Consider the following 115,343-nt stretch of genomic DNA (forward strand, 5'->3'; position numbering starts at 1 on the left):
TCGCAGAAATGGGGGCGCGCGCTCCTATGATTGCCGTCCGTGCACGCAACTCTGGCTGACCGCTTTTGGCCGATAGCGGACATTCATGAGCAGCCGAAATCGGCCCTCATTAAAACACTCACCCCTCGAGAATTCGCCCCGAAACCCAAGCACGACTATACCCAACCACCCTCCCCGCCAACCCCAGCGGAAAATGAATCACCCCATGCGCCGTTTCCGGCAACAGATGCACCTCCACGTCCGCCGCCCTACCCCAACGCTCAGCCAACTCAAGCGTGTCATCCCTGAGCGGATCCAGCTCCGCAGCAAACATCAACGCCGGCGGAAACCCGGTGAAGTCACCGTACAACGGAGACAACGGCGGCTGCCGGCGTTCTTCATCGCTCAATCCCGGCGTAAGCATTTGCAGCGCTTCAACCATGCCAGGCCCATCCAGCAGCAAGGTATCGGGCCCGGCGTTGCGTACGCTGGGGGTTCCGGTCAGGTCGTAGACGCCGTAGTACAGCAGCGCCCCGCTCACCCGTTTGAGCATGTCCGGCCATTGTTTGAGTTGCAGCAGGGTCGCGGCGGCGAGGTGGCCGCCGGCGGATTCGCCCACGACGATGACGGGGAGGTTCGCAAATTCATGGCAGTCATCGCTCAGCAGCCAGCGAGCCGCCGTAAGACAGTCCTGCATCACGCCTTCAATAGGCGTCGAGACCACAAGCCGATAATCGACGGAGACCACGGCCACGTCGCAGGCTTTCACCATGCCGATGTTGAGGTGGTCGTTCATCTGCGCATTGCCGATGACCCAGCCGCCTCCGTGAAAATCCAGCACCACGCCTTTGGCCTTTGTCTTTGGCCGAATGATCCGCACTGGCACTGAAGCGCCGTCGGCGCCCACCACTTTGCGTTCTGCCTTGAGCCCGTGCTTGAGCAACTTTCTCGCGCCGCCCAATTGGCTGAGGCGCAGCAGCAACTGAATCGCCCGTGGCGTGATGCGATTACGGATGCGAAAGCGCGGCAGCCGGGCAAGCTTCTTGTTGAAAGCGCGTAATTGCGCCAACTCGTTATCGTTTGCGGGCCAGCGGGTTGATGTCTTCATTTCGTCCTGGCTCATCGGCGGTTGTTGCGCAGGATATCAGCGGTTGCGGTCTGTTCCAGCCTGGATGCCTGGAGCCACTTAAAAAGTTCATCGGCCGTCATCTCGCCTCGTTGATAGGAATAGGCAATGCTCAAAGACAAACCGACATAGGTGAGCGTTTCTTCGATGGATACCATGAGCTGAAACCCCATTCACCGGAGCCCGTCATGACCACCACCAAGACCCTTTTCATTACCGGCGTCAGCAGCGGCTTCGGCCACGCGCTGGCCAAGGAAGCGCTCGCGGCCGGCCACCGTGTCATCGGGACCGTGCGCAAGGAAGCCGACTTGCACGCCTTTCAGTCGCTCTCCGTGGATAACGCCTACGGGGTGATGCTGGATGTCACGGACTTCGAGCGGATCGATGGCGTCATCGCGCAGGTTGAAGCCACGCACGGCCCGGTCGATGTGTTGATCAACAACGCCGGTTACGGCCATGAAGGCATCTTCGAAGAGTCGCCTCTGGAAGACATGCGCCGCCAGTTCGACGTGAACGTGTTCGGCGCGGTCGCCGTGATCAAGGCGTTCCTGCCCTTCTTTCGCAAGCGGCGTGCCGGCCACATCATCAATATCACCTCGATGGGCGGCACGATCACGATGCCGGGCATCGCGTACTACTGCGGCAGCAAGTTTGCGCTCGAAGGCATCTCCGATACGCTGAGCAAAGAACTGGCACCCTTCAATATCTTTGTGACTGCCGTCGCGCCGGGTTCATTTCGAACCGACTGGGCCGGTCGCTCGATGCAGCGCACGCCGCGCAGTATTGTCGACTACGACGCCAGTTTCGATCCGGTGCGCAAGGCGCGAGAAGAAAAGAGCGGCAAACAACTCGGCGACCCGCAAAAAGCCGCCCAGGCGATGTTGCAGATCATCGCCAGCCCGACACCACCGGCGCACGTGCTCCTGGGCAGTGACGCGTTGCGACTGGTGCGTGAAAAACTCAAACACGCAGCCGGCGAGATCGATCAGTGGGAGGCGTTGACTCGCTCCACCGACCATTGAATGGCCAACCGAGAGAACGCAATGAAGCAGACCGACGCAGGCACCTCGCGCATGGTGCAGCTCATGGAAACCCTCGCACCGGTCGAGGGTTATAACCCCAGTGCGCTTGAAGGCGTGCGTTTCCTGCGCTCGAACCGGCCGCTGACCCGCACGCCGGTGCTGTACGATCCGGGTATCGTGATCCTCTGTCAGGGCCAGAAACGCGGTTATCTGGGCGACGACGTCTACGTCTACGACGCCCAGCATTATCTGGTGGTGTCCGTGCCGATCCCCTTCACCATGGAAACCGATGCCACCGAGGCCGAGCCGATGCTCGCGATCTACATGCACCTCGACTTCCAGTTGGCCAGCGAGTTGATGCAGCAAGTGGATGACCTTCACGGCCCAAGCGATGCGCAGCCCAAGGGCATGTACGCTTCGCCGATGGACGACAGGCTCCGCACTTCGACGTTGCGTTTTCTTGAAGCGATGAGCATTCCGGGCGAAGCGCAGATTTTGGGGCCATCGCTGCTGCGGGAAATCTACTACCGCATTCTGACGGGCGAACAAGGCGGATCGATGCGTGCTGCGCTTAATCGACAGGGGCATTTCGGCAAGGTGACTCGGGCGATCCGCAAGATCCACAGTTGCTACCAAGAGCGCCTGGACGTCGAGCAACTCGCCCACGAAGCCAGTATGAGCGTGCCGAATTTTCACCTGCACTTTCGCAGCGTGACGGACACCTCCCCCATGCAATACCTAAAATCGACGCGCCTGCATCAGGCGCGACTGCTAATGCTGCGCAATGCCATGACCGCTTCGGCAGCGGCGTTCAACGTGGGTTATGAAAGCGCCTCGCAATTCAGTCGCGAGTTCAAACGCTTTTTTGGCAGAACACCGCAGGCGGAGATCGAGTGGATGAAGGCGACTTACGCGTTGCCTGCCCCGACTACGCCCTCGGAGTATGTTTCGTCGCATTAACTGGCGGGCAGGTTTTCCACGCTCGCCAGCAACTGTAGAAAACGCGCTTTTAATTCATCGTCCGCCAGCCTTGCGCTGGCGTATTCCCGCAAGCGCTCCAGCTCCCCGCTCGCAACCGCAAAGCCCTGCTGACCTTTCAGTTGTTGCGCGTAGTCACCCAGCACGGCCGCCGTTTCGTTGCACAGTTCAAGCGATGCCAGCCAGGCTTCGCCTTCCGACTGACCGTGAGCCAACTCCACCTGTAACGCATCGATTGCCATAGCGATAGTGCGAAGCCGTACCAGCAGTTCCTGCATACGAAAAACCAGCACTTCCTGATGACTCTCGGCGACCTGCCATCCTGGCTCCAGCGCCACTCGGGCCACCATCGCCTGGCAATCGGCCAACTCACTCCACACCCGTAAATCACGGGGCGCCTCGTCGGCTGTTCGTCTGGTTTTCAGCGAGTCCGCGAGCCGGCCAACCAGCGTCGCCAATCGCTGACGCAGCGTTTCACCCTCTGCCTCGGGCCACAGAAACGCGTGAATCAACAGGGAGATCCCGACACCCAATAGCACACCGATGATGCGATCACGAATCTCGGTCAGGTTGGTGCTGGGCTCGAATTGCTCCAGCAACGCCAACGCGAAAGTGAACACGATCTGCACACCGGCATAGCTGATTCGCTCGGAGCCGGCGGCTATCCAGGAACCCAGTGCAATCACCGGCAATGACATGAACAACAGGCCGACGATCCCGTCGATGTGCGGAACCACCAGAATCACCATGGCCAGCGCCAGAACACTGCCCACCAGCGCACCACCGACACGCAACGTCGCACGCATCCCGGTCGCGCCGAGGCTGGGTTGAGCGACGATCAGGCAGGTCAGCATGATGGTGTGGATGCCCTGCCAGTCCGTGCCCATGTAGAACAGGTAGCAAAGCGATGCCGCCAGCAGCGTCTTGACGGCAAACTGTGTGTAAACCGGGTTTTCAAAGGCATCAGGCACCCACATCGGGGCGCCCTTCGCCTTGGTTTCCTGAGGGATCTCAGCCTTTTCCACATTGAGAAAAGACAGCAACTCCAGACGCATTTCCTCGTACACGCCGGGCAAACCGGTCGTATCGATCTGATCAAGAGCAGACAATCCTTCAGGCACTTGACCCGTATCCAGAGACGCCTCCAGATCGAGCACTGCCTGGCGCAACAACTCGGTCGCCCGGGCATTCGCTGTTGGCGGCGGTAGTTGAGCAGCCAGCGTCAACAGCCGGGAAATACTGCTGATGCGCGCCAGGTGCGCCGCCTGTTGACTGCGAAAATCGGCGTCCCGCATGCAGGCGAACCGCAACAACTGTTGCGAAGCCAACACACTGCGCTGAATCGCGGCGGCACCCAGCGCCGCATCGCTCTGCTCACCGCCAAGACACCGGGCAACAGTCATCAACTGGGAGCGCAGATGATTCTTCAGTTGCCTGACAGGCTCCGCCGGCAACAGCAACGTATTGACCAACAGCGTCAGGCCGATGGCGTAACTGACCGCCACCCACACCCACAGCACCAGACGCAAAACGGCCTCGGCCTGATCGGTCAGGTCGACGAAGGTCTGGGCATAGATCACCACAATGCCGACCACGAAAAACACAACACCGATCCGGGTGACCCGGATCAGATAGGCACTACAGAAAAACAGCATGCTCGCGCCGAGAATTCTCAGGAGCGGGTATCCGTAGGTGAACTTCAGAAGCAGGATGGTCAAGCCGATGGCCAGTGTTGCGCCGACCAGGAACAGCATCCCGACCATGCGGGTCAGCACCACATTGGTCTGCGTCACGTAGAAGACCACGATCAACGATAGCGCCAGCAACGGAACCTGCAGGGTCATCGAAATGATGATCACCAGCGCACTGCCCAGCAGCGTGCGCAGCAACAGGTTCACACGGCCAGGGTACGGCTGAAGTTCATCGACCAGAAACCGATACAGGCGCTCCAGGCTGCCCCTGTTCCAGTCTTCCGCCGAGCGTTTCATTGGCCGGTCTTGGCCGGTTCGTCAGGGCGCAGTACCGCGACGGCAGAGGCGCCGATGCGAAACAGCTCCGGGTCGGGGTCTTGCACCGAGATCTTCACCGGAAAGCGTTGCGAAACCCTGACCCAGTTGATGGTGCGCTGGACGCGCGGCAGGCCTTCGATGACGGTTCCGCCGTCATCCGGCAGCACACCGAAACTGAGCGAATCCACCCGGCCCTGAAACCGTTTACCGGTGTCGCCCAACAGATAAAGCGTGGCGGACGTGCCAGCCTTGATGCCCTTCAGATCGGTCTCGCGAAAATTCGCCACCACGTACCAGTGGCGCGTATCGATCAGCGTGAAAATCGGTTTGTAGGCCGAGGCGAACTGGCCGACCGTGGTGCGCAAGGACGCGATACGCCCGTCGAAAGGTGCTCGCACCTCGGTGAACTCCAGGCTCAGTTCGGCCAGGGAAATCTGCGCTTCGACCTCGGCCCGCTGCGCCACCAGCGCATCAACGCCACTGACGGCAGCTCCCGCACGCTGCGCTTGCAATCGGGAGGCGTTGAGTTCGGCAGCCGTCGAACGCTGGGCCGTTCGCGCCTGGTCCACCGCTTCCACGGACACATAACCCTTGGCGAGCAACTTCTCCAGGCGTTGAAGGGTGTCGTTCGATTGCGTGGCCTGCGCCCGCGCCCGCTCGACCGACGCCACAGCCGATGCCGCCTCGTATTGTTGGGCGTTCACACTGCGCTGGGTCAAACCGATCTGATGATTCAGCGTAACCAGCCGCGCCCTGGCCTGATCCAGTGCATCCTGATACGGACGTGCGTCGATGCGAATCAACAGATCGCCCTGCTTGACCAACTGGTTGTCGCGCACCGGCATCTCGACAATCCGGCCGTTCACTTCCGGAACGACATCGATGGTGTCGGCGTACACATAGGCATCATCGGTACTCGGCCGGGTTTCGGTTTGCCAGAGCACATAACCCAGTACCAGAAAAGCGGCCAGAACGATCAGCAGCGCCGGCACACGGCTTGAATGCGTTTTTTCGGTGGTTTTATTCATGGCGGGCATTCATCCGTGGAAGACGACGAGCCACAACAGCATCGCCAGGAGTCCGGTCAGTGCCGGGTAACTCAGTGCCAGAGGAGAAATGCGTTCGCGCAGCGAATATCTGCCCAGTATCACGTGGATCGCCGTGGTCGCCAGAACGCCGCCGACAATGCAGAACAGCCAGTCAGGAAAAGCCGCACCGAACAGTACAAGCGAGGGGGACATGGAGCATCCACTGAGCAGTAGAACGACAGGTATCAGTGCCAGCCTGACGGGATTGAATGAAGGCATGCCTACCTCCGCAAGTGACGACTGACGCAAACCGGAACCTCTGGGCAAGGAATTGACCTGCGCACCTTACCGATCCGTCCACGGCCCCGATATTGGAAAAAAACATAACTTCGTTGTGACAGTAAACAACCGGAAAACCGGGCTGAAAGCGTTGTTGAACTGGCTTGGTGAACGTAAGAGTATAGAGCGCGCACAGACACTCGCCGGCGAGTGAAATCGACACTTCCAGGCGCAAAAAGGTGAACACATTGACGCCAATCCCCACCCTCAGCGCTCGACTTGCAACGATCACCCGCGAATTTGCGAACACCCCTTCCCTGCTCACTGCGAAGATCAACAGCCAGCTCAACCGGATGGCGGGCTACAAGGACCTCACGCCCGAAGCCCGCAAGGATCTGGAAAACTCCCTGAGCTACACCGCGCGCCTGTGGTGCGAGACACTGCTGACCGGTGAGGGTTTGTCGCAGGACACGCGCCGTACGCTGAAGGAGATCGGTTGCAGGCGGGTCCATCAGGGCGTGCCCCTGCAATCGCTGATGCGCGGCTTCAGTCTGGGGGTGCGTGAAATCTGGAGCGGCTACCTGGAACTCGCCAGAGACGACGATGCATTAAGCAAAGAGTTGTTGTTGCAGATTTCCGGCTACATGTTCGACTTCTTCGACGATATCGCCGAAGAAGTGGTCCAGGCGTATCTGGAAGAACAGATTCAGAAAGTCCGCTGGAGGGAACACCTGCACCAACGCCTTTATCACTTCCTGCTGCATTCGCCGCAGGATACCGAGGGATTTGAGGACACCCTGTCGGCACTCGGCCTGGACGCCAGCACGCCCCGCGTGGCGCTCGCACTGGAACTGCCCTTGCGCCCTGTCCAGCCGTTGCAGCGCGAAGACGAATTCGACCGCCTGACCCTGCAGGTTTCCCGGCACCTGAAGATTCCCGTCAAGGAACTGATACGCGTCTGGTACCGCGACAAACTGGTGATCTGGCTGCCGGGCATCAAAGGTGAAACCCTGACCCAATGCGACCAGCGAATGGCCGAAAGCGCCGCGTCGCTGCCCGCGCTCCTGCCTCAACTGCGGGGCGTGGGTATCGGTCTGTTGAATCAAGGTATCGCCGGCTGGATCAGCACGGCAGAAGAAGCGATCAAGGCGATCGACCTCTTCCCTTTCAACGGGGCCGAACAACTCGTCAGACGCTATTCCAGCGTGCTGATCGAAGACAGCGTGCGCAGCCATGACAACACCCTCAGGTACCTGATTTCGCTCATCGAGCAACTCAGCCATGAACCCGACCTCCTGCTGACGCTGGAGGCGTTCTTCTCAAGTGGCCGTCACCGCGCCCAGACCGCCAAGACCCTCGGCATCCACCCGAACACCCTCAATTACCGGACGGGACGCATCGAGAACCTGCTGGGCGCGGATCTCAATGACATCAACTGGGTCAGCCGACTGGACACGGCGCTGAAGTTGCGCCGGTTTTCGATCAGCAAGGTGCGCGAGGACTAGCGTTCACGACAAGCGGCAAACCCGCGCTGCAGATCCTCGATCAACGCCTCGACATCCTCCAGCCCGATGTGCAGCCGCAACACTGAACCTGCGCCACGACTGTCCAGCGCATCGGTCACCGTGATCAGGCTCTCGTACCCGCCCCACGACGCGCCCAGCCCGAACAGTTGCAGCGAATCGATGAATCGCTCCAATTGATCAGCACCGGCGTGATGCAGCTCGAACGACAACAGCCCGTTGCTCCCGGTGAAATCCCGTTGCCACAGCACATGCCCGGGATGTTCGGCCAGCGCCGGATGGAAAACCCGTTTTACCGCCGGGTGCGCCTGCAACCAGTGAGCGATCTCCAGCGCCTGGCGCTCATGAACCTCCAGGCGTGATGCCAGGGTGCGTGCACCGCGCAGCACCAGATACGCGTCGTCGGGGCTGACCGTGACACCCATTGCATCGCTCATGGACGCCAAGGGTTGCCAGACGTCCTCGCGGGTGCAGACGCTGCCCATGACCACGTCGCTGTGGCCGCTCAGGTATTTGGTCAGCGCCATGATGGAAATGTCCGCGCCCAGCGCCAGCGGCCGGTACAGGTAACCCGAGCCCCAGGTGTTGTCCACGGCCAGCAGGATGTTGCGGGGTTGGCAAAGGCTCGCTATCGCCGGCAAGTCGCAGAGTTCGTAGAGCAGCGATCCCGGCACTTCGGTGTAGACCATTCGGGTGTTGGCCTTGAGCAAACCCGGCAGGGTGCTGCCGTCGGCCTGGAAGTAATCGACCTGAATGCCGAACGGTTCCAGAAGCTCAGCGGCCAGTCGCCGCACGGGCGCATAGACCGCTTCGGTAATCAGCAGATGATCGCCGGGGCGCAGATAAGCCAGGAGCGTCTGCGCCACCGCCGCCAGCCCGGTACTGAACAGCCGCGTGCGATAGCCGCCTTCCAGTTCCGTGACCAGGTCCTCAAGGGCAAACGCCGTGGGATTGCCCCGGGCGCCGTAGCTCAAGACACGTTCAGTGTCGCGACGCTGACGGGCGTCACGCATCTGCGCCAGGTTGTCGAACAACACGGTGCTCAGGCGGGTGACCGGGACATTGACCGAGCGTGCGCCGCTGCCGTCTTCGGTGCGGGCCGAATGAATCAGCCGAGTGCGTACCCGTGCATCGCCCGGTGTTTTCAGCGGCTTGAGGCTGGCAATTTCCTCGCGACTCATCTGCGCCAGCAGGCCGATTTCCCAGGCCAGGTATTGCCGTGCCGCGTCCTTGTTCCCGGAATGACGGTCATGGGTGAAAAACAGGAAGTCGATGCAATCCTGATCTGCCGGACTGCTGCCCTCCTCCTGCACCGCGCCGCCCGCCGCTTGCCACGCCGACAGTCCGCCGTCCAGCAAGCGCACGCCAGCGCGTTGAATCGCAGGCAATTCCAGAGCGGCGATGGCCGCCAGCGCCGGATCATCCGCCAATAACACCAACGGCCTTGTCTCCCCGGCCACGGCATCGGCGAGCAACGGGCGGATCGACCAGCGCGAACCCGCCACATGCCCCTTGCGATAGTCCATGCTCGGGCGCAGATCCACCAGCACGACCGCCTCGTCCTTGAGTGCGTCGGCCAGAGCCCGTGCCGTGATCAGAGGCAATGCGGCGGGCTTATCGACGCCCGTGCCGGACAACGCCAGGCCACTGCCCGTCCCACCTGCCAGCACATAAGCCTCATGTCCCAACTGCCGCAGCCAACTGGCAACGATCGGCGCGCGCACGCCGTCGCTGTCGAATAGCACCACCCGCGCCCGGCGCACGCCAATGTACAAATCGGTGGATTGAACGAGCTGCCCACCCGGCGTGTGCTGCGCCCCCGGCAGACTGTCCTCGGCAAATTCCTCGGCCGTGCGCACATCACACAGGAACAGACTGCGCCCTGCGTCATCGGCCCAACGCCGGACTTCGTCAGCCGCTACGGTTTTCACTCCGGCCTTATCCGCCAGCCGGGCGGCCGCCAGACGCCGGGCTTCCAGCCCCTTGGCGGACACTTCATCGGCATAGCGCCGGGCACTGCCGTGCTCCAGTCGAAAGTCCTCCAGATACCAGCCCTGAGTACCGTTTTCCAACGCGTAGACCGGGTTCTTCAGCCCCAGATTGATCAGCGTCTGGGCGCCGATAATGCTGCGGGTGCGCCCGGCGCAGTTGACCACGATCGGCGTGCTGTCGTCCGGAACCAGGTCATGGATGCGATAGCCCAGTTCCCCGTTCGGGCAGCAGATGGCACCGGGGATGGTCATCTTGCGGTATTCCTCGAACGGCCGACCGTCGAGCATCACCAGCGGCGCGCCCCGGGCCTGCCATTCGGCCAGTTGCTGCGCCGTGACATGCGGCGTGTGGCTGGCCTCCTCGACCAATTCACCGAACGCCTTGGACGGCACGTGTACGCCGGCGAACAGCTGATAACCTGCTGCTTCCCAGCCGTCGGCGCCCCCGGCGAGCCAGTGCACGTTGTCATAGCCCAACCCCTGCAGCACCTGCATACAACGGGTCGCCAGACTACCGCCATCCTGGTCGTAGATCACCAGCCGAACACGCGGATTCGGCGCCAGGCGTGCCGCCTCGAGTTCCAGTCGACTGAAGGGCAGGTTCACCCCGAAAAACAGATGCGCTTCGCCATACTGGCCGTGCTCGCGCACATCAAACAGGGCAATTTCCTGCCCGTCGAACAGCCATTGCTGCAACTGCTGCGGGGATACGGTCTGGCTCATGGAGGTTCCGCTTTTTGAAGATGAATTATTGAAGCGCCAGGGAGCGCTCGTTGACCGCGATGTCCCGGCCCTTGGCATAGGCGCGCTGGATGGCCGGACGCTGTTTGAGTCGCTCGCGCCAGGCACTGATCTGCGGAAAATGCGCCAGGTCCTGGCCCTGACGCAGCGGCTGAATCCACGGAAAGATCGCCATGTCGGCGACGGAATACTCCCCCGCCACATACGGCACTTCAGACAACCGCGTCTCCAGCACGCCATACAGTCGCGTCGCTTCACCGCTGAGCAGGTCGAGGGCAAACGGCTGCGGTTGTGGCGCCTTTTCCTTAAACAGCTGCAACTGGCTCAGGTACGGCGTGACATGCCCCACTTGCCAGAACAGCCACTCCTGAACTTTCTGTCGTTCGACGGTGCCCGGCGGCGGCAGGAATTGCCCGGCCTTGTCAGCCAGGTAGTTGAGGATCGCGCCGGACTCGAACAGGCTCAGCGGCTCGCCCAGACCGTGAGGCGCGTGATCGACAATCGCCGGAATCCGCCCATTGGCGCTGATGCGCTGGAACGCCGGCCACTTCTGCTCACCCTCGCGGATATTGACCGGCAGCACGCGGTACTCCAGCCCGAGTTCTTCCAGAAGAATGGCGATTTTCAGGCCATTGCCAGTCGGCCAGTAATACAGGTCGATCATGCGTAGGCCTTGATCGACGGGGCCATTTGCGAGGCGTTGTAATTGAGAATGCGCCCGTCCGCCTCGACGCCGTAGCGACCGTTGAGGGACTCCAGCGGCAAACCGTAGAGGTGGAAATGCAGGGTCGGCTGGTCGCCGTCGACACGGATGCCGTGCAGGTCCTCACCCAGGAACGAGATCGAGGTACCGGGCTGCACGATGACTTCCCGTTCCAGATGCAAGGTGGTGAAACCCGGCTCGCGGCCCTCGTCGCTGCGGGCGTAGACGTAATTGATTTCCTGGCCCTCGATGGCACTGATGATCGCCCAGGTTTCATGGTTGTGGGGGATGGTGCTTTTACCCGGCAGCAGCGAGTTGAGGTACAGCGTCGGCGTGTCGCCATCGTCGTTGAGACGGTAGCGGAATGCGGAGCTGCCCTGCCCCGGCACCGGTGCGGGAAATTCGTCGAAATTGAACAGATCGCGGCGCTCGGCAAGCGCTTCGAGCAACGTCACGATCTCCTTCAGCGCAGTGCGGTCGACGCCCCGTTGATGGATGACGCGGACTTTCTTCAGGAAGTCCTCGATGACGTCGGCGCGGTTCACGGTACTCATGGATATCTCCTCGGTTCAGACGGACAGGCTGTAACGGCTCAGATTGCTCAGCAGGTAGGGATCGTTGGCGAGCGCCGGGCGACGACCCGGATCGCCCAAGGCATGCCGCAAAAAGGTCTGGGTGCGCTCACTAACGGGGTTCTGGAAGATCTGCTCGGCACTGCCGTGCTCGACGATGACGCCGTTCTCGGTGAAATAGACGACGTCGCTGATTTCTTCGGCGAAACGCATTTCATGAGTCACCAATACGCAGGTCATGCCCTCCTCGGTCAGTTCGCGAATCACCGTCAACACTTCGCCGACCGTTTCCGGGTCGAGGGCCGAAGTCACTTCATCGAACAGAATCAGCTCCGGGCGCATCGCCAATGCCCGGGCAATCGCCACGCGCTGTTGCTGGCCGCCGGACAACTGCCCGGGATGGGCATCGGCCTTGTGCTCCAGACGCACTTTGGCCAGCAATGCGCGTGCGTCCTTTTCGGCGTCGACCCGGTTGCGGCCCAGCACCTTGCGCGGCGCCACGACCAGGTTCTCCAGCACCGACAGATGCGGGAACAGGTTGTACTGCTGAAACACAAACCCCACGCGCTTGCGCAACTCGATGCGCTGGGTTTCCTGCGTCAGCGTGTGCACCTCGGTCGAGCCGACACGGATGCTGCCACGCTGGGGCTGCAACAGGCCGGTGATGCAGCGCAGGATGGTCGACTTGCCGGAGCCGGACGGGCCGATGATCGACACCGCCTGACCGCGATGCACGTCCAGGTCGATGCCCTTGAGCACCGGGTTGCCGCTGAACGACAGGTGCAAATCCCGCAGGCTGACCAGCGGCTCGCCGACGGTTTCAATAGAAGGCATAACGTCGCTCCAGGCGTCGGGTGAGTCGGGAAATCGGGTAGCAATAGGCGAAGAACAACACCAGCAGGCTCAGGTAAATCACCACGGTAAACCCGGTCATGTTCACGGTGTTGCTGGCGATCTGCGCGGTGTCGATGACGTCATGCACGCCCACCAGCGAAGCCAGCGCCGTGCCCATGGTGATCACCGCGTACAGGTTCATCCACGGCGGCAGCATGCGTTTGAAGCACTGCGGCAGGATGATCGAGCGGAAAATCTGTCCACGGGTGAACGCCAGTGAGCGCGCCGCCTCCCATTGGGTGGCCGGGATCGATGCCACGGCCCCGCGGAAGATTTCCGCGATGTTGGCGCTGGCCGGCAGCGCGAGACCGATGGTGACCTTGACCCAGTCCGGAAACGGCAGGTAAACGCCGGCGACGTGAATCTCGAACGGGAACACATAAGTGGTGAAATAGATCAGCACCAGCCACGGCGCATTACGGAACACCTGCACCCAGATCTGCGCCGGCAGACGCGTCAAGCGCAACGGTGACAGGGCCAGCGCGCCCACCAACAACCCCAGCAGCGACCCCAGCGCGATGGCGACCAGGCTGATCAGAATATTCCGGGCGAACCCCGCAGCCAGCGCCGGCGACCACTGCACCAAGGCCTTGAACACCGGGCTCTGCGCACCGAAATACAGCAACGCCAAACCCAGGAAAATCAGCGCCAACAGCTTGCCGAGGTGCTTGCGCGGCAAGGTCGTCATCACGCTGACGGACGATTCAATGGCCATAACCGGGCATCCTCAGGCGCGCTTCCAGGTAGCGCCCCACGCAATTGACGATAAAACTCAGCAGGCCGAAAAAGCTCAGGATCAGGATCATCAACTCCAGCACGTTGTCGCTCTGGGTCCAGATCATGATCGCCGCGTAGGTGATGTCGCCCACGGCGATGGCCGAGGCCACGGCGGTCATCTTCACCAGATCGATCAGGTTGTTGATCAGCGATGGCAGGGCAAAACGCAGGGCCAGCGGCAACTGCACATTCCACAGCAACTGCCGACTGCTGAAGGCCAGTGAGCTGGCCGCTTCCAGCGTCACGGTCGGCACCGCTTCGATGCCGGCACGCAGCGCTTCGGCATGAAACGCCCCCTTGTGCAGGGAAATCACGATCACCACCCAGGCAAATGGCGTCAGCGGATTCGCCGCACCGACGGCCTGGGTCAGCAGCATGTTCAGCACCAGGAAGGCGCAATACAGCTGTACCAGTGTCGGCGTGTTGCGGGTGACTTCGACAAAGATTCGGGCCGGTGTCGCCAGCCAGGGTTTGCCTGACGTGAGCATCGCCGCCAGTCCGACGCCCGCCAGCAAGCTGCCAATGATGGTGAATACGCACAGCAGCACGGTGGTCAGCGCACCTTGCCCGAGGGATCCGCGCTGATAGGCATCGAGAACAAAGCTGTAGTTGAGGCCCAGCCCGGCGGTCCAGTGGACGAAAAGCTCAAGCCAGTGAGTCATGGTTCGCTCCACGTGCGAACGACCTGCTGCACTGACGCGTTGATCAGGTCTTTAAAGAGAAAATAATGATTCATGCACGCCGGCCTCAGGCAACCGTCGTCCAGGACGACGGTTGCGGGAAATCGATAAAAAGGAAAGTCAGGCGCCGTTGGCTTGAAACTGTTTTTGCAGTTCGACCAGCGCAGGAGACGCGGGCGTGATGTGGTTGCGGGTCTGGGCCTCGATCAGCCAGCCACTGCGGTGCAGTTGCTTGATGATCGGATCAAGCCGGGCCTGGGTGTCGCTTTCACCGCGACGGGTCCAGATCACCGACGGCGCCGGATTGAGTTCCGGGGCAAGGGCACGATAGCCCTGCCATTCGGCATTGTCGGCGATCAGCGGGTTGATCAGCGTGGCGTCATGCACCGCCGCCACGCAGTTATTGCCACGCAGCGCCAGCAAGGATTCGGAAGAGCTTTTGAACGCTTTCAGTTCGGCGCCCAGTTCAGTCAGCGGTTTGACGTAACTGCTGCCCTGGGACGTGCACACCGGTTGACCTTTGAGGTCTTCCCAGCGAGTGATCTTGCTGTCCTTGAGCACGGCGGCCGTGCCGCCCACACGGTAGAACGGCGTCGGCACGAAGCCGAGAATCTCGCCGCGCTCGGCGGTCCATTCCATGTTGGCGATCAGCAGATCGACCTTGCCCTGTTGCAGAAACTGCACGCGGTTGGCCGGCAGCACCGGCACCAGCTGCACCTCTGCGCCGAGCTGCTTGCCCAGTTCTTGCGCCAGTTCGACGTTGAGGCCACGCGGCTGCTGAGTGGCGGGATCGATACCGCCGAAAGGACCGCCCGAGAGCAACACGCCGACCGCCAGTACGTGGCGTTGCTCGATCTTGTCCAGTGTCGCGTCAGCCTGGGCTCCGGCTCCCGCCATGGAAACCACGGCACCCAACATCACAGGCAATAGGCGTTTTACAAACGTGTGCTTGGGCAACATGGACTTCCCCTTCTTGAATGATCGGCGTCTTCCGACCTGACAGGGGGGCATCGTAGGTTTCGCGGTGTACCAACGGAAATGCAAAGATCTAATATCGTTATAACTTGCAGAGCTTCAAACGAGCAAAGAACTCGAAAATCACCTGTTTTACTGGGCCTCTTGACTTACCCCCCAACAAAACCAGCTGCAATACATAACGATTCTTTATGATTATGTTTACACTGCTGATGTAAAAACCTCTTGGAACAGAGCCATGTCAACGCTGGATCTCGAACTGCTGCGCACGTTCATTGCCGTGGTCGATCACCACAGTTTTGCCGAAGCCGGCGTGCACCTGGCGCGCACGCAAGCGTCCGTCACCCAGCATATACAGCGGCTGGAGCAACAGGTCGGGGTCAGTCTGTTCGAGAAACGTGGCCGCCAAAAACACCTCACCGAACCCGGCTTGCAGTTGTTGCGGCACGCGCGACAGATGCTGTCGCTCAACGACGACGCCTTGAGTTCTCTGCGCGAAAGCAGCTTGAGTGGTGTGTTGCGCATCGGTTCGCCCCACGACATCGCCGATACCATTCTGCCGCCGATCCTCAGCCACATCGCCCGCTCGGCACCACGCCTGCGCCTGGAAATCGATGTCGGGCGCAGCCCGTTTCTGATGGACGATCTGCACCGGGGCAAGGTCGACATGGTGATTTCCACCCGCGAAGACCCGACCCTCGAAGGCTTCGCCCTGCGTACTTCGCCGGTGTGGTGGATCTGTTCGGCGCAATACATCCACAACCCCGGCGAACCGCTGCCGCTGATTCTGGTGGATGAGCCAAGCATCTACAGGCGCTACGCACTTGAGGCGTTGGAGCGTGCCAACATTGCCTGGCGCCAGGCGTATCTGGCGTCGAACCTGATCGGCATCAAGGCTGCCACTCGCGCAGGATTGGGGGTCACCCCGCGCAGCATGGAAATGCTTGGCCCGGACATGCGGGTTCTGGGGGAAACCGATGGCTTGCCGAGGCTGCCGGATGTGACTTATCACTTGTGGATCCGGCCGAACACCGTAAACCCGCTGGTCAGGCGAGCATATGAACTGATCAGAAACAGTCGCGGGCTTTGAACCGCAGCCTCAAGCGCCCAAAAGTCGCTTCGTAGTCGCCATCGATGTCGCCAGCGACTGCCCGGTCCGTTGCAACTTGTTCAACAAACTGGCCCCCAACCAAAGCTGATACAGGGTTTCCGCCAGTTGCCGGGCATCGTCGTCGGGCAGGCATTGATCGGCCTGGCCCTGTTCGATGCAAGTGGTGATGCGCGCCACCACGCGCTCGGCGCCATCTCGCAAGGTGAGGCGCATGGCCTCGGACAGATCGGCCACCTCGGCACTGAGCTTCACCACCAGGCACTCGTCACCGTGCCCTTCCAGCGTGCAGCGGTCCTGCCAGCCCTGCCAGTAATCCATCAGTCGCTCGCGGGCATTCAGGTCGGGCAGCGTCAGGCGTCGCTCCATGTCGGCCAGGTAACAGACGAAGTAGTCCTCGAGCAGCGCCTGGCCGTAGAGCTCTTTGGATTTGAAGTAGTGATAGAACGAGCCCTTGGGCACACCGGCGGTTTGCAGGATCTCGTTCAGGCCGACACTGGTGAAGCCCTTTTCGGCCATCATCCGGTGGCCGGTGTCGAGCAGGTGTTGGCGGGTGTCGTCGTAGGTCGGTTTCATCGGGGCGCAGATTACCAGGCAATAGACCAGTCGTTTAACTCGAAGGAACGGGAGTTTGCCACACCGGTCCATGAAAAACATGCGGATAAAAAATTACTAGACGACTGGTCTATTTGGAAACTATGCTGCGCCCCGACCAACCTTTTCCCCGGTGTCGATCGTGTGCGAATCCCTCGCACAGCCATGACACCCGACCCACCCAAGGTGCTCTATGAAAATCTTGATGGTTCTGACTTCCCACGATCAACTCGGCAATACCGGCAAGAAAACCGGCTTCTGGCTCGAAGAGTTCGCCGCGCCCTACTACGCCTTCAAGGACGCCGGCGCCGATATCACGCTGGTTTCCCCTGCCGGCGGCCAGCCACCGCTTGATCCGAAAAGCGACGAACCCGACGCACAGACCGCCGAGACCGATCGATTCCGCAAGGATCCGATCGCCCAACAGGCGCTGGCGAACACCGGGCGCCTGGCCGAAGTCAGCGCCGAAGATTTCGATGCAGTGTTTTATCCAGGTGGCCACGGCCCGCTTTGGGATCTGGCCGAAGACAAGCATTCCATCGCCCTGATCGAAGCCTTCGCCCGCAGCAACAAGCCTCATGGTTTCGTTTGCCATGCCCCGGGTGTGCTGCGGCATGTGCTCGGCGCCGACGGCAAACCCTTGGTCAAGGATCGTGACGTCACCGGTTTCACCAACTCTGAAGAAGCGGCGGTCGGTCTGACGGATGTGGTGCCGTTCCTGGTCGAAGACGAGTTCCAGCGCCTCGGCGCCCGCTATTCCAAAGTCGCCGACTGGCAGGTGCACGTGGTGGCTGACGGGAAACTGGTCACCGGCCAGAACCCTGCCAGCTCTGCGGCCGTCGCCGAGAAACTGTTGAAGCTGCTCGGCTGACGCTTTCAGCCGTCATCAATCCGGACGCCGTGCGCGTGTTGCACGGCGTCTTTTTTTGGCCCCGACAACTAGTCGACTGGTCTAATAAACTCCGATCAAGGCACATCCATGAATCACAGCAGTTTCTTCAAACCCGCCACTTTGGGTCGTCACACCCTGAAAAACCGCATTGTCCTGCCGCCCCTCACCCGCCAGCGCAGCACACAGCCGGGCAACGTAGCCAATGAGTTGATGGCCGAGTATTACCAGCAGCGCGCGGGCGCCGGTCTGCTGGTGACCGAGGGCACCCAGATAGAACCCCGGGGCCAGGGTTACGCCTGGACACCGGGCATTCACACACCCGAGCAGATTGCCGGGTGGCGCAAAGTCACTGAAGCAGTGCACGCCAGAGAGGGCGTGATCTTCGCCCAGCTCTGGCATGTGGGGCGCGTGTCCCATACAGCTCTGCAACCCGACGGTGCCGCGCCGGTATCGGCCTCTGCGGTGGCCACCGACCGGGTCAGCGTATTCATCGAAACCGCGCCCGGCGCCGGCGCGCTGGTGCCACCGTCCGCCCCGCGCGCACTGACCACCGATGAAGTGCAGGAACTGGTTCAGCTGTACATTCAGGCGGCGCGCAATGCCATGGAGGCAGGTTTCGACGGGATCGAACTGCACTGCGCCAACGGCTATCTGGTGAACCAGTTCATCTCGGCCCACAGTAATCTGCGTACCGACCAGTACGGAGGCTCGCTGCACAATCGCCTGCGCTTTTTGCGTGAAGTGGTGTCCGGTGTTGCCGAGTGCATCGGTCGTGAAAAAGTCGGTGTGCGTTTCGCCCCGCTGTTCACCACCACCGACGAGGCGCGTACCTACCTGGGCATGGTCGAGGAAGATCCGCACACCACTTACATCGAAGCGATCAAGGTGCTGCAGGACGTGGGCATTGCCTATCTGTCCATCGCCGAAGCCGACTGGGACGATGCCCCGGCGATGCCACTCACGTTCCGCCAGGCAGTGCGCGACACCTTCAGCGGCGCGATCATTTACGCCGGCCGTTACACCGCAGAATCCGGTACGCAGTTGCTCGATTCCGGGCTGGCGGATTTCGTGGCCTTCGGCCGTCCGTTCATGGCCAACCCGGATCTGCCTGCGCGCATCGCCAATGACTGGCCGCTGAATTCACTGAATCCGGCCACGGTCTACGGTGGCAATGCCGAAGGGTATGTGGACTACCCCGAGTACGCGTGATGACTGCCGATTATCGGTAAGGCGCAACGCCCGCCCGTTCAGCACCGCTCACACTGGCAGTGGTGAACGGGAACTGTCGCCGGGAGCTTTCCTTGCCATCCGGTTTCGCCCTGTGGTCTTCGCCTGGTACAGCGCCTGATCTGCCGTCTCGATCAGCGCTTGTACCACTGCCAGTTGCGGACCGACCGCCGCGGTGACGCCGATACTGACCGTCACCCGACCGAACGGGCTCGCCGGATGAGCAATGTTTTCTTGCGTCAGTCGCTCCAGAATCAGTTGCGCCACGACCGCCGCCCCCTCGCCATCGGTGTCGGGCATGATGATCGCCACCTCTTCCCCGCCGTAGCGCGCCACCAGATCCGACGGTCGCCGCACACAGGTCTCAAGTACTTTCCCCACCCGTTGCAGGCAGGCGTCCCCGGCAACATGCCCCTGGGAATCGTTGAACAGCTTGAAGTAGTCGATATCGATCATCAGCAAGGCCAGCGAAACCCCGTCCCGCTGAGCCCGGCGCGCTTCCATGGCCAATGTTTCATCGAAACAGCGGCGATTGGCGAGGCCGGTCAGCGCATCCTTCATCGCCAGCAACTCCAGCTGCCGGTTTGATCCGAGCAACTGCTGTTGAGTGAGCCGCAACTCCCCTTCCACCTGAGTCCGCCGACGTATATCGAGAATGAGAAACCAGCCGATCACGCCAGTGAGCCCCAGCAACGATGCGACCACCACGATCGACAGCAGCGCCTCCAGTCGCCACGCCGCCAATGCTTCGCGCTTGCCGAGCGCGACCGTGGTGATCAGCGGCAGCTTTTCACTCTTGCGAAACGCGTAGAGCCGCTCCACCCCGTCGAGGCTGGACGTGAAGGAAGCGGTGCCCACCGATTGGTCCACCAGGTACTTCGCATAAATGGGCGACTTGGAGAAATTGCGCCCCATGTCCTGTTCGCGGAAGGGATATCGCACCAGCAGCGTACCGTCGGTGTAGGACAGACCGATGGCGCCTTCCTGCCCCACATCGAGCTTGCCGAACAGTCGCAGAAAGTTCTCGACCCCCAGGGTGACCGCCACCACACCGGCGAACTCTCCGCGCGCGTCATTGAAGCGGCGGCTGACAGTAATCACCCACTCCTGATTCGAGCGGCTACGGATGGGCGGGCCGATGAAGGGCTCGCGGGAAGGATCGTCACGGTGATGGATGAAATAGTCCCGGTCACTGCTGTTGACCCCGGCCGGAATCGGTCGGTTGGAGGACATCAGCCAGTGGCCGCGATTATCGTAAACGGTGATGCCACTGAGCTGCGGCATCAGCGGCTGCTGACGGTTGACCAGCGCATTCAACCGTTCGATCTGCGCGGGGCCGCTGCCCTCGATTTCCAGACGCTCGACGAGCCCGAGCAAGAGCAGCGAGCTCTGTCGGACGATGCCTTCGGAATAGGTCGCCAGCGCCTGGGTCAGGTTCAACCCGTGGACGTTCACCTCGTCCAGCGCGCGCTCCCGAGAGCCCAGCACCTTCCAGATGGTCAGCGACGCCAGGGAGCAGCCGATCATCAACAGCAACAGCATCACGAGGTGGGTATCACGCTTCACATCAGTACCTTTTGGAAAGTCCGTTTTCCGTCACGGCCGTTGTCGGACCGGGGCAACAACAGCGACCGTATGTCCCGGGCCGCGCAGGATACAAGCAGTCCATCGAAGGCGCAGCAACGGCGTGTCAGGCCCTCGATGAACTGTTCGCTGATCGGCCGGTTCGATGAAAAAACCGGACCCCAAAAGACTTTTTTGCCGCTAGACGATTTTCAGGGCCTTGAGAATGACCAGCGATTGCTCGGCAAATGCCTCGGCCTGCTCGGTCAGTTCGGCAATGTTTTCTTCGGCAGTCGTGAGGGCCTTGCCGTCCTTGAGCAGGCCTTCACCCTGGCCGCCGATGATGCCCCACGCCAGAAGCGCCCACTCGGCCGGGTGCTTTTTGCCTTGTTTGATCGATATCAGGAACAGTTGCTGGAAGCGACTGACCGTCACGCCACCACCGGTCACCGGGCTGGCCAGGACCTGGATCTTGTGATCGAACAGCGAGCGTCTGCACAGTTGCAGATTGAGGGTGTTGCAGGTTGTCTGCACCAGCTTCTCGGCCGCTTCGCTCTGGCATGGCGCCACGGCGCCCATACCGATCAACACGTTGATCACCTGCACCAGATCGCCATAACTCAATGAAGGCGAGGCTTCCAGCAAGTGGCGCAAGGTTTTCGGTACATACGCGTCGTCCGCCAGCGCATCCAGCACCGGGCCGTAAATTTCCGCCTGCAACGTGGCTGAGCCTGCGGGCCCCGTGACGCTGCCCGCTACGCTGTCGGCCAGTTGCAACAGGGCAAAGCGGGTACTGAGCATGCGCTCGCGGTGCTCGCTGGTGGACAGCTTGTTCGCGCCGCGGATGTAAAGGTCCCGGCGGAAGTTCTGGTTGACGAAGTAATCGCGCGCTTGCTCGCGCATGATCGGGTGCTCGATGCCTTCCAGAAAGTCCATGCCTTCGGCGCTCAGGTTGAGCGGGTCCACCGAGTCCAGCGGCACGGCGGTTGTGGCGTAGTCGAGTTTGGCAGGTGCCAGGGCATCGACCACGTCGGTGAAGTACATGCAATTCCAGTCACGGTTGAAATACTCATGGGCGACGTACTGGCGATTCTGGCCTTTGATGCTCTGGAGCTTGGCGTCCAGATTCGGCGCCGAGTTGGCATAGTTGGGGTTGGCGGCCAGCAGGGCTTCGGAAAATTGCAGCGCGGCGTCGATCCGCTGATCCGGGCGAGCAGAAGTTTGCGTGGCAAAGCGGTCATGCAGGCTGAACAACTGACGCAACGGCGCCAGCGGCGACCAGCCCGGGAAGCAGTTGTAGCTGATGTACACATGACCGCCCGGCTTGAGATGACGACGGACAAACTCGACGATCAGCCTGTGATTGTCACGACTGACCCAGGTCCAGATGCCGTGCAGGCTGATGCTGTCGAACTGTGGCAGGTCATGGCGAGCCAGCAGTTGCTCGAAGCTGTCGTCATACAGCCGGGCATCACTGCCCCAGTCGGTTGCCAGCGCAATGGCATGGGCTGCCTGCCCGGGATGGAAATCCGTGCCGACGTAGCCGCCCGGATTGCCTGCCGCATGGATATTGATCGAGACACCCTGGCCAAAACCCAATTCGCAGTGATAACCGTCGGTACTCTCCAGCGTGGCAAAACCGCGCAGCAACAAACAATAACGCTGGAAAACCGGATTGATCTCCCGGCTATACCCGTAGGTGTAGCCCTCGTCCGTGAAATAACCTTCGTTCCAGGCATTGCTCATGCGTGACACCCTTTTCATATCGAAAGTGAAAGCCGATCTTATAAGGGGTAGTCAGGACCAATCACAAGCGGAAAAACCGTGCCACGCAGCCAGCCGTCATTGGTCAACCAATCACCCGCGCATACACCGACCGGTCGATGTTCCCGCCCGACAGGATCACCCCGACCTTTTTGCCCTGCATCCTTTCCCGTTCCTGAATGAGTGCCGCCAACGCAGCCGCGCCGGCACCTTCGGCGAGGTTGTGGGTGTCGGTGTAATACACGCGCATGGCCTCGGCGATTTCGTCCTCGCTGACCGCGACGATCCTTGTTGCGCCGGCGCCGTAGATATCGAACGCTTCAGCAATCGGTTTGCGTACGGCCAGGCCGTCGGCAAAGGTATTGGCGGAGGCGGTCTCGCAGATCGTTTTCGCCTCGAAGGACAACTTGGCGGCGGCCGCTTCCGTGGACACCACGCCCACCACCTGGGTATCCAGACCCAGCGCATCACGCGCGGCGATCACGCCGCAGATACCTGAGCCGCAACCGATCGGCACGTAGACGGTGTGCAGATCCGGCGCCGCGCTGAACAACTCCAGCGCATAAGTCGCCACGCCCTTGACCAGTTCGGTGTGGAACGGCGGCACCAGATAGAGTCCATGCTCCAGCGCCAGACGCGCCGCTTCCTCACGGGCCTCATCGAAATCACGCCCGTACTCGACCACTTCGCCGCCAAAGCCGCGCATGGCATTGTTCTTCTCCAGCGAATTGCCCTGCGGCACCACGATCAATGCCTTCAGCCCTACCGCTTGCGCCGCCAGCGCCAGGCTTTGGCCGTGATTGCCGCGCGTCGCAGAGACAATGCCTTTGACGTTGGGATGTTCACGCCGCAGCCAGTGCATGAAGGTGATGCCGCCGCGCACCTTGAACGCGCCGGTCGGCGTGTGGTTTTCGTGCTTGACCCACACCGTGCAGCCCAGCCGCTCGGCCAGCAACGGCCAGCGATACTGAGCGGTGGCCGGCATCACCTGGTAAACCTGGCGGGCAGCGTGTTCGATGTCTTCGCGAGTGAATCTGTGCATGGGGATCTCCTTGGGCGTCACTCAGTCTAGGCACAGGCACATCACGTCGGCTTTCAAAAAACTGACCTGACTTTTGCGTCCGCACTTCACTACTATGGCGCTCATGAGCCATCGAAACCGCCAGCAGCCAGCCGTCGTCCCCGAACCGGTGCGTCGTATCGAGGCCGGCCCGTGGGCGATCGAATTGCTGCCCGGCGCCGCCTACGCGACGCGCTATGTGGCAGCGCAGTCGGCAATCGGTTTTGCCTTCGACAGCCAGCGCGGCGTGCACGCGATCGGCAGCGACCGGGTGCGCCCCTTCGATGCCATGCCCAATGGTCTGGCGTTCGTACCCGTCGGCTGTGATGTGATGTCCGAGTCACCCATGGGCGGCGAATACCTGCGGGTGGTCCGCACCGACGGTATCGCGCTGGAGGGTGAGCAGCCGTTCAACAATCGCATCGACCCGCAGGCCATTTTCCTCGCCTCGCGAATGCGCCGTGCGTTGTTGAATGCCTCAGTGGACGATGACTGGGAAACCTGGGCGCTCGCCTTGGCCGAGCGCGCCGAAGGCAAAGACACGCCGTCGACCCAAGGCTCGATGACCGGCCGCCGAATGCGCCTGCTCGACGAGTTCATCGACGCCGGCCTCGACGGCCCGCTCGGCCTTCACACCATGGCGCAACTGCTGGAACTGTCCGAAGGCTATTTCATTCGTGCCTTCAAGCAGGCCACCGGCAAAAGCCCCCACAGCTACCTGATCGACCGACGCCTGGCCCGGGCTCGCGCATTGATGCGCGACTCCACGGCCAGCCTGTCGGAGATCGCCCTCGCCTGCGGTTTCAATTCCCAGGCACACATGACCAGTGCGTTCAAACAGCGACTTGGCGTGAGTCCGGCGCAATTGCGCACAGGATCGCGTCACAATTCTTTCATCGGCAAAAAACGAAATCAGTGGTGAATTTTTTCGTGTCCACTTGTATCTGATCTGAAAGAAGCCGTGCCATCAAGGAGATGGCATCGGTCACGGCAAACCGCTCTGGCCCAAGCCTCTCCGGGTTTACCGGTTTGCATAAAGACAGATCAGATGCAGAGTGAATCCCATGGAATCAAAGGAAAGCGTCAGCCCGATCCGACTGAAAGACATCACCATTGTCGACGACGCCAAGATGCGCAAAGCCATTACGGCAGCAGCGCTGGGCAATGCGATGGAGTGGTTCGACTTCGGCGTCTATGGCTTCGTTGCCTACGTGCTCGGCAAGGTGTTTTTCCCCGGTGCCGATCCCGGTGTGCAGATGATCGCTGCACTGGCGACCTTCTCGGTGCCTTTCCTGATCCGGCCGCTGGGCGGTCTGTTCTTCGGCGCACTGGGTGACAAGTACGGACGACAGAAAGTCCTGGCGGCGACCATCGTGATCATGTCGCTCAGCACCTTTGCCATCGGGTTGATCCCGTCCTATGCCTCGATCGGTATCTGGGCGCCGATCCTTCTGCTGCTGGCGAAAATGGCTCAAGGGTTTTCGGTCGGCGGCGAATACACCGGCGCCTCGATCTTCGTTGCCGAATATGCACCGGATCGCAAACGTGGATTCCTCGGCAGCTGGCTGGACTTCGGCTCCATCGCCGGTTTCGTCCTCGGCGCGGGTGTGGTGGTGTTGATTTCCACGATCATCGGCGAAGAAAAATTCCAGGAATGGGGCTGGCGACTGCCCTTCTTCCTCGCCCTCCCGCTGGGCATGATCGGGCTCTACCTGCGCCACGCGCTCGAAGAAACCCCGGCGTTCCAGCAACACGTCGAGAAGCTTGAACAAGGCGACCGCGAAGGTCTGGCCAGCGGCCCGAAAGTGTCGTTCAAGGAGGTCGCGACCAAGCACTGGCGCAGCCTGATGACTTGCATCGGCGTGGTGGCGGCGACCAATGTCACCTACTACATGCTGCTCACCTACATGCCGAGTTACCTGTCGCACAACCTGCACTACAGTGAAAACCGCGGGGTGCTGATCATCATCGCGATCATGGTCGGCATGCTGTTCGTTCAGCCTGCGATCGGCTTCATCAGCGACAAGATCGGCCGTCGTCCCTTCATCATCTGCGGCAGTGTCGGTCTGTTCATCCTCGCGATTCCAGCGTTCATGCTGATCAACAGCGGCAAGATCGGCCTGATCTTTTCGGGCTTGCTGATATTGGCCGTGCTGCTCAATTTCTTCATTGGCGTCATGGCCTCGACGCTGCCAGCGATGTTCCCGACCCACATCCGTTACAGCGCGCTGGCCGGGGCGTTCAACGTCTCGGTACTGATCGCCGGCCTGACCCCGACCGTCGTGGCCTGGCTGGTGGAAGGTACCCAGAACCTGTACATGCCCGCCTACTATCTGATGGTGACTGCCGTGATCGGACTGATGACCGGGCTGACGATGAAAGAAACCGCGAACAAGCCGCTACGCGGTGCTGCGCCCGCAGCTTCCGATATCGAGGAAGCGAGGGAGCTGCTGCAGGAGCACCACGACAACATCGAACAGAAGATCGAAGACATCGACGCCGAAATCGCCGAACTGCAAGCCAAACGCGAGCATCTGGCGCAGCAGCATCCGCGAATCGAATAACGATATAAGGCGTTGATCGGGCAACAGGGTGGAATTCAAACGCCCTTCTGTGGTGTTCTGTTCGTCAGGAGCCGGTCGTTTTTTCTGCCGGCTCACGCCCATTCAGCAGCTGACGATGAGGTTCGCTTCATGAGCAAAACGCCTTACGTACCACCCAAGGTCTGGACACACAGCGCGCCGTCCGGCGGCCAGTTCGCCAACATCAATCGCCCGATTGCCGGGCCGACCCACGACAAGGCATTGCCCGTCGGCAAGCACCCATTGCAGCTGTATTCGCTGGCCACGCCCAACGGCGTCAAGGTCACCATCCTGCTCGAGGAGTTGCTGGCGCTGGGGCACACCGGGGCCGAATACGACGCCTGGTTGATCCGCATCGGCGAAGGCGATCAATTTTCCAGCGGCTTTGTCGAGATTAATCCGAACTCCAAGATCCCGGCGCTACTGGATCGCGGAGTGGAGCCGGCCATCCGGGTTTTCGAGTCCGGCTCGATCCTGCTTTACCTCGCCGAAAAATTCGGTGCCTTCCTGCCCAGCGACATCGCCGGTCGCACTGAAACCCTGAACTGGCTGTTCTGGCAAATGGGCTCGGCGCCCTACCTGGGTGGTGGTTTCGGGCATTTTTACGCCTACGCGCCGGACAAGCTCGAATACCCGATCAACCGCTTCACCATGGAAACCAAGCGTCAGCTGGATGTGCTCGACCGGCGCCTGGCTGAAAACCCTTATCTTGCCGGTGACAACTACACCATCGCCGACATCGCGGTCTGGCCGTGGTACGGGCAACTGGTGCGCAACAATGTGTACGGGGCGGCCGAGTTCCTGTCGGCTCATGAATACACTCATGTCCAGCGCTGGGCCGAGGAGATCGCCAACCGGCCTGCGGTCATTCGTGGGCAGCGCGTCAACCGCACCTGGGGCGATGAAGCGAGCCAGGTACCGGAACGACATGAGGTTGCTGATCTGGGCTGAGCAACCCACGCAACCCGCACCCGATAACAAAAACCAAGGGGCACCCATCGTTCATGAACATTCTCTACGACGAGCAGGTCGACGGCGCCCTGCCGGACGTCGACAAAGCGGCGCTGTTGCAGGCATTGCACAACCAGTGGCCGACGCTGGAAGTCCTGCATCAGCGCGAGGATCTCGCACCGTACGAATGTGACGGTTTGTCCGCGTACCGCACCGCGCCGTTGCTGGTGGTGCTGCCCCGGCATCTCGATGAGGTGCAGGGCGTTTTACGAATCTGTCATGAGAGAAACGTGCCGGTGGTGGCCCGGGGTGCCGGCACCGGGTTGTCCGGCGGCGCGTTGCCTCTGGAGAAAGGCGTGCTGCTGGTGATGGCGCGCTTCAACAACATCCTGCACATCGACCCCGCCGCCCGCACGGCACGCGTTCAGCCCGGCGTTCGCAATCTGGCGATTTCCCAGGCCGCCGCTCCGTTCGGCCTGTATTACGCGCCGGATCCGTCCTCGCAGATCGCCTGCTCCATCGGCGGCAATGTGGCGGAAAATGCCGGCGGCGTGCATTGCCTCAAGTACGGCCTGACCGTGCACAACCTGCTCAAGGTCGAGATCCTGACCGTCGAGGGCGAACACCTCACGCTCGGCTCCGATGCGCTCGATTCTCCCGGTTTCGACTTGCTGGCACTGTTCACCGGTTCCGAAGGCCTGCTGGGCGTTATCACCGAAGTCACGGTCAAACTGCTGCCCAAACCTCAGACGGCCAAAGTCTTGCTGGCCGCATTCGACTCCGTGGAAAACGCCGGCCGCGCCGTGGCCGACATCATCGCCGCCGGGATCATTCCCGGAGGCCTGGAAATGATGGACAACCTGGCCATCCGCGCCGCCGAGGACTTCATCCACGCCGGCTACCCGGTGGACGCCGAAGCCATTTTGCTCTGTGAACTCGATGGCGTCGAAGCCGATGTCCACGCTGACTGCATCCGCGTCCGCCAGGTGCTGGAGAACGCCGGCGCGACCGAAGTGCGTCAGGCCAGGGACGAGGCCGAGCGCGTGCGTTTCTGGGCCGGACGCAAGAATGCCTTCCCGGCCGTGGGGCGCTTGTCGCCGGACTATTACTGCATGGACGGCACCATCCCGCGCCGCGAACTGCCCGGCGTGCTGCAAGCCATTGCGCAGTTGTCCGCCGAATACGGCTTGCGGGTGGCCAACGTGTTCCATGCCGGCGACGGCAACATGCACCCGTTGATTCTGTTCGACGCCAATCAACCCGGCGAGCTCGAACGCGCCGAAACCCTGGGAGGCAAAATCCTTGAGTTGTGCGTGAAGGTCGGCGGCAGCATCACCGGCGAGCACGGCGTGGGCCGGGAGAAAATCAACCAGATGTGCGCGCAGTTCAACAACGACGAGTTGACCCTGTTCCACGCCGTCAAAGCCGCGTTCGACCCCGGCGGTCTGCTCAATCCGGGCAAGAACATTCCGACCCTGCACCGCTGCGCCGAGTTCGGCGCCATGCATATTCACGCCGGACAATTGCCCTTCCCCGAGCTGGAGCGTTTCTGATGGTCCGAGAAAAGGATGTCGACGACAGCATCGCGCTGCTCGATCAGGTCAATCAGGCATTGCAGGACGCAACGCCACTGCGGATTCAGGGCGCCAACAGCAAGGCGTTTCTGGGGCGTATCGTTGCCGGAGAAATCCTCGACACCCGCACCCATCGCGGCATCGTCAGCTACGACCCGACCGAACTGGTGATCACCGCGCGTTGCGGCACTCCACTGGCCGAACTGCTGGCGGTGCTGGACGCTTCACAACAGATGTTGCCGTGCGAACCACCGGCCTTCGCGGACGACGCGACGGTGGGCGGGATGATCGCCAGCGGACTGTCAGGCCCGCGGCGCCCGTGGTTGGGGTCGGTGCGGGATTTCGTACTCGGCACGCGGATCATCACCGGCCACGGCAAGCATCTGCGCTTTGGCGGTGAAGTCATGAAAAACGTCGCCGGTTATGACCTGTCGCGGCTGATGGCCGGCAGTTACGGCTCGCTGGGGGTGATCACCGAAGTCTCGCTCAAGGTCCTGCCCAAAACGCGTGAGTGCCTGAGCATCAGCCTGGAAATGGACAGCGAGCGGGCCTTGCAGCGTATGGCCGAGTGGGGTCAACAGCCGCTGCCGATCAGCGCCGCCTGCCACGATGGGCAGCGTCTGCACTTGCGTCTGGAGGGTGGCGCAGGCTCGGTGGCGGCGGCCCGTGATCGTCTCGGTGGTGAAATGCTCGATAGCGCTTATTGGTCAGATCTGAATGAACAGCGCCTGGATTTTTTTGATGAGGACCAGCCCCTGTGGCGCCTGTCGGTGCCAAACAACACCCCGTCGCTGGCCCTGGCCGGTGTACAAATGCTCGACTGGGGCGGCGCCCAGCGTTGGCTCAAATCAGGAGCCGAGGCGGCACTGATTCGCAAGGTGGTTTCGGCTGTTGGCGGGCATGCGACCTGCTACAGCCATGGTTTGATCGACGCGCCTTTCCATCCGCTGCCGCCCGCCCTTCTGCACTATCACCGTCGCCTCAAGCAACAGCTCGACCCTCAGGGCATCTTCAATCCCGGTCGCCTGTACGCGGAGCTTTGAGCCATGCAAACCACTCTCAGCGAAGAAGCCCGGCAACTGCCTCGCGCCGAAGAAGCCGAAAGCATCCTGCGCACTTGCGTGCACTGCGGCTTCTGCAACGCGACCTGCCCGACCTATCAGTTGCTCGGCGATGAACTCGACGGCCCACGGGGTCGCATCTACCTGATCAAACAGGTGCTGGAAGGCAACGAAGTTACCCGCAAGACCCAGCTGCACCTGGATCGTTGCCTGTCCTGCCGCAATTGCGAAACCACCTGTCCCTCGGGCGTGGACTATCACAACCTGCTCGACATCGGCCGCGCCGTGGTTGATGCCGCTGTGCCGCGCCCCATTGGTCAACGTGTGTTGCGGGCAGGTTTGCGTGGTGTGGCACCGAATCCCGGACTGTTCAAAGGACTGGTCAGCGCTGGCCAGATCTTCCGTGTGCTGTTGCCCAATACCCTGCAAGCCAAAATGCCGCGCAGCACCTCTGCAATCGCACCCCGCCCGGTAACCCGGCATGCCCGCCAGGTGCTGATGCTCGAAGGCTGCGTGCAACCGGGTTTGTCGCCCAATACCAACGCGGCGGCAGCACGGGTGCTGGATCGATTGGGGATCAGCATTACACCGGCGCGAAATGCCGGCTGTTGTGGCGCCGTGGACTATCACCTCGACGCCCAGGCCTCCGGACTTGACCGCGCCCGCCAGAACATCGATTCGTGGTGGCCGGCCATCGAACAAGGCGCCGAAGCCATCGTGCAGACCGCCAGCGGTTGCGGCGCGTTCATCAAGGATTACGGACACTTGCTGTGCACCGATCCGGCCTATGCCGAAAAGGCGAAAACCGTGAGTGCGCTGGCGAAAGATCTGGTGGAAGTGCTGCGTGAGGAACCGCTCGAGTCCCTAGGTATTCATGCCGATCAGCGCTTGGCGTTCCACTGCCCCTGTACCTTGCAACACGCACAGAAACTCGGTGGCGCAGTGGAATCGGTACTGACCCGGCTGGGCTTCAACCTCACGACCGTGCCGGACGCCCATCTGTGCTGCGGCTCGGCGGGCACCTATTCGATAACCCAACCGGCGCTGGCCCGGCAACTGCGCGACCAAAAGCTCAACGCCCTGGAAAGCGGTCATCCGGACATCATCGCCACCGCCAATATCGGCTGCCAGGCCCACCTCGACGGTGCGGGACGCACGCCGGTCAAGCACTGGATCGAGCTGGTGGACGCAGGGTTGCCCTTGGTGAGCGAGGCGTAGGATTGCTGGCGGGGGGCAAACGATGGGCGAAAAAAAACCGCCTTTGCGGGGCGGTTTTTCGGTAGGCCTCAGTTTGCGGCTGGGGCCTGTTGTGTCTCACGGACAGAACTGACGTGCCGGAATACTATTAATCTTTTTTCTTCGTTGCAACGTTATTTTGCGTGCTATCCGAAGACAAGGAAGACGTTGGTTGACGTTTACCATCCCAAAACATACTGACAGAAATAACGAATTACAAAACATACCGAATCTATATCCAGGATCCTCAAGATCCCGCCGCAAGACAGGTTAATATGCCAGCGCTCACTCGCCAGTACATCCGTGAGGTTTGGCTGGAACCATAACGGTTTCATGCCCTTCGACACGGTTTTGCACCCGTGCCGGAATGATGGCTCGGAGGGATCACAACCGGCCGCCTCATGGACAGAACTGACATTTATGTCCGAAGGCACACATGGTCCGGTAAGTGCGCTGGAGGTTTGGCCCCCGACCTGGAGGCCAAAACGTATGAAGCTTTTGCTGCGTACGCTGAGCCTCGTATGGAGATCGTTTCAAGCGTTTCGCTTTTACGAGTTCCTGCGAGACCACTTTGACAACCTGAAGTAACGGTTGTCTATGAGGGAAAAAGCCCGTTTTGGCTTCGGCTGAAACGGGCTTTTTTTGTTTTTAAATACTGTCACTTGTATGATTTTTATAAAAACATCCCTACTCAGCTGTAAGGCATTTCGCTGACACCTGTCATCCCGACATCCCCCTCACCGTCAGTTATGAGCTAATAGCCCCTTCATTAAACCGTCGCTGAAACGTTGTACTAGGATAGGATCCAATTTCCTGATTCGCTGTCGCCGGGCATGGAGCTGTTTTCCGGTGGTTCAGGAACACGAGTACCACACTGCAACTCATGGATGAACGACATGAACTCACAGCTGTTTCCTCACATTGGCAAGGTCATCGCCAGCACTGGCAGCCGACATTTCCCACGGATGCTGCACGACCTGATCCTGACCCAACTGGCGGTGGACGCCACGCACATCCGGCAGATGCGCGTGGAACCGGTCGGACGCGCACAGCCGCGCAGTGAGCCCGAATGCGTCAAGGAAGCATCCTTGCTGGCTGAAACGGTGTATTCCGAGTTGAGCACTCTGCCGAGTGCCAATGAATTGCCCACTCCCGAACCCTCGACGGTCACCGACGCCTCGCAATTGCATCTGACCCGGCGCAAGGACGGTTACCGCTATGTGATATCGGTCTACCGATGCGGCCCGTCAAAACGCTTTTCCGCCCACGAGCGCAGTTTGTTGCAGGACATTTCTCCAGTGCTGCTGCCGATGGTCGAGAAACACATCAACGCCCTGCAACCGGCGAACACTGACGCCCAGGGACAATCTCAGGAGCAATCGGATTCAACCCTGCTGGGCCTGGAAACCCTGCGCCTGCGCTTTTGCGAGCGCGTGGAGCAACTGGGGCTGAGCCTGTCGAACCGCGAGATGGAAGTGTGTGTCGGCCTGCTCGCCGGGCGCACCGCGCCAGAACTGGCCGAGCAGTTGCAACTGAAGGTCAACACCGTGGAGAGCTACCTCAAACGCGCCGCGATCAAACTGGGTATCAGCGGCCGTCACTCGCTGATGCGCTGGATGTACTCGCCAAAGGACTGCCCCGCAGCCTGCGGCCCGTCGAACGCGGCCTGACGGTTCACACGCCTGTAACGAAACCGCCCTCCTGCAAAGGACGGCGGTTTTTTTTGCACCCGTTTCAATCCCGGGCCAACGCCTCGATCGGATCGAGCCGCGACGCATTGCGCGCCGGCACGAAGCCGAACACGATACCGATCAGGGTCGAGCAAAGCACAGCAGTGAGCACCGAGGTCAGCGAAAACACCATTTCCCATTCCTTGATGAACAGCGAGAACAGGTGGCCGATGGCGTAACTCAACGAGATACCGATGGCGCCACCCAGCAGGCAGACCATCACCGCCTCCACCAGAAACTGCTGGCGAATGTCCGACTGCCGAGCCCCGACCGCCATGCGGATGCCGATTTCACGGGTACGCTCGGTGACCGACACCAGCATGATGTTCATCACGCCGATGCCGCCCACGACCAGTGAAATCACCGCAATCAGCGACAGCAACAAGGCCAGAGAGCGGCTGGTTTTCTGTACGGTCTGCATCACGCTGTCGAGGTTATTGGTGAAGAAATCCTTGGTGCCGTGGCGTTGCAGCATCAGCTTGTTGACGTTGTCTTCCACTACCTTGCTCGGCTGGCCGTCCTTGATCCGCACACTGATGCTGTCCAGGTAACGCTGGCCCAGCAGTCGGCCGGCGGCGGTTTCATAGGGCACCCAGACGTTGAGCGACTTGCTCGACGAGAAGATGTTCTTGTTCTCCGCCGCCACACCGATCACGGTGCACGGCAGGTTACCGATCAGGATCACCTGCCCCAGCGGATCAACCCCTTCGCCGAACAATCGATGGCGGGTGTTGTGATCGATCACCACCACTTGCGCCTGACGCCTTGCATCGCTTTCGCTGAACGGGATGCCCGACTCCATCTTGATCCCGCGCACCTGGAAGTACAGATCGCTGACGCCGTTGACCTGCGCATCGAGGTCGATGTTGCGGTAACGCAGCAACAGATTGCGCCCGACCACCGGCGTGGCGCTGTCGACGTAGTACAGCTGATTGAGCGCCGTCACATCCGCCGGCACCAGGGTTTCGATGGCCGCCGAGCGGCTGTCGCCGAAACTGGTGCCGGAATAGATATCGATGGTGTTGCTGCCGATGGCCTGGATGTCTTTCAAGACATAGCGCTTGGCCCCTTCGCCGATGGCCGAAATCGACACCACCGAGGTGATGCCGATGACGATCCCGAGCATGGTCAGCAAGGTGCGCATCCGATGGGAGATCAGCGCGACCCAGGCCATGTTGAACGCTTCCTTGAACAACCCGAGGCTGGCCACCAGACGCCGCGCCGCCGTGGACTTGGGCGGCACTGCGTCCTCATTGGTCAGCGCCGTGGTGTCGCGCTCGTTGCGGCGGTCGCTGAGGATTTCGCCGTCGCTGACTTCGATGATGCGCTCGGCGTTGGCCGCGACCTTGGGGTCGTGGGTCACCAGAATCACCGTGTGCCCGGCGGCGTGCAGCTCCAGCAGAATACGCATCACCTCTTTGCCGCTGGTGGTGTCGAGTGCGCCGGTCGGTTCATCGGCGAGGATCACTTCGCCGCCGTTCATCAAGGCCCGGGCGATACTGACGCGCTGCTGCTGACCGCCCGACAGTTGGCTCGGACGATGAGTCAGGTGCCCTTCCAGCCCCAGCCGTGCCAACAGCTCACGGGCCCGGGCATGACGCTGCGGTTCCGGTGTGCCGGCGTAGATCGCCGGCATTTCGACGTTGTGCATCGCACTCAGATGCGGCAGCAGGTGGTAGCGCTGGAAGATGAAACCGAAATAGTCGCGGCGCAGTTCGGCCAGCGCCTGATTATCCAGGTCGCGGGTTTCCCGGCCGTTGATCTTGTAGCTGCCGGCCGTGGCGTAGTCGAGGCAGCCGAGGAGGTTCATCAGGGTTGATTTGCCGGAGCCCGAGGCACCGATGATCGCCACCATTTCCCCGGCATTGATCGTCAGGTCGATGTTCTTCAGCGCCAGAAATTCACGGTCGCCCGCGGTGAAACTGCGGCTGATGCCGGTCAGTTGCAGCAGAGGTTCGGTCATGCTCATGCCCCTGCCACTTTCGACACCGGATCACCGATCACCACCCGGTCGCCTTCGGCCAGACCACCGTTGACCTGCACCTTGACGTTGTTGTTGATCCCGGTCTGCACATTGCGCGACTGCGCCTGGCCCTTGGCGTCCAGCACCCGCACCGGAAAACTGCCATCGTTGTTGCGCGGGCCCAACGCGGCCACCGGAATCGTCAACACCGATTTGGCGGTGTCGAGCACCACCCGCACCTGGGCCGTCATGGAAATGCGCAAGCGGTGATCGGGGTTCGGCACCTCGAACAGCGCGTTGTAGAACACCGCCGTGTTCTGTTTCGGCGTGCCGGCGGGCGGGGTTTCGAGGAAGTTCTGCGGCGCCGGCTCAGTGCCGCGCAGCTTGCCGTAATAACGCTTGTCCTCGCCCAGAATGGTGAAATACACCTCCTGCCCCGGCGCGATGTGTATGACATCCGCCTCCGACACCTGAGCCTTGACGGTCATGGTGTCCAGATCCGCCAGTTTCAGCAGGATCGGCGCCAGTTGGTTGGCGATCACGGTCTGGCCTTCCTGAGTCACGATGCCCACGACGTCGCCGTCGATGGGCGCGACGATCCGCGTGTAGGCCAGATTGACCTTGGCGGTGTCGATCTGGATATGCGCGCTCTTGATTTGCGCATCCAGCGACAACAGATTGGCTTGCTGCACTTCGTAGTTCGATTGCGCGGTTTCAAAATCCTGACGCGAGATCGAGGCGTCCTCCTGCAGATTCTGATAACGCTCGTAGATCGCCTTGGTCTGCCTGACCTGAGCCTGAGTCGCCCGGCGCTGGGCTTGCAGGTTTTCCTCATCGACCTGAGCCTGACGCAGGGTGTTCTGCAGCACCAACGGGTCGATTTCCGCCAGCCACTGGCCTTTCTTGACCTTGTCGCCGACCTTGACCTTGAGCGACTTCAACTGCCCCGAGACCTGGGCACCGACGTCCACCTGCTTGATGCCCTCCAGCAATCCGGTGGCCAGCACCGCGTTTTCAATGTCACCGCGTTCGACCGTGGCGGTCAGGTATTGCGGTGCTTCGGCCGGCGCCTGCACCGTGTAGAACACCAACCCGGCCACCAGCGTCAACGCGATTCCCAGACCGACTTTGCGCAACTTCGACTGTTCCATAAATGACCACAATTCCGTTCAGGGTTGAGCCCGGCCAATCGCCGGGTTCCAGGATAAAGACTTCAATCAGGACAACACTTGGCCAGCCGCCACCGTCAACCCGTCATGCCACCACGCCGCAAGACTGAAGACGTTGGGCGCCTTGAGAATCGTGAAGTGGTTGCCAGGGCCGTACCACACCGCCAGATCCCTGGCCTCGCGCTGCCAGCCTTCGAGCATTGCAACCTGTTCGCGCTGATTGCCCGAGGCGTCCAGCGTCGGGTCGTCCACCAGCGCCAGGCGCACCGCCCCGGTGTAGGCCAGAGCCGGTCGATAGACCGTGCGCAGCGCGGTGGCGAACGTGCGCACCGGGCCCTGCATCGCATCGGTTGACGCACGTTCAGACAGCACACCCGCGTGCACCATCCCGTCATGCAGCAGGCGCATTTGCGTGGTGTCGTCAGCTTCGGCGAAGGCCAGCGCATCGATGCCCAAAGACTTGCCGCTGGACAGTTGCAGCGACTCGATCAGTCGCAGCAGCGCTGCCGTGGTGGTGTAAGGCTTGCCCACCACGCTGTTGCCGCCCGGCGATTCGCTGTCGATCAGGGTCAGGGACGCCACTTCGCGCCCCGCAGCCTGCAACTGCGCCGCCATGGCGTACGCCACCCAGCCACCGAACGAATGCCCGATCAGATGCACCGGCCCTTGCGGGTACAACTGCTCAAGCGCCCGCAGGTAGAACGTGGCGGCACTTTCGACCCGACTGTGCGGCACCGTCGCGCCGTCTAGGCCTCGGGGTTGCAGCCCGTAAATCGGCCACTCCGGCCCCAGCGCCTCGGTCAGATGGATAAACCCGGTGACACTGTCACCGGCCCCCGGCACACAGAAAATCGGCGCGTGCCCGGTGTAGCCGGTCTGGATCGTCAACAACGGCTGATACGCCCGGGATTCGACCATCGCCGACGCCTGCAATGCCTGACTGAGCGCCTGACCGAGCACGTGCACATGCGGTGCCTGCATCATGCTCTGGTGATCGCCCGGCACGTCGATGCAATGCAGGAGCGTGGCCGGCACCTCGTCCGCCCAGCCCAGGGTCGGATGACGACGAGACAGCTCTGTCGGATGCTCCTGCGCCCGGAACAAGTGCAGCGGCAAGCCCAATGGATTGATCCGGTAATGCGCCAGCGCATGCCCGTGGGCGACCTCACGGTCGAGGTAGTGCCAGAGGTCTTGAGGCGCGGCGGCGGCCATGTCCGGGTGCAGCAATTGCTCCTCCCGGCAGCGCTGCAACAGCGGCTGGAAGTCGATCTGCTCCAGCTCGGTCTGCAACACCGCCAGACGCGCCAGCGCGGCTTGTCCCGCGTCGCCAAGAGAGGCCTGGTACATCGTGCAGTGCTGCAACAACTGGCGCTTGTGCGCATGCTCGTCGCTCCAGCGCGCCTTGCCCTGATCGGTCAGACGCGGCACGAAACTGTCGATCAGGCCAACGAACGCTACCGTCTCATCCATGCCGAGCAACTGCATCGCCACTTCATAGGCCAGCACTCCGCCAAACGACCAGCCGGCCAGACGATAAGGCCCTTGCGGCTGCACCGAACGGATGATCTCCACCATGCGCGCCGCCATACATTCCATGGTGCGCAGCGGTGCCTTGCCGAACGGAATGCCCGGCAGCCCGTAGATCGGGAAATCGCCCTCGATATGCAGGCCCAGCGCCGGGAAGTAAGCGTCCATCCCGCTGAACTCATGCATCAGGAACAACGGCGTATCTGCGCCACCAGCCCGCACCACGACCAGCCCGTCATCCTGCTGTTCTGCGCCTGTGCGCTGGCTGAGCAACGTGCCGAGCGACTCGATGCTGGCGTGCTGGAACAGCTCGGCCAGCGTCACCTCCAGGCCGTTCTGCTGCATCAGGTTGACCAGACGAATCGCCAGCAACGAATGCCCGCCCAGCTCGAAGAAGTTGTCGTGACGACCAACCTGCTCGACCTGCAACACCTCGGCCCACAACAGCGCCAGAGATTCCTCGAGCGGATTGGCCGGGGCTTCATAGGTACGACTGAGCAGTGCGTCCTGCGCCGGAACTGGCAACGCCTTGCGGTCGACCTTGCCATTGTTGTTCAGCGGCAACGCGTCGAGCTGCACCCAGGCCGACGGCACCATGTATTCCGGCAGACGTGCTTGCAATTGACCGCGCAGGCTGGCGCTGTTGATGCCCTCTTCAGCGGTGAAGTACGCGACTAGACGCAGCGGTTCCTGGCCGTCCTGACGGGCCAACACAATGACCTCCTTCACTCCTTCACAGTTCAACAGACGATTTTCGATTTCCCCCAGTTCGATACGGAAGCCGCGAATCTTCACCTGATCGTCGTTACGACCGATACATTCCAGTTGCCCCGGTGCGAGCCAGCGTGCGAGGTCGCCGGTGCGGTACAGCAACGCGCCCGGTTGATCGCCGAACGGGTCTTGCAGGAATTTCTCGGCGGTCAGGTCCGGGCGATTGAGGTAACCCAGCGCCACGCCTTGCCCGCCGATGTACAACTCGCCGGTGACGCCCATCGGTACCGGTTGCTGGCGGGCATCGAGTACATAGACCTGGGTGTTGGAGATCGGGCCGCCAATCGGCACGCTGTCGGCATCGTCCGCCACTTCGCGCACTTCGAAAGTAGTCGCGTAGGTAGTGGTTTCGGTCGGGCCGTAGCAGTGAACGATGCGCAGGTCCGGCGCCTCGGCGAGCAAGCGGCGGAAGGCCGCCGGATCGGCGCGTTCGCCACCGCACAACACCATGCGCAGGCCTTTGAGGGCCTCGGGGATCAGTTGCACGTACTGGTTGAACAGTGCGGTGGTGACGAACAGGATCGTCGCACCGGTGTTGGCCAGCTCACGCCCGAACGCAAGTGGATCGAGCAAGGTCGCGTGATCAATCACTACTACGCGCCCACCGTTGAGCAGCGGTCCCCAGACGTCCATGGTGCTGGCATCGAATGCCGGGTTGGAGGTAAACGCCACACGGTCCTGCGGATTGAAATCGGCGTAGCCGTTATTGATCACCAGCCGACCGATGGCCCGGTGCGGCACCATCACCCCTTTCGGCGTGCCGGTGGAACCGGAGGTGTACATGATGTAAGCCAAGGACTCCGAGGACTGTGGCAAGTCGGGGTTGTGCGTCGGTTGCGCATCAAGCTTCAGCACATCCAGATCGATCCGGCGTACGGCGTAATCAACCGTTTCAGTGCTGAAGGTCAACAGCGCTTTCGCCCCGCAGTCCTCGACCATGAACGCCTGACGCTCGGCCGGCGCGTTGATGTCCAGCGGCACATACGCCGCCGCGCACTTGCCGATGGCCAGTTGCGCGATCAGCAGATCCAGCGAGCGTGGCAGCAGGATCGCCACGTGATCGCCCGGTTGCACACCTTGGCCGATCAAGTGATGGGCCAGGCGATTGGCCCGCTCATTCAACTCAAAGTAGCTCAGCGATTGCGCACCATGCACGGCTGCCACCGCTTGCGGATGCTTCGTCACCTGCTGTTCAAACAGACGATGAACCGTCAACGTCGCCGGGTAATCCCGTTGAGTGGCATTGAGCTCGACCAGCAGTTGCCGCCGCTCATCCCGCGGCAGGATCGACAACTGATCGATGCCCAGTTGCGGCGTCCGCTCCAGCGCCTGCAACAAGCTGTCGACCGCAAGATCCATGTAGTCGCAGATCCGCTCGGCGTCGATCCCGGACGTGGTCAACGCGGTCAGGCTGAAGTCTTCGCCCAGGTCATCGACGCTCAGGCTCAGGCGGTAGTTGCTGTGTTCTTCGGCATCGAGCAACTGCATGCCCTGCCACGCCGCCACGACCTCGTCGGACGGCGTGCCCCCGCCGCCACTGTGGCGGTAATTGAACAACGCATTGAACAGCGGCGACCCCGGGGCCATGGCGCTGCAACGTTGCACCAGCGCCAGCGGCGCGTGTTCGTGATGCAGCAAGCGGTTCAAGCGCTGATGGGTTGCCAGCGCCGCTTCTTTCACCGATTGCCCGTCCAGATCGATGCGCAGCGGCAGCGTGTTGATGAACACGCCCAGCGCCCGTTCGGCACCTTCACCGCCGTGCAACCGGCCGAGCATGACGGTGCCGAACACCACGTTTTCACGCCCCGACAGTTGCCCCAGCACGCTGGCCCAGGCCAGGTGCATCAGGCTGGCGGCGCTGATGCCCAGGCGCCTGGCCTTGGCCCTGACCCGCTGGCTCAGCGCAGTGTTCAGCAGCCGCTGCGCATGCCCGTTACCGCTGTCCGCGACAGAACTCTGGCCATACGGCAGGGTCGGTTCGTCGATATCGCCGAGCATGTCACGGAAGAACGTCTCATGTTCCTCTTCGCTCAGCCCCGAGCGAGTACGGGCGACATAAGTGCGATACGGCACCGGTTCGGCCAGTTGCCGAACCTGGCCGAGCAGGACTGCCTGCATCTCGTGGCGTAGAACCTCGAGCGCAATGTGGTCCATGACCAGGTGATGGAACAGCAGCAGCGCCACCACGCGCCGATTGACCGCGTCCCAGCCGTGCACCACCCGCATCAATGGCGCCTGTGTGACGGCCATGCGGTATTGCCGGGTATCGAACCGACTGCGCAACTGATCGAGTGCATCAGTTTCGCCAGCATCCAGCTCCACCGTTTCACACACCAGCGACGCCTGACGCCAGACCACTTGTACCGGCTCTTGCAGACCGTCCCAGAACAGCGACGTGCGCAGGATGTCATGGCGCTCGATCACGGCCTGCAAGGCTTCAGCGAACACCCTCAGGCGTGACTCATTGGCAAAGGCGAACTGCGCCTGCAACACATACGGATCGCCCTGGGGTGCCGACAAGTGATGGAACAGAATGCCGGCCTGCAACGGCGCCAACGGATAAATGTCCTGCACGTTCGCTGCGCCGCCGGGAATGCTGGCAACGATGCGGTCGATGGCGGGCTGATCCAGTGCAACCAGTGGCAGCATGTCCGGGGTGATGTGTTTGCAGTCCGGTGCAATCCGGTTGGCCGGGATTTCGCTCTCCGTCTCATCGCCGACCGCGGCGGCCAGTGCGGCGAGCGTCGGCTGGCTGAACAGCACACGCACATCAGCCGTCAGCCCGACGTGGCGCATCCGCGCCACCAGGTTGACGGCCATCAGCGAGTGTCCGCCCAGTTCGAAGAAGTTGTCGTGGCGCCCTACTCGCTCCACCTTGAGCAGTTCGGCCCACAACCCTGCGAGGAGATTTTCCACCTCGCCGACGGGCGCTTCGTACTCGCGAGTGATCACCGAGGCCTGATCCGGCATCGGCAAGGCCTTGCGGTCGAGTTTGCCGTTGGGGCTCAGCGGCAGCGCATCCAGGTGCACGAATACCGCCGGCACCATGTAATCCGGCAGGTGCTCCAGCAGTTGACTGCGCAGCAGGTCGATTTCCAGACGGGCGCCGGTGTAATAGGCCACCAGGCGTTTGTCTCCCGGCACGTCTTCGCGGGCCAGCACCGCCGCTTCCTGCACACCGCCGATGTCGGTCAGGCGTGACTGGATTTCGCCCAGTTCGATGCGCAGGCCACGGATCTTCACCTGATCGTCGTTGCGGCCCAGGTATTCGATGTTGCCATCGGCCAGATAACGGGCGACGTCGCCGGTGCGATACATCCGGCCGTTCGGCTGGAATGGATCGTTCAGGAAACGTTCGGCGCTGAGGTCAGGACGGTTCAGGTAACCCCGCGCCACTTGCACCCCGCCGATGTACAGCTCGCCGACCACGCCTTGCGGCACCGGTTGTTGCTGGGCATCGAGGATGTACATGCGGGTGTTGGCGATCGGTTTGCCGATGGGCGTGTTGTCCGGCGTGGTGTCGATGGGCCCGGCGCAATCCCATGCAGTAACGTCCACTGCCGCTTCGGTCGGGCCGTACAGGTTGTGCAAACCACTGCCCGGCAATTGCTGCTTGAAGCGCCGTACCAGACTGCCCGGCAACGCTTCACCGCTGCACATCACCTGACGCAAACCGTGGCAACGCGCGGTCTCGCCATGGGCGAGGAACACGTCGAGCATCGACGGTACGAAGTGCAGCGTAGTGATCTGCTCGCGCTCGATCACTTCACTCAGATAGAGCGGATCCTTGTGGCCGCCCGGACGCGCCATCACCAGTCGGGCGCCGGTCATCAACGGCCAGAAGAACTCCCAGACCGAGACGTCGAAACTGAACGGGGTTTTCTGCAGCACCACGTCCTCAGCCGTCAGGCGATAAGCGTCCTGCATCCACAGCAAGCGGTTGACCACCCCTGAATGCTCGTTGATCACACCTTTCGGCTGGCCGGTGGAACCGGAGGTGTAGATCACGTAAGCCGTGAGTTGCGGGGTCAGTCCATCAACAGAAAGGTTTTCGGCCGACAGCGATTGCCAGGTGTCGTGATCCAGATCGACCACCGGCACCGACACCTCACCCAACAGTTCGCGGCTCGAACCCTGCACCAGCACCGCCAACGGTGCACTGTCCTCCAGCATGTAAGCCAGACGCTCCAGCGGATACGCCGGATCCAGCGGCACATAACCGCCGCCGGCCTTCAGAATCGCCAGCAACCCGACCACCATCTCCAGCCCCCGCTCGACGCAGATCGCCACCCGCGCATCCGGGCCAACGCCCAGTCCGCGCAGGTGATGCGCCAAACGGTTGGCCCGAGCGTTCAGCTCGGCATAGCTCAGCCGCTGTTCGCCTGAGAGCACCGCCACCGCCTGCGGCGTGCGCAAGACCTGCGCTTCGAACAGACCGTGGATGCTCTGCTCCAGATCGTAATCAACGTCAGTGGCATTGAAGTCATGCAGCAAGTGCCGACGCTCATCCTCCGCCAGCACATCGACCTGCTCCAGCAACGCCTGATCGTTGCTGACCATGGCCTGCAACAACTGCTGCAAGTAACCGGCATAACGCTGAACCGTCGATTCATCGAACAGCGCCGTAGCGTATTCCAGCGAACCCCGGATCACGCCTTGCGCCTCACCCAACGTCAGCGACAGATCGAACTTGGCAAAGTGGCTCGGCTCGGCCACGCCTTCCAGCGTCAGGTCACCGAGAGCCAGGGTCGCACCGCTGCCGCTGTCCCAGCTCAACAATGTCTGGAACAACGGGCTGTGGGACAGGCTGCGCACCGGCCGGGTGATTTCCACCACCTGTTCGAACGGCAGATCCTGATGAGCCTGCGCCTCAAGCGTGGACGCCTTGACCCGCGCCAGCAGCGCCTCGACGCTCAGCGCCCCCGAGGTCTCGATGCGCACGGCGAGCGTGTTGACGAACAACCCGATCAACCCTTCGATTTCCGCCCGGTTGCGGTTGGCGACGGGCGAACCGATCACTACGTCCGACTGCCCGGACAAGCGACCGAGCAACATCGCCCACGCACTCATCACCGCCATGTAAGGCGTCACGCCGTGGCGTTGACACAGCGCCTTGAGCTCGGCGCTCAAACGCTCATCCAGCCGGATGTCGACACTGCTGCCGGCGTAATCCTGCTGGGCCGGGCGTGGACGGTCGGTCGGCAACATCAGCAAGGCCGGCGCACCGGCCAGGGTCTGCTGCCAGAAATCGCTCTGACGCTGCAAGACTTCACCGCTCAACCAGCGGCGCTGCCACACGGCGTAATCGGTGTATTGCAACGCCAACGGCGGTAGCGGATCGACCTCGCCATGGCTGAACGCCTGATACAGCGCCATCAATTCACGGGTCAGGACGCCCATCGACCAGCCATCGGAGATGATGTGGTGCAGGGTCAGCAGCAACACATGATGATCATCGGCGAGTCGCACCAGACGCCCGCGAATCAACGGATCGTCCTGCAAATCGAACGGCCCCGAGGCTTCACCCTGAATCAGCGCGAGCAAGGCGTCATCGGCCTGCGGGTGGTGGCGCAAATCTTCGACCCGCAGCAGCACACCGCTGTCGAGCGGCGCGATCAGCACCTGGGCTTCATCGTTGAACTGGGCGAAGCGGCTGCGCAGGGTTTCGTGACGCTCAACGATCCGCGCCAGTGCTCGTTGCAGAGCGGTTTCGTCGAGGCGACCGCGCAGGCGCAGGCCGAGGGGAATGTTGTAGGCGGTGTTGGCGCCTTCCAGTTGCGCCATGAACCACAACCGTTGCTGGGCGAACGACAACGGCAGCGCGCCGTCACGCGGCGCCGGCATGATCGCCGGTTGCGTGCAGCGTCCAGCCTGGGCCAGCACCTCGGCGACCGCTGCCAGCTCGGCATTGGCGAACAGCTCAGCGAGCGTCAGTTCCACCCCCAGCCGCTGGCGCACCTGTGACAGCATGCGCATCGCCAGCAACGAGTGGCCGCCCAGTTCGAAAAAGTGATCCTGACGTCCGACCTGCTCAACTTGCAGCACGTCGGCCCAGATCTGCGCCAGAGTGGTTTCCAGTTCACCTTGCGGTGCTTGATAGTCGCGGGTGAACAAGGCGCTGCGATCCGGCACTGGCAAGGCCTTGCGGTCGACCTTGCCGTTGGCGGTCAGCGGCAGCGCGTCGAGTCTGACGAAGGCCGCCGGCACCATGTATTCCGGCAACTGGGTCAACAGGTGCGCCCGCAGTTCGGCCACGGCCAACGGCTCGACCTGTGCCTGCTCGGTGAAATACGCCACCAGCCGTACCTGGCCGGGTTCGTCTTCGCGGGCCACCAGCACCGCTTCCTGGATGCCGAGCAACTGATTCAGGCGGGTTTCGATTTCGCCCAGTTCGACACGCACGCCGCGAATTTTCACCTGATCGTCGTTGCGCCCCAGGTACTCGATAGAGCCGTCGGCGCGCCAGCGCGCCAGATCACCTGTGCGGTACATCCGGCCGTGATTGAACGGGTCACGCAGGAAGCGTTCTTCGGTCAGATCCGCACGATTCAGGTAGCCCCGGGCCACACCGGCGCCACCCACATACAGCTCCCCCGCCACGCCGACAGGTACCGGGCGCTGCTGTTCATCGAGCAGGTACACCGTCGCGTTGGCGATCGGTTTGCCGATGTGCAGCGCCTGCCCCGCCTCGACAATGCCCGAGGTGGCGACCACCGTGGCCTCGGTCGGGCCGTAGTTGTTGACCACATCGAACGACTGATGGCAGTTGAACTGACGCAAACGGTCGCCGCCGATCAGCAGCGTGCGCAGGGTCGGGTGTTCAAGGTTCTGGCTGAAGGCGTATTCGGCCACCGGTGTCGGCAAGAAGCTCACGTCCAGCGGCTGTGCGCGCCACCAGTCGAGCAACGCGTCCACGTCTTCGCTGCCGTCACGGGCCGGTGCCAGATGCAGGGTCGCGCCGGCACACAAGGCCGGCCAGACTTCCCAGGCCATGGCGTCGAAGCCGAATCCCGCGAGGCTCGAGGTGTGGCGCCCGGCGCACAGGTCGAACGCCTTGCAATGCCAATCGACGAGGTTGCTCAGTGTGTGGTGTTCGACCATGACGCCCTTGGGCAAACCGGTGGAGCCCGAGGTGTAGATGACGTAGGCCAGGTGTTCGCTGGTCATGCCAGACACCTGCGGATTGCCGGTCTCGTTGTCCGGCCAGGTACGCAAATCCAGATCGATCACCGGTACATCAAGCGCCGGCAAGCGTTCACGCAAATCACTCAGGCACAGCACCGCCACGGGCGCACTGTCGCTCAGCAGATAGTGCAAACGCTCCGCCGGGTGCGCCGGATCCACCGGCACATAACCGGCGCCGGCCTTGAGAATGGCCACCAGCCCGACCAGCGTTTCCAGCCCGCGCCGGGCGACGATGGCCACGCGATCATCAGGGCGAACGCCCAGCCCGATCAGGTGGTGAGCCAGAGTGTTGGCCTGTCGGTTCAGCTCGCCAAAGGACAACGCCTGCCCCTGACTGACCGCCGCAACCGCCTCGGGCCGCTCGATCACTTGTGCCTCGAATCGCTGCGCAATGGTCAGCCCCGACACAAACGCCGTGTGCGTGTCGTTGAACGTGACGAGCAACTGTTCACGCTCGTGGGCCTGAACCATATCGAGCTGTTCCAGCTCCGCCTGATCGTTGGTGACCATTGCATGCAGCAGTTGCTGGAAGTAGCCGACATAACGCTGGATCGTCGATTCATCGAACAACGCCGTGGCGTATTCCAGCGCTCCGCGAATTCCGCTGCGGGTTTCACCCAGGGTCAGTGACAGGTCGAACTTGGCAAACCGAGCCGGACCGGCCACGCTTTCCAGCGCCAGATCACCCAGCGCCAGATCCGGCCCCACGCTGTTTTCCCAGCTCAGGGTGGTCTGGAACAACGGACTGTGGGAAAGACTGCGCGCCGGCCGGGTGACTTCCACCACCTGCTCGAACGGCAAGTCCTGATGGGCCTGGGCTTGCAGCGTGCAAGCCTTGACCCGGGCCAGCAACGCCTCGACGCTGAGCCCACCGGATGTATCGATCCGCAGGGCCAGGGTATTGATGAACAACCCGATCAGCCCTTCGATTTCCGCGCGGCCACGGTTGGCAATCGGCGAGCCAATCACAACGTCTGACTGGCCGGACAAACGACTGAGCAACAGTGCCCAGGCGCTCACCATCGTCATGTACATCGTTACGCCGTGCCGCTGGCTCAGCGCCTTGAGCCCGGCGCTCAGTGGCTCGTCCAACCGGAACTCGACGCTGCTGCCGGTGTAATCCTGTTGCGCCGGACGCGGACGGTCGGTTGGCAGCACCAGCAAGGTCGGGGCCCCCGCCAGATTCTGCTGCCAGTAATCACTCTGACGCTGCAGCACTTCACCGCTCAACCAGCGCCGTTGCCAGGTCGCGTAGTCGGCGTATTGCAGCGCCAGTGGCGGCAGCGGATCGGCCTCGCCATGGCTGTAAGCCTGATACAGCGCCATCAGTTCACGGGTCAGCACGCCCATCGACCAGCCATCGGAGATGATGTGGTGCAAGGTCAGTAGCAACACATGGTGATCGTCGGCCAGCCGGACCAGACGCCCGCGAATCAACGGATCGTTCTGCAAATCGAACGGGGTCGAGGCCTGTTCACGGATCAACGCCTGCAAGGCTTCGTCGGCGTGTGGATGCTGACGCAGATCCTCGACCCGCAGCAGCATGCCGCTGTCGACCGGCGCAATCATCACCTGCACCTCATCGTTGTGCGGGACAAAACGGCTGCGCAGGGTTTCGTGGCGGTCGACGATCCGGGCCAGTGCCTGTTGCAGCGCCGCCTCGTCGAGATCACCGCGCAGGCGCAGCCCCAACGGAATGTTGTAGGCGGTGTTGACCCCTTCCATCCGCGCCAGAAACCACAGCCGTTGCTGGGCGAACGACAGCGGCAGCGCGCCGTCACGAGGCACCGGCACCATCGCCGGTTGCGAACTGCGCCCGGCCTGGGCCAGCACTTCTGCGACCGCTGACAGCTCGGCATTGGCAAACAGTTCACTAAGCGCCAGCTCGACGCCCAGGCGTTGGCGAACCTGAGACACCATGCGCATCGCCAGCAGCGAGTGGCCACCCAGCTCGAAAAAGTGGTCACGCCGCCCGACACGTTCGACCTGCAGCACTTCCCCCCAGATCCGCGCCAACGCGGTTTCCAGTTCGCCTTGCGGTGCTTCGTAATGACGGGTGAACAGCGCCGCGCGGTCCGGCGCCGGCAAAGCTTTACGGTCGACTTTGCCGTTGGCGGTCAGCGGCAACATGTCCAGCCGTACGAACGCCGTCGGCACCATGTATTCGGGCAACTGCGCCAGCAGGCAGGCGCGCAGCTCAGCCACCGGTTGCGGTTCGACCTGAGCCTGTTCGGTGTAATAGGCGACGAGGCGCGGCTGGCCGGGCTCGTCTTCACGGGCCAGCAATACCGCTTCCTGAATACCGGGGAGCTGGTTGAGCCGGGTTTCAATCTCGCCCAGCTCAATGCGCACGCCGCGAATTTTCACCTGATCGTCGTTGCGTCCCAGGTATTCGAGGGTGCCGTCGTCCTGCCAGCGCGCCAGGTCACCGGTGCGGTACATGCGCCCGCTGTTGAATGGATCGTCGAGAAAGCGTTCGGCCGTCAACTCGGGACGGTTCAGATAACCCCGGGCAACCCCGGCGCCACCGACATACAACTCCCCCGCCACCCCGATGGGCACCGGACGTTGCTGCTCATCCAGCAGATAGACCGTGGCATTGCTCACTGGCCGACCGATGTGCAGCGTCTGCCCGGCCTCGATCTTGCCCGAGGTTGCCACTACCGTGGCTTCGGTCGGGCCGTAGTTGTTGATCACATCGAAATGCTGGTGACGGCTGAACTGCCGCAAGCGATCCCCGCCGATCAGCAGCGTGCGCAAGGTCGGGTGTTCGAGGTTTTGACTGAAGGCGTATTCGGCCACTGGCGTTGGCAAAAAGCTCACATCCAGCGGCTGCGCGCGCCACCAATCGAGCAAGGCATCGATGTCTTCGTTGCCGTCGCGGGCCGGGGCCAGATGCAGGGTCGCACCGGCACACAGCGCCGGCCAGACTTCCCAGGCCATGGCGTCGAAGCCGAACCCGGCAAGGCTTGAAGTGTGGCGGCCGGCGCACAGATCGAACGCGCCGCAATGCCAGTCGACGAGGTTGGACAGGGTGCGGTGTTCGACCATCACGCCCTTGGGCAGACCGGTCGAGCCCGAGGTGTAGATCACGTAGGCCAGATGCTCTGTGGTCAGCCCCGGCACCTGCGGATCGAGGGCCAGACTCAGTGGCCAGGTACGGCGGTCGAGGTCGATCACCGGGACGTCCAGCGTCGGCAGTCGATCACGCAGATCGCTCTGGGTCAGCACCACCACCGGGGCGCTGTCGCTGAGCAAATAGCTCAAGCGTTCGGCGGGATGCGCCGGGTCAACCGGTACGTAGCCGGCTCCGGCCTTGAGAATCGCCAGCAGCCCGGCCAGCGTATCCAACCCTCGGCGGGCGACGATGGCCACGCGATCATCGGGGCGAACGCCGAGGCTGATCAGATGATGGGCCAGTGCATTGGCGTGCTGGTTCAGCTCGGCATAGGTCACTTGTTCACCGAGGAACACCGCCGCCACCGCTTCCGGCCGCTCGATGACTTGCGCCTCGAAACGCTGATGAATGGTCAGCCCTTGCGGGTAGTCGGCCTGGGTCGCATTGAAGCCGCGCAGGATCTGCTCGCGCTCGGCGTCCGGCAGGATCGGCACCTGGCTGATCGGCGAATCCGGTGCCTGCTCCAGCGCGGACACCAGACCGCTCAGGGCACCGAGCATGTAATCGCACACCCGTTGCGGATCGACCTCAGTGGTGGCGAGCAAGGTGAGGCTGAAGGCGTCGCCCAGGTCGTCGATACTCAGGGTCAGCGGATAATTGGTGCGCTCTTCCGAGTGCAGGGTGGTGATGCCTTCCCATGCGGACAGGGTTTGTGCACTCGCCGATGCCGCGCCATGGCTGTGGCGATAATTGAGCAAGGTGCTGAACAGCGGCGTCGGCGCAGCCACGCTGCTGCAGCGCTGGGCCAGCGCCAGCGGCGCGTGTTCATGACGCATCAGCGTGGTCAGGCGCGCGTGGGTCGCCTGCACGGCGTTGCGCACGCTCTGGGTGTCGACGTCCACCCGCACCGGCAAAGTGTTGATGAAAATGCCCAGCGCCCGGTCGGTGGCCTCGGCGCCTTGCAGACGGCCCATCAACACTGTGCCGAACACTGCACGTTGCTTGCCGGCAAGCGTGGCCAGCACCTGCGCCCAGGCCAGGTGAAACAGACTGGCCGCGCTCACCCCGAGCTGCCGCGCCTGCCCCCGCAAACGCTGCCCCAAGGCCGGTTCGACCGGCACGCTCAGCTCGGTGATGCCGTGCCCGTCACCCTGCACATCCTGCAAGCCGAACGGCAAGGTCGGCTCGTCGATATCGCCGAGCATGTCGCGGAAGAACGCCTCGTGCTCGGTTTCACTGACGCCCAGCCGCGCCTGTGCCACGTAATCACGAAACGCGACCGGCCGCCCCAGCAGACGGCCCTGCCCCGTGAGGAACGCACGCATCTCATGGCGCACCACGTCGAGCGCCGAGTGATCCAGCGCCATGTGATGAAACAGCAGCGTCGCGACCACCCGTTGCCCGGCGGCGTCCCACGCATGGGCCAGACGCATCATCGGCGCCCGGCTCACGTCCATACGGAATTCCCGGGCGTCGAAACGCTCGTGCAAGTACGCCAGCGCATCGCCTTCGGCATCGATCTCTTCCACCGGCAATTCGGCCTGACGCCAGACCATTTGCTGCGGCGTATCCAGCCCCTCCCAGATCACCGCCGTACGTAGGATGTCGTGGCGATCGATCACAGCCTGCAAAGCCTGGACAAAAGCGCTCAAGCGCCCGCGATCGGCAAAGGCGAAATGCGCCTGCATCACATAGGGATCACCCTGCGTGGCGCTGACGTGATGGTAAAGAATGCCTTCCTGCAACGGTGCGAGCGGGTAGATGTCCTGCACATTGGCCGCGCCGCCCGGCACGCCGGCGACCAGACGGTCGATCGCCGCCTGATCGAGTTCGGCCAGGGTCAGCATCGCCGGGGTGATGTGCGTGGTGCCGGGTGCAATGCCATTGGCCGGCACATCGACCTGACCGCTCTTGGTCGCTGAATATTGCCCGGCCTTGATCAGTTCGATCAGCGCTGGTTTGTGCTCGCGCAACAGCGCCAGCACCGCCGGATCGCTCAGCGCCTGTTTGTTGCCCTGTACGCGCAACTGGTTGTCGGTGACCGCCAACTGGATGTCTTTAGCCTTGAGTGTTGCCAACAGTTCGATCACGTTCACAGGACGATCTCCATTCTTTCCGTAATTGCGGCGTAACCGGCCAGGGTCGGTTGTTCGAACAACGCCCTGACTTCGGCTTCCATGCCTTCCTGACGTAACCGGCCGATCAGACTGACCGCCAGCAATGAGTGTCCGCCCAGTTCAAAAAAGTTGTCGTGCCGCCCTACCCGTTCCACGTTGAGCAATTCGGCCCAGAGCCCGGCGAGGAGAATTTCCACTTCGCCGACCGGGGCTTCGTATTCGCGAGTGATCACAGAAGCTTGATCGGGTGCCGGCAGTGCCTTGCGGTCGAGTTTGCCGTTGGGGCTCAGTGGCAGCGCATCCAGGTGCACGAATACCGCCGGCACCATGTAATCCGGCAGGTGCTCGAGCAAGTGACCGCGCAGCACGTCGATTTCCAGTCGGGCGCCGGTGTAATAGGCAACCAGACGCTTGTCTCCCGGCACGTCCTCGCGGGCCAGCACCGCCGCTTCCTGCACGCCGCCGATGTCGGTCAGGCGTGACTGGATTTCACCGAGTTCGATGCGCAGGCCACGGATCTTCACCTGATCGTCGTTGCGGCCCAGGTATTCGATGTTGCCATCGACCAGATAACGGGCGACGTCGCCGGTGCGGTACATCCGGCCGTTCGGCTGGAATGGATCCTGAAGGAAACGTTCGGCGCTGAGTTCAGGACGATTCAGGTAACCGCGAGCCACTTGTACCCCGCCGATGTACAGCTCGCCGACCACGCCTTGCGGCACCGGTTGTTGCTGGGCATCGAGAATGTACATGCGGGTGTTGGCGATCGGTTTGCCGATGGGCGTGTTGTCTGGCGTTAGCTCCAACGGCCCGGCGCAATCCCATGCGGTAACGTCCACGGCCGCTTCGGTCGGGCCGTACAGGTTGTGCAAGCCGCTGCCCGGTAATTGCTGCTTGAAGCGCCGCACCAGACTGCCCGGCAACGCTTCACCGCTGCACATCACCTGACGCAAACCGTGGCAACGCGCGGTCTCGCCATGGGCGAGGAACACGTCGAGCATCGACGGCACAAAGTGCAGCGTGGTGATGCGTTCGCGCTCGATCACTTCGCTCAGATACAGCGTATCCTTGTGGCCGCCCGGACGCGCCATCACCAGTCGGGCGCCGGTCATCAGTGGCCAAAAGAACTCCCAGACCGAGACGTCGAAACTGAACGGGGTTTTCTGCAGCACCACGTCCTCAGCCGTCAGGCGATAAGCGTCCTGCATCCACAGCAAGCGGTTGACCACCCCTGAATGCTCGTTGATCACGCCTTTCGGCTGGCCGGTGGAACCGGAGGTGTAGATCACGTAAGCCGTGTGTTGCGGGGTCAGTCCATCAACGGAAAGGTTTTCGGCCGACAGCGATTGCCAGGTGTTGCGATCCAGATCGACCACCGGCACCGCGACCTCACCCAACAACCCGCGAGTCGAACCCTGCACCAACACCGCCGACGGCGCGCTGTCCTCCAGCATGTAGGCCAGACGTTCCAGCGGATAAGCCGGATCCAGCGGCACATAACCGCCGCCAGCCTTCAGAATCGCCAGCAACCCGACCACCATCTCCAGCCCCCGCTCGACGCAGATCGCCACTCGCGCATCCGGGCCAACGCCCAGTCCGCGCAAGTGATGCGCCAAACGGTTGGCCCGAGTGTTCAGCTCGGCATAGCTCAGCCGCTGTTCGCCTGAGAGCACCGCCACAGCCTGCGGCGTGCGCAAGGCCTGCGCCTCGAACAAACCGTGAATGCTTTGCTGTAGGTCGTAGCCGACGTCGGTAGCGTTGAAGTCAAACAACAGCCGCTGCCGCTCTGTCCCTGCAAGAATCGGCAAGCGATTCATCGCCTGCGTCGGTGCCTGTTCCAGCGCCTCCACCAATGCCAACAACGCCGTTTGCATGTAACCGCAAATCCGCTGCGCGCCGATGTCCGTCGGCACCATGGCTATCAGCGAGAAACCGTTGCCCAGGTCATCGACGTTCAGGCTCAGTGGATAGTTGGTGCGCTCTTCACTGCTCAGGGTCTCGATGCCCTGCCAGGCCTGAACCACACTGTCCGAATGCTCTGAACCGTGGCTGTGTCGATAGTTGAGCATCGCGCTGAACAATGGCGACGGCGCCGCAATCCCGCTGCAACGCTGGGCCAGTGCCAACGAAGCATGCTCATGCCCCAGCAACGCGGTAAGACGCTGATGCGTCGCCTTGACCGCCTCGCGCACTGGGGTCTCGCCCAGATCGACCCGTAACGGCAAGGTGTTGATGAACATGCCCAACGCACGGTCGGCGCCCTGGCCGCCCTGCATCCGGCCCATCAGCACGGTGCCGAACACCACATTGTCCTGCCCGGAAGTCGCCGCCAGTACCTGGGCCCACGCAAGGTGGAACAGGCTGGCCACGCTGATGCCCATCTGCCGCGCCTGACTGCGCAGACGCAGGTTCAGGCCGTTGTCGAGCGCCTGCTGCACTTCCTCGATGCCGCGTCCGTCGCCGCGTACATCGCGCAGGCTGAACGGCAGGGTCGGCTCGTCGATGTCGCCGAGCATGTCGCGGAAAAATGCCTCATGCTCCTGCTCCGTGACGCCCAGACGCGCCTGCGCCACGTAGTTGCGGTACGGCACCGCCGCCGGCAACGGCTCATCCGCCCCGCGCAGGTACGCCTGCATTTCATGGCGCACCACTTCCAGCGCGGTGTGATCGAGCACGATGTGATGGAACAGCAGCATCGCCACCACCCGGCCGTGTGCCGGATCGCGGGCGTACACCAGTCGCAGCAACGGTGCCTGGGCGATGTCGAGGCGGTAATGCCGGGCATCGAACCGGGCATGCAACTGCTCAAGAATGTCGCCTGCCGCTGGATCGAGCAGGACCTCCTGCACCACGAGTTCAGCCTGGCGCCACACGACCTGCACCGGCACGCTCAAGCCTTCCCACACCACGCCGGTACGCAGCACGTCATGGCGGTCGATGACGTGTTGCAACGCCGCGCGGAAATGCTGCAAACGTTCAAGGCTGTCGAACGCCAGTCGCGATTGCAGCAGGTAGGGATCGCCTTCTCCCGCACTCAAGTGGTGGTAAAGAATGCCTTCCTGCAACGGCGCCAGCGGATAGATGTCCTGCACGTTGGCGACGCCGCCCGGCACGCTGGACACGACGCGCTCGATGGCGGCCTGATCCAGTGTCACCAGCGTCAGCATGTCCGGGGTGATGCGGGTGCAATCGGCTGCGATGCGATTGGCCGGCACTTCGATTTCGCGACCGCTGCCCACAGCCGCAGCCAGCGCGGCCAGGGTCGGCTGACTGAACAGTACCCGCACATCGGTGTTCAGGCCGATCTGGCGCATGCGCTCGATCAGGCTCACCGCCAGCAGCGAGTGACCGCCCAGTTCGAAGAAGTGATCGTGACGTCCGACCCGCTCCACCTTCAACACCTCGGCCCACAACCGGGCCAGGGCGATTTCGGTCTCACCGACGGGAGGCTCGTATTCACGCACCAGCACCGACTCGGCACCGGGGGCCGGCAGCGCCTTGCGATCCACCTTGCCGTTCGGGCTCAGCGGTAGGCTATCGAGCGCGACGAATGCCGACGGCACCATGTAATCGGGCAAGCGTACGAGCAAGTGCTCGCGCAACGACTCGATCCCCGGTTGGCCGGCTTCGACGTGCCAGGTGAAGTACGCCACCAGACGCTCCTCACGCACCAGCACCACGGCTTCACGCAGGGCTGGATGGCTGAGCAGTTGCGCTTCGATTTCACCCAACTCCAGGCGCAGGCCACGCAGTTTGACCTGGAAGTCGTTGCGCCCGATGAATTCGAGCTGGCCATCGGCGCGGTAGCGCACCAGGTCGCCCGTGGCGTACAGCCGATCGCCGGCCACGAACGGGCTCGGGATAAACCGTTCCGCCATCAACTGCGGCAACCCCAGATAGCCCCGCGCAACCCCGGCACCACCAATGAACAATTGACCGATGACGCCCATCGGCACCGGCCGTTCGGCGGCGTCGAGTACATAAAGACGAGTGTTGTTGATCGGCCGCCCGATCGGCAACGCGCTGTCCGGCACCGGCATCGAAGGCTCCAGCGTCCACACCGTGCTGTCGACCGTGGCCTCGGTCGGGCCGTAGACGTTGTGCAAACGCACCTGCGGCAAACGCTCACGAACCAGACGAGCCAGCGCTGGCGTCAGGTCTCCGCCGCCACAGAACACATCGGTGAGGCTGCTGCACTGGCTGACGTCGTCCTGCTCGAGGAACTGTTGCAACAGCACCGGCACGAACTGGATCACGCTGATCCGCTGCTCGCGAATCACCTGCGCCAGATACGCCGGCTCGCGGTGCCCGTCAGGACGCGCCAGCACCAGGCGCAGCCCGGCGCTCAACGGCCAGAACAGCTCCCAGACCGAGGCATCGAAACTGAACGGGGTTTTCTGCAACAAGGCGCCGTCCGTCACGGCAGGACACAGTTGCGAACTCCAGTGCAACAGATTGCCCACGCCGCGATGCTCGACCATCACGCCCTTCGGCGCACCGGTCGAACCGGAGGTGTAGATCACGTAGGCCAGGTTCGAAGCGCTCAGGCCCGGCACTTGCGGGTTGTCATCCGGGTTGAACTTCCAGTGATCCTGATCCAGATCGATCACCAGCGCAGTGCTCTCGCCCAGCAACTCACGAGTCGCCCCATGGACCAGCACGGCCACCGGCGCGCTGTCCTTGAGCATGTAATCCAGACGCTCCGCCGGGTATGCCGGGTCCAGCGGCACATAGGCGCCGCCGGCCTTGAGGATGCCGAGCAGACCGACCATCAGTTCCAGCCCGCGCTCGACGCAGATCGCCACCCGCGCATCCGGCCCCACGCCCAGTTCGCTCAGGTGATGGGCCAGACGGTTGGCCTGTGTGTTGAGTTCGGCGTAGGTCAGTTGCCGTTCACCGGCCTGCAACGCGATGGCTTGCGGCGTGCACTGCACTTGCGCCTCGAACAGCGCGTGAACGGTTTGCTCCAGATCGTCTGCGGTGCCGGTGACGTTGAGGTCGTACAGCACCTGCTGACGTTCTGCGCCTTCAAGGATCGGCAAGCGATTCAGCGGCTGATCCGGGGCTTGTTCCAGGGCATCCGCGAGTTTCTCCAGCGCGGTCTGCATGTAGTCACAGATACGCTGCGAACCGATGCTCGCTGGAGTCATGGCGGTGAGGACGAACCCATTGCCCAGATCATCGACGCCCAGACTCAACGGATAGTTGGTGCGTTCTTCACTGCTCAGGGTCTCGATGCCTTGCCAGGCCTGACGCACGTTTTGCTGTTGCGCCTCGTCGGCGCTGTGCCGGTAGTTGAGCATCGAACTGAACAGTGGTGACGGCGCGGACACACCGCTGCAACGCTGGGCCAGCGCAAGCGAAGCGTGTTCATGACCGAGCAGCGCGCTGAGCCGCGCATGAGTCGCCCGAGCCCCTTCGCGCACCGTGATTTCCCCCAGATCGACCCGCAGCGGCAAGGTGTTGATGAACATCCCCAACGCCCGGTCGGCCCCTTCGCCGCCCTGCATCCGCCCCATCAGCACCGTGCCGAACACCACGCGCTCCTGCCCGGATGTCGCCGCCAGCACCTGCGCCCACGCGAGGTGGAACAGGCTGGCCACGCTGATGCCCAGTTGCCGCGCGAGGCTGCGCAGACGCTGACCGGTGGCGGCGGTCAGGGCCTGTTGCGTTTCCTCGATGTCGCTACCGTCACCTTGCACATCCTGCAATCCGAACGGCAGGGTCGGCTCGTCGATGTCGCCGAGCATGTCGCGGAAGAACGCTTCGTGCTCCTGCTCGCTGACACCCAGCCGCGCCTGGGCCACGTAGTTACGGTAAGGCACGGCCGCGCCCAGCGAGGCTTCGCGCCCTTGCAGGCAGGCGAGCATTTCGTGCTGCACCACGTCCAGCGCGGTGTGATCGAGCACGACATGGTGGAACAGCAACATCGCGACCACCCGGTCGTGAGCCGGATCACGGGCATACACCAGACGCAGCAAGGGTGCCTGACTGATGTCGAGGCGGTAGTGACGGGCATCGAAACGACCGTGCAACTGCTCGAGGACGTCGCCATCCGCCGGGTCGAGCAAGATTTCCTGCACCGGCAGCTCGACCTGACGCCACACCACTTGCATCGGTTCGGCCAGTTCCTGCCAGATCACCGCCGTGCGCAGGATGTCGTGGCGCGCCATGACCTGACGCAGCGCCGTCGCGAAGCTCTCGACCCGCTCGACGCTGTCGAAGGCCAGCCGCGATTGCAGCAGGTACGGGTCGCCCTGTTCCGCGCTCAAGTGGTGATAAAGGATGCCTTCCTGCAACGGCGCCAGCGGATAAATGTCCTGCACGTTCACGGCGCCGCCCGGCACCGTGGCAACGATCCGGTCGATGCTCGGCTGATCCAGTTCGGCCAGGCTCAGCAGGTCCGGGGTGATGTGGGTGCAATCAGCAGGAATGCGGTTGGCCGGCACTTCGATTTCGCGACCGCTGCCTACCGCTTCGGCCAGTGCAGCCAGAGTTGGCTGGCTGAACAGCACGCGCACGTCGGTGTTCAGGCCGATCTGGCGCAGGCGTTCGATCAGGCTCACCGCCAGCAGCGAATGGCCGCCCAGTTCGAAGAAGTTGTCGTGGCGACCGACTTTTTCCAGCCTCAGGACATCGGCCCAGATCTGCGCCAACGCAGTCTCCACCGGGCCTTGCGGGGCTTCGTATTCACGGCTGAGCCAGGCGTTCTGATCCGGTTCCGGCAAGGCCTTGCGGTCGAGTTTGCCGTTGGTGGTCAGCGGCAAGGCGTCGAGTCGCACGTAAGCCGCCGGGATCAAGGCTTGCGGCAGAAGCGTTTGCAGATGATTGCGCAGGGCTTCGATCTCGGCTGGCGCACGCTCGGTGAACCACACCAGCAACTGCCCGTCGCGCACCAGCGCCACCGCGTCCTGCACCGCCGGATGACTGGCCAGCGCCGCTTCGATTTCCCCCAGCTCAACCCGTACGCCGCGCAGTTTTACCTGATCGTCGTTGCGGCCCAGGTATTCGATGTTGCCGTCCGCCAACCAGCGTGCGAGGTCACCGGTACGGTACATCCGTGCCTGCGGCTGGTCGCTGAACGGGTCGGCGAGGAAGCGTTCGGCGGTCAGATCGGGACGGTTCAGGTAACCCCGCGCCACACCGGCGCCGGCCACATACAACTCGCCCGTCACGCCCACCGGCACCGGACGTTGCTGGTCATCAAGCAGATAGATGCGAGCGTTGGCCATCGGCCGGCCGATGTGCAGCGGCTGGCCGACTTCCACCGGGCCGGACGTCGCGACCACCGTGGCCTCGGTCGGGCCGTAGTTGTTGATCACCGCGTAGGTTTGCGCACGGTTGAACTGGCGCAGCTTGTCGCCGCCGATCAGCAACGTGCGCAGGGTCGGGTGTTGCAGCTCGCGACTGAAGACGTATTCGGCCACCGGAGTCGGCAGGAAGCTGACTTGCAACGGCTGCGCTCGCCACCAGTCGAGCAGTTCGTCCAGATGCTCATTGCTCACCGATTCCGGCGGCAGGTGCAGGGTCGCACCGACGCACAGCGCCGGCCAGACTTCCCAGGCCATCGCATCGAAACCGAACCCGGCAACGCTGGCGGTGTGGCTGCCGGCGTGCAGGTCGAAGGCTTCGGCGTGCCAGTGCACGAGGTTTTCCAGGGTGGCGTGTTCGACCATCACCCCTTTTGGCTGGCCAGTGGAGCCCGAGGTGTAGATCACGTAGGCCAGGTGCGCCGGAGTCAGGTACGGCAGTTTCGGGTTGCTGTCGGGCAGGTGTTGCCAGGCGTCGCTGTCCAGATCGATCACCGGCATCATGCCCAGCAGCTCCCGGGTAGAAGCCTGTGCGAGCACGGCCACCGGATCGCTGTCCTGCAACAGGTAGGCGATGCGTTCCACCGGATGCGCCGGATCCACCGGTACATAACCGGCGCCGGCCTTGAGAATCGCCAGCAACCCGACCAGCATCTGCGGGCCGCGACGCACGCAGAGCGCAACGCGGTCGTCCGGTTGCACGCCGAGGCCGATCAAATGATGGGCCAGTTGGTTGGCGCGCTGATTGAGCTGACCGTAGGTCAGCTGTTGCGCACCTTGAATCACCGCGAGGGCCTGCGGATTGCGCTCGGCCTGAACCTCGACCATTGCGTGAATCGTTGCGCCACGGGGATAGGCCGTAACCGGAGGATTGAAGCCGTCGACCAGACGTTCCAGTTCCGCGGTCGAAAGGATCGGCAAACGGTTCAGCGGCTTTTGCGGCGTCTGTTCCAGCGCCTGCACCAGTTGCTCCAGTGTGGTGTGCATATAACTGCAAATCCGTTGCGCGCCGATCTGGCTGACCGCCAGAACCGACAAGGCAAACCCTTCGCCCAGATCGTCCACGCTCAGGGTCAACGGGTAGTTGGTGCGTTCTTCACCACCGAGTTTCTGCACGCCTTCCCAGATACCCTGCCCGTGCTGCGACGGCTGCACGGGGGCACTGTGACGGTAGTTGAACAAGGCACTGAACAACGGCGACGACGCCGCGACACCACTGCAACGCTGGGCCAGTGCCAGCGAAGCATGTTCATGCCCCAGCAACGCAGTCAGTCGTGCGTGAGTCGCATTGACCCCGTCGCGCGCGCTGGCGCCGACATCGATGCGCAGCGGCAAGGTGTTGATGAACACCCCCAGCGCCCGGTCGGCACCGTCGCCACCCTGCATCCGTCCCATCATCACCGTGCCGAACACCACATCGCGCCGGTTCGACAGCACGCCCAGCACTTGCGCCCAGGCCAGGTGCATCAGGCTGGCCGCGCTCACGCCCAGGTGCCGCGCCTGTTCACGCAGACGCCCGTTGAGTTCGGCAGCCACCGGTTGTAGCGCTTCCTCGACACCGTGACCGTCGCCCTGCACGTCCCGCAGACCGAGTGGCAGGGTCGGCTCGTCGATATCGCCGAGCATCTCGCGGAAGAACGCTTCGTGTTCCTGCTCGCCGAGCCCCAGACGTGCCTGAGCGACGTAGTTGCGATAGGGGATCGGCGCCGAAAGGTGGTCGATCTCACCGAACATCACATCGCGCATTTCTTCGACGATCACTTCCAGCGCGGTGTGATCGAGGATCAGGTGATGGGACAGCAGGATCGCCACCACGCGCTGCTGTTTCGGATCTTCGGCAAACACCATGCGCAGCAGCGGCGCCTGGCTGATGTCGAGGCGGTAGTGACGGGCATCGAAGCGCTCGTGCAATTGCTCGAGGATGTCGCCCTGCGCCGGGTCCAGCGTTACGTGCTGCATCACCAGTTCGGCGTGGCGCCACACCACTTGATGAGGCGTCGCCAGGCCTTCGTGGACAACGCTGGTACGCAGGATGTCGTGGCGTGCGATGACTTGTTGCAAGGTGTCGGTGAAGGTGCGCAGACGCTCGAGACTGTCGAAGGCCAGCCGCGATTGCAGCAGGTACGGGTCGCCCTGCTCAGCACTCAAGTGGTGATAAAGGATGCCTTCCTGCAACGGCGCAAGCGGGTAGATTTCCTGCACATTGGCAGCACCGCCCGGCACGCTGGCGACGATCCGGTCGATGCTGGCCTGATCCAGCTCGGTCAGGCTCAGCAAGTCCGGGGTGATGTGGGTGCAATCAGCAGGAATGCGATTGGCCGGCACTTCGATTTCGCGTCCGCTACCCACCGCCGCTGCCAATGCTGCCAGGGTTGGTTGACTGAACAGCACGCGCACGTCGGTGCTCAGGCCGATCCGGCGCAGGCGTTCGATCAGGCTCACCGCCAGCAACGAATGGCCGCCCAGTTCGAAGAAGTTGTCGTGGCGACCGACCTTTTCCAGCTTCAGGACATCGGCCCAGATCTGCGCCAACGCGGTTTCCACCGGGCCTTGCGGGGCTTCGTATGCCTGGCTGAGCCAGGCGCTCTGATCCGGCAGCGGCAAGGCTTTGCGGTCGACCTTGCCGTTGTTGTTCAGCGGCAACGCGTCGAGCTGCACCCAGGCCGAGGGCACCATGTATTCCGGCAGGCGCGCTTGCAATTGTTCGCGCAGGCTGGCGCTGTCGATGCCCTCTTCGGCGGTGAAATACGCCACCAGACGCAACGGCTCCTGACCGTCCTGACGGGCCAGCACGATGGCCTCTTTAACCCCTTCGCAGTTCAGCAGGCGGTTTTCGATTTCCCCGAGTTCGATGCGGAAACCGCGGATTTTCACCTGATCGTCGTTACGGCCGATGCACTCCAGTTGGCCCGGTGCGAGCCAGCGTGCGAGGTCGCCGGTACGGTACAGCAATGCGCCCGGTTGTTCGCTGAACGGGTCTTGCAGGAATTTCTCGGCGGTCAGGTCCGGGCGATTGAGGTAACCCAGCGCCACGCCTTGCCCGCCGATGTACAACTCGCCGGTCACGCCCATCGGCACGGGTTGCTGACGGGCATCGAGTACATAGACCTGGGTGTTGGAGATCGGGCCGCCAATCGGCACGCTGTCGGCGGTTTCCGACACTTCGCGCACTTCAAACGTCGTGGCATAGGTGGTGGTTTCGGTCGGGCCGTAGCAGTGAACGATGCGCAGGTTCGGCGCCTCGGCGAGCAAACGCCGGAAAGCGGCCGGATCAGCGCGTTCGCCACCGCAGAGCACGATGCGCAGCCCCTTCAGCGCCTCGGGAATCAGCTGCACATACTGGTTGAACAGCGCGGTGGTGACGAACAGAATCGTGGCGCCCGAAGTCGCCAATTCCTGTCCGAATGCGTGCGGATCAAGCAAGGTCGCGTGATCAATGACCACCACGCGCCCGCCGTTGAGCAGCGGCCCCCAGACGTCCATGGTGCTGGCGTCGAACGCCGGGTTGGAGGCGAATGCCACGCGATCCCGCGGGTTGAAATCGGCGTAGCCGTTGTTGATCACCAGTCGACCGATCGCCCGGTGCGGCACCATCACCCCCTTCGGCGTGCCGGTGGAACCGGAGGTGTACATGATGTAGGCCACGGATTCTGGAGACTGCGGCAGGTCCGGGTTATGCGTCGGTTGCGCGTCCAATGGCAGCGCATCCAGATCGATCCGGCGCACCGCGTAATCAACCGTTTCAGTGCTCAAGGTCAACAGCGCTTTCGCCCCGCAGTCCTCGACCATGAACGCCTGACGCTCGGCCGGCGCGTTGATGTCCAGCGGCACATAAGCCGCCGCGCATTTGCCGATGGCCAGTTGCGCGACCAACAACTCCAGCGAACGCGGCAGCAGGATCGCTACATGGTCGCCCGGCTGCACGCCCTGCCCGATCAGATAATGGGCCAGTCGGTTGGCCCGTTGATTCAGTTCCTCATACGTCAGCGTTGTGTGGCCATGCACCGCCGCCACAGCTTGCGGATGCAGTTCCACTTGCTGTTCAAACAGACCATGAACCGTCGAACCCGACGGGTAATCCCGCTGGGTGGCATTGAACCCGACCAGCAATTCCCGCCGCTCATCCTGCGGCAGGATCGACAGTTGATCGACACCCAGTTGCGGCGCCTGCTCCAGCGCCTGCACCAGACTGTCGAAGGCAATATTGATGTACTCGCAAATTCGCGCGCCATTGATGCCCGGCACCGCTTGCACACTCAGACGCAAACCTTCGCCAAGGTCATCGACGCTGACCACCAGCGGATAGTTGCTGCGCTCGCGGGAGCTGAGCAATTCAATGCCGTCCAGCGTCAGCCCCGCAGCCTGCGGTGCGCTGTGGCGATAGTTGAGCAACGTGCCGAACAGCGGCAACGCACCGGAAACCCCGCTGCAACGCTGGGCCAATGCCAGTGACGCTTGCTCATGCGCGAGCAATTGCGCCAGCCGTTCATGGGTGGCAAGCACACTGTCGCGCACCGCCGTGGCACTCACGCTGACCCGCAGCGGCAAGGTGTTGATGAACAGGCCCAACGCCCGGTCGGCGCCCTCGCCGCCTTGCATCCGGCCCAGCAGCACCGTGCCGAACACCACCTCGTCCCGGCCGGAAATCTGCGCCAGCACCTGCGCCCAGGCCTGGTGCGCCAGACTCGCCACGCTGATGCCGAGCCGGCGTGCCTGCTCGCGTAGACGCAAGGCCAGCGCGGTATCCAGCGTGAATTGGCTGTCGACCACCGTGCTGCCGTCGCCATGCACGTCCTGCACGCCGAACGCCAGGGTCGGCTCATCGATGTCGCCGAGCATGTCGCGGAAAAACCCTTCGTGCGCCTCGGCATCCGCGCCAAGCCGTGCCTGTGCCACATAGTTGCGGTACTGCACCGGGGTCGCCAGTTCGGCGGCGTGACCGTGCAGCACGCTGTTCATCTCGCTCACCAGCACTTCCAGCGCGGTGTGATCGAGCATCAAGTGGTGCATCAACAGAATGCCGACCCAGCGTTGTTGCTGCGGGTCCTCGGTGTAAGCAAAGCGCATCATCGGTGCGCGGCCCAGATTCAGACGATAGTGACGCGGGTCGAAACGCGCCTGCATTTGTTGCAGCACGTCGCCGTCCTGCGGGTCGGCATCGACTCGTTCAAGCGCCAGCGGCGCCGCCCGCCAGACCACTTGCACCGGCTCTTCGAGGCCTTCCCAGACCACGCTGGAACGCAGGATGTCGTGGCGCGCGATCACCACGTTGACGGCGCGCACAAAGGCCTTGATCGACTTGATCCCGTCAAACACGAATTGCGCCTGCAACACGTAAGGATCACCGGCAGTCGCGGCCATGTGGTGATACAGAATCCCCGCCTGCAACGGCGCCAGCGCATAGATGTCCTGCACGTTGGCGACGCCACCGGGGACACTTTCCACGATCCGGTCGATGCCGGCCTGATCGAGTGAGGCCAGGGGCAGCATGTCGGGCGTGATGTGTTGGCAGTCAGGGGTGATGCGATTGACCGGTACTTGAACACCGGACGACGCGCCCAGGGTTGCCGCCAATCCCGCCACGGTCGGCCGGCCGAACAGTACCCGCACATCGCAGTTCAATTCCTGCTGGCGCATGCGCTCGACCAGCTTCACGGCCAACAGGGAATGGCCGCCCAGTTCAAAGAAATTGTCATGCCGCCCGACCTGCTCGACGTTCAGCAAGGTCTGCCAGATTTCGGCGATGCGACATTCCACATCACCTACAGGCGCCTCATACCCGCGCAGCAACTGGCCGCTCTGATCCGGGGCCGGCAAGGCCTTGCGGTCGAGTTTGCCGTTGGGGCTCAGGGGCATGGCGTCGAGATGGACGAACGCCGTCGGCACCATGTAATCCGGCAACTGCTCCAGCAAATGGCCGCGCAGTTCGCCGATGTCCAGCGGCTCACCGGTGTAGTACGCCACCAGCCGTGGATCGCCGGCCACGTCTTCGCGCACCAGCACTTCGGCGGCGAGCACGGTGTCGAGTTGAATCAGTCGTGCCTGGATTTCCCCGAGCTCGATACGCAAGCCGCGAATCTTTACCTGATCGTCGTTGCGACCGAGATATTCAAGGTTGCCATCAGCCCGATAGCGGCACAGGTCGCCGGTGCGGTACAGCCGCGCGTTCGGCTGATCGCTGAATGGATCGTCGAGGAAACGCTCGGCGGTGAGCGATGCAAGGTTCAAGTAGCCGCGCGCTACCTGCACGCCGCCGATGTACAGCTCACCGGCTACGCCCAGCGGCAGCGGTTGCCGTTGTTCGTCGAGAATGTACAAACGGGTGTTGCTGACCGGTCGGCCGATGGGCAACAGCGCTTCCGGCACGGGCATCGACGGCTCCAGCGTCCACACCGTGCTGTCGACCGTGGTTTCGGTTGGGCCGTAGACGTTGTGCAATCGCACCTGTGGCAGACGCTCGCGGACCTGGCGGGCCAACGCTGGCGTCAGCTCACCGCCGCCACAGAAAACATCCGTAAGGCTGGTGCACTGACTGACATCTTCCACGTCGAGGAACTGTTGCAGCAACGCCGGGACGAACTGGATCACGCTGATGCGCTGCTCGCGCACCACTTGCGTCAGATGCGCTGGTTCGAAGTGCGCATCGGGACGCGCCAGCACCAGGCGCAGGCCGGCCGTCAGCGGCCAGAACAGCTCCCAGACCGAAGCGTCGAAACTGTAAGGGGTTTTCTGCAACAGCGCGCCGGCCGCCACGGGCGGGCACACCTGCGAGCTCCAATGAAGCAGATTGCCCAGGCCACGGTGCTCGACCATCACCCCTTTCGGCGTGCCGGTGGAACCCGAGGTGTAGATCACGTAGGCCAGGTTCGAAGCGTTCAGGCCCGGCACTTGAGGATTGTGCTCGGGGTAGTCCTGCCAGTGGTCCTGATCGAAATCGAGCAACGGCACGCCGCCCGCCTCGAACATCGCCCGGGTCGCGCCGTGCGCCAGCAGCGCCACCGGGGCGCTGTCCTTGAGCATGTAGTTCAAACGTTCCGCCGGGTAGGCTGGATCCAGCGGCACATAAGCGCCGCCGGCCTTGAGAATGCCCAGCAGGCCGATCACCAGTTCAGGCCCGCGTTCGACGCAGATCGCCACCGGCGTGTCCGGCCCGACACCCAGCTCACGTAATCGGTGAGCCAGGCGATTGGCCCGCGCATTAAGCTCAAAGTACGTCAGTGACAGCTCATCGGCCTGCAACGCGATGGCTTGCGGCGTGCGCTCGACCTGAGCCTCGAACAGGCTATGAACGGTCTGTTCCAGATCGAACTCGACGCGACTGTCATTGAAACCCACCAGCAATTGTTGCCGCTCGTGCGCTGGCAAAATCGGCAACTGGTTGATCAGCGTCTCGGGCGACTGTTCCAGAGCGTTCAGCAAGGCGTCGAGTGCGGTTTGCACATAGCCGCAGACCCGCTCGGCACCGATACCGGTCGGGGCGATGGCGGACAACCGGAAACCACTGCCCAGATCATCGACGCTCAAGGTCAGCGGGTAGTTGGTCGGTTCCTTGCCACTCAGGACCTGGACGCCGGGGGCCAGTTCGATCACCTCGGCGACATCACCGACAGCACTGTGACGGTAATTGAGCATGGCGCTGAACAACGGTGTCTGCGCGCTCAACGCGCTGCAACGCTGGGCCAATGCCAGCGACGCCTGTTCGTGGGCGAGCAAGGCGCTCAGCCGTCGGTGTGTGGCGAGCACGCCGTCGTAAACGCTTTGCGCGCCGACATCGACCCGCAGCGGCAAGGTGTTGATGAACATGCCCAGCGCCTGCTCGCCACCGTCGCCCGCCTCCATCCGCCCCAGCAACACGGTGCCGAACACCACCGAGGTGCGCCCGGACAACTGGCCCAATACCCGCGCCAGCGCCAGGTGCATCAGGCTCGCCACGCTCACGCCGAGTTGCCGCGCTTGCGTGCGCAGTCGCAGGTTCAAATCGTCAGAGAGTCTGAGCTGTGCGTCTTCGAAATCCTGTCCGCCGCCGTGAACATCCTGCAGGCCCCACGGCAATGTCGGTTCGTCGATATCGCCGAGCATCTCGCGGAAGAACGTCTCGTGGGCCTGTTCATCGAGGGCCATGCGCGCCCGCGCCAAGTGATTGCGAAACGGCACCGCCGGCGCCACGAGCTCAGTCTGCCCTTGCAGCCAGGCCTGGATTTCCCGGCGCACCACGTCCAGTGCAACGTGGTCGATGATCATGTGATGGAACAGCAGCAACGCGACGATCCGTCCCTGCGCCGGATCCCGTGCATAGACCAAGCGCAGCAGCGGCGCCTGTTGCAGATCGAGGCGCAAGTGACGGGCGTCGTAACGCGCCTGCAACTGGCTGAACACATCCGTGGAGGTGTCGAGCTGCACCTCTTCGCAGACCAGCGGTGCCTGGCGCCAGACCACTTGCACCGGCTCATCCAGGCGTTCCCAGACAAACGAGGTACGCAGAATGTCGTGACGGTCGATCACCCATTGCAACGCCTGGGCAAATGCGTCGAGGCGCTGGTGATTGTCGAAGGTGAACTGCGCCTGTTGCACATACAGATCACCTTCGCCGGCCGCGAGGTGCAGATACAGCATGCCTTCCTGCAGCGGCGCCAGCGGATAGATGTCCTGCACATTCGCCACGCCACCCGGCACGGTGGCGACGATGCGGTCGATGGCCGGCTGATCCAGTTTCACCAGCGGCAGCATGTCCGGGGTGATGCGCAACGCCGGGCTCGACCAGTCGCCGCCGTGGCTCGCCACCAGTTCCAGCAATTGCGCCTTGTGCTTGGCGAGGCTGTCCCACAACGCGTCGTCCAGCGCGTCGTCGTTGCCCAGAATGACCAGGTCTTCATCGTCCTGTTGAAGGCGGATCGCATGGGTGGAAATAACAGCCATCAGCTCGCGAAATTGCATGGGGGTAACCTGCTGTAAATTCGGGAAAAAGGAGCGCGCAGCGGCGAATCCGTGCGGCCACGCGCAGCCCGGAAAAGCTAAAACATCGGGGCTTGGGTGTCTGACATGGGAAGCGGGGACAAGACCCGTGACCGACCAGTCATGGCGCCGATCCGCGGGAACCGCGAATCGGCGCCGATGTCGCTCAGAGCCGGCGTTTGCGATTGAGCGTCGGTATGGTGGTTTGAGGGACTTCCACCTGCGTTGACTGCGCCGAAGTCTGAGCCGCCAGAGCAGCCAGGGTCGGCTGGCTGAACAGCGTCCGGGCATCGACGTGCAGCCCGGCCTGACGCATGCGCGCCACCAGACTGACCGCCAGCAACGAATGCCCGCCGAGTTCGAAGAAGTGGTCGTTGCGCCCGACCTGCTCCAGTTGCAGCACCTCGGCCCAGATCTGCGCCAGCCTGATCTCGACCTCGCCTTCGGGCGCCTCGTAACGACGACTGAGCACCGCTTCTGCCCCCGGTGCCGGCAAGGCCTTGCGATCGACCTTGTCGTTGGGGGTCAGGGGCAACGCATCGAGCTTCACGTAAGCGCCCGGCGCCATGTACTCCGGCAAGCGCTCAAGCACATGGGCGCGCAAGGTTTCGATGCTGGGCGCATCGAAGCCTTCACGCACGGTGAAATACGCCACCAGCCGCTCATCCCGCACCAGCACCACCGCTTCACGCACAGCCGAGTGCTCGATCAGCCGCGCTTCGATTTCCCCCGGTTCCAGACGCAGGCCACGCAGCTTGACCTGGAAGTCGTTGCGCCCAAGGAATTCGAGGTTGCCATCCGCTCGGTAACGCACCAGATCGCCGGTGCGGTACAGGCGATCACCGGCCACGAACGGGCTGTCGATGAAGCGCTCGGCCTGCATGTCCGGCAACCCCAGATACCCCCGCGCGACCCCGACCCCGCCGATGTGCAGGTGACCGCTGACGCCGAATGGCACCGGTTGGTCGTGGGCATCCAGCACATAGAGCCGGGTGTTGCTCAGGGCCCTGCCGATCGGCACCACGGTTTCCGGCACCGGTTGATTCGGTTCCAGCGTCCAGCCGGTGCTGTCGACCGTGGTTTCGGTCGGCCCGTAAACGTTATGCAGACGCACCCATGGCAGGCGCTCGCGGACACGCCGGGCCAGTGCGGCGGTCAGTTCGCCGCCACCGTTGAGCACGTCGGTCAGGCTGGTGCACTGGCTGACATCGTCCTGTTCGACGAACTGTTGCAGCAGCGCTGGCACGAACTTGACCACGGTGATCTGTCGTTCACGAATCACCTGGGTCACATACGCCGAATCGCGGTTGCCGTCGGGACGCGCCAGCACCAGCCGCAGGCCGGAACACAGCGGCCAGAAGATCTCCCACACCGAACTGTCGAAGCTGAACGGCGCCTTCTGCAACAGCGCGCCGTGCTCGGTCGGCGGGCTGATCTGCGAGCCCCAGTGCACCATGTTGCAGGCGCTTCGGTGCTCGATCATCACGCCCTTCGGCGTGCCGGTGGAGCCGGAGGTGTAGATCATGTAGGCCAGGTTCGCAGCGCTCAAACCCGGTACGTGCAGGTTATCGGCCGACGCGTCCTGCCAGGTGCAACGGTCGAAATCGATGACCGGCACGCCCGAATTGCCCAGCAGACTGCGGGTGGCTTCGTGCACCAGCACCGCGACCGGCGCGCTGTCTTGCAGCATGTAGTGCAGGCGTTCCAGCGGATAGTCCGGGTCCAGCGGCACGTAAGCACCACCGGCCTTGAGAATGCCGAGCAGGCCGATCACCAGGTCCAGGCTGCGCTCGACACAGATCGCCACCCGAGAATCGGGTTGCACGCCGTGCTCGCGTAGATGATGCGCCAGACGGTTAGCCTGCTCGTTCAATTGGCGATACGTCAGCTGTTGATCCCCGGCCTGCAAGGCAATGGCGTCGGGTCTGCGTTGCGCCTGCTGTTCGAACAGCACCTGAAGCGGCTGATCGAGCGGGCAATCGACTTCGCTGGCATTGAACCCGACCAGCAGTTGCTCTAGCTCCGCCGACGGCAGAATCGGCAAGCGATTCAGCGGTTGTTGTGGTGTCTGCTCCAGGGCATCCACCAGCGCCTGCAACGCAGTCTGCACATAGTCGCCGATGCGCTGGGCGCCGATGCTGATCAGGGTCCGCGTGGTGATCTGCAAGGCGCTACCCAGATCATCGACACTCAAAGTCATCGGGTAGTTGGTGCGTTCTTCGTTCTCCAGGGTCTGGATGCCTTGCCAGGCTTGGTCCGACGCCGCTTCCTGCGCCTCAAGGTCAGTGTGTCGATAGTTGAGCAACGCACTGAACAGCGGCGCCGGTGACGCGACCCCGCTGCAACGCTGGGCCAGCGCCAGTGACGCATGTTCGTGCCCGAGCAAGTCGGTCAGTCGGGCGTGGGTGAGCAGCACCGCATCGCGCGCGCCCCGGTCCATGTCCACCCGCAATGGCAAGGTGTTGATGAACACCCCCAGCGCGCGGTCCGCGCCTTCACCGCCCTGCATACGGCCCATAAACACTGTGCCGAACACCACATGTTCCTGCCCCGACGTCGCCGCCAGCACCTGCGCCCAGGCCAGGTGAATCAGGCTGGCCACGCTGACACCCGCCTGCCGCGCCTGAAGGCGCAAGCGCCGGTCCAGTTCAGGCGCAAGCGATCGCACGGCTTCGTCGATGCCGCGACCGTCGCCTTGCACGTCCTGCAAACCGAACGGCAACGTCGGCTCGTCGATGTCGGCGAGCATCTCGCGGAAAAACGCTTCGTGTTCTTGCTCGCTGACGCCCAGTCGTGTCTGCGCCACGTAATTGCGGTACGGCACCGCCGGCGGCAACGGTTCGCCCTGCCCCAACAGGTTGGCGCGCATTTCATGACGCAAGACTTCCAGCGCGATGTGATCCAGCGCCAGGTGATGGAACAACAGAATCGCGACGATCCGCCCGTGGGCCGGGTCGCGTGCATACATCAGCCGGATCAGCGGCGCCTGACTGACGTCGATGCGATAACGCCGGGCATCGAAACGCGCGTGCAGTTGCGCGAGGACATCGCCCTCGGCCGGATCGAGGGTGATTTCCTGCACCGGCAGTTCAGCTTCGCGCCAGACCACCTGCACCGGTGTGGTCAAGCCTTCCCAGACCACGGCGGTGCGCAGGATATCGTGCCGCGCCATGACCTGACGCAATGCAGCCGCGTAGGCCTCGACCCGCTCGACACTGTCGAACGCCAGCTGCGATTGCAGCAGGTACGGATCACCCTGCGCGGCGGTGATGTGGTGATAGAGGATGCCTTCCTGCAACGGCGCCAGCGGATAAATGTCCTGCACGTTGGCCGCCCCACCCGGCACCGTGGCGATGATCCGGTCGAGAGTGGTCTGATCCAGTTCTACCAACGGCAACAGGTCCGGGGTGATTTGCGTGCAGCCCGGCGGAATGCGGTTGGCCGGCACTTCGACCTCGCGGCCAGTGCCCACCGACGCGGCCAGTGCCGCCAAAGTCGGCTGCCCGAACAGCACTCGCACATCGCTGCTCATGCCGAGTTGACGCATGCGTTCGATCAGGTTGACCGCCAGCAACGAGTGCCCGCCCAGTTCGAAGAAGTGATCGTGACGCCCGACCTTTTCGACTTGCAGCACCTCGGCCCAGATCTGCGCCAGGAGGATTTCGACGTCACCTTGCGGGGCTTCATATTCGCGGCGGATCAACGCCTCAGGTCCCGGTGCAGGCAACGCCTGGCGATCCAGCTTGCCGTTGGCCGTCAGCGGCAACACCGCCAGGCGCACGTACGCCGACGGCAGCATTGCGCTGGGTAGACGGGTTTGCAGATGGGCATGCAGTCGTGTGATGTCCAGCGGCTGGCGTTCGGTGAACCAGGCCAACAACTGCCCGTCGCGCACCTGCACCACCGCATCGCGCACGGATTCATGGCTGCTCAACGCGGCTTCGATTTCGCCGGGCTCGATGCGCACGCCACGGATTTTCACCTGATCGTCGTTGCGGCCCAGGTATTCGATGTTGCCGTCCGGGCACCAGCGTGCGAGGTCGCCGGTGCGGTACATCCGCGCGTTTGGCTGGTTGCTGAATGGATCGTCGAGAAAGCGTTCGGCGGTCAGCTCCGGACGGTTGAAATAACCCCGGGCCACACCGGCACCACCGACGTAGAGCTCACCGGCCACACCAATCGGCACCGGACGCTGTCGGTCATCCAGCAGATAGGTCGTGGCATTGCCCACGGGTTTGCCGATGTGCAGCGTCCGACCCGGTTCGATTCGACCCGAGGTGGCAACCACGGTGGCCTCGGTCGGGCCATAGTTGTTGATCACCGCGAACGTCTGCTCGCGATTGAACTGGCGCAGGCGATCACCGCCGATCAGCAGCGTGCGCAGGGTCGGGTGTTCGAGGTGGCGGCTGAAGGCGTATTCGGCAATCGGCGTTGGCAGGAAGCTCACGTCCAGCGGTTGCGCACGCCACCAGTCGAGCAGCGCGTCGATGTCTTCTCCCCCGTCGCGGGACGGCGCCAGGTGCAGGGTCGCGCCGGCACACAGCGCGGGCCAGACTTCCCAGGCCATGGCGTCGAAACCGAAGCCGGCGAGGCTCGAGGTGTGGCGACCGGTGCACAGATCGAAGGCTGAGCAGTGCCAGTCGACCAGATTCGACAGGGTCTGATGTTCGACCATCACGCCTTTGGGCTGGCCGGTGGAACCGGAGGTGTAGATCACGTAGGCCAGATGCGCGGTGGCCAGGCCCGAGACCTTGGGGTTGAGATCGTTGACCGGCCAGATGCGCGGGTCAATGTCGATCACTGGCACATTCAGCACCGGCAGCCGTTCGCGCAGATCGCGCTGGGTCAAGACGACGACCGGAGCGCTGTCGCGCAATAAATAGCTCAAGCGCTCCGCAGGATGGGCCGGATCAACCGGCACGTAACCGGCGCCGGATTTGAGGATCGCCAGCAGCGCGACCAGCGTGTCCAGCCCTCGGCGGGCGACCAGCGCCACGCGGTCATCGGGCCGTACACCGAGCCCGATCAAGTGATGGGCCAGGGCGTTGGCCTTTCGGTTCAGCTCGGCATAGGTCAGCCGTTGTCCCTGAAACTCTGCGGCCACCGCCTCTGGCCGCGCCGCCGTTTGCGCTTCGATGCGCTGATGGATGGTCAACTCGTTGGGGTAATCCGCGCGCGTGTCATTCCACTGCTGCAGCAACGCCGATTCGACTGGCAGGCTCAGATTGAAATCATCCAGCGCCAGGTCAACATTCTCCAGGCCCTGCTCCAGCACCAGCAACAGGCGCCCGGACAGCGCTTCGATCTCATCGGCGCCAAAATAGGCTTCGTTGTAGACCATGTACAAACTGTCTTTGTCGTTGTTGAGGGTGCTGAGCAAATGCACCGCCAGCGGCGTGCCCTCCTCGTGGTTCGAGACCTTGATGACCCGCGCCTGAGCCTCGCCGTAGCGGTACTCGTGAACATCCTGCTCATAGGACACCGTCAGTTCGAACAGTTGGGAGCGATCCTCGCGCAGCAGGCCCAATGCACGATTCATTTCGCTCAGCGGAAAACGCTGATGGCGGAAATCGCGCTTCAATTCGTCGCGGATCGCCGTGATCAACTGACCGAACGACAACGCCCGGCCAAACCCCATCCGCACTGCGCTGACCTGAGTGAACAGCCCGAGCGTGGACTTGAACCGGGCACCGGAACGGTTGAGCAGCGGCACCCCCACCACCCATTCGTCACGCTGGGCGGTGCGACTGAAATACACGTGCAAGGCTGCCAGCAACACATGGAACGCCGACCCGCCGTATTCGCGAGCCACGTACTTCATGCGTTCGTGCAGTCGTGCGGGAAAAGCCTGAGAGAAAATCCGGGTCGGGGCCGGGGCACCGGCAAATCGTTCCTGATATCGGGGCAGCAATAACGGCTCGGGAAGGTTGCGGTACTTGTCCAGCCAGTACGTCCGGTCGTGGGTATAGCGTGCCGACTCGTAATAACGCGCATCGTCATGGATGAAATCAACATAGGACGGTGCCGAGTCCGGCGGCCGTTGCCCAAGCGCCAGCGCGTTATAGATCTCGTCAAGCGACTTGAGCATCTCGCCGAAACCCCAGCCGTCGACGATCAGGTGATGGGCGAGGATAGACAGCCAATGATGATCGGCATCGAGACGGATCAGAAGAAACCGGAACAACGGCCCGCCGTCCAGCGTGAACGGCTGCTCGATGCGTTCCTGAATCAGCCTGCGCGCCGCGGACTGTGGATCGGGCTGCGCGCAAACGTCATGGATTGGCATCGGGGCCGGCAAGGACTGCGCAAAGCGCTGCAGGGGCAAGCCGTGCTGGCCGGCGCCCGGCAACAGAATCGTGCGCATGGCGTCGTGCCGGGCCACGAGACCTTCCAGAGCCGCTTGCATCAGCGCCGGATCCAGTGGGCCGGTCAGCTCGACGTAGCCGCCGATGTTGTACAGCGGTGAATCCCCCTGACGCAGTTGATCGAGCCAGATGTCGCTCTGGGCGGCAGTCAGCGGGAAGGCCTCGGAAATCGCGGACAGACCGTCCGCCGCATCGGCAGCAAATTGGTTCATAAGATCCGTCTCATGTGATTTGGCGCGTATTCAAGCATCGGCCCCGAAACCCGCATGACACGTGAAACCCGGACAACTCCCCCCTCTTTGCCCTGCCCTGCGGGCTGACAGGCCTCGACTGGCCGGCCATCCCACCAAAAGTTCGGAAAGAAATGACTGAAAATCCTGTAGGACAATCGCCATCCACCTGCGCTGACTACGACTTCGCAATGCTGGGAAACGGCGCTCTGAACCCCGGTTTTCGGGGTTTCCGCTAGACCGTACAGTCACGTCCTACAGGCTTGTCACCCTAGGACTGACAGAAACGTGGCGCCATTAATCCGGAAATAGTGGCACTTTGTGTCCCCGTTTTCCCCTACAGACGTAGGACAAATGCATAGGCTTAAATCCCGCTCCAGATCGATTTCAAGGAGAAATGATTGGGTGGCGGCTTCACAGGTGCATGCACGGCAGACGATTCGGCAATGGCTTTAAATCAAGGATGACAAGGATATGAATCTGACCGGCAGTCTTCGCAACATGGACAACCCGCACTTCTATTGGCAGCTGGGCGAGTTGATCGCCAGCACGGGGAACGAGCGTTTCGCCACGAACATGTTTCAGTTGGTCGACACCCTGGTGCCGGTCAACCGGGTAGATCTCAGCGAATGGACACTCGACGAGCGCGAGGCCAGCGTGGTCGAGATCAAGGCATTGGGCAGCGCCGGTTTGCCGGATACCTTCCCGCCCCCGGATCCCCTGCAATGCCAGGACGATCATCCGCTGTTGCAGAAGATGATCGAGATGAATGACTCGCTGCTGATTCAACTCAAAGCTTCGCTGCAGCAACGACACCCGCACCGCAGCGTCCATCAGTGCAATCTGGTGTCACGCACCTCCAACCGCCGCTGTGTCATCTCGTTCTGTCGCCCTCACACGCACCGGGTGTTTTCCCTGCCGGAACTGTCGTTTCTCAAAAGCCTGTCCGACACCCTGCTGCCGTTGATCGAGCGTCACGCGCAGATCCGTCGGCAAATCGTCGCCCGACAACCGCGCCCGCTCCAGGCCGATCAGGAGCAGACACCGTTGCAACAGGTGTTCGACGAACGCCTGGCGCTGGGCGACATCACCCTGTCAGTGCGCGAGAAGGAAGTCTGCCTGGGCTTGCTGACCGGCGGCACCGTGCCGCAGATGGCCGAGCGGTTGCGGGTCAAGAACAGCTCGGTCGAGACCTACCTCAAGCGCGCGGCCGCCAAGCTCGGGGTCAGTGGTCGTCACGGTCTGGCGAAATGGATGGCCGGGGCCTGATCCGGCGTTTCTCTCATCATGGGCGCCCGGCGCCCGCTCTCATTCGTGAACGAGGCTGTTTGATGTCCAGGTTGCCGATCTCCCTGCTGTCCATGGCGTTGCTGATGGGCGGCTGCTCGCTGATTCCCGACTACCAGCAGCCCGCGTCGCCCAGTGCGGCGCAGTATCCGAAAGGCCCCGCCTACCCTGCGCCAACCCAGGCCACCAGCGCGGTCGAGGACTGGCGCGGATTGTTCAATGACCCGGCGTTGCAACAGTTGATTGAGAGCGCGCTGGTCAATAACCGCGACTTGCGAGTCGCCGCGCTGAACGTCGAGGCGTTCCAGGCGAAGTACCGCATTCAGCGCGCCGATCTGCTGCCGGCGGTCTCGGCCAATGCCAACGAACTGCGCCAGCGGGTGCCGGCGAGCGTGACCAAAACCAAAGCGGCGATCACGTCGACCTACTCCGCCAACCTTGGCATCAGCGCCTACGAACTGGATTTCTTCGGCCGGGTGCGCAGCCTCAGCGATCAGGCGTTGATGAGCTGGCTGGCCACCGAAGAAGCCCGGCGCAGTGCGCAACTGAGCCTGGTGGCCAACGTCGCCAATGCCTACCTGACCTGGCGCGCCGACCAGGAGTTGCTGGCCCTGGCCCGAGAAACCCTCGCTGCCGACGAGAAAAGCCTGCGCCTGACCACGCGCAACCGCGAGGCGGGCAAGTCCTCGGCGCTGGATCAGATCCAGGCGCAGACCAGCGTCGACAGCACCCGCGCCAGCCTCGCCCGCTATCAACGCCAGGTCGCCCAGGACTTGAACAGCCTGACGCTGCTGGTCGGCGCGCCGGTTCCTGAAACTCTGCCGGCACGTCCGCTGGACAGTGATCTGGTGGCGCAAGTGCCGGCCGGGTTGCCGTCGGACCTGTTGCAGCGCCGGCCGGACATTCTCCAGGCCGAATACAAGCTCAAGGCGGCCAATGCCAACATCGGCGCGGCCCGGGCGGCGTTCTTTCCCAGTGTCAGCCTGACCGCCAACGCCGGCACTTCCAGTCGCGACCTGTCGGGGCTGTTCAAGGGCGGTTCCGGCGCCTGGACGTTCCAGCCGCAGATCAACCTGCCGATCTTCAATGCCGGCAGCCTGCGCGCCAGTCTGGATTACGCGAAATTGCAGAAGGACATCAGCGTCGCCGAGTACGAAAAGACCATTCAGACCGCCTTCCAGGAAGTGTCCGACGGACTCGCGGCGCGCCAGACCTACCAGCAACAACTCCAGGCCCAGCGTGATCTGGTGCAGGCGACCCAGGACTATTACGACATGGCGCAGCACCGCTATCAGACCGGCGTCGACAGCAGCCTGACGTTCCTCGATGCCCAGCGTTCGCTGTTCAGCTCTCAGCAAGGCTTGATCACTGACCGATTGGCGCAACTGGTGGCGCAAGTGAACCTGTACACCGCGCTGGGCGGCAGCTGGAGCCCGGTTGAACCGTCGCCGCAATAACCGCAGGTCATGTTTTCTTACACCTTTTGTCGCCCGATCCGACATTGGTTGGTGATCAAAAACCGACCTGGCGGTTCATTTTGGTATCATGCGCCGCTTTTACGGTTAACCCCCCGCCTGTCTTGCTGACCGGCGGGCTGCAAAGGGCGGTATTAGATGACGGCTTTGTTGACTCGCCGCAAGGTGCTTGCGGGAATGGGCGTGCTTGGTCTGGGCCTGCTCGCCGGCTGCGACACCCGCGGCCAACTGTCGTACAAGTACGGCAAGGATCTGAGTGACAAGATCCTCGGACGCACCTTCAAGCTCAAGGACACCGAAGGCAACACCGTGTCGCTGTCGAGCTTTCGCGGCCTGATGCCGATGATCTTCTTCGGTTTCACCCAGTGCCCGGCCGTCTGCCCGACGACACTGGCCCGCGCGGCAAAAATCAAGAAGCTGATGGGCAAGGATGGCGACATCCTGCAAGTGGTGTTCATCACCCTCGACCCGGAACGCGACACGCCGCAAATCCTCGACGCCTACGTCAAGACCTTCGACCCAAGCTTCGTCGCCCTGTACGGCACCCTTGAGGAAACCAAGGCCACCGCCAAGGAATTCGACGTCTTCTACGAAAAAGTCCCTGCCGGCGACACCTACACCCTGTCGCACACGTCTACCAGTTATGTCTACGACACCCGCGGCAACCTGCGCGTGGGTCTGTCCCAATCGCTTTCTGCACAAGAGTGTACGGAAGACTTGCTTACCGTCATGGAGGTCTGCTGATGAACCCTTTTCTGAACAACATCAAACGTGCTGCTCTGGGCCTGTCCCTGCTGGGCCTGGCTTTCCAGGTTTCGGCGCAGACCAAGGTCGATGACGCCTGGGTCCGTGCAACCGTGCCAAACCAGTCGGCCAGCGGCGCGTTCATGACCGTCACCGCCGACAGCGACAGCAAACTGCTGAGCGTTGCATCGCCAGTGGCCAAGGACGTGCAGATTCACGAAATGACCATGAAGAACGACGTGATGAGCATGGGCCCGGTCAACTCGGTCGACCTGCCGGCCGGCAAGGCTGTGAAGTTCGATCCGAACGGCTACCACGTGATGCTGATGGGCCTGAACGGTCAACTGAAGGAAGGCGACAACGTGCCGCTGACCCTGACCGTCGAAAACGCCAAGGGCGAGAAACAAGCCATCGAAGTCCAGGCGCCGGTGCGCTCGCTGACCAACATGGAAGGCCACGATCACAGCAAGATGCATTGATCGCTGACTGACAGTTTTACGGCTTCAAAAACAAACGGGGCGGCATGATCGACGATCATGCCGCCCCGTTTGCATCTGGATGTCAGACCAGTTTCAACTCGACTTCGATATTGTTGCGCGTGGCCTTGGAGTACGGGCACACCTGATGCGCCGCATCCACCAGTTGCTGCGCCGCGCCGCGTTCCATGCCCGGCAGGCTCACATTGAGACGTGCCTGCAACAGATACCCTCCCGAGTTGGTGCCCAGGTCTACTTCGGCATCCACCGCCAGGTCCGCTGGCAGGCTGATTTTCTGCTGCCCCGCCACCGCTTTCATCGCGCCGATGAAGCACGCCGACCAGCCGGCAGCGAACAGTTGTTCCGGATTGGTCCCTCCGCCGTTGGAGCCGGGGGACGATAGCTTCACATCGAGAATCCCGTCGGAACTGCGCGACGCCCCGTCACGTCCGCCGGTGGTGTGGGTCTTTGCGGTGTAGAGGACTTTTTCGATCTGGCTCATGGCGATCTCCTGAATGAATAACAGCAGATTGTTCACTCGGCGCCTCCCGTCGCAGCCTTGAGGTGCGCCAACCCGTTTCACACAGCCCTCTCACTATAGACGCGGGTTTATTGCTCACCCGGGCAACGGACGTGCGGGCAACCGCCTTCGTTATCCGGCCAATGAATGCAGAGAAGTGATTGGGCACGACCCTTATGGAAAGCATGCTTTACATCGGAAATATCTTAAGCGACTATGTAAAGCGTCTTTTACATAGGAGTTTGGACATGAACCGATTCAACCGAGAGATGGCTGCGGCAATGGTTCTGTACGCAGTGGTGCTGCTGGCATCGCAATTCGCGTTGATTTATCTGGCGGATGCCAACGCTTACCTGCGCGGCGTCATCGTGCTGATGCCGATGATTCCGGTCGGCTTGTTCTGCTGGACGGTCGTACGCGACATGCGACGTCTCGACGAAATGTATCTGCGTATCCAGTTCGAAGCCCTCGGCTTTGCATTCGCCGCATCGGCCCTGCTGACCTTCACTTACGGTTTTCTGGAAACGGTGGGCGCCCCGCATATCCCGTGGTTGTGGGTCTGGCCGGTGATGGGCGCGATGTGGATGATCGGCCTGCGCATCGCCCGGCGCCGCTACCAATGAAGAACCGCCTCAAGGAACTGCGCGCCGAGCGCAAATGGTCACAGGTGGATCTGGCCGAACGTCTGAACGTTTCGCGCCAGACCATCAATGCGATTGAAAACGAACGCTACGACCCGAGCCTGCCTTTGGCGTTCCAGATTGCCCGGGCGTTCGAGATGCCGATTGAGAGCATCTTTGATGACTCGGTGAGTTGATACGAAAAGTCCGCCCGTCAGCACAGGCTGCCGGGCGGACTGTTCAACTCCCCGCCCCGCCATGCGCCTCTTCAAAGAAATAATCCTTCCAGCTGTCCGCCTTGTTTTTCAGCACACCCAGCTCCTGCAATTTCTCTGCATATATAAACGTGCGCTGCGGCACCACGGTGAAATCGATTTCCGGATCGGTAACGATTTTCTCCACCAGCGCCAACGGCAACTTCGACTGTTCAACACGAATGTAAGCTTGTGCGGCCGCAGGCTTGTCGGCCTTGATGATCTGCTCGGCCTCGACCAGTGCGTCGTAGAACGCCCTGTAGGTTTTCGGGTTTTCGTCGTGAAATTTTTCCGTGGTGTACAGCACGTTGAAGGTGGCCTGGCCGCCGAGCACATCGTAGGAACTCAGCACTTTATGCACGTTGGGATTCTGCAACGCCTGGTACTGGAATGGCGGACTGGAGAAATGTGCGTTGATTTCCGAGCCGCCGGCGATCAACGCGGCCGTGGCATCCGGGTGCGGCAGGCTGACGGAGATGTCGTCGAATTTCTTGTATTGGTCATTACCGAATTCTTTGGCCGTTTCGATCTGCAGCGTGCGGGACTGGAAACCCACGCCCGCCGCCGGCACGGCGATGCGATCCTTGTCGCTGAAGTCCTTGAGGGTTTTCACGTTCGGGTTATTGGTCAGCAGGTAGTTGGGCATCGAGCCCAGCGAAGCGATGGCCTTGACGTTCTGTTTGCCCTTGGTGCGATCCCACACAGTGAGCATCGGTGGCACGCCGGCCGAGACCACATCCAGCGATCCGGTCAGTAGCGCTTCGTTCATGGCGGTAGCGCCGGAAATGCTGTTCCAGTCGACCTTGATGTCCAGCCCCTGAGCCTTGCCGTGCTTCTCGATCAGGTGCTGATCGCGCACCACATCCAGAATCAGATAACCGATACCGAATTGCTGGGCGATGCTGATCTTGCCTTCGGCTTGAGCAGTGTTGCCGAGCAGAGCGCCAGCCAACGAAGCCGCCAGCAGCGTCAGTGCAGAACGTTTGAACGGTAGGGCCATGACAACCTCGCAGTGATTTTCTGGGAAATCTGTGAGGCCGGACTCTATCGCTATAAAAAACGAAATTTAAATACCGTTATCGCATATTGATATCATCTGAAAATCAGGCTTCCAGAAAAACCTGCAAGTCCGCTCCCAAGCCATCGAACACCGCTGAAACCCGTTGCACCCGGCGCATGTCCTGATGCATTGCAATCCACACATCCACCGTAAAGTCCACCTGACCGGGCAGGACTCGCACCAGTCCATGTCGCTGGGCCAGTTGCCGAAAACTCACGCCAATCCCCAGACCCGCGCGCAACGCCGCCCATTGCGCCAGATGATCATCGGTGCGGATGGCCGTGTGCTCTGCCGAACAATCGAAGCCGCGCGCACATAGAAACTCGATCTCGCCCCCATGACGATCCGGGCCGATCAGCGGAAACCGGCGCAAGTCCTCAGCCGTTTCAGGCACGCCCTGCTCCGCCAGCAATTCGGGTGTGGCGTAGAGGCCCACGTGCAGATCGCCGACCTTGCGCGCTACCACCGAAGCTTCGGTCGGACGGCGGATGCGCACGGCTACGTCGGCCTCCTGCTGTGAGAGGGTTTGCAGACGATTCGACACGTTCAATTCCAGCGCCAATTGCGGGTGTTGCTGACGCAGGCGGCGCAACATCGGCGGCAGGATCTCGACGCCCAACAGCTTGCCGGCGGTCAGGCGCACGGTGCCGCTGGTTTGCGCCACGTCAGCGGAAGCGGCGCGGTTGAAAGCATTGGCGGCCAGGGCCATGGCTTCGACGTGACCGATCAACTCCTTGGCAGTCTCGGTCGGCAACAGCCCCGAGGGTGAGCGAATGAACAGGCTGACGCCGACACTCTGCTCCAGCGCCTCAATCCGCCGCCGTGCCGTGGCCTGGGCAATGCCCAGCAAGCGCGCGGCGCCCGACAGACTGCCGGTGCGCAGTACCGCGAGAAAGGCGCGCTGGGTTTCCCAATGAAGTTGTGGAGCGTTCATACATTTCCTGTGAGCGGTTGGGCAGTTTTGGCCGATGTTCATTCACCGGGGTCTGCGGCATGCTGCGCGAGCATACCGCACGGGCCTTGCGCCCGGCATCGAACCCGCAGTTGAAGGAGCCTTGCCCATGACACTCACCGGCCAATGTCGCTGCAGTGCCGTCCGTTATCAGTTGAAGACCGAAGTGCCGCCGGCCATCTACGCCTGCCATTGCACGGATTGCCAGACCTGGAGCGGCAGTGCCTTTGCACTGCATGCCCTGCTGCCCACCGACGCCCTGACGCTGACCGGACCGTTGGCCACTTATGCCTACGATCTCAATGGGCAACACGCCGAACATCAGCTGTGCAGTGTCTGCCATACGCGTCTGTGCAACACCACCACGGCCGCACCGGGGATGAGCGTTCTGCGCGCCGGCACGCTCGATGAAAGCCGCTCACTGCAACCGATGGCACACATCTGGGTCAGTCACAAACAACCTTGGCTGACGCTGCCCGAGGGGCTGCCGAGCTGGCCGCAAAACCCGACCCCGCAGGCCTTCGGCGAAGCCCTCATGGCGTACGCTGGTTGAACCTGGTTCTGAGCCCGTCGGCGTTCGACGACAAGCGTTTCGCGGTGTCCACAAACGGCGTGACGATCAGGCTGTACACCGTCAGATAACGTGTGCGGTCTTGCTCGCCCGTGCCGAAGCGCAAGACTTCGGGTTTTGAAGTGGTGACGTACAACGTGCCGAACATCCAGTCCCACAGCGACAGGTTGATTGCGAAATTCTTGTTGAAATGTCGCGGCGCGTCGCTGTGGTGGATCTGGTGCTGGGCCGGGCTGTTGAGCACGTGTTCGACCTTCGGCCCGAACGACAGCCAGACATGGCTGTGCCGCAGATTGGCCCCCAGGCTGTTGATGATCAGTGCCAGCCACGTCACGCCGAACAGCGTGTAGCGGCTGACCTCCCCGCCACAGGCATACCAGACCACGCCGGCAAAAGCGCCAAGGCCGGCGGTGATGACGACTCGTTCGAAGATCGATTCGACGATGTGAATGCGGCTGGCGGTGGCCGGCACCAGCACCGGTGCCGAATGATGGACCTTATGAAATTCCCACAGAAAACGGGAATGAAAGGCGCGGTGAATCCAGTAGTGCAGGAAGTCCCTGAACACAAATACGCCGAGGCCGTAAAACAATGCGATCGAGGGATGATCCGAGACCTGCTCGCGGGCGCCCCAGAGCCGGTTAAAAAACTGCACGTAATCGCCCGAGCGCAGAATATGCGGATCGACCAGCGCCACGACCGGCAACACCAGCGCGACCCGCAGAATGCCCTTGATGAAGTAGTAGCGATAATCCAGCCACGCCGAGCGATGCCCATGCACGCGACCGCCGCCAAGGAACTGCCAGAAGGTTGGGGCCTCGGTCAGGCCTCGGGATTTTCTGTAGCGGAACAGACCATAGGCCACGCAATAGGAGGTGAAGATAAACACCACGCCGATGCGGCCATTCAGATCGAACAGGCTGAAGAACTGCTCGGCGACCGGTTCGATCAGCAGTCGGTGCAGATAAGCGTTGAGTTGCGTGAGGACATCCACGGAGGCAGGTCTCCATCAGAGGTCGGGCATTGTAAATCGCAACGTTTCGCAAATGCAGCGGAAAGGGATCAAAGGCGTAATAAACAGCCTGAAACAATTAATCCCCTGCTCCGGTACGCCGGAAAAAGCCTTCCGCCACCCCTGACATGAACGCAGGTCTGGGCCTCAGGCATTTCGCCGTGATCGCACAGCCGTTCGACAGCGGATCAGCTTCGCGTTTAAAAGGGCGATCAGACAGCCCACCCTTGGTATCATCGCGCACACTTTTATGACGGTTTGATGGCTGGAAGGTCTTTTTTGTGAGCGCTCTTTTTCAACGGCTTCGGCACCCCGACGCCCGTCTTCTCTCTCTGGTTTTTCTGGTACTGATCGTACCGGTGTGCCTGCGTGCGGCACTCGGCTGGTCGAGCCTGTTCGGCTATCTTTCCGACCTGGCCATCGGCAGCCTGCTGGTGGTCCTGCTGCATCGCCGGCCGTGGTGGCTGGGGCTGCCGGTGCTGGTGTTCTGGGGCTTGCTGGCAGTGGCGACAGCTGAACTGGTCAGCGCGGTCGGGCGCCTGCCCAATCCCCAGGACCTGCATTACCTGATCGACCCGCAATTCGTGGAGAACTCCACCGGCGGCGGTTTTGCCCATCCGGCGGTGGCCGGCACATTGCTGCTGGCCCTGCTGCTGTGGCTGGCGACGCAGTGGGCAAACCGCGCGACTCCCGCCCCGGCCCTGCCCCGCGCGGCGTGGACGGCACCGGTGTTGCTGTTCGCCGCCCATTGGGGCGCACAGAATCTCTCGCCGAGCGACGCCGACCCATGGCGCCTGTACAACCTGCCGCATCAGTTGCTCGCCGCGCAGGTCGCCGACGCACAAATGCAGGCCGAGGAATGGCTGGAAGGTGGCAGCGAAGCACCAGCGCCCTCGATGGCCGGACTCACCGACCTCGACCTGAATGGTCACTCGTTACTGGCAGCCAAAGGTCAGGCGCGCAATGTCCTGATCGTCACCGTCGAGGGCATTCCCGGCGCCTACATCCGCGCCAATCGCGAGGCGATCGGCAGCCATTATCAGGAAGACCTGATGCCCAAGCTCAGCCGCTGGGCCGAGCGCGGCATGAACACGCCGGACTACGTGCTGCACACGCACCAGACCATTCGCGGCCTGTACGCCATGCTCTGCGGCGATTACGACAAGTTGAACAACGGCACGCCCAAAGGCGTGGAAATGCTGACCCAGAACGAACGCAACCAGGCCTGCCTGCCGGCCCAGTTGCGCCAGAACGGCTTCAGCACTCACTACCTGCAAGGCGCCGGCCTGCGCTTCATGGCCAAAGACAAGATCATGCCGCACATCGGCTTCGATGCGACCCATGGCCTTGAGTGGTTCACCAACGCCAACTACCTGGAATTCCCGTGGGGCAAGGACGACAAGGCGTTCTTTGAAGGCGCGCTGGGTTACGTCGGCCAACTGAAGAAACAGAAAAAACCGTGGATGCTCACCCTGCTGACCGTCGGCACCCATCAGCCCTACTCCGCGCCGGATGAATACCTGCAACGCTACGACACGCCGAAACAGGCGGCCGTCGGCTACCTGGACGATGCACTGGACCAGTTCCTCAGTGGTCTCGAACGTCAGGGCGTGCTGAAAGACACGCTGGTGGTGATCACGTCGGACGAATCCCATGGCATCGATGGCGTGCGACTGGCGTCGTCCTGGGGATTCAACCTGACCCTGGCACCGGAGCAGACCCAGTTGCCGCACCTGAACGCCGGGGTCTACGGGCATGTCGATTTGAGCGCATCGATCCTCGATTACTTTGACCTGCCTGTCCCGGCAGCACTCAGTGGCCGCTCGCTGTTTCGCGACTACGATACCGGTCGCGAAATCATGTCGTTCACCAACGGCAAGCTGCGCTACCACGACGGCCACGGCATCCTGACCGAGTGCGACATGCCGCGACGCTGCCGCGCTTACGCGAGCGAAGGCTTCATCGCCGAAAGCGCCACCTTCAAGGGCAATGCCAGCGGCCAGAATGCCCGTCAGATTGCGGCCCGCGCCGATGCGCTGGACCTGTCGCTGCTGCGCACCCCGCTGAATCAGCGCTATCAGTTTGGCAGCGACAACATCATCCCGCTGCAAGCTCAGATCAAAGATGACTGGGCCGACAACCTGATCGGCGCGCAATACCTGGAAATGCCCAAGGGCTCACATACCCGCGTGCGCCTGACCGTGCGCTCGATGGATCCGCAGCAGGCAGCCTACATCCAGCTCAAGGCCAAGGAATTCGAACAGGACGTGCAACTCGGCCTGCCTTCGGAAATGGTCGCCACGGCGGAGCAGCCGCTGGAAATGGATTTCAGCTTCGACAACCCGCAACCGCGCAAGGCCTTCTCGTTCCATTTGCTGGGTTATGGGCTGGGGGCGGTGGAGGTCACGGACTTCAGCGTGATCACCGAGCTGCCGGGGCAACAGGATCTGCGGGAGGAACTCCCGGAAGACGACACCGCTCAGTCGAGCTGATGTCGACGCCAGCGTCGCGCGGTTCGCGGGACGCTGGCGCAAGATCGCGGGGAACGATCAGAACGTGGTGCGCAGCCCGACCTGAATGCTTCGCCCTTCTGCCGGCGCAATGTCGCGCAGGATCGAGCTGGCGTAGCGCACAGTCTGGTTGGTCAGGTTCTCGGCATTGACGAAGGCCAGCCATTTGCTCTGGCCGACATCAAAGTGATACCCCACATTCGCACCCAGCGTGGTGTAGCCATCGGTGCTGCTTTCATTGTCCGGCACCCGATGCTGGGAGCTGGCGTGCTCCACATCGATCCGCGCCTGCCAGCGATCCAGTTCCCAGAGCAGACCAGTGTTCAACCGCAGTGGCGCAATGCGCGGCAGATCCTGACCGTTGTCGAGGTTCTTGGCGCGGGTGTAGTCGCCCGACAATTCCAGCGCGAACTTGCCGTAGGCGCTCTCGCCGAGCTGCCAACGATCCTGGGCCTCGATACCGCTGAAGCGCGCACGGACACCGGAATAGGCGTATTCGGGAATTCCGCCCGCGTCCTCTTCCCCTTCGTCATTGAGCGTACGCCCGGTGCCGAGCAAGCCGATGTAATTGGAGAAGTGGCTGTAGAACACGCCCACGCTGCCCTTGTGCGTGCCATTGTCAAAACGCAGCGCCAGATCGCTGGAGACGGCTTTTTCCTTCGACAGGCCCGCATCTCCGACTTCATACGTACCGGTCGCGACGTGGGCGCCGTTGGCGTACAGCTCGTAGAACGTTGGCGCCCGTTCGGTGTAGCCCAGCGTGGCGGCGACCGACCAGATCGGCGTCAGTGTGTACACCGCGCCGGACGACAGGCTGCCGGCGGTGAAACTGCTGGAGCGGTCGGCATTGGCGAAACGCTCGTTGCCTTTGGCGTCCGGGTCGACCGTGGTGTGCTCCAGGCGTCCGCCGAGAGTGAACAGCAGACGATCCGTGGCTTGCAGCTCTTCCAGAACGAACAGTGCACCGGCGTTGGTGTCGGTCTGCGGCACGAAGGCTTCTTCGCCCAGCGCCGAGAATTCATTGCGACTGACCTGCGCGCCGATCACTCCGTTGAACGGCCCCAATGGCTGGTGCCGGGCTTCGACCCGCGCTTCGTAGCCCTTGTTCTTGAACGTGGTGCCCACCTCACCGCCCTCGATCTCTCGGTGCTGGTAATCGGTGTAGCCGGCGTCGAACTTGACCGAGCTGAACGGGCCGTCGAGGTTGCGGATTTCCGAGGCGAACGCGTAGTGCTCCTGCTGCATGCGAATCCGCACGTCGTCTTCGGCCGGTGAGCCGTAGTTGGAGTCGTAATTGCTGTACGACAGCCCCGCATAGCCGTCGTCCCAGGTGTAAGACCCGCCCACCGCGCCGCCGTCCTGACGACCGTCGCTATTGGCCAGACGATGCTTGCTGGAATCGCCATCGTCGCCCGCCCGTTCGCGGCTGCTTTTGGCGTAGCCGGGGATTTTCAGGTCATTGAACTCGCGGGCGCTGGCGTCCAGGTGCAAGGCGAACTGGCCGTTGCCGGCCTCGAGTTTCCCCGCGCTGCTGCGGGTGGTGTCGGCGCCGCCGTAGCGCAGCTCGCCGGCGCCGTGGATGCCGTCGATGGCTTCGGTCGGGATGCGGTTGTCGAAGGTGTTGACCACCCCGCCAATCGCGCTGCCGCCGTAGAGCAACGCGGCCGGGCCACGGACGATTTCGATGCGTTCGACGTTGACCGGATCCAGTGGCACCGCGTGGTCGTAGGACAGCGACGAGGCGTCGAGCGCGCCGACGCCGTTGCGCAGAATGCGAATGCGGTCGCCGTCCTGCCCGCGAATGATCGGGCGACTGGCGCCCGGCCCGAAGTAGGACGACGACACGCCCGGCTGTTTGTTCAGGGTTTCGCCCAGGCTGCCTTTCTGCTGCAGCGTCAGCTCATCGCCGCTCAACACAGTCGAGGGCGAAGCCAGGCTCTGGCTGCCCAGCGGATTGCCGGTGATGACTTGCGGTTGCAGTTCGAGGGGTTCGGCGGCGAATGCGGGCAATGCGATCAGCAACGCAGACGCCAACAGGCTTGGCTGGAAAGAGGGAAAACGGGAAGGCATTTCTAAATTCCGTAAGACAGAAAAGTAAGGATCGATGCCACTGCCACACGGACAGGTCAGTGACATCGATCAGATGAAATCATTTTTATGTTATACAATAACATTTCCAATGACCATCACGATTCTTGCCTCAATGCTTACAACAACCGCTCAAGCACGGGTCTTCCAAAGGAACGCCCGGTCATTTCCCCCGTTTCGGTCTGCCGTCATCGATGTCGTAGGTGTGCCCGATCACGTACCTTCCCAAAGGCACCGCGCCACGACTCTGCTCGTAATACTTCTGCCAGTAACAGGCCGTGCTCCAGATCGCTTCGGGGCAGGAAACCTTTGAAGCCAGGCCCGGCGTCAGGTCAAGTTGAGCGGCGGAAAACGCTACCTCCAGCATGCACGCCGAAGGGAAACCCATGTCTTCGTGCACCGGATTGGGGGTTCGCGAAACACCCCAGGCATACGCCAGCCATTTGAGAATGTGCTCCAGGGCATCGAGGCTGTTGCGATCGATCATGAACCTTTTCAGCTTCGACACCACGTCGCGCTGATCGACCGGAAACGCCAGCAACGCCAGATTCGGCCATTCGTCCTTGTTCGACAGAAACGCCAGATCCTCCTCCACCACACCGTTGCGCTCGGTCGCGAACGGTCTGGCCGGCTGGATCAAAGGCACGTGAAAGACCTTGGCGCCTGACAAGCCGTCATCCTTGATCTTGAGCAGAAAGCAGTCGGACCAATAGGACGGCAACCGGTCATTACGCAGGGCCGACTGGGCAATGCGCACCCGCGTGGCCAGTTGATCCTTGCCCCCGGCCAGCACGAGCAAGGTGGTTTTCTTCAGATCCGGCTGGCCGAGGTCCTTGAACGCACGCTCCAGCCACCCATCGTTACTCTCACTCCGGCGGCGCTCCTGCTCGACGATCTCCGGGTTGCGTCCGCTTCCACTGCGATTTTTCAACATGGTTTTTACCTCTTGAGTCGAACCTGTGCAAAACGTGGTCAATGCCGAGGGGTGAGACGAATCGTCTCCAGAGCGCGAGGCGACAGGTTGCCGCCATCCAGCGGGTACAAGGTGATGTTCATGTCGACACTGCCACCTCCCCGCAAAAAGTTGATCGTCAGGACGACGTTGCCTGAGTAATGGTCGACCCATTTCGTCTGGAAGCGTTTGGCGTCCAGATCCGTAACCGGTGGGTCGGCCTTGGTCGGCGGTCCATCGATCTGGCAAACCGGCGAGCTGACCACTTCAAACAGGCATTCCTGTCCGGTCTTGGTCCAGGTTGCTCTGGAGATGGTGCTGTAATGCACATCGCCACTGAGAAACACCACCGGGATGCCCGCCTCGCAGACCGTGCGCAGCACCCGAAGGATGATGCCGAACTGCGCGTAGCTCTGCAGATCCGAGTCCGCCCATTCGGAGTACCAGGGCGGTGCCTTGGAAAACAGCGTCTGTCCGGCGGCCAGTACGCCGATGGTCAGTTTGCCGGCGCGGTGATCGTTCAGCAGGTCGTTTTGCCACTGCACCAGATCGTCTTCGGTGGCCTTGCTCATCAAACCGTACCGGCCATCGTAAGCCCCGCCCGGATCGCGATCCGAACGAGTGTCGAGCAAAATCATGCGCAGCGGATCGACCTCGATTCGCTGCGCGCCCTGATGGGATGCGGGGTTACCGCCCAGTTGAAAGTCCTCATACAGATTGCGCCCGGCACTGGCGAGCATCTGCCGGCTCTGCGCGGTATAGGTGCAAGGCAGCCAGGGCGAGAAATGCGGCGCGTTGTTCCAGTATTCGTGATCGTCGGGAATGCAGGCCGTGGGCGCCAGTTGCAACAGCGGGTCCAGCCCGTTGATCTGCTTTTCCCTCGAGAGCCAGTGCTTAGCGTACTTGTCGCCCAGCATCCGCGAGAGCGCCGGTTCGTTTCCCGGAAGGTCTTCGTGCAGCGGCAAATCCAGGTACACCTGATCGCCGGCCAGCAACACCATATCCGGGCGCGACTTGAGGCGCGATTGCAGGCTGGCGAGCGCGCCTTTGTCGTTCTTCTGGTAATAACAGGAGGCCAGCAGCATTGTGAAACCGCCGGCAAACGGTTCAGTCACCCGGACGGGCATCTCCCGCAAGCGAACGGACGACGTTTCTCCCGCCAGGCTGACAACCACCACATGATCCCCGGGCCCCGGCGATTGCAGCTCGAAGACACCCTGATGATTGGCTGGACTGTTGCCGGAACCGGCCTGGCGCTGCTTGTCGCGCACCTCGAAGAACACCGCCGTGCCCACCGTCGCAGCCGGCGTACCGTCGATGGTGAAGCGGGGAACCGGCGGATTGATTACGCCAAAGGCACCCACCCAGACCCGGAATATCCCCGGTGGGCCAATCAAAGGACGGGCAGAGAGCATCATGCGAACCTCCTGGTCATCACGTCGGGTGTCCCGAACCGCGCTGCGTCTTGCTGATATCAGCGTAGTAGCAAATCCGTCGAAGCAACCGGTAAAAGACTTTGCCTATCAGGCACCAATAGTCGGCCTATTAGCTGACATTCCCAGTCGGGTCTAGCCTTACTAATCCGAAGTCGGCACGAGCCGGCCGCAGAAGACCTGATAAGGACCCGAACATGGCAAATGAATCGAAATGCCCGTTCAATCACGCCGCCGGCGGTGGCACGACGAACCGCGATTGGTGGCCGAATCAACTGAACCTGAAAATCCTGAGTCAGCACTCGCCCGCCTCCGATCCGCTGGGCAAGGACTTCGACTACGCCAAGGCTTTCAAAAGCCTGGATTTCCAGGCCCTGAAACGCGACCTGACGGCGCTGATGACCGACTCCCAGGACTGGTGGCCTGCCGACTTCGGCCACTACGGCCCGCTCTTCATCCGCATGGCCTGGCACAGTGCCGGCACCTATCGCACCGCTGACGGCCGTGGCGGCGCCGGCTCCGGCCAGCAACGCTTCGCCCCGCTCAACAGCTGGCCGGACAACGTCAGCCTCGACAAGGCCCGGCGCCTGCTGTGGCCGATCAAACAGAAATATGGCCGCAACATTTCCTGGGCCGACCTGATCGTCCTCACCGGCAACGTCGCGCTGGAATCCATGGGTTTCAAGACCTTCGGTTTCTCCGGCGGCCGGCCCGATGTGTGGGAGCCGGACGAAGACGTCTACTGGGGTTCGGAAAACAAATGGCTGGGCGGTGACACCCGTTACGGCAAACACCCCGAAGCCATGCAGGATCCGGGCGACGGCACGCTGGTCGCCGAACCCGCCGAGCACGGCCATGAACAGAGCCGCACCAACCAGGGCGAACGCAATCTGGAAAACCCGCTCGCCGCCGTGCAGATGGGCCTGATCTACGTTAACCCGGAAGGCCCCGAGGGCAATCCCGATCCGGTGGCCTCGGCCCGAGACATCCGCGAAACCTTCGCCCGCATGGCCATGAACGACGAAGAAACCGTCGCCCTGATCGCCGGCGGTCACGCCTTCGGCAAGACCCACGGTGCCGGCCCTGCCGATAACGTCGGGCCGGAACCGGAAGCCGCCGGCCTGGAAGAACAAGGCCTGGGCTGGAAAAGCACCTTCGGCACCGGCAAGGGTGGCGACACCATCACCAGCGGCCTGGAAGTGACCTGGACCACCACCCCGACCCAATGGAGCAACAACTACCTGGAAAACCTGTTCGGCTTCGAGTGGGAACTGACCAAGAGCCCGGCCGGCGCCCACCAGTGGAAACCGAAAAACGGCGCCGGGGCCGGCACCATTCCCCATGCTCATGACCCGAACAAGCGCACCGACCCGACCATGCTCACCTCCGACCTGGCCCTGCGCTTCGACCCGGCCTACGAGAAGATCTCACGGCGCTTCCTGGCCAATCCCGATCAACTGGCCGACGCCTTCGCCCGCGCCTGGTACAAGCTGATCCACCGCGATATGGGCCCGCTGTCACGCTATCTCGGCCCGGAAATGCCGCAGGAAGAGTTGCTGTGGCAAGACCCGATCCCCGAGGCCAACCATCCACTGGTCGACGACAGCGATATCAGGGCACTGAAAGGCAAAGTGCTGGCGTCGGGGCTGTCCGTTTCGGAACTGGTCTCCACCGCCTGGGCGTCCGCGTCCACCTTCCGTGGTTCGGACAAACGCGGCGGCGCCAACGGCGGACGTCTGCGTCTGGCACCGCAACGCTTCTGGCAGGCCAACCAACCCGAACAACTGGACAAGGTGCTCAAAGCCCTCGAAGGCATTCAGAACGAGTTCAACGCCGGGGCGTCGGGCAAGAAAGTCTCGCTGGCGGACCTGATCGTGCTGGCCGGCAATGCCGGGGTCGAACAGGCGGCGAAAAACGCCGGGCATTCGGTCACAGTGCCCTTCTCGCCCGGCCGTACCGATGCGACTCAGGAGCAGACCGACGTCGAGTCGTTCGGCTTCCTTGAACCGCACACCGACGGCTTCCGCAACTACGCCGCCAACACTTACCGCGTACCGGCCGAAGCGTTGCTGATCGACAAGGCACAACTGCTGACGCTCTCGGCGCCGGAACTGACGGTACTGGTCGGTGGCCTGCGCGTGCTGGACACCAACGTCGGCAAGACGAAGCACGGGGTGTTCACCGACAAACCCGGCACCCTGACCAACGACTTCTTCCGCAACTTGCTGGACATGGGCGTGGAGTGGAAACCAACGTCCAAAGCGGCGGATGAGTTCGAAGGTCGCGATCGCAAGACCGGCGGCGTGAAATGGACGGCAACCCGGGTCGATCTGGTGTTCGGTTCCAACGCGGTACTGCGCGCACTGGCGGAGGTGTATGCCAGTTCCGATGCGAAGGAACAGTTCGTCAACGACTTCGTTGCCGCGTGGGCGAAAGTGATGGACCTGGATCGGTTTGATCTGCGCCAATAAGGGCTTTTTACCCACCCACAAAAACGCCGCTCATTGAGCGGCGTTTTTTATTGCCCTGAAAAGACTTCAGGCAAGGCTTTTGCTGACCACCTCGTACACATCGCTGGACAACTGACCCGACGCCAGAATCCGCTCCAGCTCCGCTTTCATCAACGCCTGACGAGCGCTGTCGTACTTGCGCCAGCGAGTCAACGGCGCCAATTGGCGCGAAGCGATCTGCGGGTTGAAGCCGTTCAGCTCGATCACCAGATCCGCGAGGAAGCGATAGCCCGAACCATCCGCCGCGTGGAAGTTGATCAGGTTCTGCCCGGCGAAAGCGCCGACCAGTGCACGCACCTTGTTCGGGTTCTTGATGTTGAACGCCGGGTGCTGCATCAGGGCTTTGACCCGTGCCAGACCGCCCGGCAAGGTGCTGCCGGCCTGCACGCTGAACCACTGATCCATGACCAGCGGGTTGTCCTTGAAGTGCTCGGCGAAACTGGCCAGCGCCTTGGCCTTCTCGTCTTCGAACGGCGAGTTGACCAGCACCGCCAGCGCGGTGAGGCGCTCGGTCATGTTGTCACAGGCGTCGAACTGTTCCAGTGTTGCCGCCAGCACTTCTGGCTTGCCGCTGAGCATCAGGTACGACAGCGCGATGTTCTGCAGCGCGCGACGGGCGAAATGCTCGGCTTCGGCCACGTACGGGGTCTTTTTCGACAGCTCGCGGTTGGCCTGATAACGCTGCCACAGGGCTTCGAACAGGTTGTCCGCCAGTTGCTGACGAGCAAATTCGCGAGCGGTGTGGATCGCCTCGACATCGGCGGTTTCGCTGATTTCTGTCAGGTACGCCTCGCTTGGCAGCGAGAGCATTTCCGCGACCATCGCCTGATCCAGCGTCTGGTCAGCCAGCACAGTGCGCAGAGCGGAAATCAGACGTGGATCGAGCACCAGGCTTTCGCCCTTCTGCTGTTGGCCGATCAACTCTTGCAGCACCTGCACCGACAGTTGCTGACCGGCATCCCAGCGGTTGAAACCGTCGCTGTCGTGCTGCATCAGGAACATCAATTGGTCGCGGTTGTACGGGAAGCTCAGTTTCACCGGCGCCGAGAAACCACGCAGCAAGGACGGCAGCGGCTGTTCGGCGATGTCGACGAAGGTGAAAGTCTGCTCGGCTTCGGTTACCGAGATCACTCGGGTAGTGCCTTGGGCCGAGGCTTCGCCAGCCAGACGCAGGGCGATTTCATTGCCCTTGCTGTCGAGCAGACCCAGTTCCACCGGGATCACGAACGGCAGTTTTTCAACCTTGTCCGGGGTTTCCGGGCAGCTCTGGCGGAAGGTCAGGCTGTAGGTTTTCGCGGCGGCATCGTACGACTCGCTCACCGCCAGACGCGGCGTACCGGCCTGGCTGTACCAGCGCTTGAACTGGGTCAGGTCGACGCCGTTGGCATCTTCCATGGCCTTGATGAAGTCGTCGCAGGTCACGGCCTGGCCGTCATGACGTTCAAAGTACAGATCGCTGCCCTTGCGGAAGCCTTCGGCGCCCAGCAGGGTGTGGATCATGCCGACCACTTCCGAGCCCTTTTCGTACACGGTCAGGGTGTAGAAGTTGGAAATCTCGATGAAGCTGTCCGGGCGTACGGCGTGGGCCATGGGACCTGCATCTTCGGCGAACTGATGGGTACGCAGGTACGCCACGTCCTGAATGCGCTTGACCGTGGCCGAGTTCATGTCGGAAGAGAAACCGGCGTCGCGGAATACGGTGAAGCCTTCCTTCAGCGACAGCTGGAACCAGTCGCGGCAGGTCACGCGGTTGCCCGACCAGTTGTGGAAGTATTCGTGGGCGACGATCGCCTCGACCCGCTGATGCGCGGCGTCGGTGGCGGTTTCGGCGCGGGCCAGCACGGCGCTGGAGTTGAAGATGTTGAGGCCTTTGTTCTCCATGGCACCCATGTTGAAGTCGTTCACGGCGACGATCATGAAGATGTCCAGATCGTACTCGCGACCGTAGACCTCTTCGTCCCAGCGCATCGACTTCTTCAGGCTGTTCATGGCGTGCTGGCACTTGTCGATGTTTTCCGGCTCGACATAGATGCGCAGCGCCACGTTGCGCTCGGTCATGGTGGTGAAGCTGTCTTCAACGCACCACAAGTCACCCGCCACCAGCGCGAACAGGTAAGCCGGTTTCATGAACGGGTCTTCCCAGGTCGCCCAGTGGCGGCCGTCTTCGCCGGGGCCGCTGGCAATCGGGTTGCCGTTGGACAACAGCACCGGATAGCTGTGCTGCTCGGCGACCACGGTGGTAGTGAACTTGCTCATCACGTCCGGGCGGTCGAGGTAATAGGTGATCTTGCGGAAACCTTCGGCCTCGCACTGGGTGCAGAACATCGTGCCGGACTTGTACAGGCCTTCCAGTGCGGTGTTGGTTTCCGGGTGGATCCTGACGCTGGTGTCGACCGTGAAGGTTTCGCTGGCCGGCTGCAGGGTCAGGTGGTTCTCGGTCAGTTGGTAATCGTCAGCGCTCAGTTCCTGGTCTGCCAGGGTCACCGAGAGCAACTCCAGCTGCTGGCCATCGAGCACCAGCGGCGGCAGGCCCGGGCCACGGGCCGGGTTGCGGCGCATCACCAGTTGCGCGTGGACCAGACTGTGGTCCTCGAACAACTCGAAGGTCAGGTGTGTTTCATCGATCAGGTACTCGGGCGCCTGATAGTCCTTCAGGTAAATCATCTTCGGTTGTTCGGTGCGCATGCTGAAGTCCTTATTGATGCACGGCGAGCTGATAGGCCGTGTACTTGCGAATGTTGATCACGCCGGTGTCGAAGATCAGGTACTGACCCTTGATCCCCAACAGCGTGCCTTCGGCAATCGGGTTCTTGTCCAGGTTGAAGCTGACGATCTTGGCCGGGTACTGCTCGACCGGGTAACGGATTTCCAGCGGCTCGACGTCGGTCACCGGCTGAATCGCCTGCAGACCGAAACGTTCCTGCAAGCCTTGCAGACCTTCGGCGCAGCTGTCGAACAGTTGATCGCGCACCTGCTCCAGATCCACCGCCGCTGCGTCGCCCTTGAGCAAGGCGCGCCAGTTGGTCTTGTCGGCCACCTGACTGCGGAACAGGTCTTCGACGAAACCGGACTGCTGCCGCGTGGCGACGCGCATGATCGGCAGCGCCTGACTGGCACCCTGATCGAGCCAGCGGGTCGGCAGCTGGGTGGCGCGGGTGATGCCGACCTTGATCCCCGACGAATTGGCCAGGTAGACAACGTGGTCGGTCATGCAGAACTTCTCGCCCCACTCCGGTTCCCGGCAGGTACCGGCGTCAAAGTGGCAGCGCTCCGGACTCATGATGCACACGTCGCACTGGGCCAGTCTGGTCATGCACGGGTAGCAATAACCCTGACTGAAACTGGTCTTGGTCTTGCGCCCGCAATGGGTGCAGTGAATCGCCCCCAGATATTCCAGACGCACCGTCGTGCCGATCAACGGGTTGACCGGCACCTCGACGTCATCCAGACGAAACGCGTATTGCACGTTCGGCCCGTCCAGGCGCGCCGACATTTTGCTGATTGCACCGCGGCCAATCTCGATCAATGGATGGCGTCCGACTTGAACAGGATGTTCGGCACTTCGATCGACTTCGACGCGCACTCCTGCGGGCCCATGTAACCGGTGCGTTCTTCCTCGGGCAGGTTCTGCATTTCCCAGGCGATCATCGCCTGCAACGACAGTTCACGCTGCTCGGCGGTGAGTTTGCCGCCGTCGGACCATTTGCCGATCTCTACGGCCAGTTTCAGGCTCTGGTAGATATCCGGGGTGATGTTCTTGATCAGGTCGTTAAAAGAGGACATCAGGGTCTCCGTGCTCTTTATCCAAAAAATTCAGGCGGCCAGTTTACGGCGGTTATACAAGCCGCCCAACAAACCGGTGAAGCATCCGATGAGTAACCCGCCGACGTGGGCGGCGTTGGCGATTTCGCCGAAGCCGATCATCGAGATCAGCCCGGACATGCACACCAGCAACCACACCAGCATCATCACCAGCACGCCGCGCGGCAGGCGATAGGCCGGGTTCGGCGCCAGCAACTGGAAGATCCAGCAGTGACCGAGCAAGCCGTAAAGGACGCCGGACAGACCGCCGAACAGGCTCGGGCCGCTCCACGCAAACTGCGCATAGTTCGACACCAGACTGAAAAGCAACGTCAGGCCGATCAGGTTGACGCTGCCCTGGCGCGACTCGATACGCCGCCCCAGTTCCCAGTACCACATGCCGTTCATGGCCAGGTGCAGGATGCCGAAGTGAATCAGCATCGGCGTGAACAGACGCCACCACTGCCCCGCCGCCAGGCTGTCGGCCAATGGCGTGAAGTGGATGTAGTCGCCGATTACGCGAAAATCGAGGAAGGTCAGCCAACGCATCGTGTCGAGGTTGTCGCCCAGATACGTCAGCCCGCCGACCAGCAGGCTCAACAACAGAATGAACCCGGTGGCCTTGGCGTGTTTCAGTTGTTCGGCGAAGCTCGGACGCTTGAACGTCGGCGCTACCGGAATATCCAGTTGCTGCTCCGGGTCACCTGCCGGGAAGCGCTCGTACAGCGAGCGCACGTCATCGCTGATTTCCGACGGCACCCACAGCACTTGCTCGCCCGACTCTTCGCTGACGCGGTGAGGCACCTGCATCCGTTGCAGCAGTTTGACGAAACCGCTCAGGTCCGCCGCCAATGGCAGACGCAATACCGCTACCGCGCTCATCGCAGCACCTCCGGCCGCTCGACATCGACCCAGACAAATTTATGCGGATCGAGGCGGGTTTCCTGATCCAGACGATAGGCCACCAGTTTGCCGTAGAGCACCGCGCTGTAATCCAGGCACGCGAGGTTCGGGCGGATCGGCGCCGGTTTGCCGCTGCGCCAGTAGTGGCCGACGAACAGCAACGGCTCATCGACGCCATAACGCAGCAGGGAATTCTTTTCGCTGGACGTCAGCGGCTTCTGCGCCACCGGCTCCGGCAGTGCGTCGGGCTGGAACACGATGTCGCCGTAGGTCTGCGGGTCGTCTTCCCAGAACTTGGTGCGGAAGAACGAACGCACCAGGCCGTCGCCGCTGGTCATGGTCAGGCCATCGGGCAGGCGCATGTCGGTGCCGCGCAGCAGGCGATCGAACACAGTGCAGGCGAAACTGCCCGGCACGGCCGACGCCTGGAGGAAGTGTTCATCGATGCAGCCATCGGGGAACAGCGCGCGCAACGGCTCGATCAGGCCGGCATCCCAGCAGGCATGCACGACCCGGAAGCGTCCGGCGTCGACGAACAGCGGCAGTTTGTAGAACCACTGCTGGAAGTCGTGCCAGTCGCCAGGATGGTCTTCGAACTGGGTCAGAGTTTCGTGCAGCAGACGAGCATGGCGCGGCGTGTGCTCACGCACGAACTGCTTGCCGCTGCCCGGAGGCGCCGGCGTGCTCCAGCCCAGCGCGTTGAACTCGTGGTTGCCCATGATGCACAGCGCCTGACCGGCCTCGACCATGTCGTGGACGATGTGCAGCGCCTCGCGAATCCGCGGGCCACGGTCGATGATGTCGCCGACGAACACCGCCATACGCGAGGGGTGCCGCCAGACGCCTGCCTGTTTGTGATAGCCGAGCCGGTCGAGCAGGTGCTCAAGGGTCAGAGCGCAACCGTGCACGTCACCGATCAGATCGTAACCACGCGCGGGATCGAGCATCACTCGCCTCCACCCCCCAAGCGGCTGCCCCAGCCGAGCTTGGTACGGCACACTTCGTAATAGTTGTGGTCGAGCGGATGGATCAGCCGCAGCTTCTGCGCTTTCTTGCTGACAGTGATGGTGTCGCCCGGCGCGCAGGTGAAGTGGTTCTGCCCGTCACAGGAAACTTGCGGGTAAATCTGCATATCTTTGGACACGACGATTTTCAGCTCACTGTTGCCATCGACCACAATCGGCCTGCTGGACAACATATGGGGATACATCGGCACGATCACAATGGCGTCGAGCTTGGGATGCATGATCGGGCCACCGGCCGACAGCGCATACGCCGTGGAACCGGTCGGTGTGGCGACGATCAGGCCGTCGGCTTTCTGGCTGCAGACGAACTGCCCGTCGATATACAGCTCGAATTCGATCATCCGTGTCGACTTGCCGGGGTGCAGCACCACGTCGTTCAGCGCGTCGCCCTGGCCGATGGCTTCGCCGTGGCGGCGAACTTCGGCTTGCAGCAGGAAGCGGTTTTCCACCAGATAATGGCCGTCAAGCACCTTGGCGACTTCGACTTCCAGCTCATCGGGACGTATATCGGTCAGAAAGCCAAGGCTGCCACGGTTGATGCCCAGTACCGGAATATTGTGTTTGGCCAGTGCCCGGGCGGCGCCGAGCAGGCTGCCGTCACCGCCGACGACGATGACCATGTCACAGACTTCGCCGAGCATCTTGCGCGAGGAAGTTTGCAGGCCATGACCGGGCAGGACTTCGGCGATCGTGTCTTCGAGGATCACATGCAGGTGACGATCGAGCAGAAACCGTTTCAGTCGGCGGACGGTATCCAGCACCTGGGAACTGCCCAGGCGACCGATGATGCCGATATTACGAAATTGCTCCATGGGACTCCTGCGGGGGGCTGCAACGGCGAAAACGACGATTATGGGCGAAAGCGCCGGATAGACAAAATCCTTTCAGCCCCGAGGGGGCGACCGTGTTTGAGGCTATGCTCGCAAGATGATCCTATTTCCCGATTTGCTCCAGTTGCCCCACCAATTGCGTCACCCTGAGGTGCGCGATCTGGCGTGGGTGATCCTCGCCCCGCCGATGCTCGCCGCCACGCCGTGGCCACAACGCCATCCATTGGCCGGCAGCGATTGGGTGCGCGATCCCGAACGGCTGGCGCATTGGCTGCATGAGCTCGACCGCGACAGCTACGGCCTGCTCCACTGGCTGTCCCAGGCCCGCACCCGGCGTCTGGGCCTGTATTACGAACGCCTCTGGCAGTTCGCCGTCGAGCATGCACCGGGGATCGAACTGATCGCCGCCAACCTGCCGATCCGCCGCGAGGGCCACACCCTCGGCGAACTCGACATGCTGCTGCGCGACCGCGACGGCGTGCATCACCTGGAGCTGGCGATAAAACTCTACCTCGGCCCGCAGAACGGTGACGGCCGTGATCCGGCGCAGTGGCTCGGCCCGGGTTGCCATGATCGACTGGACCGCAAACTGGCCCACCTGAGCGAACACCAGTTGCCGATCTCCGCCCGCCCGGAAAGCCGCGAAGCGCTGGCGGCGCTGGATGTCGGAACGTTCAGTGCGCAGTTGTGGCTGGGCGGTTATCTGCTGTATCCATGGCCCGGGCAATCCGAGCCACCGAACGGCGCCCATCCGCAGCACCTGCGCGGCAGCTGGTTGCATCAAAAGGATTGGCCGGCATTTGTCGCCCAGCGCCCGGCCGGACGCTGGCAACCCCTGCCCCGCCATGCGTGGCTGGCGCCGGCGCATTACCCGGCGGACCAGACCTGGTGCCACGAGCATTTGCAGGCCTGGCTCGATGAACTCGAACCGCTGGCCCCGGCACAGTTGATGGTGCGCTTGACCGAAAATGCCCGGGGCGACTGGGAAGAGGCCGAACGGCTGTTCCTGGTATCGGATCTGTGGCCGAACGTGCCCGGGCAGAGTTAGACGGTCAACCGCAGCGCCAGCGCGGCCAGCGTCACCAGCAACACCGGCACCGTCAGCACAATCCCGACCCTGAAGTAATACCCCCAGCCGATCCGGATGTCCTTGCGCTCCAGCACATGCAGCCAGAGCAAGGTCGCCAGACTGCCGATCGGGGTGATCTTCGGCCCCAGGTCGCTGCCGATCACGTTGGCGTAGATCATCGCCTCTTTCACGACACCGGTCGCCTGGCTGGCATCAATCGACAACAGCCCGATCAGCACCGTCGGCAGGTTGTTCATGATCGACGACAACAGCGCCGTCAGCACGCCGGTGCCCATGGCTGCGCCCCAGACGCCGTACCCGGCAAAGACATCCAGCCAGCCGGCCAGATGATCCGTGAGCCCGGCATTGCGCAGTCCGTAGACCACCAAATACATGCCCAGCGAGAAAATCACGATCTGCCACGGTGCCTCTTTCATCACCTTGCGCGTGGAGATCTTGTGCCCGCGAGCGGCAATGCCCAGCAGCAATGCCGCACACACGGCCGAGATCGCACTGATCGGAATGCCCAACGGCTCCAGGGCAAAACAGCCCACCAGCAAAATCAGCAACACCGCCCAACCGGCGTAGAACGTGGCTTTGTCGTGAATCGCCGATTCCGGATGTTCGAGCTGTTCAGGGTCGTAGTCTTTCGGGATGTCGCGGCGGAAAAACCATAACAACACCGCCAGCGTGGCGGCGACGCTGACGAAGTTGACCGGCACCATCACCGCCGCATAGCGATTGAAACCGATGTGAAAGAAGTCGGCCGAGACGATGTTGACCAGGTTCGACACCACCAGCGGCAGGCTCGCGGTGTCGGCAATGAAACCGGCACCCATGACGAACGCCAGGGTCGCTGCCGGGGAAAAGCGCAGCGCCAGCAGCATGGAAATCACGATGGGCGTGAGGATCAACGCCGCGCCGTCATTGGCGAACAACGCCGACACCAGCGCACCGAGCAACACCATGAAGGCAAACAGCTTGCGCCCGCTGCCCCGCCCCCACCGCGCCACGTGCAACGCAGCCCAGGCAAAGAACCCCGCTTCGTCGAGCAGCAGGCTGATGATGATCAGGGCCACGAAAGTGCCGGTGGCGTTCCAGATAATCTGCCACACCAGCGGAATATCGCTCAGGTGCACTACACCGAAGATCAGCGCCAGAATCGCGCCGAACGTCGCGCTCCAGCCGACCCCGAGGCCTTTGGGTTGCCAGATCACCAGGGTGATGGTCAGCAGGAAAATCAGTGAAGCCGTGAGCATGCAGAGCGACCTTCGATCAGGGGCAGAATGGGTATCGAGGAAGCGCACCCTGCCCGTCCGTCAACTCACAGTCGAATCACGTGCCCCTCCACCGGTGCGATGTGACCATGAAACAGACGAGAAATCACGCTCTGTGCTGCCTCAAGGCCGTAACTCTCCACGACCTGCAACAGAGGGTCAGTCGGTGCGCTGACCTGTCGATAAAACCGCTGCAAACCTTCGCCGACGTACCGGTTCACGCGCTCCGCTCCCCATTCGATGCTGCGCTTGCGAATCTGGATCGGGGCAAAGAAAAACACCGGTCGCAGCCCTTCGACGGCGCCCAGTTCTGCTTCATCGGTGGTGTGCGATGAGCCAACAAAACAGCTGTAGACGAGGTGATCGGCGAAATGCTGATGCACCTGCTCGCGCAAACCCAGGTCGCCGGAAAAATCCACATAAAGCGTCGAACGATCATTGGCCAGCGCCGACAACTCTGCGTAAGACAGCGTCCGGCCATAGCAGCCCAGGCTTTCGACAAAGACCTTGTTACCGGCCGACGTCAATGCCACACATTCGAGCCTCGGATGGCCGGCCAGACACACCGCCGTACCGTAGGCGGTTTTGCTCGAAGCACTGGAAAACACCACACGGCTTGCGCCGAAGAACCGATTGTCCTGAAGGAAATCCGCCAACATCAACGACGTCAAGAACAGCGGCTTGAGCAGAATCTGCAGGTTTTCTGTCGCTGGGCGGTAATACGTGTCTTTGCTGCAGCGGGTGTATTGGTTGTAAACCGAGCTCAGCGTCTGCCGATGTTCCGTGCCGTCATGGAAACCACGCCCGGTGACCCGCTCGGGGCGCACCCAGACATGACTGGCCAGCGGCAAGTAACCATAAAACCGTTCGCCGACCGCCACGCCTTCGACGCGGGAAGCAATCACATCGGCGAAACCCCAGGCTGGAATGTGGCCCCATTCAGCCAGTCCTGTCGGAAAGAACGCCCAGTAGTGCATCGAATCGCCATATGCAGCGTAGGAAATATTGTTGGTGGTGAGGGCGCAACGGTCGACTTTCAGGATCACCTCGCCGTCCGCCGCCACTGAACTGCGCTGTTCCTGCTCGATTCGGCTCTGGTCGAGTGCACTTTTACGGGTCACCAGTCGCGTGACAGTGATCGGACTTTGCATCGCTCGGATTCCTGCTGCGTAGAGTGGCGGGGGCGCAAACGTCACGGGCCATGCGCCCCGATGAAAACACCATCGAGGCATGACCGATCATGGCCTGGGGCGGAATTGAACGCTTCAGACTTTCTTGTGCTGTTCCACAAACTGCCCATAGGCGTTGATGAAACTTTGCAGGAACGGTTTGACCGACTCGTTCAACTTGCCCGCTTCATCGAACGCGGTGCCGGCACCGCCCAGGTAGGCTTCCGGCTGCTGCATGCACGGCACGTTGAGGAAAACGAAGGACTGGCGTAAATGCTGGTTGGCGCCAAAACCGCCGATGGCACCTGGCGAAACGCTGATCACTGCGCCCGGCTTGCCGCCCCAGACACTCTTGCCATAAGGCCGCGAGCCGACGTCAATCGCGTTCTTCAACGGTGCTGGTACCGAACGGTTGTACTCCGGTGTGACAAACAGCACCGCGTCGGATGAACCCACTTTTTGACGGAAAGTGCTGTAGGCTGCCGGCGGTGAATCGCCGTCGATGTCTTCGTTATAGAGTGGCAGATCGCCAATTTCGACAATGTTCAGCTTGAGGTTGGCCGGCGCCAGTTCCGCCAGCGCCAGGGCGACCTTGCGATTGATCGAGGCTTTGCGCAGGCTGCCGACGACTACAGCGACGTTATAGACATTGCTCATGTGAAGACTCTCGACTGTCCGTGGGAGGAGCCTGTAGTTATAGATGATCCGGCGACGATTCCACCAGACGACGAGGGATATTTCCCGCGTCCGGATTATTTTTTTCCTGTAGGAAAACTTACCGAGCTCGATGACGGTCTACCAAGCCGCAAATCAAGCGTTTTATCTCCAGAGGTTCTAAGCAGATGGCAGCAGTACTCGTCGGTCAGTTCCATGCAAGAGATGCGGAAGGCCGCGTTTATTCCGTGCATGAGTTCCAGGAATCCAACCCGTCGGCAGACGGTTTCACCGGCATGGAGCCCGTTACAACCTACAAACTGGCGATTGGCGATCGCGTCAACAAAGTCGATGACAACGAGTTCCTGCTGGTTCAGTCGGGCATCACGTTGATTCGCGAACCCGAGCCGACTGTCGCTTCATAACCGATTGTTATGAGCAGAAGTCATCCGCGCCGAGTTGGGGTAGGATTCAGCCACTGACCCCAACGGCCGGACATGGACTTCACGCATGCGTTTACGTCATATCGAGGTGATTCAGGCGCTTTTACAGACGGGTCACGTGGGCACCGCCGCCGAATGGCTGCAATTGCCGACGGGCGATGTCGAGGAGCGGTTGCGCGAAGCCGAGAGTCAGCTGGGGTTCATGCTGTTCGCCAGCGTACGCGGACGGCTTCAGGCCACGGCCGAAGCCCGTGCGCTGCAAGTCGAAATCGCCCACATCTATGACGCGCTGGAGCCGGTGCAACGGCTGGCCAGCAGCCTCAAGCAATACCTCGCCCCGCCTCTGCGAATCATCGGCACCCCGCCGCTGGCCCAGCAGCTGTTGCCGCAAAGCCTCGCCGCATTGCGCCGACGACTTCCGGACGTCCCCTGCTCCCTGCTCAGCGAGCCCACCCGCCACATCGTTCGCAGCCTGTTGCTGCGCGAGAGCGATCTGGGCCTGAGCCTGCACGACCCTGAACACCCCGATATCGATTGCCAGGTGCTGGCGCAAGGCAAGCTGCAATTGCTCGCCCCCCACGGCTGGCTGCAACCGAAGCAAAAGTACATTTCGCTGCAGGACCTGGCAGGCCAGGCGATGGTCGGCCTCGAAGGCCAGGACCCGTTGAGCCCGGCGCTGGAACACAAGCTCCAGGCCTTGCGCCCGGCGCCTAGCATCCAGACCCGGGTGCAGACCCATCAGATGATGCGCAGCATGGTCGAGGCCGGTGAAGGCCTAGCCATCGTTGACCCGTTCACCGCACTCGGCGCCCGCGCTGGTGGCCTCGATGTCTGCCCGCTGTCACCGGCGGTGCCGATCAGTCTTTATGCGCTGACCTTCAAACACGCGGCGCCGCCAACATCCGTCCAAACCTTGCTCGGCATTGTCACGGAACAAGCCGCGGCGATGCTGGCGAGCTGACCAGGTTTTCCAGCGGATTATCGAATATTCGATACCAGAACAACGCCACTTCGGCGGTGTTCGGGTCGATGCCGCGATAACGCAGATGGTCGATGCCACCGACCACATAACCGCAACGCTCATATAAACGACAGGCACCGAGGTTATTGTTCTGGGTCTCGAGCATGATCCCCGGCAGTTTTTTCTTGCGGCTCCAGAACTGCGCCACATCCAGCAATGCCTTGGCCACACCGTGACGCCGAGCCGGCGCATGCACCGCCAGTTCATCGATGTGAGCAAAACCGTTCCAGTTGGTGCTGATCACCAGATGCCCCACTGGCTGATCTTCCAGATACGCCATGAAAATCGCACTGTCGGCGGCATCGCGAAAACTGCTGAACTCCTCGGGATCGATGCCGTAGCACTTGCGGTACGGCACGATGGGCGTCACGCTCCACTGCGCGACGGGCTTGCCGATTTCGGCCGCGCCATAGGCCGCGACCTCGAAACTGAAATCGCTGCCCCAGATATAAGCGGCAAAGCCATCGTCGGCGACGCGCACCGACAGCCCTGGGTATTTTGGATTCATGACCGGTTGCATACTGGGAAACGCCCTCATTCCTTGACGCAATCGACGGTGTAGTGCCGTCCATTGCCCTCATCTTCGTGTTGCAGTCCGTGCACATCGACCACGAATCCCGGAAAACTCGCATCGAACGTGCGGGCAAATTTCAGGTAATCGATGATCGACCGAGTGGATTCGGTAAAACGTTCGCCGGGCATGATCAACGGAATTCCCGGCGGATACGGCACCAGCATCACCGCCGCGACCCGGCCGTCCAGCTCATCGATCGGCACCGCCTCGACTTCGCCGCGCACCAGTTGATCGTAGGCATGGGCCGGTTTCATGGCGATTTCCGGCAGCACGGTGTACATGCGTTTAAGGTGTTTGGCGGTGGCGTTGCTGCGGTAACAGGCGTGGAGCTGATCACACAGATCGCGCAGGCCCATGCCGCGATAGCGCGCCGGGGCTTCCTGGGCGACACACTTCAGGCAGGTGTCGAGGCTGACGTTGGCGTCGTAGCTGCGCTTGAACTCCAGCAGTTCGGTCAACAGCGTGCTCCACTTGCCCTTGGTGATGCCCATCGAGAACAGCACGAGGAACGAATACAGCCCGGTTTTCTCCACCACCAGCCCGCGCTCCCAGAGGAAACGGCTGACCACCGCCGCCGGAATCCCCTTGTCGCTCAGCGCGCCGCCAGCGGTCAGGCCTGGCATCACCAGGGTGACCTTGATCGGATCGAGCAGCACGTAGTCATCGCTGACCTCGCCGAAGCCGTGCCAGTCCGCTTCGGGTTTCAGCAGCCAGTCTTCGGTCTGCACCCGATCGATGCCCTCGACACCCGGCGGCTGCCAGATCGAGAACCACCAGTCGTTGGCGTCGATGTGCCCACGCAGATTGGCCAGCGCCCGGCGAAAGCTCAGGGCTTCATCGAAGGTTTCCTGAAGCAGCGAACGACCGGCCGGGCCTTCCATCATGGCCGAGGCCACGTCCAGCGAGGCGATGATGCTGTACTGCGGCGACGTCGAGATGTGCATCATGAACGCTTCGTTGAACCGGTCACGGTCCAGTTGCCGCGCACCGCCGTCCTGCACATGAATCATCGAAGCCTGGCTAAACGCCGCCAACAATTTGTGTGTGGAATGGGTGGTGAACACCAGCGGACTGTCGGCGCTGCGCGAGGTGGCCATGCCGTAGCGTCCGGCAAAGAATTCGTGAAACGCCGCATAGGCGTACCAGGCTTCGTCGAAATGCAGGACTTCGACGCTGTTGCCCAGGCTCTGCTTGATCAGTTCGGCGTTGTAACACAGGCCGTCGTAGGTGGAGTTAGTGACCACCGCGAGTTTGACTTTCGGCTCCCGCCCCTTGGTCAGCGGGCTTGCGTCGATCTTGGCCTGGATCGATTCGCGGCTGAATTCACTCAGCGGAATCGGGCCGATGATCCCCAGCTCGTTGCGCTCCGGGCACAGGTACAGCGGAATCGCCCCGGTCATGATGATCGCATGCAACACCGACTTGTGGCAGTTGCGATCCACCAGCACCAGATCGTCGCGCCCGACCATGGAATGCCAGACGATCTTGTTGGCGGTCGAGGTGCCATTGATCACGAAAAAGGTGTGATCGGCGCCGAAATTGCGCGCAGCCCTTGCTTCTGCCTCGGCCAACGGCCCGGTGTGATCGAGCAGCGAACCCAGCTCCGGCACCGACACCGACAAATCCGAACGCAGGGTGTTTTCACCGAAGAACTGGTGAAACGCCTGCCCTACCGGGCTTTTGTGATACGCAACGCCGCCGCCATGGCCGGGGGTGTGCCAGGAATAGTTGGAATCGGCCGTGTGCTGCACCAACGCCTTGAAGAACGGCGGCAGCAATCCATCCAGATACTTGCGCGCTGCCCGCGCCACCTGGCGGGCGAGAAACGGCACCGTGTCTTCGAACAGATAGAGAATGCCGCGCAACTGATTGAGTTCGGCCATGGCATCGGCCGGGGCGTTCTCCAAAGTGACCTGCTCACCGAGCGCGAAGATCGGCAAGTCCGGCGCCCGCACCCGGGCCAGACCGATCAGTTCGGCCATGTTCTGCAACAAATGGGAATTGGTGCTCGCGTCTTCGGCGGCGATCAACATGCACGCCAGACCATGATGAGTCGATGCCACCAGCCGGCCCTCGGTGTAGTCCGTGGCCGAAACGATGCTGAAACCTTCCTGCTCCAGTTCATGGGCGATGCCGCGAATGCGTTCGCCGGCAACCGTATCGGCCTTGATGTCGCGGTGGACGATCAACACCGGGAACTTCAGATCTTTGTACATGGGGCTCAGTGTCCTGAGGCGGCGGAGAGTGATCTGCCAATGTCCTCAGGGTAGAGGGTCGGAGCGGATGTGGCGAGGGTGGCCAGTTGTCAGTACTGCCAAAAACAAAGGATCGTCCGAACGCGGCCAGGGCGTTCGGACGATCCTTTGTGCTTTACGCCTGGGCTTCGGCTTCCAGCAGCTGAGTCCACAGCGCCGGGGCGCCGGCCGACTTGGCGATGATTTCCAGGCGCACCTGGTGTTCGGCCAGCTCGGCTTCGGTGGCGCGAATGATCCGCCCTGGCTGACGATCCGCCGGCAAACGGCGGATTTCGGTGGCGGAGTTATCCGCACCGTTGCCGGTCCCGTTGCCGTCGGACGCATTGCCAGCCAGCGACAGGCTGGTCTGGCCACCGGTCATGGTCAGGTAGACGTCGGCGAGAATCTCCGAGTCGAGCAATGCGCCGTGCAGCTCACGGCCGGAGTTGTCGACGCCGTAGCGTTTGCACAGGGCATCGAGGCTGTTGCGCTGACCCGGGTGACGCTCCCGGGCCATCATCAGGGTGTCGAGGATCGAGCAGTGTTGCGTGATATCGGCACGATCCTGCTGACCCATCAGCGCGAATTCGTTGTTGATGAAGCCAACGTCGAACGCCGCATTATGGATGATCAGTTGCGCGCCGTTGATGAACTCGAAGAACTCATCGGCCACTTCGGCGAAACGCGGTTTGCCGACCAGAAATTCGTTGGTGATGCCGTGGACGCCGATCGCGCCTTCGTCACTCTCGCGGTCCGGTTGCAGGTAAACGTGAAAGTGCCGGCCCGTCAGGCGCCGACCGATCAGCTCGACGCAACCGATTTCAATGATCCGGTGACCATCGGTCACCGGCATGCCGGTGGTTTCGGTATCGAGTACAACGGATCTGGTGGCCATCAGTGTTCAGCTCTCAACGGGTCAATCGTGCAAAAGCGGCGATGTTAACACGCCCTTGGGGCGCGTCGCCCACCGCCAGTTGATCGGCGCTCATGCAGTTTTTAACAATCATTAGCAATGATCATAAAGTCTGGGGCAAACCGGCTTGTTAGCGTGCGCGGCTTGTTTCTCACGGACTCAAGTACCTCATGAAGACTGCACGGATTTTACTGCTCGGCGGCTGTTTGCTGATGGCTGACGCCCACGCCACCAGCTTCGTCATCAGCACCGACATCACCCTGAGCCTTACGCTCAGCTCCAGCAAAGGCACCAGCGGTTCGTTCAAGGACGACAAAATCGTGCTGGCCGCCAAGGATGATGCAGCGGCCTTTGTTGCCAGCAACGGGGACATTCGCGGCGCGCAGATGGAAGCGGCGTTCCAGCGGATTCGCAGCCTGTTGCCGGAACTGCCCGCCACCGACCTGCAACTGGCCGGCGCCATTTTGATGCTCTGATCAGTCCTGCTTGTAACCGCGAATCTCATCCACACCACGGTTGGCCAACTGGTCGGCGCGTTCGTTGCCGTGGTGACCGATGTGGCCGCGCACCCACTTCCAGGTGACTTTGTGGCGGTTGACCTGCTCGTCCAGCTCTTTCCACAGGTCGGCGTTTTTCACAGGCTCCTTGGCGGCGGTTTTCCAGCCGCGCTTCTTCCAGTTGGCCATCCACTCGTTGATGCCTTTCATCACGTATTGCGAGTCGGTCACCAGCAGCACTTCGCACGGACGCTTGAGGGCTTCCAGGCCACGGATCGCACCGAGCAGTTCCATGCGGTTGTTGGTGGTGTTGGCTTCGCCGCCCCACAGTTCCTTTTCGACGCCCTTGCACACCAGCAAGGCGCCCCAGCCGCCGGGGCCGGGGTTGCCCTTGCAGGCGCCGTCAGTGAACAGTTCTACGCTATCGACGCTTTCGCTCATGCCAATCTATCCAGAAAAAATGCGTTGCCCCGTCGATCACGGATCGACGATGGCCGAGGCCGGGACAGACCCGGCCACAAATAAAAGAAGGTTTACGGTTCGATACGGCGGCGATTGACCTTGGCCATCGGCAGCGGAATCAGCTTGCCCATCGGTTCGCGGCGCTCCTGGCGCACCGGACGCAGGCCGACCACGATCTTGCGCGCAACCAGCAGATAGAAGCCGCCGCCCGACAGTTGCCAGTCGCCGGCCTTGCGTTCCCAGCCGGCCAGACGGGCCTGCCACTTGGGTGACGCGAGCGGCGGACGATAGCACCCGAAGCGGCGTTTCTCCAGCGCGAAGCCCAGCAGGTTGAGCCAGTCGGCGACCCGCGACGGCGAGATGCAGCGCGCCTGATGCAAGGCGTCATGAGCGAACACATGACGCAGGCCCCAGGTGCTCCAGGGGTTGATGCCGACGATCAGCAGATGCCCGCCGGGGCGCACGCTGCTGGCCGCTTCACGCAGCAAACCGTGGGGCGACAGGCAGAAATCCAGGCCATGCTGCAACACCACCACGTCGGCGGCGTGCTCGCTCAACGGCCAGGCCTGTTCCTCGCAGACGATCTCGACACCGGGCAATGGCGCGCCAAGCCGCACGTTGCGCTGCACCTGCGGCGCCGACGGCGGCGTTTCGGCGGACGGGCCGTAATGCACCAGATAGCCGCCGAAGAACCGGCCGAGCTCGTCTTCGAGCATGCGGCGCTCTTCGTCCAGCAGAAATTGCCCGAGGGGGCCGGACAGCCACTCACGGGCCGCACCGATCAGGGCGAGCCAGTCAGGATCGGCCTGAGCGAACGCTTTATCGATCATTGCATTCTCCAACACGCCAGGAACCTCTAAGATGCGCCAATGTTACCTGCTTGGCGAATCCGAAGATGATACAGATCAGTGCCCTGCCCGCCTTCACCGACAACTACATCTGGTTGTTACAGGATCATGCCACCCAGCGTTGCGCGGTGGTCGATCCGGGGGATGCCGCCCCTGTGCAGGCATGGCTCGCTGCGCATCCGGGCTGGGTGCTCGCCGATATTCTGATCACTCATCATCACCATGATCATGTCGGCGGCGTCGAAACGCTGAAGCAGGCAACCGATGCCACGGTCTACGGGCCGGCCAGCGAAAGCATTCCCGGGCGTGATGTGGCGCTCAAGGACAACGACAAGGTGCGTGTGCTCGGCTGGGATTTCGATGTCTACGCCGTTCCCGGCCATACCCTGGGGCACATCGCCTATTACCACCACGGCCTGCTGTTCTGCGGCGACACCCTGTTCGCTGCCGGTTGCGGCCGGTTATTCGAAGGCACACCGGAGCAGATGCACCACTCGCTGGGACGTCTGGCATCGCTGCCGGAAGACACGCTGGTCTACTGCACTCACGAATACACCCTGAGCAACCTGAAATTTGCCGCCGCCGTGGAACCGGGCAACCCGAACATTGCCGCCCGTCTGGAAAAAGTCACCCAGCAACGGCAGAACGGCGTCATGACCCTGCCCTCGACCCTGGCCCTGGAAAAGCTCACAAACCCGTTTTTGCGTACCGGTGAAACATTAGTTAAACAAAAAGTGGACGAACGGAATGGCGCTCAAAACCGGGCGCCGAGTGAGGTTTTTGCGGCTCTGCGGGCTTGGAAAGATAAGTTCTAAGACGTTCACCACTTGGTACAAAAACTCTGAATGGTTGACCGCAGGGGGTGCGCTTTCTAGAATCCCCCGACATTTTTGCCCGGAACTTACTTCCAGCCAATGTCGTCATCCATACGTAAGTCCGTCAATTCAGACGCATTGACCCGCCTGGCGCAAGCCATCGCGGTGGCTGTGTCCGCCACGCTGGCGGGCTGTTCCAGCCATGCTCCGCAGACTGAAGCGACCCATACGCCGAACATTGCTGCGCGAGCCAAGCAGAAGCCCATCTGGTTGTCCGAGAAGCCCAGCCCGCAGGTGCCCCAGGACATCTGGGAACGCATGCGCGGTGGTTTCCAGCTCCAGGAAGGCCTGGGCGTGAACCCGCGCATCGAGCAACAGCGCCTGTGGTTCGCCAGTAACCCTTCCTTTCTCGAGAACGCCGGGGAACGCGGCAGCCTCTACATTCATTACATCGTCGAGCGCCTCGAAGAACGCAACATGCCGCTGGAACTGGCGCTGCTGCCAGTGATTGAAAGCGCCTACAACCCGATGGCCTATTCCCGGGCCGATGCTGTGGGTCTCTGGCAATTCATCCCTTCCACCGGGCGTTACTACAACCTGCGCCAGACCCGTTTCTACGACGGCCGTCGTGACATCACCGCCTCGACCACGGCAGCGATGGATTACCTGACCCGTCTGCACGACATGTTCAACGGTGACTGGCTGCTGGCCCTGGCGGCCTACAACGCCGGCGAAGGCACGGTCAGCCGCGCCATCGAACGCAACGAGCGACTGGGTCTTCCGACCGACTACTGGAACCTGCCGCTGCCGGCAGAAACCCAAGCCTACGTGCCGAAACTGCTGGCGCTGTCGCAAGTGGTACTGTCGCCGGAAGCCTACGGGGTGAACCTCAACCCGATCGCCAACGAACCGTATTTCCAGGTCGTCGAAATCAACCAGCGCATGGACCTGTCCAAGGTTGCAGCGGTGGCCAACATCGACGAAGACGAGCTGTTCCAGCTCAACCCGGCCTTCAAGCAGCGCACCACCATCGACGGCCCGCAGCACCTGTTGGTGCCGACCTCGAAGGCGCAACTGCTGACCGCCAGCCTGCAGACCATGCGTCCTGAAGAACTGATCAGCCCTCGTTCGCTGAAACCGGTCTTCGAAGGCGCTGATCCGACCGAAGTCGCCAAGCTCAAGCGTGCCTACCGGGTCAAACGCGGTGACAACCTCGCATCCATCGCCAAGGCCAACAAGGTCGACGTCAAGGACCTGCAACGCTGGAACAAGATGACCGGCAAGAACCTCAAGGTCGGCCAGACCCTGGTCATGCAGGACACCACCAAGCGCACGCCGGCCCGCAACACCAGCGGCGGACGCATCAACACGGTGCTGGCCGCCAACAGCAAGACCAGCAGCAAGACCGACAACCAGAAACAGACCCAATACAAGGTCAAGCAAGGCGACACGCTGTACGTGGTGGCCAAGCGTTTCAACGTCGAGATGCAGCATCTCAAGCGCTGGAACCCGGGCGCCGGCAAGGCGCTCAAGCCTGGGCAGATGCTCACGGTCTACCAGCCGCACTGATAAAGAGCCCCTGAATTTCAGGGGTTTTTTTTGTCTGTCATTTTTTGCCTTCGCCGCCAGCGACTCCCACAATTAAGCGCGCATTAACCCCCTGTCTTTTTCCTGTCCATACAAGCTGTTACTGTACGGCCCACAAAGCCCAAGCCGCCTGGATCGGATCTGACTTGAAGCGTCCCCTCCTCCTGCTCCTGATCAGCCTGGCCTTGAGCTCCCCCGTCAGCGCGACGATCACCGAAAGTCACGGTTATGCGCAGTTCGGCACGCTCAAGTACCCGGCCAGATTTACCCACTTCGACTGGGTCAACCCGCAAGCGCCCAAGGGCGGCACCTTGCGGGTGATGGCGTTTGGCACCTTCGATACGCTGAATCCCTACACCTTCAAGGGCACCAGCCCGGTCACCACCCCGAATTTCCTGCAATACGGCATCAACGAGCTGAACGAGCCGCTGATGGTCGGCACCGGCCAGTATTCGCCTTCCGGCGATGAGCCGGCCTCCAGTTATGGGCTGATCGCTCAATCGGTGGAATACAGCGAAGACCGCAGCTGGGTGGTGTTCAACCTGCGCCCGGAAGCACGTTTCCACGACGGCACGCCGATCACCGCCTACGACGTGGCGTTCTCCTATCGCCTGTTGCTCAAGGAAGGTCATCCGCTGTATCGCACCGCGCTTCAGGAAGTGTTGCGGGTCGACATCCTCAACCCGCAGCGCATTCGTTTCGTGATGAAACGCTCGGGCAACCCGCTGCTGATCCTGCGTCTGGGCGAGTTGCCGGTGCTGCCCCAACATTACTGGAAAGGTCGCGACTTCAAGGCCACCACGTTCGAGCCGCCGCTGGGCAGCGGGCCGTACCGCATCACCTCGGTGACGCCGGGGCGGCAACTGGTGTTCGAACGGGTCAAGGATTACTGGGGCAAGGATTTGCCGGTCAATCGCGGCAAGTACAACTTCGATCGCATGGAAGTCGAGTTCTACCGCGACAGCGACGTGGCCTTCGAAGCCTTCAAGGCCGGTGAGTTCGACATCTACATCGAGCATCAGGCGAAGAACTGGGCCAACGGCTACAACTTCCCGGCGATCCGACGGGGCGACGTGATCAAGGCGCAGATCCCGCACCAGATCCCGACCCAGAGTCAGGGCCTGTTCATGAACACTCGCCGCCCGACTTTCGCCGAGGTCAAGGTTCGTGAGGCGTTGGGTCTGATGTTCGACTTCGAGTGGACCAACCGCGCGCTGTTCAGCGACGCCTACAAGCGCACCACCAGTTACTACCCCAACAGCGAATTCAGCGCCAGCGGTCTGCCGGTCGGTCACGAATGGCTGATGCTCAAACCGTACAAGGATCAATTGCCGGCCCGGCTGTTCACCGAGCCGTTCACGCTGCCGCAGACCGATGGGCGCGGCATTCCCCGTGAAACCATGCGCAAGACCCTCGCACTGCTGGCCGAGGCTGGCTGGAAGCTCAACGGCCAGCGCTTGCAGAACGCTGCCGGCCAACCGCTGAGTTTCGAACTGCTGCTGGTCAATCCGAACCTGGAGCGGATCCTCCAGCCGTACATTGAAAACCTCAACAGCATCGGCATCGACGCACGCCTGCGCACGGTGGACCGCGCCCAGTACAAACAACGCCTGGATCAGTTCGATTTCGACATGATCCTGATGACCCTCAACCAGACCCTCAGCCCGGGACTGGAACAGTGGCAGTACTTCCATTCCAGCCAGGTCGGGGTCAAGGGCAGCAAGAATTACGCGGGCATCGCCAACCCGGTGGTCGATCATCTGCTCGAGCAATTGCTCGCCGCCCGCACCCGCGACGAACAGGTCGCCGCCGGCAAGGCGCTGGACCGCGTGCTGCTCTGGCAGCACTACAGCATTCCCAACTGGTACCTCAATTATCACCGTCTGGCGTACCGCAACCGGTTCGCCTTCGTCAGCACGCCGCCCTATACCCTGGGCCTGAGCGCGTGGTGGCTGAAATCTTCGGAGAAAGGTCAATGAACGCCGTTCGCACCCTGCTCGTGCAGGCTTGCGGCCTGTTGTTCGCCGGGCTGGCCTGTGCCGCCCCGCAACACGCCGTGACGCTGTACAACGAGCCGCCGAAATACCCCGCCGACTTCAAGCACTTCGATTACGTGAACGCCGACGCGCCCAAGGGCGGGATCTTCCGTCAGGCCGGTTTTGGCGGCTTCGACAGCCTCAACCCGTTCATCAGCAAAGGCGTGCCGGCGGACGATGTCGGGCAGATCTACGACACCCTGACCAAGCACAGCCTCGACGAGCCGTTCACCGAATACGGCCTGATCGCCAGCAAGATCGAAAAAGCCCCGGACAACAGCTGGGTGCGTTTCTACCTGCGCCCCGAAGCGCGCTTCCATGACGGTCACCCGGTGCGCGCCGAAGACGTGGTGTTCAGCTTCGAGACCCTGACCAAAGAAGGCTCGCCAATGTTTCGCGGTTACTACAGCGATGTCGAAGAAGCCGTCGCCGAAGACCCGCTCACGGTGCTGTTCAAGTTCAAGCACAACAACAATCGCGAGCTGCCGCTGATCCTCGGCCAGTTGCCGGTGCTGCCCAAACACTGGTGGGCCAGTCGCGACTTCAACAAGGGCAACCTGGAAATCCCGCTGGGCAGCGGCCCGTACAAGGTCGCCGAAGTGAAGGCCGGGCGCTCGGTACGTTACGAGCGGGTCAAGGATTACTGGGGCAAGGACCTGCCGGTCAATCGCGGGTTCTACAACTTCGACGTGCTGACCACCGACTATTACCGCGACAACACCGTCGCGCTGGAAGCGCTGAAGGCCGGGCAGTTCGACTACTGGCTGGAAATGACCGCGAAAAACTGGGCCAACGCCTACAACATCCCGGCCGTCACCGAGGGCCGACTGGTCAAGGAACTGATCCCCAACGGCAACCCGACCGGCATGCAAGGCTTCGTCTTCAACCTGCGTCGCCCGGTGTTCCAGGACGTTCGCGTGCGTCAGGCACTGGGTCTGTTGCTCGACTTCGAATGGACCAACAAGCAACTGTTCAACAGCGCCTACGTGCGCACCCGCAGCTACTTCGAGAACTCGGAAATGGCCGCCACCGGCCTGCCGGACGCCGATCAACTGGCGATCCTCGACCCGTTCCGCCGCCAGCTCCCGGCGCAGGTGTTCAGCGAAGCCTTCGAAAACCCGAAGACCGACGCCAGCGGCATGATTCGCCTGCAGCAACGCGAGGCCTATCAATTGCTGCAAGAGGCCGGCTGGAAGATCGTCGACGACAAAATGGTCGACGCCACCGGCAAACCGGTGGTCATCGAATTCCTGTTGGCCCAGACCGAATTCGAGCGGGTGTTGCTGCCGTTCAAACGCAACCTCGCGGACCTGGGCATCGATCTGGTGATCCGCCGCGTCGACGTCTCGCAATACGTCAACCGTGTGCGTTCGCGGGACTTCGACATGATCGTCG

The 115,343-nt window shown here is 62.2% G+C and carries 72 protein-coding genes and 1 pseudogene (1 of these 73 running past the window's edge); 30 read left to right on the top strand and 43 right to left on the bottom strand.

What is annotated here, in order from left to right; all coding sequences use genetic code 11:
* Window positions 1-118: 118 nt before the first annotated feature.
* Together AC1RMX_RS25060 and AC1RMX_RS25065 are read right to left on the bottom strand one after the other, a co-directional pair.
* Window positions 119-1,102 (bottom strand): alpha/beta hydrolase, encoded by a 984-nt coding sequence (locus AC1RMX_RS25060; protein ID WP_493073354.1) that lies wholly within the window; start codon window positions 1,100-1,102, stop codon window positions 119-121.
* Window positions 1,099-1,263 carry a hypothetical protein gene (locus AC1RMX_RS25065; RefSeq protein ID WP_493073355.1) on the bottom strand — a complete coding sequence of 55 codons (165 nt, stop codon included), beginning with the start codon at window positions 1,261-1,263 and terminating at the stop codon, window positions 1,099-1,101. The genes AC1RMX_RS25060 and AC1RMX_RS25065 overlap by 4 nt, the downstream gene beginning before the upstream one ends.
* A gap of 30 nt (window positions 1,264-1,293) precedes the next feature.
* Between AC1RMX_RS25065 and AC1RMX_RS25070 the strand changes: the two genes are divergently transcribed.
* Both AC1RMX_RS25070 and AC1RMX_RS25075 read left to right on the top strand, forming a co-directional pair.
* Entirely contained in the window at window positions 1,294-2,127 is an 834-nt protein-coding gene (locus AC1RMX_RS25070) for an oxidoreductase (RefSeq protein ID WP_493073356.1), read from the top strand.
* Between the two features lie 21 nt (window positions 2,128-2,148).
* Window positions 2,149-3,087, top strand: coding sequence for an AraC family transcriptional regulator (locus tag AC1RMX_RS25075; protein ID WP_493073358.1), 939 nt, complete (start codon window positions 2,149-2,151; stop codon window positions 3,085-3,087).
* On the opposite strand, the gene AC1RMX_RS25080 is transcribed toward AC1RMX_RS25075, so the two are convergent.
* Genes AC1RMX_RS25080 through AC1RMX_RS25090 form a run of 3 tightly spaced genes read right to left on the bottom strand, consistent with a single transcriptional unit; the run spans window position 3,084 to window position 6,355 of the window.
* Window positions 3,084-5,093, bottom strand: coding sequence for an FUSC family protein (locus AC1RMX_RS25080; protein ID WP_493073359.1), 2,010 nt, complete (start codon window positions 5,091-5,093; stop codon window positions 3,084-3,086). The genes AC1RMX_RS25075 and AC1RMX_RS25080 overlap by 4 nt on opposite strands.
* A complete protein-coding gene (gene mdtN, locus AC1RMX_RS25085) occupies window positions 5,090-6,142 on the bottom strand; it encodes a multidrug transporter subunit MdtN (RefSeq protein WP_096820590.1) in 1,053 nt (350 codons plus the stop codon). Before mdtN ends, AC1RMX_RS25080 begins: the two co-directional genes overlap by 4 nt.
* 9 nt (window positions 6,143-6,151) lie before the next feature.
* Window positions 6,152-6,355, bottom strand: a complete 204-nt coding sequence (locus AC1RMX_RS25090; RefSeq protein WP_207267971.1) for a YtcA family lipoprotein — start codon at window positions 6,353-6,355, stop codon at window positions 6,152-6,154.
* A 305-nt stretch (window positions 6,356-6,660) separates the two neighbouring features.
* On the opposite strand from AC1RMX_RS25090, the gene AC1RMX_RS25095 reads away from it, so the two are divergent.
* Entirely contained in the window at window positions 6,661-7,926 is a 1,266-nt protein-coding gene (locus AC1RMX_RS25095) for a PucR family transcriptional regulator (RefSeq protein ID WP_493073360.1), read from the top strand.
* Here AC1RMX_RS25095 and metC read toward each other — a convergent pair.
* The 7 genes from metC to AC1RMX_RS25130 form a co-directional block, all read right to left on the bottom strand.
* Complete coding sequence (gene metC / locus AC1RMX_RS25100) at window positions 7,923-10,658, bottom strand: cystathionine beta-lyase (protein WP_493073362.1); 2,736 nt, start codon at window positions 10,656-10,658, stop codon at window positions 7,923-7,925. The two genes, AC1RMX_RS25095 and metC, sit on opposite strands and share 4 nt — an antisense overlap.
* A 25-nt stretch (window positions 10,659-10,683) precedes the next feature.
* Complete coding sequence (locus AC1RMX_RS25105; RefSeq protein WP_493073363.1) at window positions 10,684-11,340, bottom strand: glutathione S-transferase N-terminal domain-containing protein; 657 nt, start codon at window positions 11,338-11,340, stop codon at window positions 10,684-10,686.
* Window positions 11,337-11,933 carry a cysteine dioxygenase family protein gene (locus AC1RMX_RS25110; RefSeq protein ID WP_096820585.1) on the bottom strand — a complete coding sequence of 199 codons (597 nt, stop codon included), beginning with the start codon at window positions 11,931-11,933 and terminating at the stop codon, window positions 11,337-11,339. Before AC1RMX_RS25110 ends, AC1RMX_RS25105 begins: the two co-directional genes overlap by 4 nt.
* 15 nt (window positions 11,934-11,948) lie before the next feature.
* Window positions 11,949-12,785, bottom strand: a complete 837-nt coding sequence (locus AC1RMX_RS25115; protein WP_096820584.1) for an amino acid ABC transporter ATP-binding protein — start codon at window positions 12,783-12,785, stop codon at window positions 11,949-11,951.
* Window positions 12,772-13,560, bottom strand: coding sequence for an amino acid ABC transporter permease (locus AC1RMX_RS25120; RefSeq protein ID WP_096820583.1), 789 nt, complete (start codon window positions 13,558-13,560; stop codon window positions 12,772-12,774). Before AC1RMX_RS25120 ends, AC1RMX_RS25115 begins: the two co-directional genes overlap by 14 nt.
* A complete protein-coding gene (locus tag AC1RMX_RS25125) occupies window positions 13,550-14,284 on the bottom strand; it encodes an amino acid ABC transporter permease (protein WP_273535787.1) in 735 nt (244 codons plus the stop codon). The genes AC1RMX_RS25120 and AC1RMX_RS25125 overlap by 11 nt, the downstream gene beginning before the upstream one ends.
* 138 nt (window positions 14,285-14,422) lie before the next feature.
* Entirely contained in the window at window positions 14,423-15,262 is an 840-nt protein-coding gene (locus tag AC1RMX_RS25130; protein ID WP_096820581.1) for a transporter substrate-binding domain-containing protein, read from the bottom strand.
* 253 nt (window positions 15,263-15,515) lie between these two features.
* On the opposite strand from AC1RMX_RS25130, the gene AC1RMX_RS25135 reads away from it, so the two are divergent.
* Window positions 15,516-16,367, top strand: coding sequence for a LysR substrate-binding domain-containing protein (locus AC1RMX_RS25135; protein WP_096820580.1), 852 nt, complete (start codon window positions 15,516-15,518; stop codon window positions 16,365-16,367).
* Window positions 16,368-16,376: 9 nt separating this feature from the next.
* On the opposite strand, the gene curR is transcribed toward AC1RMX_RS25135, so the two are convergent.
* Window positions 16,377-16,961 carry a TetR family transcriptional repressor CurR gene (gene curR / locus AC1RMX_RS25140; protein ID WP_493073365.1) on the bottom strand — a complete coding sequence of 195 codons (585 nt, stop codon included), beginning with the start codon at window positions 16,959-16,961 and terminating at the stop codon, window positions 16,377-16,379.
* Window positions 16,962-17,172: 211 nt separating this feature from the next.
* On the opposite strand from curR, the gene AC1RMX_RS25145 reads away from it, so the two are divergent.
* Window positions 17,173-17,850, top strand: coding sequence for a type 1 glutamine amidotransferase domain-containing protein (locus tag AC1RMX_RS25145; protein ID WP_493073367.1), 678 nt, complete (start codon window positions 17,173-17,175; stop codon window positions 17,848-17,850).
* 108 nt (window positions 17,851-17,958) lie between these two features.
* Window positions 17,959-19,080 (top strand): alkene reductase, encoded by a 1,122-nt coding sequence (locus tag AC1RMX_RS25150; RefSeq protein ID WP_493066163.1) that lies wholly within the window; start codon window positions 17,959-17,961, stop codon window positions 19,078-19,080.
* 48 nt (window positions 19,081-19,128) lie between these two features.
* On the opposite strand, the gene AC1RMX_RS25155 is transcribed toward AC1RMX_RS25150, so the two are convergent.
* The 3 genes from AC1RMX_RS25155 to AC1RMX_RS25165 form a co-directional block, all read right to left on the bottom strand.
* Window positions 19,129-20,664, bottom strand: a complete 1,536-nt coding sequence (locus AC1RMX_RS25155) for a sensor domain-containing diguanylate cyclase (protein WP_493073368.1) — start codon at window positions 20,662-20,664, stop codon at window positions 19,129-19,131.
* A 198-nt stretch (window positions 20,665-20,862) separates the two neighbouring features.
* The gene (locus AC1RMX_RS25160; protein WP_493073369.1) at window positions 20,863-22,407 is read right to left on the bottom strand and encodes a methyltransferase regulatory domain-containing protein; all 1,545 of its coding nucleotides are present in this window, start codon (window positions 22,405-22,407) and stop codon (window positions 20,863-20,865) included.
* Window positions 22,408-22,510: 103 nt separating this feature from the next.
* Entirely contained in the window at window positions 22,511-23,467 is a 957-nt protein-coding gene (locus AC1RMX_RS25165; RefSeq protein ID WP_493073370.1) for a threonine dehydratase, read from the bottom strand.
* A 94-nt stretch (window positions 23,468-23,561) separates the two neighbouring features.
* Here AC1RMX_RS25165 and AC1RMX_RS25170 point away from each other — a divergent pair, with 94 nt between their 5' ends.
* The 7 genes from AC1RMX_RS25170 to AC1RMX_RS25200 all read left to right on the top strand — a co-directional run bounded on the left by AC1RMX_RS25170 (window position 23,562) and on the right by AC1RMX_RS25200 (window position 32,559).
* Window positions 23,562-24,407: a helix-turn-helix transcriptional regulator gene (locus tag AC1RMX_RS25170; RefSeq protein ID WP_493073372.1), complete on the top strand. Its 846-nt coding sequence runs from the start codon at window positions 23,562-23,564 to the stop codon at window positions 24,405-24,407.
* Window positions 24,408-24,549: 142 nt separating this feature from the next.
* On the top strand, window positions 24,550-26,049 hold the full coding sequence (proP, locus tag AC1RMX_RS25175; RefSeq protein WP_192560490.1) for a glycine betaine/L-proline transporter ProP: 1,500 nt from the start codon (window positions 24,550-24,552) through the stop codon (window positions 26,047-26,049).
* Between the two features lie 129 nt (window positions 26,050-26,178).
* Entirely contained in the window at window positions 26,179-27,018 is an 840-nt protein-coding gene (yghU, locus tag AC1RMX_RS25180; RefSeq protein WP_493073373.1) for a glutathione-dependent disulfide-bond oxidoreductase, read from the top strand.
* 53 nt (window positions 27,019-27,071) lie between these two features.
* The gene (gene glcD / locus AC1RMX_RS25185; protein ID WP_493073374.1) at window positions 27,072-28,571 is read left to right on the top strand and encodes a glycolate oxidase subunit GlcD; all 1,500 of its coding nucleotides are present in this window, start codon (window positions 27,072-27,074) and stop codon (window positions 28,569-28,571) included.
* Complete coding sequence (gene glcE / locus AC1RMX_RS25190; protein ID WP_493073375.1) at window positions 28,571-29,635, top strand: glycolate oxidase subunit GlcE; 1,065 nt, start codon at window positions 28,571-28,573, stop codon at window positions 29,633-29,635. Before glcD ends, glcE begins: the two co-directional genes overlap by 1 nt.
* A gap of 3 nt (window positions 29,636-29,638) precedes the next feature.
* Window positions 29,639-30,871, top strand: a complete 1,233-nt coding sequence (gene glcF / locus AC1RMX_RS25195; RefSeq protein WP_493073377.1) for a glycolate oxidase subunit GlcF — start codon at window positions 29,639-29,641, stop codon at window positions 30,869-30,871.
* A 914-nt stretch (window positions 30,872-31,785) separates the two neighbouring features.
* Complete coding sequence (locus AC1RMX_RS25200; RefSeq protein ID WP_096820710.1) at window positions 31,786-32,559, top strand: helix-turn-helix transcriptional regulator; 774 nt, start codon at window positions 31,786-31,788, stop codon at window positions 32,557-32,559.
* Between the two features lie 64 nt (window positions 32,560-32,623).
* Here the strand turns inward: AC1RMX_RS25200 and AC1RMX_RS25205 are convergent, their stop codons facing one another.
* The 6 genes and pseudogenes from AC1RMX_RS25205 to AC1RMX_RS25230 all read right to left on the bottom strand — a co-directional run bounded on the left by AC1RMX_RS25205 (window position 32,624) and on the right by AC1RMX_RS25230 (window position 73,308).
* On the bottom strand, window positions 32,624-34,582 hold the full coding sequence (locus tag AC1RMX_RS25205) for a MacB family efflux pump subunit (RefSeq protein ID WP_096820567.1): 1,959 nt from the start codon (window positions 34,580-34,582) through the stop codon (window positions 32,624-32,626).
* A gap of 2 nt (window positions 34,583-34,584) precedes the next feature.
* Window positions 34,585-35,733: a macrolide transporter subunit MacA gene (macA, locus tag AC1RMX_RS25210; protein WP_096820566.1), complete on the bottom strand. Its 1,149-nt coding sequence runs from the start codon at window positions 35,731-35,733 to the stop codon at window positions 34,585-34,587.
* A gap of 66 nt (window positions 35,734-35,799) precedes the next feature.
* Window positions 35,800-40,698, bottom strand: a complete 4,899-nt coding sequence (locus tag AC1RMX_RS25215; RefSeq protein ID WP_493073484.1) for a non-ribosomal peptide synthetase — start codon at window positions 40,696-40,698, stop codon at window positions 35,800-35,802.
* A gap of 75 nt (window positions 40,699-40,773) precedes the next feature.
* Window positions 40,774-50,253, bottom strand: a pseudogene (locus AC1RMX_RS25220) (non-ribosomal peptide synthetase); the annotation flags it as partial.
* A 191-nt stretch (window positions 50,254-50,444) separates the two neighbouring features.
* Window positions 50,445-66,713, bottom strand: coding sequence for an amino acid adenylation domain-containing protein (locus AC1RMX_RS25225; RefSeq protein ID WP_493073378.1), 16,269 nt, complete (start codon window positions 66,711-66,713; stop codon window positions 50,445-50,447).
* Window positions 66,714-66,897: 184 nt separating this feature from the next.
* Window positions 66,898-73,308, bottom strand: coding sequence for an amino acid adenylation domain-containing protein (locus AC1RMX_RS25230; protein WP_493073379.1), 6,411 nt, complete (start codon window positions 73,306-73,308; stop codon window positions 66,898-66,900).
* A gap of 492 nt (window positions 73,309-73,800) precedes the next feature.
* On the opposite strand from AC1RMX_RS25230, the gene AC1RMX_RS25235 reads away from it, so the two are divergent.
* The 4 genes from AC1RMX_RS25235 (at window position 73,801) to AC1RMX_RS25250 (ending at window position 77,311) form a co-directional block, all read left to right on the top strand.
* Complete coding sequence (locus AC1RMX_RS25235) at window positions 73,801-74,595, top strand: helix-turn-helix transcriptional regulator (RefSeq protein WP_096820562.1); 795 nt, start codon at window positions 73,801-73,803, stop codon at window positions 74,593-74,595.
* Window positions 74,596-74,657: 62 nt separating this feature from the next.
* Window positions 74,658-76,070 carry an efflux transporter outer membrane subunit gene (locus AC1RMX_RS25240; protein WP_493073381.1) on the top strand — a complete coding sequence of 471 codons (1,413 nt, stop codon included), beginning with the start codon at window positions 74,658-74,660 and terminating at the stop codon, window positions 76,068-76,070.
* A gap of 156 nt (window positions 76,071-76,226) precedes the next feature.
* Window positions 76,227-76,832 carry an SCO family protein gene (locus AC1RMX_RS25245; RefSeq protein ID WP_096820560.1) on the top strand — a complete coding sequence of 202 codons (606 nt, stop codon included), beginning with the start codon at window positions 76,227-76,229 and terminating at the stop codon, window positions 76,830-76,832.
* Window positions 76,832-77,311, top strand: coding sequence for a copper chaperone PCu(A)C (locus tag AC1RMX_RS25250; RefSeq protein ID WP_096820559.1), 480 nt, complete (start codon window positions 76,832-76,834; stop codon window positions 77,309-77,311). The genes AC1RMX_RS25245 and AC1RMX_RS25250 overlap by 1 nt, the downstream gene beginning before the upstream one ends.
* 82 nt (window positions 77,312-77,393) lie before the next feature.
* Here the strand turns inward: AC1RMX_RS25250 and AC1RMX_RS25255 are convergent, their stop codons facing one another.
* Window positions 77,394-77,810, bottom strand: a complete 417-nt coding sequence (locus tag AC1RMX_RS25255; protein ID WP_096820709.1) for an organic hydroperoxide resistance protein — start codon at window positions 77,808-77,810, stop codon at window positions 77,394-77,396.
* Window positions 77,811-78,076: 266 nt separating this feature from the next.
* Between AC1RMX_RS25255 and AC1RMX_RS25260 the strand changes: the two genes are divergently transcribed.
* Both AC1RMX_RS25260 and AC1RMX_RS25265 read left to right on the top strand, forming a co-directional pair.
* Window positions 78,077-78,451: a hypothetical protein gene (locus AC1RMX_RS25260; RefSeq protein WP_096820558.1), complete on the top strand. Its 375-nt coding sequence runs from the start codon at window positions 78,077-78,079 to the stop codon at window positions 78,449-78,451.
* On the top strand, window positions 78,448-78,645 hold the full coding sequence (locus AC1RMX_RS25265) for a helix-turn-helix transcriptional regulator (RefSeq protein WP_096820557.1): 198 nt from the start codon (window positions 78,448-78,450) through the stop codon (window positions 78,643-78,645). Before AC1RMX_RS25260 ends, AC1RMX_RS25265 begins: the two co-directional genes overlap by 4 nt.
* A gap of 43 nt (window positions 78,646-78,688) precedes the next feature.
* On the opposite strand, the gene AC1RMX_RS25270 is transcribed toward AC1RMX_RS25265, so the two are convergent.
* Window positions 78,689-79,702, bottom strand: coding sequence for an ABC transporter substrate-binding protein (locus tag AC1RMX_RS25270; protein WP_493073382.1), 1,014 nt, complete (start codon window positions 79,700-79,702; stop codon window positions 78,689-78,691).
* 103 nt (window positions 79,703-79,805) lie between these two features.
* On the bottom strand, window positions 79,806-80,696 hold the full coding sequence (locus tag AC1RMX_RS25275; protein ID WP_493073383.1) for a LysR family transcriptional regulator: 891 nt from the start codon (window positions 80,694-80,696) through the stop codon (window positions 79,806-79,808).
* Window positions 80,697-80,823: 127 nt separating this feature from the next.
* Between AC1RMX_RS25275 and AC1RMX_RS25280 the strand changes: the two genes are divergently transcribed.
* Window positions 80,824-81,267: a GFA family protein gene (locus AC1RMX_RS25280; protein ID WP_096820554.1), complete on the top strand. Its 444-nt coding sequence runs from the start codon at window positions 80,824-80,826 to the stop codon at window positions 81,265-81,267.
* Here the strand turns inward: AC1RMX_RS25280 and AC1RMX_RS25285 are convergent.
* Window positions 81,248-82,279 (bottom strand): sterol desaturase family protein, encoded by a 1,032-nt coding sequence (locus AC1RMX_RS25285; RefSeq protein ID WP_493073385.1) that lies wholly within the window; start codon window positions 82,277-82,279, stop codon window positions 81,248-81,250. The genes AC1RMX_RS25280 and AC1RMX_RS25285 overlap by 20 nt on opposite strands.
* Window positions 82,280-82,578: 299 nt before the next feature.
* Here AC1RMX_RS25285 and AC1RMX_RS25290 point away from each other — a divergent pair, with 299 nt between their 5' ends.
* On the top strand, window positions 82,579-84,789 hold the full coding sequence (locus AC1RMX_RS25290; protein ID WP_493073386.1) for an LTA synthase family protein: 2,211 nt from the start codon (window positions 82,579-82,581) through the stop codon (window positions 84,787-84,789).
* A 57-nt stretch (window positions 84,790-84,846) separates the two neighbouring features.
* On the opposite strand, the gene AC1RMX_RS25295 is transcribed toward AC1RMX_RS25290, so the two are convergent.
* The 3 genes from AC1RMX_RS25295 to AC1RMX_RS25305 all read right to left on the bottom strand — a co-directional run bounded on the left by AC1RMX_RS25295 (window position 84,847) and on the right by AC1RMX_RS25305 (window position 89,265).
* The gene (locus tag AC1RMX_RS25295) at window positions 84,847-86,877 is read right to left on the bottom strand and encodes a TonB-dependent receptor (RefSeq protein WP_493073387.1); all 2,031 of its coding nucleotides are present in this window, start codon (window positions 86,875-86,877) and stop codon (window positions 84,847-84,849) included.
* Between the two features lie 181 nt (window positions 86,878-87,058).
* The gene (locus tag AC1RMX_RS25300; protein ID WP_096820550.1) at window positions 87,059-87,829 is read right to left on the bottom strand and encodes a hypothetical protein; all 771 of its coding nucleotides are present in this window, start codon (window positions 87,827-87,829) and stop codon (window positions 87,059-87,061) included.
* A gap of 38 nt (window positions 87,830-87,867) precedes the next feature.
* Entirely contained in the window at window positions 87,868-89,265 is a 1,398-nt protein-coding gene (locus tag AC1RMX_RS25305; protein ID WP_493073388.1) for an alkaline phosphatase D family protein, read from the bottom strand.
* Window positions 89,266-89,477: 212 nt separating this feature from the next.
* On the opposite strand from AC1RMX_RS25305, the gene katG reads away from it, so the two are divergent.
* Entirely contained in the window at window positions 89,478-91,751 is a 2,274-nt protein-coding gene (katG, locus tag AC1RMX_RS25310) for a catalase/peroxidase HPI (protein WP_493073389.1), read from the top strand.
* A gap of 66 nt (window positions 91,752-91,817) precedes the next feature.
* Here katG and pepN read toward each other — a convergent pair whose 3' ends face one another.
* From pepN to AC1RMX_RS25340, 6 genes are read right to left on the bottom strand one after another with little or no spacing between them, the layout of a single operon-like run.
* Window positions 91,818-94,475 carry an aminopeptidase N gene (gene pepN / locus AC1RMX_RS25315; RefSeq protein WP_096820547.1) on the bottom strand — a complete coding sequence of 886 codons (2,658 nt, stop codon included), beginning with the start codon at window positions 94,473-94,475 and terminating at the stop codon, window positions 91,818-91,820.
* A gap of 10 nt (window positions 94,476-94,485) precedes the next feature.
* Entirely contained in the window at window positions 94,486-95,316 is an 831-nt protein-coding gene (locus tag AC1RMX_RS25320) for a DUF2797 domain-containing protein (protein WP_493073391.1), read from the bottom strand.
* On the bottom strand, window positions 95,313-95,573 hold the full coding sequence (locus AC1RMX_RS25325) for a YeaC family protein (protein WP_007956913.1): 261 nt from the start codon (window positions 95,571-95,573) through the stop codon (window positions 95,313-95,315). The genes AC1RMX_RS25320 and AC1RMX_RS25325 overlap by 4 nt, the downstream gene beginning before the upstream one ends.
* A gap of 30 nt (window positions 95,574-95,603) precedes the next feature.
* Window positions 95,604-96,473, bottom strand: coding sequence for a rhomboid family intramembrane serine protease (locus AC1RMX_RS25330; protein WP_102621882.1), 870 nt, complete (start codon window positions 96,471-96,473; stop codon window positions 95,604-95,606).
* The gene (locus AC1RMX_RS25335) at window positions 96,470-97,444 is read right to left on the bottom strand and encodes a metallophosphoesterase (RefSeq protein ID WP_371858325.1); all 975 of its coding nucleotides are present in this window, start codon (window positions 97,442-97,444) and stop codon (window positions 96,470-96,472) included. The genes AC1RMX_RS25330 and AC1RMX_RS25335 overlap by 4 nt, the downstream gene beginning before the upstream one ends.
* A complete protein-coding gene (locus AC1RMX_RS25340; protein ID WP_085733063.1) occupies window positions 97,441-98,331 on the bottom strand; it encodes an NAD(+) kinase in 891 nt (296 codons plus the stop codon). The genes AC1RMX_RS25335 and AC1RMX_RS25340 overlap by 4 nt, the downstream gene beginning before the upstream one ends.
* A gap of 115 nt (window positions 98,332-98,446) precedes the next feature.
* Between AC1RMX_RS25340 and AC1RMX_RS25345 the strand changes: the two genes are divergently transcribed.
* Window positions 98,447-99,397, top strand: a complete 951-nt coding sequence (locus AC1RMX_RS25345; RefSeq protein WP_493073392.1) for a DUF1853 family protein — start codon at window positions 98,447-98,449, stop codon at window positions 99,395-99,397.
* On the opposite strand, the gene AC1RMX_RS25350 is transcribed toward AC1RMX_RS25345, so the two are convergent.
* The 3 genes from AC1RMX_RS25350 to AC1RMX_RS25360 all read right to left on the bottom strand — a co-directional run bounded on the left by AC1RMX_RS25350 (window position 99,394) and on the right by AC1RMX_RS25360 (window position 102,521).
* Entirely contained in the window at window positions 99,394-100,677 is a 1,284-nt protein-coding gene (locus AC1RMX_RS25350) for an arsenic transporter (RefSeq protein ID WP_192560470.1), read from the bottom strand. The two genes, AC1RMX_RS25345 and AC1RMX_RS25350, sit on opposite strands and share 4 nt — an antisense overlap.
* Before the next feature lie 65 nt (window positions 100,678-100,742).
* Window positions 100,743-101,846, bottom strand: a complete 1,104-nt coding sequence (locus AC1RMX_RS25355) for a DUF2855 family protein (RefSeq protein ID WP_493073393.1) — start codon at window positions 101,844-101,846, stop codon at window positions 100,743-100,745.
* Between the two features lie 114 nt (window positions 101,847-101,960).
* Entirely contained in the window at window positions 101,961-102,521 is a 561-nt protein-coding gene (locus tag AC1RMX_RS25360) for an NADPH-dependent FMN reductase (RefSeq protein WP_096820540.1), read from the bottom strand.
* 185 nt (window positions 102,522-102,706) lie between these two features.
* Here AC1RMX_RS25360 and AC1RMX_RS25365 point away from each other — a divergent pair, with 185 nt between their 5' ends.
* Together AC1RMX_RS25365 and AC1RMX_RS25370 are read left to right on the top strand one after the other, a co-directional pair.
* Window positions 102,707-102,943, top strand: coding sequence for a hypothetical protein (locus AC1RMX_RS25365; protein ID WP_085733066.1), 237 nt, complete (start codon window positions 102,707-102,709; stop codon window positions 102,941-102,943).
* A gap of 85 nt (window positions 102,944-103,028) precedes the next feature.
* Entirely contained in the window at window positions 103,029-103,922 is an 894-nt protein-coding gene (locus AC1RMX_RS25370) for a LysR substrate-binding domain-containing protein (RefSeq protein WP_493073394.1), read from the top strand.
* Here the strand turns inward: AC1RMX_RS25370 and AC1RMX_RS25375 are convergent.
* From AC1RMX_RS25375 to dnaQ, 3 genes are all read right to left on the bottom strand, one after another.
* Window positions 103,888-104,502, bottom strand: a complete 615-nt coding sequence (locus AC1RMX_RS25375; protein ID WP_096820538.1) for a GNAT family N-acetyltransferase — start codon at window positions 104,500-104,502, stop codon at window positions 103,888-103,890. The two genes, AC1RMX_RS25370 and AC1RMX_RS25375, sit on opposite strands and share 35 nt — an antisense overlap.
* 14 nt (window positions 104,503-104,516) lie before the next feature.
* Window positions 104,517-106,772, bottom strand: coding sequence for an Orn/Lys/Arg family decarboxylase (locus AC1RMX_RS25380; RefSeq protein ID WP_096820537.1), 2,256 nt, complete (start codon window positions 106,770-106,772; stop codon window positions 104,517-104,519).
* A 154-nt stretch (window positions 106,773-106,926) separates the two neighbouring features.
* A complete protein-coding gene (gene dnaQ, locus AC1RMX_RS25385; RefSeq protein WP_096820536.1) occupies window positions 106,927-107,685 on the bottom strand; it encodes a DNA polymerase III subunit epsilon in 759 nt (252 codons plus the stop codon).
* A 188-nt stretch (window positions 107,686-107,873) separates the two neighbouring features.
* Here dnaQ and AC1RMX_RS25390 point away from each other — a divergent pair, with 188 nt between their 5' ends.
* The gene (locus AC1RMX_RS25390; protein ID WP_096820535.1) at window positions 107,874-108,179 is read left to right on the top strand and encodes a DUF2388 domain-containing protein; all 306 of its coding nucleotides are present in this window, start codon (window positions 107,874-107,876) and stop codon (window positions 108,177-108,179) included.
* On the opposite strand, the gene rnhA is transcribed toward AC1RMX_RS25390, so the two are convergent.
* On the bottom strand, window positions 108,180-108,641 hold the full coding sequence (gene rnhA / locus AC1RMX_RS25395; RefSeq protein ID WP_096820534.1) for a ribonuclease HI: 462 nt from the start codon (window positions 108,639-108,641) through the stop codon (window positions 108,180-108,182).
* A 92-nt stretch (window positions 108,642-108,733) separates the two neighbouring features.
* Window positions 108,734-109,492, bottom strand: a complete 759-nt coding sequence (locus tag AC1RMX_RS25400; RefSeq protein WP_011333614.1) for a methyltransferase domain-containing protein — start codon at window positions 109,490-109,492, stop codon at window positions 108,734-108,736.
* A 65-nt stretch (window positions 109,493-109,557) separates the two neighbouring features.
* Here AC1RMX_RS25400 and gloB point away from each other — a divergent pair, with 65 nt between their 5' ends.
* The 4 genes from gloB to AC1RMX_RS25420 all read left to right on the top strand — a co-directional run.
* Window positions 109,558-110,325: a hydroxyacylglutathione hydrolase gene (gene gloB, locus AC1RMX_RS25405; protein WP_192560466.1), complete on the top strand. Its 768-nt coding sequence runs from the start codon at window positions 109,558-109,560 to the stop codon at window positions 110,323-110,325.
* A gap of 99 nt (window positions 110,326-110,424) precedes the next feature.
* A complete protein-coding gene (locus AC1RMX_RS25410) occupies window positions 110,425-111,894 on the top strand; it encodes a transglycosylase SLT domain-containing protein (protein ID WP_096820533.1) in 1,470 nt (489 codons plus the stop codon).
* A gap of 164 nt (window positions 111,895-112,058) precedes the next feature.
* Window positions 112,059-113,891: an extracellular solute-binding protein gene (locus tag AC1RMX_RS25415; RefSeq protein WP_493073396.1), complete on the top strand. Its 1,833-nt coding sequence runs from the start codon at window positions 112,059-112,061 to the stop codon at window positions 113,889-113,891.
* A protein-coding gene (locus tag AC1RMX_RS25420; protein WP_493066138.1) for an extracellular solute-binding protein crosses the window boundary here: on the top strand, window positions 113,888-115,343 show its 5' portion. 386 nt of this gene lie beyond the right edge of the window; only the first 1,456 of its 1,842 coding nucleotides appear in the window; the start codon lies at window positions 113,888-113,890; the stop codon falls past the right edge of the window. The genes AC1RMX_RS25415 and AC1RMX_RS25420 overlap by 4 nt, the downstream gene beginning before the upstream one ends.

The sequence above is a fragment of the Pseudomonas sp. GW822-FHT03F04 genome, assembly GCF_058801405.1.

Excerpts from the sequence above, each read along its gene's own strand:
- AC1RMX_RS25060 (WP_493073354.1), bottom strand. The coding sequence starts at position 1,102 with ATGAGCCAGGACGAAATGAAGACATCAACCCGCTGGCCCGCAAACGAT.
- AC1RMX_RS25065 (WP_493073355.1), bottom strand. The coding sequence starts at position 1,263 with ATGGTATCCATCGAAGAAACGCTCACCTATGTCGGTTTGTCTTTGAGC.
- AC1RMX_RS25070 (WP_493073356.1), top strand. The coding sequence starts at position 1,294 with ATGACCACCACCAAGACCCTTTTCATTACCGGCGTCAGCAGCGGCTTC.
- AC1RMX_RS25075 (WP_493073358.1), top strand. The coding sequence starts at position 2,149 with ATGAAGCAGACCGACGCAGGCACCTCGCGCATGGTGCAGCTCATGGAA.
- AC1RMX_RS25080 (WP_493073359.1), bottom strand. The coding sequence starts at position 5,093 with ATGAAACGCTCGGCGGAAGACTGGAACAGGGGCAGCCTGGAGCGCCTG.
- mdtN (WP_096820590.1), bottom strand. The coding sequence starts at position 6,142 with ATGAATAAAACCACCGAAAAAACGCATTCAAGCCGTGTGCCGGCGCTG.
- AC1RMX_RS25090 (WP_207267971.1), bottom strand. The coding sequence starts at position 6,355 with ATGTCCCCCTCGCTTGTACTGTTCGGTGCGGCTTTTCCTGACTGGCTG.
- metC (WP_493073362.1), bottom strand. The coding sequence starts at position 10,658 with ATGAGCCAGACCGTATCCCCGCAGCAGTTGCAGCAATGGCTGTTCGAC.
- AC1RMX_RS25105 (WP_493073363.1), bottom strand. The coding sequence starts at position 11,340 with ATGATCGACCTGTATTACTGGCCGACTGGCAATGGCCTGAAAATCGCC.
- AC1RMX_RS25110 (WP_096820585.1), bottom strand. The coding sequence starts at position 11,933 with ATGAGTACCGTGAACCGCGCCGACGTCATCGAGGACTTCCTGAAGAAA.
- AC1RMX_RS25115 (WP_096820584.1), bottom strand. The coding sequence starts at position 12,785 with ATGCCTTCTATTGAAACCGTCGGCGAGCCGCTGGTCAGCCTGCGGGAT.
- AC1RMX_RS25120 (WP_096820583.1), bottom strand. The coding sequence starts at position 13,560 with ATGGCCATTGAATCGTCCGTCAGCGTGATGACGACCTTGCCGCGCAAG.
- AC1RMX_RS25125 (WP_273535787.1), bottom strand. The coding sequence starts at position 14,284 with ATGACTCACTGGCTTGAGCTTTTCGTCCACTGGACCGCCGGGCTGGGC.
- AC1RMX_RS25130 (WP_096820581.1), bottom strand. The coding sequence starts at position 15,262 with ATGTTGCCCAAGCACACGTTTGTAAAACGCCTATTGCCTGTGATGTTG.
- AC1RMX_RS25135 (WP_096820580.1), top strand. The coding sequence starts at position 15,516 with ATGTCAACGCTGGATCTCGAACTGCTGCGCACGTTCATTGCCGTGGTC.
- curR (WP_493073365.1), bottom strand. The coding sequence starts at position 16,961 with ATGAAACCGACCTACGACGACACCCGCCAACACCTGCTCGACACCGGC.
- AC1RMX_RS25145 (WP_493073367.1), top strand. The coding sequence starts at position 17,173 with ATGAAAATCTTGATGGTTCTGACTTCCCACGATCAACTCGGCAATACC.
- AC1RMX_RS25150 (WP_493066163.1), top strand. The coding sequence starts at position 17,959 with ATGAATCACAGCAGTTTCTTCAAACCCGCCACTTTGGGTCGTCACACC.
- AC1RMX_RS25160 (WP_493073369.1), bottom strand. The coding sequence starts at position 22,407 with ATGAGCAATGCCTGGAACGAAGGTTATTTCACGGACGAGGGCTACACC.
- AC1RMX_RS25165 (WP_493073370.1), bottom strand. The coding sequence starts at position 23,467 with ATGCACAGATTCACTCGCGAAGACATCGAACACGCTGCCCGCCAGGTT.
- AC1RMX_RS25170 (WP_493073372.1), top strand. The coding sequence starts at position 23,562 with ATGGCGCTCATGAGCCATCGAAACCGCCAGCAGCCAGCCGTCGTCCCC.
- proP (WP_192560490.1), top strand. The coding sequence starts at position 24,550 with ATGGAATCAAAGGAAAGCGTCAGCCCGATCCGACTGAAAGACATCACC.
- yghU (WP_493073373.1), top strand. The coding sequence starts at position 26,179 with ATGAGCAAAACGCCTTACGTACCACCCAAGGTCTGGACACACAGCGCG.
- glcD (WP_493073374.1), top strand. The coding sequence starts at position 27,072 with ATGAACATTCTCTACGACGAGCAGGTCGACGGCGCCCTGCCGGACGTC.
- glcE (WP_493073375.1), top strand. The coding sequence starts at position 28,571 with ATGGTCCGAGAAAAGGATGTCGACGACAGCATCGCGCTGCTCGATCAG.
- glcF (WP_493073377.1), top strand. The coding sequence starts at position 29,639 with ATGCAAACCACTCTCAGCGAAGAAGCCCGGCAACTGCCTCGCGCCGAA.
- AC1RMX_RS25200 (WP_096820710.1), top strand. The coding sequence starts at position 31,786 with ATGAACTCACAGCTGTTTCCTCACATTGGCAAGGTCATCGCCAGCACT.
- AC1RMX_RS25205 (WP_096820567.1), bottom strand. The coding sequence starts at position 34,582 with ATGACCGAACCTCTGCTGCAACTGACCGGCATCAGCCGCAGTTTCACC.
- macA (WP_096820566.1), bottom strand. The coding sequence starts at position 35,733 with ATGGAACAGTCGAAGTTGCGCAAAGTCGGTCTGGGAATCGCGTTGACG.
- AC1RMX_RS25215 (WP_493073484.1), bottom strand. The coding sequence starts at position 40,698 with ATGCTGCCACTGGTTGCACTGGATCAGCCCGCCATCGACCGCATCGTT.
- AC1RMX_RS25225 (WP_493073378.1), bottom strand. The coding sequence starts at position 66,713 with ATGCAATTTCGCGAGCTGATGGCTGTTATTTCCACCCATGCGATCCGC.
- AC1RMX_RS25230 (WP_493073379.1), bottom strand. The coding sequence starts at position 73,308 with ATGAACCAATTTGCTGCCGATGCGGCGGACGGTCTGTCCGCGATTTCC.
- AC1RMX_RS25235 (WP_096820562.1), top strand. The coding sequence starts at position 73,801 with ATGAATCTGACCGGCAGTCTTCGCAACATGGACAACCCGCACTTCTAT.
- AC1RMX_RS25240 (WP_493073381.1), top strand. The coding sequence starts at position 74,658 with ATGTCCAGGTTGCCGATCTCCCTGCTGTCCATGGCGTTGCTGATGGGC.
- AC1RMX_RS25245 (WP_096820560.1), top strand. The coding sequence starts at position 76,227 with ATGACGGCTTTGTTGACTCGCCGCAAGGTGCTTGCGGGAATGGGCGTG.
- AC1RMX_RS25250 (WP_096820559.1), top strand. The coding sequence starts at position 76,832 with ATGAACCCTTTTCTGAACAACATCAAACGTGCTGCTCTGGGCCTGTCC.
- AC1RMX_RS25255 (WP_096820709.1), bottom strand. The coding sequence starts at position 77,810 with ATGAGCCAGATCGAAAAAGTCCTCTACACCGCAAAGACCCACACCACC.
- AC1RMX_RS25260 (WP_096820558.1), top strand. The coding sequence starts at position 78,077 with ATGAACCGATTCAACCGAGAGATGGCTGCGGCAATGGTTCTGTACGCA.
- AC1RMX_RS25265 (WP_096820557.1), top strand. The coding sequence starts at position 78,448 with ATGAAGAACCGCCTCAAGGAACTGCGCGCCGAGCGCAAATGGTCACAG.
- AC1RMX_RS25270 (WP_493073382.1), bottom strand. The coding sequence starts at position 79,702 with ATGGCCCTACCGTTCAAACGTTCTGCACTGACGCTGCTGGCGGCTTCG.
- AC1RMX_RS25275 (WP_493073383.1), bottom strand. The coding sequence starts at position 80,696 with ATGAACGCTCCACAACTTCATTGGGAAACCCAGCGCGCCTTTCTCGCG.
- AC1RMX_RS25280 (WP_096820554.1), top strand. The coding sequence starts at position 80,824 with ATGACACTCACCGGCCAATGTCGCTGCAGTGCCGTCCGTTATCAGTTG.
- AC1RMX_RS25295 (WP_493073387.1), bottom strand. The coding sequence starts at position 86,877 with ATGCCTTCCCGTTTTCCCTCTTTCCAGCCAAGCCTGTTGGCGTCTGCG.
- AC1RMX_RS25300 (WP_096820550.1), bottom strand. The coding sequence starts at position 87,829 with ATGTTGAAAAATCGCAGTGGAAGCGGACGCAACCCGGAGATCGTCGAG.
- AC1RMX_RS25305 (WP_493073388.1), bottom strand. The coding sequence starts at position 89,265 with ATGATGCTCTCTGCCCGTCCTTTGATTGGCCCACCGGGGATATTCCGG.
- katG (WP_493073389.1), top strand. The coding sequence starts at position 89,478 with ATGGCAAATGAATCGAAATGCCCGTTCAATCACGCCGCCGGCGGTGGC.
- pepN (WP_096820547.1), bottom strand. The coding sequence starts at position 94,475 with ATGCGCACCGAACAACCGAAGATGATTTACCTGAAGGACTATCAGGCG.
- AC1RMX_RS25325 (WP_007956913.1), bottom strand. The coding sequence starts at position 95,573 with ATGTCCTCTTTTAACGACCTGATCAAGAACATCACCCCGGATATCTAC.
- AC1RMX_RS25330 (WP_102621882.1), bottom strand. The coding sequence starts at position 96,473 with ATGAGCGCGGTAGCGGTATTGCGTCTGCCATTGGCGGCGGACCTGAGC.
- AC1RMX_RS25340 (WP_085733063.1), bottom strand. The coding sequence starts at position 98,331 with ATGGAGCAATTTCGTAATATCGGCATCATCGGTCGCCTGGGCAGTTCC.
- AC1RMX_RS25345 (WP_493073392.1), top strand. The coding sequence starts at position 98,447 with ATGATCCTATTTCCCGATTTGCTCCAGTTGCCCCACCAATTGCGTCAC.
- AC1RMX_RS25350 (WP_192560470.1), bottom strand. The coding sequence starts at position 100,677 with ATGCTCACGGCTTCACTGATTTTCCTGCTGACCATCACCCTGGTGATC.
- AC1RMX_RS25355 (WP_493073393.1), bottom strand. The coding sequence starts at position 101,846 with ATGCAAAGTCCGATCACTGTCACGCGACTGGTGACCCGTAAAAGTGCA.
- AC1RMX_RS25360 (WP_096820540.1), bottom strand. The coding sequence starts at position 102,521 with ATGAGCAATGTCTATAACGTCGCTGTAGTCGTCGGCAGCCTGCGCAAA.
- AC1RMX_RS25365 (WP_085733066.1), top strand. The coding sequence starts at position 102,707 with ATGGCAGCAGTACTCGTCGGTCAGTTCCATGCAAGAGATGCGGAAGGC.
- AC1RMX_RS25370 (WP_493073394.1), top strand. The coding sequence starts at position 103,029 with ATGCGTTTACGTCATATCGAGGTGATTCAGGCGCTTTTACAGACGGGT.
- AC1RMX_RS25375 (WP_096820538.1), bottom strand. The coding sequence starts at position 104,502 with ATGCAACCGGTCATGAATCCAAAATACCCAGGGCTGTCGGTGCGCGTC.
- AC1RMX_RS25380 (WP_096820537.1), bottom strand. The coding sequence starts at position 106,772 with ATGTACAAAGATCTGAAGTTCCCGGTGTTGATCGTCCACCGCGACATC.
- dnaQ (WP_096820536.1), bottom strand. The coding sequence starts at position 107,685 with ATGGCCACCAGATCCGTTGTACTCGATACCGAAACCACCGGCATGCCG.
- AC1RMX_RS25390 (WP_096820535.1), top strand. The coding sequence starts at position 107,874 with ATGAAGACTGCACGGATTTTACTGCTCGGCGGCTGTTTGCTGATGGCT.
- rnhA (WP_096820534.1), bottom strand. The coding sequence starts at position 108,641 with ATGAGCGAAAGCGTCGATAGCGTAGAACTGTTCACTGACGGCGCCTGC.
- AC1RMX_RS25400 (WP_011333614.1), bottom strand. The coding sequence starts at position 109,492 with ATGATCGATAAAGCGTTCGCTCAGGCCGATCCTGACTGGCTCGCCCTG.
- gloB (WP_192560466.1), top strand. The coding sequence starts at position 109,558 with ATGATACAGATCAGTGCCCTGCCCGCCTTCACCGACAACTACATCTGG.
- AC1RMX_RS25410 (WP_096820533.1), top strand. The coding sequence starts at position 110,425 with ATGTCGTCATCCATACGTAAGTCCGTCAATTCAGACGCATTGACCCGC.